General features: G+C 57.8%; 81 protein-coding genes, 1 tRNA gene and 6 pseudogenes (1 of these 88 running past the window's edge). 49 read left to right on the top strand and 39 right to left on the bottom strand.

Translation table 11 applies throughout. From position 1 onward, the window contains the following. Positions 1–132, bottom strand: a pseudogene (locus tag EO133_RS19990) (sulfite exporter TauE/SafE family protein); the annotation flags it as partial. A 363-nt stretch (positions 133–495) separates the two neighbouring features. On the opposite strand from EO133_RS19990, the gene EO133_RS19985 reads away from it, so the two are divergent. Then, entirely contained in the window at positions 496–777 is a 282-nt protein-coding gene (locus EO133_RS19985; protein WP_127074399.1) for an Rdx family protein, read from the top strand. A gap of 103 nt (positions 778–880) precedes the next feature. Here the strand turns inward: EO133_RS19985 and EO133_RS19980 are convergent, their stop codons facing one another. From EO133_RS19980 to EO133_RS19940, 9 genes are all read right to left on the bottom strand, one after another. Then, positions 881–1,759, bottom strand: a complete 879-nt coding sequence (locus EO133_RS19980; RefSeq protein WP_127074398.1) for a bile acid:sodium symporter family protein — start codon at positions 1,757–1,759, stop codon at positions 881–883. 261 nt (positions 1,760–2,020) lie between these two features. Next, on the bottom strand, positions 2,021–3,937 hold the full coding sequence (locus EO133_RS19975; protein ID WP_127074397.1) for a glycoside hydrolase family 127 protein: 1,917 nt from the start codon (positions 3,935–3,937) through the stop codon (positions 2,021–2,023). A gap of 44 nt (positions 3,938–3,981) precedes the next feature. Beyond that, entirely contained in the window at positions 3,982–5,055 is a 1,074-nt protein-coding gene (locus EO133_RS19970) for an ABC transporter ATP-binding protein (protein WP_127074396.1), read from the bottom strand. Further along, positions 5,052–5,879, bottom strand: coding sequence for a carbohydrate ABC transporter permease (locus tag EO133_RS19965; protein WP_127074395.1), 828 nt, complete (start codon positions 5,877–5,879; stop codon positions 5,052–5,054). Before EO133_RS19965 ends, EO133_RS19970 begins: the two co-directional genes overlap by 4 nt. Then, on the bottom strand, positions 5,876–6,778 hold the full coding sequence (locus EO133_RS19960) for a carbohydrate ABC transporter permease (protein ID WP_127074394.1): 903 nt from the start codon (positions 6,776–6,778) through the stop codon (positions 5,876–5,878). The genes EO133_RS19965 and EO133_RS19960 overlap by 4 nt, the downstream gene beginning before the upstream one ends. Positions 6,779–6,860: 82 nt before the next feature. After that, positions 6,861–8,093: an ABC transporter substrate-binding protein gene (locus tag EO133_RS19955; RefSeq protein ID WP_127074393.1), complete on the bottom strand. Its 1,233-nt coding sequence runs from the start codon at positions 8,091–8,093 to the stop codon at positions 6,861–6,863. A 142-nt stretch (positions 8,094–8,235) separates the two neighbouring features. After that, on the bottom strand, positions 8,236–9,243 hold the full coding sequence (locus tag EO133_RS19950) for a LacI family DNA-binding transcriptional regulator (protein ID WP_244640757.1): 1,008 nt from the start codon (positions 9,241–9,243) through the stop codon (positions 8,236–8,238). A gap of 157 nt (positions 9,244–9,400) precedes the next feature. Then, a complete protein-coding gene (locus EO133_RS19945; RefSeq protein WP_127074392.1) occupies positions 9,401–10,336 on the bottom strand; it encodes a sugar phosphate isomerase/epimerase family protein in 936 nt (311 codons plus the stop codon). A 12-nt stretch (positions 10,337–10,348) separates the two neighbouring features. Continuing rightward, positions 10,349–11,380: a Gfo/Idh/MocA family protein gene (locus EO133_RS19940; protein WP_127074391.1), complete on the bottom strand. Its 1,032-nt coding sequence runs from the start codon at positions 11,378–11,380 to the stop codon at positions 10,349–10,351. 144 nt (positions 11,381–11,524) lie between these two features. Between EO133_RS19940 and EO133_RS19935 the strand changes: the two genes are divergently transcribed. From EO133_RS19935 to EO133_RS19925, 3 genes are all read left to right on the top strand, one after another. Then, positions 11,525–12,565: a substrate-binding domain-containing protein gene (locus tag EO133_RS19935; protein WP_127074390.1), complete on the top strand. Its 1,041-nt coding sequence runs from the start codon at positions 11,525–11,527 to the stop codon at positions 12,563–12,565. 410 nt (positions 12,566–12,975) lie between these two features. Continuing rightward, entirely contained in the window at positions 12,976–13,818 is an 843-nt protein-coding gene (locus EO133_RS19930; protein WP_164735114.1) for an efflux RND transporter periplasmic adaptor subunit, read from the top strand. A gap of 3 nt (positions 13,819–13,821) precedes the next feature. After that, positions 13,822–15,798, top strand: a complete 1,977-nt coding sequence (locus tag EO133_RS19925) for a glycosyltransferase family 2 protein (protein ID WP_127074388.1) — start codon at positions 13,822–13,824, stop codon at positions 15,796–15,798. Positions 15,799–15,800: 2 nt separating this feature from the next. Here the strand turns inward: EO133_RS19925 and EO133_RS19920 are convergent, their stop codons facing one another. Together EO133_RS19920 and EO133_RS19915 are read right to left on the bottom strand one after the other, a co-directional pair. Then, positions 15,801–16,880 (bottom strand): cache domain-containing protein, encoded by a 1,080-nt coding sequence (locus tag EO133_RS19920; protein WP_127074387.1) that lies wholly within the window; start codon positions 16,878–16,880, stop codon positions 15,801–15,803. Between the two features lie 467 nt (positions 16,881–17,347). Further along, positions 17,348–17,437 (bottom strand) — tRNA-Ser (locus EO133_RS19915). 155 nt (positions 17,438–17,592) lie between these two features. Between EO133_RS19915 and EO133_RS19910 the strand changes: the two genes are divergently transcribed. Continuing rightward, positions 17,593–17,796 carry a CsbD family protein gene (locus EO133_RS19910; protein WP_127074386.1) on the top strand — a complete coding sequence of 68 codons (204 nt, stop codon included), beginning with the start codon at positions 17,593–17,595 and terminating at the stop codon, positions 17,794–17,796. A gap of 74 nt (positions 17,797–17,870) precedes the next feature. Here the strand turns inward: EO133_RS19910 and EO133_RS19905 are convergent, their stop codons facing one another. Then, positions 17,871–18,578, bottom strand: a complete 708-nt coding sequence (locus EO133_RS19905) for a glutathione S-transferase N-terminal domain-containing protein (RefSeq protein WP_127074385.1) — start codon at positions 18,576–18,578, stop codon at positions 17,871–17,873. Between the two features lie 118 nt (positions 18,579–18,696). Beyond that, positions 18,697–19,140 carry a glyoxalase superfamily protein gene (locus EO133_RS19900; protein ID WP_127074384.1) on the bottom strand — a complete coding sequence of 148 codons (444 nt, stop codon included), beginning with the start codon at positions 19,138–19,140 and terminating at the stop codon, positions 18,697–18,699. A 277-nt stretch (positions 19,141–19,417) separates the two neighbouring features. Here EO133_RS19900 and EO133_RS19895 point away from each other — a divergent pair, with 277 nt between their 5' ends. Then, positions 19,418–20,182, top strand: coding sequence for a sulfite exporter TauE/SafE family protein (locus EO133_RS19895; RefSeq protein ID WP_127074383.1), 765 nt, complete (start codon positions 19,418–19,420; stop codon positions 20,180–20,182). A 10-nt stretch (positions 20,183–20,192) separates the two neighbouring features. Here EO133_RS19895 and EO133_RS19890 read toward each other — a convergent pair whose 3' ends face one another. From EO133_RS19890 to EO133_RS19875, 4 genes are all read right to left on the bottom strand, one after another. Continuing rightward, the gene (locus EO133_RS19890; RefSeq protein WP_127074382.1) at positions 20,193–21,179 is read right to left on the bottom strand and encodes a heparan-alpha-glucosaminide N-acetyltransferase; all 987 of its coding nucleotides are present in this window, start codon (positions 21,177–21,179) and stop codon (positions 20,193–20,195) included. Next, positions 21,176–23,266 carry a molybdopterin-containing oxidoreductase family protein gene (locus EO133_RS19885; protein ID WP_127074381.1) on the bottom strand — a complete coding sequence of 697 codons (2,091 nt, stop codon included), beginning with the start codon at positions 23,264–23,266 and terminating at the stop codon, positions 21,176–21,178. The genes EO133_RS19890 and EO133_RS19885 overlap by 4 nt, the downstream gene beginning before the upstream one ends. Positions 23,267–23,441: 175 nt before the next feature. Continuing rightward, positions 23,442–23,756 carry a quaternary ammonium compound efflux SMR transporter SugE gene (gene sugE / locus EO133_RS19880; RefSeq protein ID WP_127074380.1) on the bottom strand — a complete coding sequence of 105 codons (315 nt, stop codon included), beginning with the start codon at positions 23,754–23,756 and terminating at the stop codon, positions 23,442–23,444. A 131-nt stretch (positions 23,757–23,887) separates the two neighbouring features. After that, the gene (locus EO133_RS19875) at positions 23,888–25,420 is read right to left on the bottom strand and encodes a DHA2 family efflux MFS transporter permease subunit (RefSeq protein ID WP_244640756.1); all 1,533 of its coding nucleotides are present in this window, start codon (positions 25,418–25,420) and stop codon (positions 23,888–23,890) included. A 172-nt stretch (positions 25,421–25,592) separates the two neighbouring features. Here EO133_RS19875 and EO133_RS19870 point away from each other — a divergent pair, with 172 nt between their 5' ends. After that, positions 25,593–26,201 carry a MarR family winged helix-turn-helix transcriptional regulator gene (locus EO133_RS19870; RefSeq protein WP_164735113.1) on the top strand — a complete coding sequence of 203 codons (609 nt, stop codon included), beginning with the start codon at positions 25,593–25,595 and terminating at the stop codon, positions 26,199–26,201. A 6-nt stretch (positions 26,202–26,207) separates the two neighbouring features. Here the strand turns inward: EO133_RS19870 and EO133_RS19865 are convergent, their stop codons facing one another. Then, on the bottom strand, positions 26,208–27,050 hold the full coding sequence (locus EO133_RS19865) for a LysR family transcriptional regulator (RefSeq protein WP_127074378.1): 843 nt from the start codon (positions 27,048–27,050) through the stop codon (positions 26,208–26,210). A 113-nt stretch (positions 27,051–27,163) separates the two neighbouring features. Between EO133_RS19865 and EO133_RS19860 the strand changes: the two genes are divergently transcribed. After that, the gene (locus EO133_RS19860) at positions 27,164–27,472 is read left to right on the top strand and encodes a DUF1127 domain-containing protein (protein ID WP_127074377.1); all 309 of its coding nucleotides are present in this window, start codon (positions 27,164–27,166) and stop codon (positions 27,470–27,472) included. Between the two features lie 54 nt (positions 27,473–27,526). On the opposite strand, the gene ndk is transcribed toward EO133_RS19860, so the two are convergent. Next, positions 27,527–27,949, bottom strand: coding sequence for a nucleoside-diphosphate kinase (gene ndk / locus EO133_RS19855; protein ID WP_127074376.1), 423 nt, complete (start codon positions 27,947–27,949; stop codon positions 27,527–27,529). Positions 27,950–28,067: 118 nt separating this feature from the next. Here ndk and EO133_RS19850 point away from each other — a divergent pair, with 118 nt between their 5' ends. Together EO133_RS19850 and EO133_RS19845 are read left to right on the top strand one after the other, a co-directional pair. Next, positions 28,068–29,957 (top strand): ABC-F family ATP-binding cassette domain-containing protein, encoded by a 1,890-nt coding sequence (locus EO133_RS19850; protein ID WP_127074375.1) that lies wholly within the window; start codon positions 28,068–28,070, stop codon positions 29,955–29,957. A gap of 59 nt (positions 29,958–30,016) precedes the next feature. Continuing rightward, entirely contained in the window at positions 30,017–30,874 is an 858-nt protein-coding gene (locus EO133_RS19845; RefSeq protein ID WP_127074374.1) for a DUF4344 domain-containing metallopeptidase, read from the top strand. 119 nt (positions 30,875–30,993) lie between these two features. Here the strand turns inward: EO133_RS19845 and EO133_RS19840 are convergent, their stop codons facing one another. The 3 genes from EO133_RS19840 to EO133_RS19830 form a co-directional block, all read right to left on the bottom strand. Continuing rightward, positions 30,994–31,608: a YitT family protein gene (locus tag EO133_RS19840; RefSeq protein ID WP_127074373.1), complete on the bottom strand. Its 615-nt coding sequence runs from the start codon at positions 31,606–31,608 to the stop codon at positions 30,994–30,996. Positions 31,609–31,636: 28 nt separating this feature from the next. Beyond that, positions 31,637–32,089, bottom strand: coding sequence for a DNA polymerase III subunit chi (locus tag EO133_RS19835; protein WP_127074372.1), 453 nt, complete (start codon positions 32,087–32,089; stop codon positions 31,637–31,639). A gap of 153 nt (positions 32,090–32,242) precedes the next feature. After that, on the bottom strand, positions 32,243–33,739 hold the full coding sequence (locus tag EO133_RS19830; protein WP_127074371.1) for a leucyl aminopeptidase: 1,497 nt from the start codon (positions 33,737–33,739) through the stop codon (positions 32,243–32,245). A gap of 224 nt (positions 33,740–33,963) precedes the next feature. Between EO133_RS19830 and EO133_RS19825 the strand changes: the two genes are divergently transcribed. The 6 genes from EO133_RS19825 to rsmA all read left to right on the top strand — a co-directional run bounded on the left by EO133_RS19825 (position 33,964) and on the right by rsmA (position 41,264). Next, positions 33,964–35,055 (top strand): LptF/LptG family permease, encoded by a 1,092-nt coding sequence (locus EO133_RS19825; RefSeq protein WP_164735112.1) that lies wholly within the window; start codon positions 33,964–33,966, stop codon positions 35,053–35,055. Next, positions 35,052–36,131 (top strand): LptF/LptG family permease, encoded by a 1,080-nt coding sequence (locus EO133_RS19820; protein ID WP_127074369.1) that lies wholly within the window; start codon positions 35,052–35,054, stop codon positions 36,129–36,131. The genes EO133_RS19825 and EO133_RS19820 overlap by 4 nt, the downstream gene beginning before the upstream one ends. 26 nt (positions 36,132–36,157) lie before the next feature. Then, on the top strand, positions 36,158–38,434 hold the full coding sequence (locus EO133_RS19815) for an LPS-assembly protein LptD (protein WP_164735111.1): 2,277 nt from the start codon (positions 36,158–36,160) through the stop codon (positions 38,432–38,434). 68 nt (positions 38,435–38,502) lie between these two features. Further along, positions 38,503–39,423 (top strand): peptidylprolyl isomerase, encoded by a 921-nt coding sequence (locus tag EO133_RS19810; protein WP_127074367.1) that lies wholly within the window; start codon positions 38,503–38,505, stop codon positions 39,421–39,423. Positions 39,424–39,426: 3 nt separating this feature from the next. Next, on the top strand, positions 39,427–40,428 hold the full coding sequence (gene pdxA, locus EO133_RS19805; RefSeq protein ID WP_127074366.1) for a 4-hydroxythreonine-4-phosphate dehydrogenase PdxA: 1,002 nt from the start codon (positions 39,427–39,429) through the stop codon (positions 40,426–40,428). Continuing rightward, a complete protein-coding gene (rsmA, locus tag EO133_RS19800) occupies positions 40,425–41,264 on the top strand; it encodes a 16S rRNA (adenine(1518)-N(6)/adenine(1519)-N(6))-dimethyltransferase RsmA (RefSeq protein ID WP_127074365.1) in 840 nt (279 codons plus the stop codon). Before pdxA ends, rsmA begins: the two co-directional genes overlap by 4 nt. Before the next feature lie 12 nt (positions 41,265–41,276). Here rsmA and gmk read toward each other — a convergent pair whose 3' ends face one another. From gmk to fabD, 7 genes are all read right to left on the bottom strand, one after another. Continuing rightward, entirely contained in the window at positions 41,277–41,918 is a 642-nt protein-coding gene (gmk, locus tag EO133_RS19795; protein ID WP_127074364.1) for a guanylate kinase, read from the bottom strand. Between the two features lie 5 nt (positions 41,919–41,923). Then, on the bottom strand, positions 41,924–42,817 hold the full coding sequence (locus EO133_RS19790) for a YicC/YloC family endoribonuclease (protein WP_127074363.1): 894 nt from the start codon (positions 42,815–42,817) through the stop codon (positions 41,924–41,926). A gap of 8 nt (positions 42,818–42,825) precedes the next feature. Then, positions 42,826–43,962 (bottom strand): endolytic transglycosylase MltG, encoded by a 1,137-nt coding sequence (mltG, locus tag EO133_RS19785; RefSeq protein WP_127074362.1) that lies wholly within the window; start codon positions 43,960–43,962, stop codon positions 42,826–42,828. Positions 43,963–44,139: 177 nt separating this feature from the next. Continuing rightward, complete coding sequence (gene fabF / locus EO133_RS19780) at positions 44,140–45,402, bottom strand: beta-ketoacyl-ACP synthase II (RefSeq protein WP_127074416.1); 1,263 nt, start codon at positions 45,400–45,402, stop codon at positions 44,140–44,142. 15 nt (positions 45,403–45,417) lie between these two features. Continuing rightward, positions 45,418–45,654: an acyl carrier protein gene (locus EO133_RS19775; protein ID WP_127074361.1), complete on the bottom strand. Its 237-nt coding sequence runs from the start codon at positions 45,652–45,654 to the stop codon at positions 45,418–45,420. Between the two features lie 212 nt (positions 45,655–45,866). After that, the gene (gene fabG, locus EO133_RS19770) at positions 45,867–46,604 is read right to left on the bottom strand and encodes a 3-oxoacyl-[acyl-carrier-protein] reductase (protein WP_127074360.1); all 738 of its coding nucleotides are present in this window, start codon (positions 46,602–46,604) and stop codon (positions 45,867–45,869) included. 75 nt (positions 46,605–46,679) lie between these two features. Continuing rightward, a complete protein-coding gene (gene fabD / locus EO133_RS19765; RefSeq protein WP_127074359.1) occupies positions 46,680–47,621 on the bottom strand; it encodes an ACP S-malonyltransferase in 942 nt (313 codons plus the stop codon). A 480-nt stretch (positions 47,622–48,101) separates the two neighbouring features. Here fabD and rpsF point away from each other — a divergent pair, with 480 nt between their 5' ends. The 9 genes from rpsF (at position 48,102) to EO133_RS19720 (ending at position 56,973) form a co-directional block, all read left to right on the top strand. Next, complete coding sequence (rpsF, locus tag EO133_RS19760; RefSeq protein ID WP_127074358.1) at positions 48,102–48,476, top strand: 30S ribosomal protein S6; 375 nt, start codon at positions 48,102–48,104, stop codon at positions 48,474–48,476. 18 nt (positions 48,477–48,494) lie between these two features. Then, entirely contained in the window at positions 48,495–48,749 is a 255-nt protein-coding gene (gene rpsR, locus EO133_RS19755) for a 30S ribosomal protein S18 (RefSeq protein ID WP_127074357.1), read from the top strand. 91 nt (positions 48,750–48,840) lie between these two features. Continuing rightward, positions 48,841–49,443: a 50S ribosomal protein L9 gene (gene rplI, locus EO133_RS19750; protein ID WP_127074356.1), complete on the top strand. Its 603-nt coding sequence runs from the start codon at positions 48,841–48,843 to the stop codon at positions 49,441–49,443. Positions 49,444–49,641: 198 nt separating this feature from the next. Then, positions 49,642–51,132, top strand: coding sequence for a replicative DNA helicase (locus EO133_RS19745; RefSeq protein WP_127074355.1), 1,491 nt, complete (start codon positions 49,642–49,644; stop codon positions 51,130–51,132). 115 nt (positions 51,133–51,247) lie between these two features. Beyond that, the gene (alr, locus tag EO133_RS19740; RefSeq protein ID WP_127074354.1) at positions 51,248–52,384 is read left to right on the top strand and encodes an alanine racemase; all 1,137 of its coding nucleotides are present in this window, start codon (positions 51,248–51,250) and stop codon (positions 52,382–52,384) included. Positions 52,385–52,468: 84 nt separating this feature from the next. After that, positions 52,469–53,857: a DNA repair protein RadA gene (radA, locus tag EO133_RS19735; protein WP_127074353.1), complete on the top strand. Its 1,389-nt coding sequence runs from the start codon at positions 52,469–52,471 to the stop codon at positions 53,855–53,857. A gap of 169 nt (positions 53,858–54,026) precedes the next feature. Continuing rightward, positions 54,027–54,641 carry a CvpA family protein gene (locus EO133_RS19730; protein WP_127074352.1) on the top strand — a complete coding sequence of 205 codons (615 nt, stop codon included), beginning with the start codon at positions 54,027–54,029 and terminating at the stop codon, positions 54,639–54,641. Between the two features lie 116 nt (positions 54,642–54,757). Then, positions 54,758–56,239, top strand: a complete 1,482-nt coding sequence (gene purF / locus EO133_RS19725) for an amidophosphoribosyltransferase (RefSeq protein ID WP_127074415.1) — start codon at positions 54,758–54,760, stop codon at positions 56,237–56,239. A gap of 2 nt (positions 56,240–56,241) precedes the next feature. Further along, positions 56,242–56,973: an SDR family NAD(P)-dependent oxidoreductase gene (locus tag EO133_RS19720; RefSeq protein WP_127074351.1), complete on the top strand. Its 732-nt coding sequence runs from the start codon at positions 56,242–56,244 to the stop codon at positions 56,971–56,973. A gap of 266 nt (positions 56,974–57,239) precedes the next feature. On the opposite strand, the gene der is transcribed toward EO133_RS19720, so the two are convergent. Both der and EO133_RS19710 read right to left on the bottom strand, forming a co-directional pair. Beyond that, a complete protein-coding gene (gene der, locus EO133_RS19715; protein WP_127074350.1) occupies positions 57,240–58,697 on the bottom strand; it encodes a ribosome biogenesis GTPase Der in 1,458 nt (485 codons plus the stop codon). 29 nt (positions 58,698–58,726) lie between these two features. Next, positions 58,727–59,458, bottom strand: coding sequence for a tetratricopeptide repeat protein (locus tag EO133_RS19710; protein WP_127074349.1), 732 nt, complete (start codon positions 59,456–59,458; stop codon positions 58,727–58,729). 143 nt (positions 59,459–59,601) lie between these two features. On the opposite strand from EO133_RS19710, the gene EO133_RS19705 reads away from it, so the two are divergent. The 5 genes and pseudogenes from EO133_RS19705 to EO133_RS20665 all read left to right on the top strand — a co-directional run. Beyond that, complete coding sequence (locus tag EO133_RS19705) at positions 59,602–60,300, top strand: helix-turn-helix transcriptional regulator (RefSeq protein WP_127074348.1); 699 nt, start codon at positions 59,602–59,604, stop codon at positions 60,298–60,300. 136 nt (positions 60,301–60,436) lie between these two features. Further along, on the top strand, positions 60,437–61,549 hold the full coding sequence (locus EO133_RS19700; RefSeq protein WP_127074347.1) for an epoxide hydrolase family protein: 1,113 nt from the start codon (positions 60,437–60,439) through the stop codon (positions 61,547–61,549). A 106-nt stretch (positions 61,550–61,655) separates the two neighbouring features. Continuing rightward, complete coding sequence (locus EO133_RS20370; RefSeq protein WP_164735110.1) at positions 61,656–61,817, top strand: hypothetical protein; 162 nt, start codon at positions 61,656–61,658, stop codon at positions 61,815–61,817. An 18-nt stretch (positions 61,818–61,835) separates the two neighbouring features. Beyond that, positions 61,836–62,069: a hypothetical protein gene (locus EO133_RS19695; RefSeq protein WP_127074346.1), complete on the top strand. Its 234-nt coding sequence runs from the start codon at positions 61,836–61,838 to the stop codon at positions 62,067–62,069. Positions 62,070–62,352: 283 nt separating this feature from the next. After that, positions 62,353–62,679, top strand: a pseudogene (locus EO133_RS20665) (EamA/RhaT family transporter); the annotation flags it as partial. A 262-nt stretch (positions 62,680–62,941) separates the two neighbouring features. Here EO133_RS20665 and EO133_RS19685 read toward each other — a convergent pair. Genes EO133_RS19685 through EO133_RS20720 form a run of 3 tightly spaced genes read right to left on the bottom strand, consistent with a single transcriptional unit; the run spans position 62,942 to position 64,008 of the window. Continuing rightward, positions 62,942–63,229, bottom strand: a complete 288-nt coding sequence (locus EO133_RS19685) for a hypothetical protein (RefSeq protein WP_127074345.1) — start codon at positions 63,227–63,229, stop codon at positions 62,942–62,944. Beyond that, on the bottom strand, positions 63,229–63,762 hold the full coding sequence (locus EO133_RS19680) for a GntR family transcriptional regulator (RefSeq protein WP_206513554.1): 534 nt from the start codon (positions 63,760–63,762) through the stop codon (positions 63,229–63,231). Before EO133_RS19680 ends, EO133_RS19685 begins: the two co-directional genes overlap by 1 nt. A gap of 3 nt (positions 63,763–63,765) precedes the next feature. Further along, positions 63,766–64,008, bottom strand: coding sequence for a GntR family transcriptional regulator (locus EO133_RS20720; protein WP_280516122.1), 243 nt, complete (start codon positions 64,006–64,008; stop codon positions 63,766–63,768). A 54-nt stretch (positions 64,009–64,062) separates the two neighbouring features. Here EO133_RS20720 and EO133_RS19675 point away from each other — a divergent pair. Both EO133_RS19675 and EO133_RS19670 read left to right on the top strand, forming a co-directional pair. After that, a pseudogene (locus tag EO133_RS19675) lies at positions 64,063–64,581 on the top strand (iron-containing alcohol dehydrogenase); the annotation flags it as partial. An 11-nt stretch (positions 64,582–64,592) separates the two neighbouring features. Beyond that, positions 64,593–64,760, top strand: a pseudogene (locus EO133_RS19670) (aldehyde dehydrogenase family protein); the annotation flags it as partial. Positions 64,761–64,877: 117 nt separating this feature from the next. Here the strand turns inward: EO133_RS19670 and EO133_RS19665 are convergent. After that, complete coding sequence (locus EO133_RS19665) at positions 64,878–65,603, bottom strand: FadR/GntR family transcriptional regulator (protein WP_127074344.1); 726 nt, start codon at positions 65,601–65,603, stop codon at positions 64,878–64,880. A gap of 137 nt (positions 65,604–65,740) precedes the next feature. On the opposite strand from EO133_RS19665, the gene EO133_RS19660 reads away from it, so the two are divergent. Both EO133_RS19660 and EO133_RS19655 read left to right on the top strand, forming a co-directional pair. Next, entirely contained in the window at positions 65,741–66,250 is a 510-nt protein-coding gene (locus EO133_RS19660) for an RpiB/LacA/LacB family sugar-phosphate isomerase (protein WP_127074343.1), read from the top strand. A gap of 16 nt (positions 66,251–66,266) precedes the next feature. Further along, entirely contained in the window at positions 66,267–67,043 is a 777-nt protein-coding gene (locus EO133_RS19655; protein ID WP_127074342.1) for an RraA family protein, read from the top strand. Between the two features lie 127 nt (positions 67,044–67,170). On the opposite strand, the gene EO133_RS19650 is transcribed toward EO133_RS19655, so the two are convergent. From EO133_RS19650 to EO133_RS19640, 3 genes are read right to left on the bottom strand one after another with little or no spacing between them, the layout of a single operon-like run. Next, positions 67,171–68,928 (bottom strand): apiosidase-like domain-containing protein, encoded by a 1,758-nt coding sequence (locus EO133_RS19650; protein WP_127074341.1) that lies wholly within the window; start codon positions 68,926–68,928, stop codon positions 67,171–67,173. A gap of 19 nt (positions 68,929–68,947) precedes the next feature. Continuing rightward, a complete protein-coding gene (locus tag EO133_RS19645) occupies positions 68,948–69,736 on the bottom strand; it encodes an enoyl-CoA hydratase/isomerase family protein (protein WP_127074340.1) in 789 nt (262 codons plus the stop codon). Continuing rightward, on the bottom strand, positions 69,733–70,956 hold the full coding sequence (locus tag EO133_RS19640; RefSeq protein ID WP_127074339.1) for a CaiB/BaiF CoA transferase family protein: 1,224 nt from the start codon (positions 70,954–70,956) through the stop codon (positions 69,733–69,735). Before EO133_RS19640 ends, EO133_RS19645 begins: the two co-directional genes overlap by 4 nt. A 147-nt stretch (positions 70,957–71,103) precedes the next feature. Between EO133_RS19640 and EO133_RS19635 the strand changes: the two genes are divergently transcribed. The 15 genes and pseudogenes from EO133_RS19635 to EO133_RS19565 all read left to right on the top strand — a co-directional run. Beyond that, positions 71,104–71,808, top strand: a complete 705-nt coding sequence (locus tag EO133_RS19635) for a GntR family transcriptional regulator (RefSeq protein ID WP_164735109.1) — start codon at positions 71,104–71,106, stop codon at positions 71,806–71,808. A 173-nt stretch (positions 71,809–71,981) separates the two neighbouring features. Continuing rightward, on the top strand, positions 71,982–72,758 hold the full coding sequence (locus EO133_RS19630; RefSeq protein ID WP_127074337.1) for an RraA family protein: 777 nt from the start codon (positions 71,982–71,984) through the stop codon (positions 72,756–72,758). A gap of 61 nt (positions 72,759–72,819) precedes the next feature. After that, positions 72,820–73,725, top strand: coding sequence for an amidohydrolase family protein (locus EO133_RS19625; protein WP_244640754.1), 906 nt, complete (start codon positions 72,820–72,822; stop codon positions 73,723–73,725). 2 nt (positions 73,726–73,727) lie between these two features. Next, positions 73,728–74,630, top strand: coding sequence for an NAD(P)-dependent oxidoreductase (locus EO133_RS19620; RefSeq protein ID WP_127074335.1), 903 nt, complete (start codon positions 73,728–73,730; stop codon positions 74,628–74,630). Between the two features lie 17 nt (positions 74,631–74,647). Beyond that, entirely contained in the window at positions 74,648–74,944 is a 297-nt protein-coding gene (locus EO133_RS19615) for a YciI family protein (protein ID WP_127074334.1), read from the top strand. A 241-nt stretch (positions 74,945–75,185) separates the two neighbouring features. Continuing rightward, a complete protein-coding gene (locus tag EO133_RS19610; protein WP_127074333.1) occupies positions 75,186–76,532 on the top strand; it encodes an ABC transporter substrate-binding protein in 1,347 nt (448 codons plus the stop codon). 176 nt (positions 76,533–76,708) lie between these two features. Then, on the top strand, positions 76,709–77,626 hold the full coding sequence (locus EO133_RS19605; RefSeq protein WP_371870918.1) for a carbohydrate ABC transporter permease: 918 nt from the start codon (positions 76,709–76,711) through the stop codon (positions 77,624–77,626). Beyond that, positions 77,613–78,509, top strand: a complete 897-nt coding sequence (locus EO133_RS19600; RefSeq protein ID WP_127074332.1) for a carbohydrate ABC transporter permease — start codon at positions 77,613–77,615, stop codon at positions 78,507–78,509. The genes EO133_RS19605 and EO133_RS19600 overlap by 14 nt, the downstream gene beginning before the upstream one ends. 17 nt (positions 78,510–78,526) lie before the next feature. Next, positions 78,527–79,699, top strand: a complete 1,173-nt coding sequence (locus EO133_RS19595) for an ABC transporter ATP-binding protein (protein ID WP_127074331.1) — start codon at positions 78,527–78,529, stop codon at positions 79,697–79,699. Positions 79,700–79,760: 61 nt separating this feature from the next. Continuing rightward, positions 79,761–80,486: an RraA family protein gene (locus EO133_RS19590; RefSeq protein ID WP_127074330.1), complete on the top strand. Its 726-nt coding sequence runs from the start codon at positions 79,761–79,763 to the stop codon at positions 80,484–80,486. 122 nt (positions 80,487–80,608) lie between these two features. Beyond that, positions 80,609–81,160 carry a gamma carbonic anhydrase family protein gene (locus tag EO133_RS19585; RefSeq protein WP_127074329.1) on the top strand — a complete coding sequence of 184 codons (552 nt, stop codon included), beginning with the start codon at positions 80,609–80,611 and terminating at the stop codon, positions 81,158–81,160. An 87-nt stretch (positions 81,161–81,247) separates the two neighbouring features. Further along, a pseudogene (locus tag EO133_RS19580) lies at positions 81,248–81,991 on the top strand (IS5 family transposase). Positions 81,992–82,530: 539 nt separating this feature from the next. Beyond that, positions 82,531–82,626: pseudogene (locus EO133_RS20660) on the top strand (EamA/RhaT family transporter); the annotation flags it as partial. 56 nt (positions 82,627–82,682) lie between these two features. After that, complete coding sequence (locus tag EO133_RS19570) at positions 82,683–83,696, top strand: 2-hydroxyacid dehydrogenase (protein ID WP_127074328.1); 1,014 nt, start codon at positions 82,683–82,685, stop codon at positions 83,694–83,696. An 8-nt stretch (positions 83,697–83,704) separates the two neighbouring features. Then, positions 83,705–84,623, top strand: partial view of an L-lactate permease gene (locus EO133_RS19565; protein WP_127074327.1) — the 5' portion only. The gene runs 584 nt beyond the window's last position; the window shows 919 of its 1,503 coding nt (coding positions 1–919); it begins with the start codon at positions 83,705–83,707; its stop codon lies off the right edge, out of view.

Here is an 84,623-nt window from a genome sequence, read left to right as displayed (position 1 = left end):
CAGCAGCAGCGGCGTCAAAAGGAAACCGCCGCCAACCCCGAACAGGCCGGATATAAATCCGATGGCCGCGCCGATCCCGATAAGGAAAAACAGGTCCACCGACATTTCGGCTATGGGCAGGTAAATGGGCATGGGGCCAAGAGAAAAATGAGAGTGATATGCCTGCGGCCCCGCAACGGAACAGCAGATTAAAGCGGAAAACGCAAGCGCGTTCGGAAAAACAACCGTGGTCGTCGCATTGCAGCTGAGCCCCATAAGTCCATGTTGTACTTGATAGCTTACATACAATTAGGTTCAAGAAAGATTACACGGCAAGGCCGCGCGGTTTCCAACCACGATTCCATGGCGAAATTGGCGCAGGAACTGTTCAATCGATCAAATCCTTCGTCGTCTTACGGCAGGGCCATAAGCATCTAACGCCTGAAGGACTCGATTACCCGATTTTCCTGCGCGCTGTTTCGTGACAAAACACGTCTCCACATCAGGAGCAATCCCGTGAGCAAAAAGCCGCATATCGAGATAACCTATTGCACTCAATGTAACTGGCTCTTGCGCGCCGGCTGGATGGGACAGGAATTGCTTTCAACCTTTGGCACGGAGTTGGGCTCCGTAACATTGGTGCCAGGCACAGGGGGCACATTCGAGATCCTATGCGATGATGAAAGCATCTGGGAGCGAAAGCGTGACGGCGGCTTTCCAGATGCGAAAACACTCAAGCAACGTGTGCGTGACCGCATAGATCCCGACCGCGATCTTGGTCATATCGATCGGAACTAGGTTGTTTGGCCTCGGGATCGGCGTCTTCCTTGGCATTGGTTCAAGAAGATTACCGCCCAAATGCGGCGTAGTTGGTGTGCCCTTCCAACGTGCCAGAGTTCTGCTATGTGGCCGCCCGCGCATTCGTCCTTCGGCTCAATATCCAGACAAATGCACCACATACGACATAAGAAAACAGACCGTATGCCGCCGGTGGGATTGCCATTTCGGGGTTGCCGAGCATGTATTCACTCATGGCTAGCGCAATCACCAGCGCGGCGTTGCGAATTCCTATCGACATTGCGATTGCCACAGCTTGAGGGCTTTCAATCTTGAGTATTCGGGGGACGAAATATGCCACAGCAACACTCAAGACATTGAATGTCAGAACGAAAACGCCCAATGTCGGGCCCCAGATAAGCAGCAGTTGCCATTGGCCCAATAGAGCGAACAGCACGAGCACCGCCAGGAAAACGGTCGCAACGATCCTGACCGGACGATCGAGGCCGCGCGCAATTGACGGATATCGGTGATGAATGAACGCACCGATCAGGGCTGGCACAACGGCGATGGCAAATATCTGCAATATCTGCTGGAATTGAATATGGGCCCCACCCCCGTCGCCATAAAACACCATCAGCGCGATGCTCGCGACGACAGGAATGCTGATCAAGGCCACAACCGAGGTTATTGCGGTGAATGCGATATTGAGCGCGACGTCACCGCGCGCAAGATGGGTATAAAGGGCTGCAGATGGGCCGCCAGGACTCGCCGCCAAAAGCAGCATGCCTACGCTGATGGCCGGAGGCAAATTTGAAACAATAATCAGGATGAAGCAGACACCCGGTAGAATAATGAGCTGACATATAAGGCCAACAAAAATCGGCCATGGTCGAGCGATGACCCTGATAAAATCTTCGATCCGAAGAGATAGCCCAAGGCCAAGCATAATGATGCATAAGGCGACGGGCAGACCAATATTTAACGCCAGGCTTGCTTCCATGTGTCCCCGCGCAAATTTGAAAACTTACTATGCCACCGATGCCTCTATGAATTCTTACTAAGCGGTCTCCAAGCGCCAGGGGCAGGACTCATTGATCAGAGCCAGAAGATGACGGTGGCTGCGATGCAGATTGCCGAGAAGACAGCATGCGCGCATCGGTCGTGGCGGGTGGTGATTGATGAAGGCATTTGCTCAGAACCCGTGACCGAGATCGGCGCTTGTGACGCACGAGCGAAACCAGATTCGCCCGTGCAGCCTCAGTTATTTCTCTGGCACCCAGACCAACATCGTTCCTTGCCCGCGATTTGCCCACAAATAGTAAGGCACTGCAGTCAACTCGGCTTTGTCTTCCTTTGGCGGTGCGGTGCGATAGAGTTCGCGGAACTCGGCTTCTTCAATGGCGATGGCATCGGCTTTCAGTGTGACGATGCCGTCAAACAGGTCGCTGCGGGTTTCGGCCCTGAGTTCGGCGTCACGCGGCAGGCGCAGGCGCTGCACCCATCCGCCCGGATTGTCGACCTCTTCGATGCAATAGACCAGTGGGCCGCGCTTGAGCGCGACACGCCCGGCGTCCATGATGACATGAGGATTGGCATAGAGCCGGACTGCGGGCATCGGCAGAGCGAGCGCGATCTGGTCCCCTCCCCGCCATTCGCGCCGGATGGTCAAATAGCCGTTTTCGGCCGTCGCCACATCTAATGCCTCCCCGTTGACCTGCACACTTGCCCCGCGGCACCAGCCTGGAATGCGCAGTTTGACATCGAAGCTCGCCGGCTGCGCCGGGTCGATCGAGATATTGATGTCGCCCGACCAAGGATAGTTGGACACTTCGTTCAGGGTGACTTCGGTCCCCGCGATAATCGTCGTGGTCTTTGCCCCGCCATAGAGGTGGAATGCCACGCCGTCCTCGGCCTTCGACATGAAATACCCCGCGACCGAGGCCACCAGCCGTGAGACATTCATGGTACAGCACGGGCAAGGGTGCCATTCCCAGCGGGTTGGCGTACCGTCACTTTCCAGCGGATTGGCATAGAAATACTGCTTTCCGTCCCGGCTCAGGCCCACCAGCGCGCCGTTGTACATGGCCAATTCGAGTATGTCGGCATATTGGCCATCCAGATCGAGATGGAGCATCTTCTGGGCCCAGAAGATCAGGGCCACCGACGCGCATGTTTCAGCATAGGCCGTCTGGTTAGGCAGATCGTAGTCGTGGGTAAACCCTTCGTTGTGCGCCGATGGCCCAAGCCCGGCTGTCACATACATCTTGGTGTCCATCACGTCTTTCCAGAGAACCTCGCAGGCACGCTTTAGATCGGCATCGTCAATCGCGGCGGCCAGATCGGCCATGGCAGTGTAAAGATACATCGCCCTCACAGCGTGGCCGACAACCTTGTCCTGCTCGCGAACTGGTTTGTGGCTCTGGTTGTATTCGTAATCCTTGAAAACATAACGCTGGGGGTCCACGCCGCCATTTTTTGCTTCGCGCGCCTCGCGCTCGACATCGTAATAATGGGGCGGCTGCTGGCCGCGTTCATTGATGAGATAGGCGCAGAAATCCAGGTGTTTCTTTTTGCGGTCCAGATGATAGAGTTTCATCAGCGCGATTTCGATTTCCTCGTGACCGCCATAGCCGCGCACCTGACCCGGCCCTTTACCAAACCGCGCGATCATATGGTCGATGTAACGCTCCATGATGCCGAGAAAGCGCCTGCGCCCCGTTGCCTGGAAATAGGCGATTGCGCCTTCGAGCAGATGGCCCGCGTTGTACATCTCGTGGTTGTCGCGCAGGTTGGTCCATCGGTTCTCTGGCTCGCGTCCAAGATACCAGCAATTGAGATATCCATCATCCGCCTGAGCATTGGCCAGATCCTCAACGATTGCGTCGATCTTGGCCTCAATGTCCGCGTCGCGCCGGTGGGACAGCGCATAGGCTGCCGCTTCGACCCATTTGCCCACGTCCGAATCCCAAAAGACCTGAACGGTAAATCCGTTGGGGTGGCGCGGAATACGCAGGGGCGGCGGCGGATCAGGAAGTTTGAGCGACTCCAGTATGCCCGCCTCCTCCAACTTTTCATGCTGGGACGGAATGGTGCGTGTAAGCACGGTCTCGAGCCGTTCATGCCAGAACGGTCCGTGCAGATCGATATCGGAGAAATTGACCGGTGTGAAACGTGACACGGCTGGCTCCCTTTTGTTGGAATTGTCAGTGCGTCCGGCGTCGATCAGGCGGAGACAATCCGTTGTTCGGTCGATGCGTCAAACAGGTGAATCAGTTTTGGATCGATCGTGACACCAACCCGGTCACCGGCCTTTAGACCCGTGCGCTCGGATTGAACGATAGTCAGCTTCTGATCGATGCTGGAGAGATAGTTAACTGAACCGGTGGATTCGACCGGGCCAAGCTCCACATGAAAGCTTGCACTCTCCTCATCGGTAACGCGGAGGAATTCGGGTCGCAGACCAGCAACAACCGCACGGCCGGGTTCCAGCTTGCGGCCCAACGCAATGGTCTCCCCGCCCAGCCCGTCCAGCATCAAAGTTGCGCCGTCGGCCCCGATAGTCGACTCGATGAAATTCATAGCTGGCGTGCCAATGAACCCGCCCACGAAACGATTGGCCGGGAAATCATAGAGATCAAGTGGCTTGCCGTGTTGCTCGATGATGCCATCGCGCATGACCACCACATGATCGGCCATCGTCATCGCTTCGATTTGATCGTGGGTAACATAGACCGATGTTGCGCCCAGCCTATCGTGGAGAGAGCGGATTTCCTTGCGCATCTGGACGCGCAAGGATGCATCCAGATTGGAGAGCGGTTCGTCGAACAGGAACGCCTTTGGGTCCCGAATGATCGCCCGGCCCATGGCCACCCGCTGGCGCTGGCCGCCGGAAAGCTGGCGGGGATAGCGCGATAGCAAGTTGGTCAAGCCGGTCGTCGCGGCGACCTCTTCGGCTCTCTTTCGCGCCTGCTCCCGAGGCGTACCTTTCAAGCGTAGCGAATAGGAGAGGTTTTTTTCCACCGTCATGTGCGGATAGAGCGCATAGGACTGAAAGACCATCGCCACATCGCGCTTTCTGGGCGGCACGCCATTCATTGTGTTGCCGGCGATCTTGAGCGTGCCCGAAGTGATCGACTCCAGGCCGGCTATCGAGCGTAGCAAGGTGGACTTGCCGCAGCCCGAGGGTCCGACCAAAGCAACAAAGCTGCCCTTTTCTATGACGAGATCAATGTCTTTGAGTGCGTGAAACGCACCATAGTGTTTGTCGACATTTTGGAGCTCGATTTGTGGGGTCATTTGAGCGCTCCTGAGGTAAGTCCCGCAACGATGCGGCGTTGAAGGATGACAAAGACAAGGACAATCGGGGTGACGTAGATCGCGGCATAAGCCATGATCCCGTTCCAGTCAGTCGAGTTGGGCCCAAGAAAGCCCGACAGCCCGACGCTGGCCGGCTGGAGCGACTGGGTCGTGATGATCGACTTGGAGTAGATGTATTCGCCGAACGCCTGCATGAAGGTCAGGATGGCAAGCACAAGAATACCATTACGCGCCAGGGGCAGGACGATGAAAAAAAAGGCTCCCCAGCGTGAATTGCCATCCACAAGGGCGGCTTCCTCGAGCTCGCGCGGCACGCTCATGAACGTGGCGCGGACCAGCACGATATAGAACGGTATAGCCTTGGCCGCCGCGGCAAGGACCACGGCTGTTCGTGGGAAGCTGAGAAGGCCGAGTTGGTTGAACCCCACATAGAGCGGGGTCACCATTGTCGATGCAGGCAGCACCTGCAGCATCAAGATCAGGAACAGACCGACATCGATCCAGCCACTGCGATAGCGGGCCAAAACATAAGCACAGCCTGTGCCGAGCAGGACGGTGAGCGAGGTCACTCCTGTAGCGATAACAAGGCTGTTCCAAAGGAACGTGCCCATGTTGCGTCGCTCCCAGGTGGCCGCAAAGATCGAGAAGTCGGGATCGCGCGGCCAGAAGGTCGGCGGATTGGCGAAGATTTCCGAAGCTCCCTTAAGACTGGTGGCGTACATCCAGTAGAGCGGGAACAAATAAAGTGCGGCCAGCCCCAATGCGAGGACCAGAAAGATTTTCGGCGTTGGAATCCGGGTCATCCGCGCACCTCATGGCGCGTGGACCACACATAGATAATCGAAGCCACGAGCACGAAGACCAGCATCATGACCGATACCGTGGCACCCTTGGCAAAGTCGAACAGGACGAAAGACCACTGCCAGGCCCAGTATTGGGCAACGTTCGAGCTGTTGGCCGGACCACCTTCGGTGATGGCCGGGAACAGGTCGAACTGCTGGAGGGTATAGATCAGGCCCAAGGCCAATACCGCGCCAATGGTGGCCCGCATCATCGGCAGGGTGATGGTCGTGAACCGCTGCCAGCTATTGGCGCCATCGAGTTCGGCGGCTTCATAGAGATCACGCGGAATGCCCGCGAGGCCAACGGAAAGCAGCATCATGTTGAAGGCTAGGCCAAGCCAGATATTGGCCATGGTCACCGCCCATATGGCCAGGTTGGGATCGGACTTCCAAAATAGCGTCCGCTCGGTCAGCCCCACTGCCTTGAGGATGGCATTAAGCACGCCGAAATCGCCGGCAAGTATCCAGCCCCAAAGCGCCCCTACCACGAGGCCGGGCATAACCCAGGACACAAGAAACAGGCCGCGGATCGTCGCGGCGAAGGGGAACTTTATCATAAAGAAAAGCGCGAGCGCGAAACCGAGGGCAAACTGTCCGGTAATCGATCCAAAAACGAAAATGGCGGTGTTTCGGATGATCAGCCAGAATTCGGGCTGGTTGACGACCGCCACATAATTGTCGAACCCGACAAAGGGACGCGAGAAGGTGTTGAGGTTGAACATGTCAACCTGTTGGAAGCTCATCACGACATTGTAGACGAGCGGAACGCCGGCAAGCGCGAACAGAAAAGCCATGGTCACACCGACCATGATGATGTCGAACCCCTTGCCATCGGTGATACTGGACAGAATGCGGCCCATAGCCTGTCCCCTTGTCGGTTGGGTTTGTGGGAATGCGCGCCTCCCCGACGGCATACGCCAGCCGGGAAGGGCAAACGCAGGGTCAGTTCACGATCGTATCGATTGTGGACTGCGCTCGGCTCAACGCCTCATCGGGGGTCATCTGCCCCGTGAGTGCTGATTGAAGCGCGTCATAGATCGCTCTTGAAATACGCTGCCATTCGGGGTGGGGACCACGTGGCTGAGCATACTGGAGCTGTTCGAGGAAGACTTCGAGGGCAGCATCCTTTTGGGCAATACCCGAAGGTGGCAGTTCCACATCGCCGCGCGTCGGCAAGTAGCCAAACTCGGGGAACAGCCGATCATCTTGTGCCACCATGTATTCGAGCACTTCGAACGCTGCTTCAGGATGCTGGGTGGTCGACATGATGCCGAGATTAAACCCGCCGAGCGCCGAAGAGCGGGCATCGCCTTCCGCAAATGTGGGGAGAAGCGTTACCCCCCATTCGAACTGAGCGTCCTCGACCATGCGATCGATCTCCCACGGCCCGGAAATGGCCATTGCGGCATTGCCCGAGTTGAATGTACCGGTGGAATCCCACTGACCGAGCGAGAGAACATCCTGGCTCATCACGCCATCGTCGATCATGCCCTTGACCATGCTGAGCCATTCCCGCGCGCCCTCGGTATTGACGTTCTCGTAGCTACCACCCGACATCTGAATAACTGGCAGGAACTGGAATGTGCCTTCTTCGTTGCCGCGCGCGGAAAGCGTGGCGCCATAGAAACCTTCGCCTGGCTTGGCCAGCCTGCGTGCGTAGTCCTCGAACTCGGCCCAGGTCTGCGGCGGGGCGTCGATACCGGCTTCTTCGAACGCATCCTTGTTGTAGAACACGCCGATCGTATCGGTGTATTTTCCGACGCCGAACAGTCGACCGTCCCAGCTCACTGAATTCAGCGGGCCTTCGAAATAGGCATCGGCATTGATGATGTCACTTGCCGCAACCATGTCGGTTATGTCGAGGAATGCGCCACGGGACGAGAAAAGCGCGAAGTCTGGATTATCGAGACTGACAATGTCGGGCGCATTGCCAGTGCTATAGGCACGCAAGGTCTCGTTGACGATCTCATCGAACTGCAGGATCCGGTATTCAACATTGATACCATTATCCATCTCGTCGAACTCGGCCGAAAACGTATCGGACGGTCCGACCTGATTGGCCCCGTCGATCGACCAGACGGTAACGGTGACATTGTCCTGCGCCAAGCCGCCGCTGGCGATGATCAAAGTCGACATGGCCGCACCGGCCATCAGACTGATAGTGCTGAGTTTCATAGGTTCCTCCTCTTTTGCGGCCGGGCCGCGGTTGACGTCGACAAGAACTCCTCTCAATTCTTCTCGACCGATTTACCGGAAACGATTACAGGGCATCTCCCGGCAATTCTCAATTTTGCTTGGGCGCGCCGCGCCCCCTTGATCAGTCGGCGGTGAGCCCTCCACAGGATTGGCGCACCACCAGGCTGCACGGTAACTTGCGGATGCCCGGCTCAAGCTGTTTGCCTTCGGACAGAGCCAGAATGAGCCGACCTGCCTCGCGTCCGAGGGCCTTGAGATTCATGTCGACCGAAGTAAGTGGAGGCCGCGTTGCCGCAGCAAGGATCTCCCAGTTGTCAAACCCGACAACCGACACATCGGACGGTACCTGAACACCACGCTCACGAAGGGCATCGATCACACCGCGGGCGATCTGGTCATTTCCACAAAAGATGCCGTCGGGCCTTGCGCGCTTTTCGTCCCAAAGCCGCGCAATGGCTTGATGCCCCCAGGTCTCGCTCCACTCACCGTGCAGGACCCTGCCCCGTTCACCAAGTACCTCACGGAAGGCCCCTGCCCTATCGCGGGCCGATACAAATGTTTCTGGTCCCGTTATGTGCACGATATTGGTGCGTCCTAGCCCCACCAGCCATTGGCAGGCCTCGCGCGCACCTTGCGCATCGTCGGAAACCAGCGTCACGGCGTCGTCAGGCGCTTGTGTAAAGGCGTAAACAACTGGCACGGGTAAGCCGGAGAGATCGACTGGCAAGCGTTTGTCAATACGCTTGCCTGTAGAGATGATTCCATCGACTTGCTTGTCGAGCATCGCATCGAGATGGACTCTGCCCAATGCAGGATCGTCCTCAATCGAACACAGAAAGACCGAAACGCCTTCATCTACCAGCGCTTCGGATACGCCGGCCATGACCGGCAGAGTGAAGCGCCCGTATGTATCGTTGGTCAGAAGCCCAACAGTGAAAGTGCGTCTTGAAATGAGCGCTCTCGCCATCGCATTGGGCCGAAAACCCAACTCGTCGGCCACGCGCTGCACGCGCTGGCGCGTCTCTGGTGTCATCCGTCCGGTGCCGTTAAGCGCTTTAGAGGCCGTGGCAACGCTGACGCCAGCCCTGAGGGCAACGTCGGATAGCCGGATGCGTTCGCCTACTGCCACCACTAATCCCCTCCCAGGGAGTTTTATCTGAGAAAACGTTTTCTCAACCAAGGGAAAACCTTTTCTCAAATCAAGTCAAGACAGATTTATTCCGCTCTGCTGACTGTTGGTTCCGCCAAGCCCTTCCTCCCAGATGGCCGTGGCCGTCTAAAAACCTCTATACGTTCAGCGATGGGTCTCCCCCATCATAACCAGCGGCAAGATCGACATATCGGCCGCCGCGCGCTGCCTTGAGATGATTGAGAGCATGCACTTGCCCAGTCATTTCCAGATCGTCGCGGTAAACCGGATCGTGCCAGCCTTCGATGTCGATTGAACCCGACCAGCCGGCAAGCCGAAGCTCGGAGATGATGTCGGTCCAATTGCTGTCGCCAAAGCCGGGTGTCCGCATAAAGACGAACGGCTCCTTGCCAAACACGCCATGAGCGCGAATGACGTCCCAGCGAATTGTGGCGTCCTTGCCGTGGACATGGAAAAACTTGTGTGCCCATTTGCGAATTTGGGGCAGAGGATCGATGAGATAGACCATCTGGTGACACGGCTCCCATTCGAGCCCGATATTGTCGTCCGGTGTCTCGTTGAACATCATCTCCCAAGCATCAGGATTGTGCGCGATATTCCAGTCGCCCGTGGTCCAATTGCCATCCATCGCGCAATTTTCAAAAGCAATCCTTACGCCCTTGTCCGCCGCCCGCCTGGCGAGTTCAGACCAAAGCTTTTTGTATGCGGGCAGGCTTTCAGGCAACGGTCTGTTGCGAATGCGGCCGGTAAACCCGGCAACGCAGGTCGCGCCGAAGTGATGAGCGTTGTCGATACACTGTTTCCAACCTTCGAGCGTCTCGCGATCAATCGGCTTGTCCTCGAGCGGATTGCCGAACATGCCGATCGTAGACATTGTTATATTGCGATCCCCGATGGCGTCGCGGCAGCGCTTACCCAGTTCCGCCAGATCCTGGCCCTTCGTCGACTGCCAAAAAAACGGCTCGAAACTCTCAAAACCCATATCCGCGATGGCCTTGATGTTTTCTGCCGCCTTGCCTTCGGTAGCCTGGATCATCGTCCCGATACGGATCGATTTGGCGGGGTCGCTCATGTCTTTTTTTCCTTACAGTTCGATTTCGATGCGCTGGCGCGTTCTGGCGCTCTCGATGGCGGCAAACACCATGGCGAGGCTCTTGATGTTGTCCAATCCTGCGGTTTCAGGCTGTGTTCCGGTCTCAATTGCCCGGAAAAAGTCGAACAACACGCTGGCGTGCCCATGAGTCAGGGCCGGATCCGCTGGTGCAGGCACTATGTCCTCAACAGGCCGGAAGAATCCTTCATTTCCGGAAACGATTTTGGCGCTGATTACATCGTCGCCATCCCAGAGCAGAGTGCCCCTGGACCCTACGATGCGCCACTCGGAGTCCCAGCTTGTGTTGGCGCCTTCAGCGCTCCAGGACCCGCGATAGGTAAAGGTGACATCATCAGAGAACTCAAAGATCGCATTGGCCGCAGACCCGTGGGCATACCAGGAACTTTTCGGGTTGGTTTCCTGACAATAGACCGCCATGGGCTGCTTGCCGGACATGAAACGCGCGGCATCAAGCGTATGGATGGCCATGTCAAGCAAGAGGACGTGGTCCATTTGCTCACGAAATCCGCCAAAATGTGCCCCTACGAAAAAGTCGCAATGAATTGCGTTGAGCGTGCCCAGGGCACCGCTTTCCAGCGTTGCACGGATGCGGCGCACGCCTTCATTATAGCGTCGGTTTTGTACGATGGCGTGGATTTTTCCGCACCGTTCGGCACTTGCGAGCAACCGGCGCGCTTCGACCATACTGGGCGCCATCGGTTTTTCCGACAGTACGTGGCAGCCGTGCTCAAGTCCGGCCTCGACCACGTGTGCGCGCGCGGCGGGGACCACGACATCGAGAAGCACATCCGGCTTGAGTTCCGCCAGAAGCGCGGTCAGATCGGTCGCGATGCGCGCGCGCGTCAGACCGTGCTTGGCAGCAAGCGCTTCAGCGACCGCGCTATCAAGATCGACCAGACCGACGATTTCGACCGTTTCGGCCAGCTCGGGCGCTTGTTTTATTGCCTCTATCCAGCCGTGCGCCATGGCGCCACAGCCTGCCAGTACCGCTTGCATCGGCATGCTTTTTCTCCCTCACGGCGAGGCGGTCGACCTCCATTTCGGCCCGCAATCCCGTAAACGTTTACAACGCTACTCTCGGCGCTGGCTTCGTGTCAATATGGAAAAGCTTGTGGGGGAAAACGCCGAACATCGGGGGCTAAAGCATTGGCAAAAACAGGCATTCGGCAACTTGCCGATCATTTGGGCATATCGATTGGCACTGTGTCGCGCGCACTCAACGACCGACCGGACGTCAATCCGGAAACCCGCAAACGTGTGTTGGCGGCCGCTACCGATTTTGGTTATGTGCCCAACCAGTCGGGCCGCAGCTTGCGGCAAGGGACCACCAACACTATTGGTTTTATTGTCGAGTCCGGCACCGACGGCTCAGGCAGCAACGACAACTTCTTTCTCGAAGTGTTTGGCGCCATCCAGCATGTCTTTGCCAGGCACAATCTCGATCTGGTGGTCTTGCCCTGCTCGACCGATGAAGACCCATTACATCATCTGCAGCGCATGGTTTCGCGCCGGATCGTCGATGCACTGATCATTTCGGCAACGCGACGCAAGGATCCGCGCATCAGCTTTCTTGCCGATGCCCATATACCGTTCATCACACTAGGTCGCTCAAGCACACCCGGCCCGCATCCCTGGCTCGATCTCGACTTCGAAGGCGTGGCCAATACCGCCATGGACCGACTGGTCGCCAAGGGACACCGCCGCATCGCATTGGGGCTGCCAAGCAATGATATAAACTTGGGATTCTTGCTGCTCGATGGATACAAGGCCGGGCTGGAACGGCAAGAAATCGCGTTCGATCCCGCTCTTGTGCTGCGTGCAGCCTCAAGCGAACAGGGCGGCTACCAATTGGCTCATGAAGTCCTGAGCATGGGAAATCGGCCTACAGCGGTTCTGCTCGTGCATGAGCTCATGGCCATCGGGCTTTACAGACGCATGAACGATGCCGGGCTGGAGCCGGGCAAAGACCTGTCAGTCATCGGCTTCCGAGAGTCTCCCCTTTCACGGTTTTTGATTCCTGCGTTGACATGCTTCAAGCTGTCGCTGCGCGATCTTGGTCAGGCGCTTGGCGAGTCACTACTCGCTACAATTCCGGCTTATGCCGAACACTATCCCCAAGGCACCGTAAGACGTGTATGGCCGATGGAACTCGTCCCGGGCGACAGCGATGGACCACCAAGAATGTAGAATGCAACGCAACGCCGAGAATAATATCGCAAGACATCAAGCAAGTCGTCAATTTTGGTTCCGGCTGTGATCTTGCCGGTTCTAGCGGGAAGTCTCCGAAAATCGCCATTTCGCAGGCGATCTTATGTCGACCGTTCGTGGAGGTAAGCGAAGTCCTTGAAGGACTTGGCCGAACAACGACTGTTCCTTATGATCGATCAATAGCCTGGGACTTCGTTCGGCGGTCTTTTCCTCTTGAAACGATGTCCGTATCATCACGCCCGCCTCCTGTCATTCTGCTGTGGCTGGTCAGGCGCGAATCGCTAACATTTTGAATTTATTACAACTTTAAAAAAACACGCGCCACGACCTGTTCAATCGTTTCCCGATCCGTATGATCAATGGACCATGCGTATCGGAGCCCTTGTGCAATGAAATATGTTCTCCGCGTCGCCGGCGTACTGGCGATAATCATCGGCCTTTATATCATCGTTGGTGAACAACTAGTCGGTTCAAGCGGAAACGCTTTCATCAATACCAAACTTGCCCCGATCCGGGCGCCAATCACAGGTCAGGTGGAAATAGGCCGAATTACCGATGGCGCAACGGTCAGGGCCAACCAGTCCATCGGCACGGTAAGCGTGCGCGCAGCACAGACCGATCGCACACTCGATTATCGACGTGAGCTGGCATTGGCGATTGCCGAGCGTGATGCTGCAGAAGCCTTTGAGGCGGGCACGGACTTTTCCGGTTTTGACCCTGCCTATGAGCGTTCGCGCCTGAGCGCGCGCGTCGCCGCGCTGCAGGAATTGCTGTCCGATCAGGAGGCAGCCCAGTCCAGCGCGGTTTCGGGTACGCTCGTTTCCCCTGTCAACGGCCTTGTCTGGTCAGCCCCCGTCAACAGTCCGGTCACCGTACAAGAAGGCGAGACGGTTGCCTGGATCGCGCGGTGCGATACCATTTTTGTTCACGCGCATGTCGACGAGCGGCTTTACAATCGTCTGTCGCCTGGCGATGAAGCGCAATTCAGAATGGCTGACGGCAACACCATCGATGCGACGGTGACTCTTATGGCCGGCACCGGCCCACGCTCGCTGATCGAAACGCTTGCAATCGAACCGTCCGGGCGCGACGCCGATGGCTTCACCGTCTTTCTGGCAGCCCCCGCCCTGACCAGTTCAGATGAATGTGTCTTCGGGCGCACAGGGCGCGTGATCTTCTCTCGCGGGCCGCTAGCCGCGCTGGGTGATTGGCTGGCGCAGGTCGGACTTTAATCGATGTTTGCGTTCTCCGAGAGCATGGTGGCCTGGGCACCGGCCCTTTTGCTGCTCGGCATTACGCTGTCGGTCCTGCCCTTTCTCGACCGCAATAACGGCGTGCACCGCGCCATCCTGTCCATCGCAGCCATCGTGCTGTCACTGCGCTATCTGATCTGGCGCGGCACCGATACGCTGGCCCCGCTCGGCTTTACCTGGGATGCACTGGCGAGTTGGAGCTTTTATGCTATCGAGTGCGCGGCTATGGTTTCGAGCCTATCCGCATTCGTGCTCTTGTCCCGTCGGCGGGACCGTTCGCCCGAAGCCGATGCCAATTTCGGCTGGTGGGGAAAAAGCCAGCCCAAAGTTGCGATTTTCATTGCGACCTATAACGAGGAATGGCCGGTGCTGGAGCGGACCATCGCAGGCGCCAAGGCGCTCCGGTGGCAAAACAAGACCATCTATGTGCTCGACGATGGCCGCCGCGACTGGCTCGGCGAGCATTGCGCGCGGCTTGGCGTGATCCACGTCACCCGGCCCGACAATGCCCACGGCAAGGCGGGCAATATAAACCACGCGCTCGAGATGCTGCGCGCGTCAGGAGCGCCGCCCGATTACGTTGCCGTTCTCGATGCCGATTTCGTGCCGCATCTGGGCTTCATTTCCCGTACATTGAGCTTGTTCAAGGACGAGGGTATCGGGCTGGTCCAGACCCCGCAGCATTTCTTCAATCCCGACCCCATCCAGCACAATCTCGGGATCAGTCGGGCCTATCCCGACGAGCAGCGGTTCTTTTTCGACCATTTGCAACCCGCCCGCGACGCCTGGGGGATTCCGGTGTGTTGTGGCACATCCTCGATTGTGCGCTGGAAAGCGCTCGAAACCATTGGCGGTTTCCCCACCGACAGCGTTACAGAAGATTATCTGCTCACGGTGCGCCTGCAGGAACAGGGCTATAGCACCGCATATCTCAACGAGCCACTGAGCGAGGGGCTGGCCCCGGAAGGGCTCAAGGAATACATAACCCAGCGTGCGCGCTGGGGCATGGGATTGATGCAGATCATACGCGGCCCTTATGGTCCGTTCCGCGCAAACAATCTTAGGCTCCGCGATCGTTGGGGGTTGATCGATTCCTTCATGTTCTGGGCTTCGATCTCGGTGTTCAAGCTCGCCTGCATACTTTATCCGCTCCTCTACTGGTATTTCGGCGTCATTGTCGTCGACGCGCGATTTGATGACATCGTCAGCCATTTCGCTCCCTATTATCTCATGACAATGGCCTTCATGAATTTTGCCTCCCGCGGCCTGTTTGTGCCCTTCGTACACGATGTCAGCCAGATGATCGGCGCGTCGGAGATTACCCGTGGCGTCTATACCGGACTTCTGCGCCCGCACGGGCAGACCTTCAAGGTCACGATGAAGGGCGGCGACCGCACCAAGACCGTTATTCAATGGCCCATTCTTGCGCGCTTTGCGATCCTGCTGGCGCTAACCGTGGGCGGCCTTGCCATCGGGCTTGTGTTTGAACCGGCCTTCGACAGCCGCGCGGGCGACGGCAAGGTCATTATCCTGTTCTGGACGCTTTACAACATCGTTGTCCTTGCGCTGACGATCATGGTTTGCATCGAATTGCCCCGCACCGCCTCGCTGTTGCGCCAGTCCCCCGAGCGCACCTGGGTCACGGTCGACGGGCGCCGCCGTGAGGTCTGGCTTGCCGATATCAATCAGGACGCGGTGCGTTTGCGCGGCATCAATATCGACGCGGGGCAATTCGCGTTGATCGAGATCGAGGACGTCGAGCCCGTGCCGGCGATTGCCCTGCGCACGATCGGTGGTACCACGGATATGCAGTTGGTGCTCACCGAAACGCAACGTCAGGCGGTGCTGGAAAAGATCCATACGCGCGATGGGGAACCCGGAACCGGCTTTGTCGCCACCGCCGAACTTGTCTCGGGCATCATGCGCCGCATGTTCAGCGGCACCACCCGCATACAGTAGCTCTATTGCCTGTCGTCGCGCGTTTGCAGTCGGGCGATAGCATTTGAGAGTTTTGCGACTTCGCGGTAGGATTGTGTTTCGGGCACGAACCCGACCTGTTGCCCCTTGGATAGGTCACTGATCGCATCGACAAGGCCAGTGAGCGGGCGAATGGTTATTGAGAACAGCAGCGCCATAGCTAGCAGCGCTGCGAGCAGCATCATGCCGCCACCAATAATCATAATGCGCGCAAAATTCTGCTCGCCACCTGTGAGAAAGGTGGGATCGAGCCGCAGCACCAGCGACCAGCCGAAACTCGGCAGACCGTCTGCGCTGACTTGGGGAACGGTAAAGCTGTAATAGGTTTGTCCGTCAGGCCATTGCTCGACCATCGAGCGTTGGGTCTGTAGGTTGGCTGTCCTGAAACTTGCCAACGTTCCAACATTTTCAGACGAAATTTCCGGATCGGTCGAAATCAGCACTTCGCCGTTGGCGCTCATGAGGAATGCGTCCATTTCGAGCGTTGCAGCGGTTCGCTCCACCAGCGATTGCACCCATTCCCAATTGATATGGACGCCAAACACGCCGCGCACCTGTCCTGCTTCATTGGTCAGCGGCAGCGCAAAGTCGACGAAACGCGGCGGCACCTCGGCGCCCGGTGCAATCAGATCGGCCAGCAGCACGGCCTCATGCACATCGCCGGCGAACGGGCCTTCCAACCCGCGCTGAAACCATGGTCGCTGACCGACATTCTGGCCGACAAGCATGTTCTCGGTTGCTGCGACGACGGTTCCGCCCGTCTGCACGATCCCGGCCCAGGAAATCTTGTTGCCAGTGTCGCGATAGGCATCGACAGTGGCCTGCAGCACCGCTGTATCGCCTGTCAGATCAAGGCTTTCGGCGAAACCTGCCACATAATTCCATTCTTCGAGCAAGGCGCTTGAGACAAATTCGGAAAGCGCCTGACCGCGCACCTCAACGGCGACCTGCTGAGCCCGTGCGCCGTAATCCGAAAGTCCGCGATTGAAGTATAACGCCCCTACGCTAAAGCATATTAACAGGATCAGGGCAGCAAACCCGATCAACACATTACGCAAGGACATGACGCTCACTCACACACCAAAACTTTGACTATAGACTAGCCAAAAGTGTCGACCAAGGAAACCGGCCACCCGAATCCGACTTGTAACTACTGTGGCAGCGCGGGACGCAGGTCTCCAGATATCCATCTTGGCACGCAAGCGTTACCTTTATCGCTCGTCGGCTCGGGCAGAGCCAATTGCGCGAGCAACCGAGGGACGACAGAAGTTCGATTTATGCGCCTTTCGCGCGGTGCATCCGGTATCGAACCGCCGAGCGAATTCGGTCAAAAATAGACACGATTTCAATTGCTTGAGATGACTTTCACTAAGTCAGCTTAGTCAACAGGTCCAGAGAATAATGGCCCTAAGAGAACGCTTCCGAGCCACTTGGCGCTGAGTTCGGTGAACAGCTCCTCCCACACAACCCTCGGAAACAACGGAAAAATCCGGCCGCAGCCGGATCGGGAGAATGCTTTCGCGAGGGCAAATGGCGGAGAGGAAGGGATTCGAACCCTCGAGACAGTTACCCGCCTACGCCCTTAGCAGGGGCGCGCCTTCGACCACTCGGCCACCTCTCCGAGCGGGGTGTTAGCCCGAAAGGCATATGTGGTGCAAGGCGTTTTTGCCCTTTCCCAAGAAATTGCCGGATGACGGCAGGTTTTAGCCTAAGCGGGGTGGAACCGGCGCACCGGAAAAAGCGTTTTCATTTTATAATCACCAAGGAGACCTCAAAATGAATCGCGATCAGATGGAAGGCAACTGGAAGCAGTTTACCGGCAAGGCCAAGGAGCAGTGGGGTAAACTTACAAACGATGACCTGGACGTCGTTGCAGGCAAGCGCGAACAGCTCGAAGGCAAAATCCAGGAACGCTATGGCAAGACCAAGGACGAGGCCCGCAAAGAGGTAGACGACTGGTTCGATCGCAACGGCTGGTAATCAGCGGTGCCCTCATCAGATAAATAGCCCGCTTCACTGCGAAGCGGGCTTTTTATTGTGCGTTAGGCGCCGTTCTAGCGGGCGCGCTGATTGAACAAGACGTTCTGGGCATCCTTGTCAGTTGCCAGATCCATCTTCTCGTCTTCGGGCAACGGCACGGCCAAGCCACGTGCAACCGCAGGGCGCGCCTTCAAACGGTCCTGCCAAGCGGCGATGTTTGGAAATTCTGCCAGATCGATACCCTGCCGTTCCCAACCAAGCGACCAACTCAATGTCGCCATATCGGCGATTGAGTACTCGCCCGCGATATAGTCCCGCCCCTCAAGCTGGCGATTGAGCACGCCGTAAAGCCGATGGGTCTCGTTGCGATAGCGATCAATCGCGTAGGGAATTTTCTCCGGCGCATAGACCGCGAAGTGATGATTCTGCCCCAGCATCGGACCAAAGCCGCCCATCTGCCAGAACAGCCATTCATCGACCTTCACGCGGGCACGCGGATCGGTAGGATAGAACTTGTCGAACTTTTCGGCGAGATACTTCAAAATAGCGCCGGATTCGAACACAGAGATCGATTTGCCGTCCGGGCCTTCAGGATCGAGAATGGCCGGGATCTTGTTGTTGGGCGAGATCGTGAGAAAGTCGGGATGGAACTGATCCCCCTTGCCGATATGGACCGGATGCACGCTATAGGGCACGCCAAGCTCTTCGAGCATGATCGAAATCTTGTGCCCATTGGGCGTTGGGAAATAATAGAGCTGGATCGGCTGGGTCTGCGTGGTCATGAGCACATGATCTCCTTGTCATTCATCTGGCCGGCCTCTCTATATCATCGGCATTTTACGATGATTCAAGTGCCGGTGCAAAAAAGGCCCGCATCCCGCGGGACGCCGGCCATATCGGTTAGGTGATCGGCGACAGTTGCATATGCGGTGCGCCGTCGGAAGTATGTGTTGTCGAGCGTCCGTCGCGCCCCACAACAGCAACCACGCGCTGACGGAAGGCCGAAAAGCTGTCGAATGCGACCACATCGACAGGCACATCGAACTGAACCGTAAGCCGGAATTTTTCTCCGGCACCAAGTGCGGTTACGCTAATGATCGTGCCTTCAAAGGCTTGCTTGAGGTAGTGTCCGCTCACCCGCTGGCCGATAGAAAAGGCCGGTGCGCGGGTTATGGGCAGAACGCCGTTGGCAGTGTTCCAATCCCTGAAGCCATGCCAGCGCGCCACCATTTCGAGCGCTTGGGAATTGGTTACGGGACGGCCAGCCTCGGCCTGTTCGCCCCGCCACTGGCGGGCTTGGGCCTTGAGATCGGTGGTCGTGAGAGAAAATGCTGGTTTGCGCATCGTCAAAAATCTCCATAGGCGGAAATTCTCATGGGGCCCGCATTGCCATGCACCGCCAAAGGAAAAGGACGATGAACGAAAGACACGCGACGGGTCATACTCACCCATACGTGGAAGCCTTCACCAAAGGGACATGGTGCCCTTGCGGACGGCTGGCGCTTCAACCATGACGCTGAGATAAGCGCGGGCCACGCTTCTGTCAATCGCGGGGCACATATGCAGGCTGGACATGGCTCGCCGAGCTTGTATAGCTCAGCCATTGCTTGTGGGGTCTATCGTGACGTTTCTTATGCTGTTTGTTGCCGGCTTGCTTGGCGGCGCCATCAACTCGCTCGCTGGTGGTGGTTCTTTCATCATGTTTCCCGCCCTGCTTTTTGCCGGGGTTCCACCCGTCATGGCCAATGCGTCCAACACCTTTGCGTGCCTGCCGGGCTATGTCAGCGGCACGATCGGATATTGGCGGCATATCGCGCCCCATCGCAACAAGTTGATCGCCTATTGCGTCATCGGACTTATCGGCGGTTACCTGGGCGCTGAAACGCTGATGCGCGTTTCAGATGCACAGTTTGCCGCCATCATCCCATGGCTGATGCTGTTTGCAGTCGTCACCTATATTTTCGGTCAACGGATCAACCGGTGGGTGGCTTCGCGCTCAAGCGGCAGCCGCAATGCTGCCCGGGCCGGAGCCTTCGGGCTTGCGCTGCTGCTGCTAATGATCTGCTTTTATGGCGGGTTCTTCAATGCCGGGCTGGGCATAATCCTGCTGGCCTATCTGGCGCTTGCCGGGTTTGACGACATTCACGCCATGAATGGGCTCAAGCTGTTGATCTCGGTGGTTGTGTCGGTGGTTGCGGTCGTACGTTTTGCCGCCACAGGGTCGATTGCCTGGATGGAGGGTTCAATTGCCTTGGCCGGTGCGGTGCTGGGCGGATTTCTCGCTGCCTATTTCGCGCATCTCATCCCTGCCCGCGTCTTGCGCGGCTGCATCATCGTCTATGGCGTCGGGCTGACAGGCTATTTTTTCTGGACGACATACGCCTGAGCCTTGTCGCTCATTGCCCCTGAGCGGCTTCTGCTGTGCATTGCTGGACCATGTCGGCGATAATGTCATTGGCTTGCGGCGAAAGTGTTTCCGCCTCAAGCAAGGCCCAAAGATCTTCGGTCTGGATGCGGTCGAGCGCGCATGAGCAATAGGCAGTGCAGTAGTCCACATAGCCGCTTGAGGCATAGCATTCGGCCTGGCAGCTCTGTGTGAAGTTTTGCGCCTGAAAGGCCGGGCCCGGATCCGTGAGCGCGGCAACGGGATAAAGCGCGGCCAACAGGATCGGCTGATGAATGAGATAAATGACGAGGCTCCAGCGCCCGGCTTTGGCAAGCCAGCCGAGGGCCCTGCCCGGCCCGACCGCAGCGAGCGCATGATCCCAGCCGCGCGCCATGCCGATCCGCGCCAGCGCCATGCCAATCAGAAAAACACCGAACCAGGGGGAAACCGGCACGAGATCTTCGGTCAGGGGCGGCACATCATATAGCCCGATCCAGCCCAGCCAGCGGCTACCGAAAACCGGATCGGCAATAGCGAGCGGCAAGGCCAGAATTACCGCTGCAACCGCAAGAATAACGACCACAGGCAAGCGCAGAAAGGCCAGTCCCAGGAGCGAAAACAGCGCGAGCGCGTGCAGCACGCCGAAAAAGACGAATGTTTCAGCCGCGAAGGCAAGCGTGCCAACGCTAACCAGAAGCGCGGCGCCTGCAAGCATGGCAAAGCGACGCCAATAGGCGCGCCAGCGTATCGCCTCGCGATGCGCCAGCATCAGCGAGATGCCCGACAGCAGCACGAAACTGCCTACAATTGCGCGCTGGAATGCGATCCAGCCCGGCTCTGCCGTCACATCGAGCGTGATGAGCAGATAGAACCGCAAATCCCAGGTGAAGTGATAGATCACCATCGCAACGATGGCGATGCCGCGCGCGACATCGAGCAATGCGATACGTGGTGCGGCGGGGCTCAGCGCCGGTTCGACGGTAGCCGGAACGCTCACGATTGCGAAGCCTTTATCCAGACCGCAGCGTCATGGAAGGCAGCACCACCGAAGGGCGGAACCGGGTCCGAGCCGATAAGCGTGTTGATGCCCCTGCCCTTGCGATGCGCCTTATGAGGATGCAGTCCCTCGGCAACCACGACACCAGGCCGGACGCCCACGAACAGTTTCAGGGTCAGTTCCACACTGCCACGATGATTGCCGATTGTGACGGCGGCACCGTCTTCGAGGTTGAGCTGTGCGGCGTCCTGCGCGTGCATCAACAGCTTTGGCTCGCCCTCGCGCTTTTTACTGCCGGGCGTTTCGATGAAGGTGGAATTGAGGAAGGTCCGGGCGGGCGATGTCGTGAGCCGGAACGGCGCATCATCGCTGACGGGCTCGTTCCAATCCACATAGTCGGCAAAGCGCGGCATTTGGGCTGGGTCACATGTCCATTGTGCGCCGCGCTTGATGCGTGCGGCTTCCCAATCGGGGGCGAAGCGATATTTGCCATCGGGCCACGCAAACCCGTCGGCAAAGCGTGCCTTTTCGTCCGGCAGCGCGCGATCGACAAAGCCGACTTTTTCGATTTCGTCGAGATCGCCATAGTCAGACCGCAGAAAGGTCTCCGCGACGAGTTCACGGTCGGTCTTTTCGGTCGCGACCGTTTCCGCGCCGACGCATTTAGCGATTTCGTTGATGACGAAATGGTTGGGGCGCGCCTCGCCCGGCGCGTCGATCAATTTGGGACCGTAAAGCACCCGTGTGTGTCCGCCGCGCGTATAATAATCGTTGTGCTCGACAAACATGGTTGCCGGCAAAACGATGTCTGCCATCATGGCGGTTTCGGTCATGAATTGCTCGTGGACGACGGTAAAGAGGTCGTCGCGCTCAAAACCCTTTCGCGTCAGGTCATGGTCGGGCGTCACCACCATCGGATTGGTGTTCTGGATCAGCAATGCCTTGACCGGAGGGCCACCCTTGAGGGCTTCGGCATCACCGTTCAAAATCGCGCCAATGCGCGAGAAATCGAGCGCACGCGCAGCACTGCCTTGCTTGCCGGTGATGGCGGATTTTTCCAAGCCCCATGCGCCGGAATTGGAATGAAACGCGCCGCCGCCACGATGCTTCCATGCCCCGATCATTGCGGGAATCGAGAGCGCGGCGTGCATATTGGTGGCGCCGTTGCGCTGGCGGGTAAACCCATAGCCCAGCCGGAAGTAGCTCTTGGGGTTTTCGCCCACCAGATGCGCGAAACCCTCGATTTCCTCGACAGACAGGCCCGTGATTTCCGCAGCCCATTGCGGCGTGCGGGACGCCAGATGGGCCTCAAAGTCTGCGGAAAAATCGGTATGGCTTGCGAGATAAGCGCGATCTGCCAACCCGTCACGCAAGAGGACGTGCATGACCGCGCAGGCCAGCGCGCCATCGCTGCCGGGCCGGATCAGCAGCGCCATATCGGCCTGCTCCATGGTCGCAGTGCGGTAAATATCGACCACCACAATCTTTGCGCCGCGTTCGCGCCGCGCGCGAACGGCGTGCGTCATCACGTTGATCTGGGTGTTGACCGGGTTGGTCCCCCAAATGACGACGCAATCGCTTTCGGCCATCTGCTCGGGATTGACGCCGGTGAGCATTCCCGTTCCCGCAATATAGCCGGACCAGGAGATCATCACGCAGATCGTGTCGTACTTGTTGGAATAGCCCTTGGCATGACGCAGCCGGTCGAGCCCATCGCGCTGAACGTGGCCCATCGTTCCAGCATAGTTATAGGGCCAAATGGCCTCGGCGCCGTATTCGGCCTCGATTTCAAGAAACCGTCTGCCGATCTCATCGAGCGCCTCATCCCATGAAATGCGCTCGAACGCCCCCTCTCCCTTCTTTCCAATGCGGCGCATGGGATAGAGCAGCCGGTCGGGGTGGTGAACGCGCTCTGCATAGCGAGCCACCTTCTCGCAGATGACACCCGCGGTATAAGGGTCATCCTTGGCGCCACGCACGCGGCCAATCGTGCGATCATCGACGATCTCGATGTCGAGCGCGCAAGTCGAGGGGCAATCGTGCGGGCAGACCGAGCGGGCGGTTCTTGCGAGAGCTGGCTTGTTCATCAGGTGGGGGCTTTCAGTGATTTGCTCCATTTTACGGTGCGGATGTCGCGCTGTCAGCCACCTACCCCATTCAAACTTTGGATGGCGGGCAGTTGCAAAACTGATTCAACCGCTTGCCGTAGCGATTCAACATGTTGTCGTATTGAATCGCCAACCGGCTGCAAGTCATTGTTTATCAAGAAAAGGCCTTGAGTCCGATAATGCCCGACACGATCAGCGCGATACAGGTAAGCCGGATCGCGGTTACGCTGTCGCCGAACAGCATAATGCCCAGAATGGCGGTTCCAACCGTGCCGATACCGGTCCAGATAGCGTAAGCTGTCCCCAGCGGCAAATCCCGCAGGGCAAGCCCAAGCAGGGCGAGCGAAAGTGCCATGCTGCCAACGGTCAGCAGCGAAGGCACAAGCCGGGTAAAGCCGTGCGTATATTTGAGGCCAACGGCCCAACCGATTTCAAGAAGTCCTGCGAAAGCTAAAACAATCCATGCCATGACGATACTCCGATAGTTGCGTTATCGGGTCGTCCCGGATCTGCCGAGTGATTGCGGGGTCGTCCCCGCAGGCAGGAGATCAGATAGCGGCGCGGGAGGCCGATTTCAAGCCGCCCACACACCCAGTTCAGTTATTTTGCAGGTTGGGTTGCCTCGATGCCACCCTTTTCCTCGTGTGGCTCGCCAAGCGGCACCTCCCGCAACAGCCAACCGACGGCGAAGGCAAGCACCCCAAGACCCGCACAGACATAAAACACCGGATGGAGCGCCATGGTATAAGCCGCGCGTACCTGTTCTAGCGCGGAGGCCGAAAGCTGGGCCAGCGATTGGGCATCGAAAGCTTGCGTCGAGCCATTGGTCACTGTCGCGACTTCATATGTCAGGCGGTTTGCAAAAAGCGCCCCAAGAACAGCGACGCCGAACGAACCGCCAATCTGGCGGAACATATTGGCGCTGGCGGTTCCGACGCCAATGACTTCACGCGGTACTGAGTTCTGGATGACGCTGACGCCGATGCTCATTGAGGGTCCGATGCCCAGACCGATCAGGCCTGTATAGGCCAGAACAAGGAATACCGGCGTACCAGACTCGATGGTCGAAAACAGAGCGGCTCCAATGGTGAGCAGCAATGCGGCAAGGATTGGCAGAATTTTATAGCGACCTGTGCGGGACATGAAACTGCCCGCCAGCGTCGAGGTTGTAATCAATCCGAGCATGAGCGGGAGCAGGCCCAGCCCGGCCTGCGTGGGTGTGAAGCCCTTGACGATCAAAAGATAGGACGGAAGGAAGGTGATCGTTCCGAACATGACCGTGCCGACGATGAACCCCATCGTGTTGCTGACGACGAACCCGTTGATGCGAAACAGGGAGAGCGGCAGGATTGGCTCCTCGGCGCGCTGTTCTGCGAAGATGAACCCGGCGAACGCAACAAAAGCGATTGCAAGGATCACAAGCGCTTGCGGCGACAGCCAGTCGATGACGGTCCCGCCAATGCTCGAATAGATGACGAGAGATGCCAATGTGGTTGCCAAGAGGCCCGCGCCAGCAAAATCGATCTTGCGTTTTGTGCGCTCACGGCGCGATTCAAAGGCAAAAGCAATGATACCTAAAACGATTAGACCAACTGGCAGATTGACGAGAAACAGCCAACGCCAGTTGAGCATTTCAACGATGATGCCGCCAACCAGTGGTCCGACCACGGTGGAAATGCCGAATGCAGCGCCGACCAGCGCCTGAGCCTTTCCCCGCTCTCGAGGCGGCAGGAAATCGGCAAATGCGGCCATCGATGTCACGATCAATCCGCCCCCGCCTATGCCCTGCAGAAAGCGGAACAGCACCAGCGAATAGAGATCCCAGGCAAAGGCTGCAGCCATCGATCCTACAAGGAAAATCAGGATTCCTGTCTGCAACATCAGCTTGCGGCCGAACATATCGCTCAACTTGCCATAGACGGGCGCGGAGATCGTGGTTGCCAGAAGATAGGCCGTGAAGGCCCAGGAAATGTGCTCTATGCCGCCCAGATCGGAAACAATTATGGGTAAAGCCGGTGTAATGATTGTCTGGCCCAAGGCGGCCACCAGCATGGTGGCGACAAGCGCTCCCATCACAAAACGCACATTTGCAGGCTGGCTGAAGCTGGATGGTTGTTGAGGCGCGGCAGGCACGAATAAACTCCGGTAGGTCGACAAGCTTGGCTTGGTCGACACGATGGATACGCATCTTCAGCCAGCCGGATCAGAAACTACGACGTCGGTATTGCTTGAAATATCTGCTCACAGCATTTATATGTCAATAGCACATATATGTGGAAAGCATTTAATTCACACAGGACGAGCGATGACCCGCGAGAGCGATATTCATGCCCTGCTCAAGAATACCGGCGCCCGCAGCGACGTTATCGATACGGTCATGCGGGTGGACGCCGTGATGCAGAACTGGCGCCGGCGCATGAACAAGCGCGAGTTGGGCCACAAGGCCATTGCGGCGCTTGGGCTCTCGATTGACATGGCGCAACTCGATACACTTCTTGCTATTGCCGCGTTGGAAAATGAATTTGGCGAAGCAGGCGAGCAAGAAAATACCGTCGGCATGGTGGCCGACAGGCTCCATATCGACCCTTCACGCGCGAGCAGACTGGTCTCGGAAATGGTTGGTCTGGGCTACGTTCTGCGCAATGCATCCCAAGCTGATTCCCGCCGCACGGTGCTTGAACTGACCGATATGGGTTGGGCCCTTGTTCACGCGGTCCTGTCCTATAAATGGCTGCTCCTGAGCGACCATTTCTCAACCTGGCGGACCGAGGAACTGGAAAAGTTCGTGCCGCTGCTGGAAAAGTTTTCCGATTGGGTTAGCGATAGCCATGAAAGTGAAACGCGCCATGCCACGGAAATTGAGGCCTTGGCCCATTCGGTTCAGTTTCCCGGCTCAGGCCGCAAGGTAGGTTGATTTCATCTACCCTTGCAGATGACCGAGAAAGGCATCGAGCGCGGCGGCGCTTTTACTGTTGTTACGCCGCTTGATTCCGATGTCCGCATAGCCGAGCGGGCATTGCGCATCAAGATCGTCCAGGATTTTCAATCCCGGCGCCAACAACCATTCCGGACCGACACCAATCCCCAAGCCATCCCTGATCGTCATGGTCATCAATGCTGCATTAGATGTGGTGAAGGCCAGCCGCCACTTGCGCCCTTCCCGCGCTAGCGAAGCAAGCGCCATTTCCCGCCAGGAACACCCATCGGACCAGGCGGCAATCGGGATCGGATCGCAATAATGCACCGTATGACCTTCCGCACCGATCCAGTGCAAGCGGTCGCTTCGCAATGGGAGAATCGCCTCATCGCCCGGACGACAGGACACGATAATGGCGTCGAGATTGTCTTCCTCGAACTGCGGTAAAAGGCGACCGCTGGTGCCGGTCACAAGTTCGACCTGCACACCCGGATGCGAGCGCGAGAAACTGGGCAGAACGCCAGGAAAAAAGGCTTGCGCATATTCGTCAATCGCGCCGATTTTGATGGAGCCTGAAATCTTTGCGGGCTGAAAAGCCTTGATCGCCTCATCATTGAGCCGCACGATAGAGGCCGCATATTCCATCAGCTTGCGCCCGTCATCGGTCAGGACATTGCGCCGCCCTTCCCGCTCGAAAAGCGATACGTCGAGAATTTCTTCCAGCCGCTTCATTTGCGCGGAAACGGTCGATTGCGTCTTGTTCACACGTTCGCCCGCCGCACCGAAACTGCCCGTCTCAGAAATGGCGAGGAAAGTGCGCAAAAAGTCAGGTTCCAAGGAAAACATCGAAGACTCCGGCCAAAACTATCAATCGTTATTCTCGATGCTTTTAACAAAAAACATTCGTTAGATCAATATTTCTACTCGTGGCAATCTCAAACCGTCAAAGGAGATTTGCCATGTTATACAAGCCAGAACACCCGCCTGCCCCTCTGCACGATCTTTTTGCCGCAAGAATGCCGGGAAGCGACATCGAGCGTCTGCGTCTTCGGGCCCGCGTGTCATTTCTCCGTCAATTGGGCGCGCAGGTCGCTAACCTGTTCAGCCTTTGGCGCGCTTCACGCGCCAAGCGCAAGTCTTTGATCCACCTTTCGGAATTGGAGGACTGGCAGCTTGACGATATAGGGTTGACGCGGGCGGACGTGCAAGAAGCCTTGGCCGACGCGGGCATCTACCGCGATACCGCGCACCCCATACAACCGCATTAAAAAGGGCCGCAGCACAGGCTGCGACCCTTCAATTTTTACTGCCGGCAGAGCCGCTTAGCCGACGATTTCTTCATCCTTGAAAAAGAACTTGATTTCTTCGGCAGCAGTTTCAGCGGCGTCCGAACCGTGGACCGAGTTTTCGCCGATCGAGAGCGCAAATTCCTTGCGAATTGTGCCGGGAGCAGCTTCAGCCGGATTGGTGGCGCCCATGACTTCGCGGTTCTTTGCGATTGCGTCTTCGCCTTCGAGAACCTGAACGACGACAGGTTCAGAGATCATGAAGTCAACGAGTTCGCCAAAGAACGGGCGTTCCTTGTGGACAGCGTAAAAGCCTTCGGCCTGCTCGCGTGTCATGTGGATACGCTTGGAAGCAACAACACGCAGACCTGCTTCTTCAAACTTGGCAATGATCTTACCGGTCAGATTGCGCTTGGTTGCGTCCGGCTTGATGATCGAGAATGTACGCTGAATGGCCATTTGGCTTTTATTTCCCTGATTGGTCTTGTTTGGAAAGGTGGCGCCTTTTAGCGTCCCTCCTTGAAGGTTGCAAGACAACCTATTGCGCTCCGCAACCGGGAGCGGTACTCACCCCCTCATGCTTGCGATCAATAACCTGCACTATAAAATTGCTGGCCGCCCACTGTTCGATGGAGCCTCGGTGACTTTGCCCACGGGAGCGAAGGCAGGTTTTGTCGGCAAGAACGGGTCGGGCAAAACGACGCTATTTCAGTTGATCCAGGGATTTTTGAGCCCTGAACAAGGCTCCATCGATCTGGCAAAACGCGCTCGCATCGGGGCTGTCGCGCAGGAAGCGCCGGCCAGCGACATGAGCGTATTGGATATGGTGCTGTCGGCTGATATCGAGCGCACAGCGCTTATGGCGGAAGCGGAAACAGCGACCGATCCGCACAGGATTGCGGAAATTCACACGCGGCTTGCCGATATCGATGCCCATACTGCCGAAGGTCGCGCAAGCGCCATCCTCAAGGGGCTGGGCTTTGCGCTCGACCGCCAGAATGGGCCGTGCAAGGAGCTTTCGGGTGGTTGGCGGATGCGCGTTGCGCTGGCGGGCGTTCTGTTTTCCAAGCCCGACCTGCTGCTGCTCGACGAACCGACCAACTATCTCGACCTCGAAGGCACGTTGTGGTTGGAACGCTATCTGGCTACCTATCCTTATACCGTTTTCATGATCTCCCACGACCGCGACCTGCTCAATAAGGCCGTGGATTCGATCATCCATCTCGAACGCGGCAAGCTGACCTTTTACAAGGGCGCGTATGATACGTTCGAGGAAACGCGCCGAATGCAGATGGAGTTGCAGAATAAGGCGCGTGAAAAGACATTGGCCCAGATCGAGCACATGCAGAAGTTTGTGGACCGATTCCGTTACAAGGCTACAAAGGCCAAACAGGCGCAATCGCGGCTCAAGGCCATTGCCAAGCTCCGTCCGCCCGAAGCGCTGTTTGACGAATATTCGGCACCTTTCAGCTTCCAGCAGCCGCAAAAGACCCAAGCGTCCCCTATGCTGGCCTTCGACAATGTTGAGGTGGGTTATGGAGAAACGCCTGTGCTGCGCCGGATTACCGGACGCATAGACCCTGAGGACAGAATTGCGTTGGTTGGGGTCAACGGTAATGGCAAGTCAACATTTGCGAAGCTGATCGCAGGCGACCTCAAGCCAATGGGCGGCAAGATGCAAAAAGGCAAAACGCTGGACGTCGCTTTTTTCGCCCAGCATCAGCTCGATAAACTCAAGCCCGAGCAAACGCCCTACGAGCATGTGATCGATCTCATGCCGCTTGAAAGCGAGGCAAAACGGCGTAGTCGTGTTGCACAGATGGGACTTTCGACCACCCGCATGGACACCAAGGCAAAAGACCTCTCGGGCGGCGAGCGCGCACGCCTGCTCATGGGGCTGATTACCTTCGGCGGTCCGGGTATGCTCATTCTCGACGAGCCCACCAACCATCTGGACATCGATAGCCGTGACGCTCTGGTACACGCACTTAACGAGTACAAGGGCGCCGTGCTCATCATCAGTCACGACCGCCACCTTATCGAAGCAACCTGCGACTCCATCTGGATTGCGGAAAATGGCACGATCAGCGTTTACGACGACGATCTCGATGCCTATCAGCGGGCAATCACCAGTTCATCGAACGGTGCGCAATCAGGTGGCGGCGGCTCGAATGGGGCCAGCGCCGACCGCAAGCGCGAGCGTCAGGAAGCGGCGGCGCGCCGGGCCGAACTGGCGCCGCTGCGCAAGGAAATCAAGGCCATTGAGCAGAAGCTGGACTGGAAGCGCAAGGACCTCGAAAAGATCGATATCCAGCTTGCCGATCCCGCCCTTTACACCGCCCACCCCGACAAGGCGATAGCGCTGGGCATCGACAAGGGCAAACTTGAAGCGGTGATCGAAGAACTGGAAGAGGCCTGGCTGGAAAAAAGCGCCGAATACGAAGAGGCGGAACGCGCAAGTGCTTGACGCGCCAAGGCCCTTGGCGTTTTCTGCCATTGACTTTGTTTGCGTAAATTGGGGGTCAGATGAAAATCCCGGCACGTCTTGCTGTTGCATTGCTTGGCGCTTTTGGCCTCGCAGCGCCGGCAGTCAGCCAGCAGTTGACCAATGCCCAGCGTGAGGCCGCCGTCGAATTTACGCTCAACAATACATGGCACGTGATGCTGCACGAGATCGGGCATCTGTTTGTCGATCAGTTCCAGCTTCCGGTTCTCGGCAAGGAAGAAGATGCGGTCGATGCCCTGGCAACGCTTATCATTCTCGAAGAAGACGGATTGAACGCGCAAACCATTCTGGCCGACACAATTGATGGTTGGCTTTATGCGGAACGCGAACGCCCGACCCGCGGCTATACCAATTCGGATTTTTATGGTGAGCATAGCCTCGACATACAGCGGTCATTCTCCCTTGCCTGTTTGATGGTGGGGTCCGATTTCGACGCCTATACCCGCCATGCCACGCGGGTTGGGCTTCCCATAGACCGGCAGATATCCTGCGCGGACGATTTCGAGTTGGCCAGCCGAAGCTGGAAGCAGGTTCTTGCGCCCCATAAAAGGGTCGATGCTTATGGCGCCAAGGTCGAGGTTGAATATCTGCACCACGATCGCGAGTACGAGGACATTGTGCATATCCTCAAGCAGAGCCGGATTCTGGAGCGGGCAGCCGATTGGGTGACAAAAACCCACGTCATTGTTGAACCCGTTCTGATCACGGCCGAGCATTGTGGAGAGGTCAATGCCTTCTTCATCCCGTCCGATCAGCACATTATGCTTTGCTATGAATGGGCCGGGCACTTTTACGACATGTTTGTCGAAACCATCATGCCCGAGCGTGAGCATTTTGCGAATATGGCGCGGCTGAAACGCGAGAAGATGGCGCGTTAGAGCCGGGTTTTGATTCTATCAAAACCCGGCTCTAAGTCTTTGTTTTGTCGCGTGCCCGAACCGCAAAACCGTTTCCACCCTCGGATCAAGTCCGAGGGCATGCTTTTGCTGGACACGCTCTAGCTAAACCCCATGTAGCGGCCAGGCTTGTGATTGAGAATGATCACAAGGCTTAGCGTGAAAGCACCAATGATCGACATAATAACCCGGTCAAAGGGCAGCACGAAGAACGCGGCGATGAGAATGCAGAAATCGACCCCCAACTGGAAATAGCCCGCTGGGATCTTGTGGTTGTCCTGCAAGTAAAGAGCCAAAATATTGACCCCGCCAAGGCTCGCGCGATGCCTGAACATCGCAAGGATACCCATACCCATCAGGGCGCCGCCGGCAATAGCGGCAAAGAGCGGATTGATACCTGAAATATCGAGCCAGCCGGGCATCAGCGCTGGATAGATCGAAACCAAACCCACCGCGAAAAACGTCTTGAGCGTGAATGGCCAGCCCATACGCATGAACGCCAGAATGTAGAACGGTGCATTGACGATGGAAAAGACGATGCCAAATGGCAGGCCAGTGGCATATTGAACCAGAAGCGCAAGGCCCGCGGTACTGCCGGTCGCAAGCTGGGCTTCGGAATAAAAAGTGACACCCAGCCCGACAAATAACGTGCCGAGCAGGATCGCAAGCACGTCTTCCTGCGGCGTATGCTTTACGGTCGCTTCGGGAAATTTCATCGCATAACGCCCTACCAAATGCAGACGATCATGCCTTCTTGCTCCACCGGCCGTTCTCGTCTTGCTGCCAATAGGTCAGCATATATGTATCTTTTAGTTGCCGCCAGATACCGCGCGCTTCAGTTACAGCGTCGGGATCGTGTCCGTTGAACATGTAAACGAAACGCTCATAGCCATCCGATTGCCGGGGCACCGCACGATCGACGAAGAATCGAACTTGCGCCGCATTGGGATTCTCCGCGCCAGTGGTAAGAAGGACTGGTTGGCCAGCATCTTGGTGGTTGCCCGACACCACCCCATGAGGCAAAAAACTGTCGTCGGCATATGTCCAGAGCGCCGCATCGAGTGCTTCGAGTCTTTCAGAACTGCCCACTTCCACCACCGCCTTCCAGCCGCGCTGCAGTGTCTTTTCCAGCAACACGGGCAGAACCGCCTCAAGCGGGCGCGTTTCAAGGTGATAAAACAGCAGTTCCGTTGTCATTTCGTTTGCCTCACGGATCGTATTGCCTGTTGCGCAACGCTAATCTCTGCACAACAGGCTGATCCTCCGGCGGGGCAGCGAAAACATTCGCCGAGGTCCTCGCAAATGGTTCGTCCAAAATGCCTCAACGCCCATACCGCCTGTTGCGCGACGCTATCCCTCATAGTTGTCGCGAACAAAACGATCCAGAACGGCAACGCCAAAGCCGCTGGCCCAGGACGTATTGGTTTCGCTGGCCGGACCACCAAAAGCCGCGCCTGCGATATCAAGATGCGCCCAGGGAACATCATTGACGAAATGCGCGAGAAAATGAGCGGCTATACTCGACCCCGCATTGCGGCCGCCGGAGTTCTTGATATCGGCGAACCGGCTTTCGATGAGTTTTTCGTATGCGGACGCCATGGGCAATCGCCAGAGCTTTTCGCCGCTGGCCTGCCCTGCCGCAAGTAATTGGTCGGCCAGAGCATCGGTATTTGAAAACAGGCCCGCGTGATCGTGGGCCAACGCAACAAGGATAGCCCCGGTCAGCGTTGCCAGGTCGATCATGGCCTTGGGCTTGAAACGATCCTGCGTGTACCAGAGCGCATCGGCAAGCACGAGACGCCCTTCGGCATCGGTATTGATGATTTCGATGGTCTTGCCCGACATCGAAGTGACAATATCGCCGGGGCGGTACGCCTTGCCGTCGGGCATGTTTTCGACAAGGCCGATCACACCAACGGCGTTGACCTTGGCCTTGCGCATTGCAAGCGCCTTCATCAGCCCCGTCACGGCCGCCGCGCCACCCATATCGCCTTTCATGTCTTCCATCGAAGCTGACGGCTTGATGGAAATGCCGCCGGTGTCGAAAATCACGCCCTTGCCGACAAAGGCGAGGGGCGCATCGCCCTTTTTGCCACCCTGCCATTGCATGATGACAAGCCTTGCCGGACGCTCGGAACCCTGCCCCACCGCCAGCAAAGCGCCCATTCCATGCTCGGCCATTTCCGCAGGAGTGAGAACTTCAACCGAAATCCCGAAATCGGAGAGCCGGCTTGCAACGCCGGCAAACTCAACAGGGCCGAGTGTATTGGGGGGTTCATTGACCAGATTGCGCGCAAGGATCGTGCCTTCAACAACGGCGTTGCGCTCACCAAGCGCTGTTTCGATACCATTGATATCAGGGACATGCAGCGTGATGGAAACCGCCATGGGCTTGTCGCCGTTCTTGTCAGCGCCGTTGGTCCGATATTTATCGAACTTGTAATGCCGCAAGCGCAATCCCGCAGCCAGTTCCGCAATCCGCGCAGCATCAAGACCGGGTTCGTCGAGAACCACCTCAATCTTTGCGGCATTAAGTCCTTCAAGCTTTGCCATGAGAGAACCGCCACGATCAGACCATACCGTCAGATCGACCCCGGTTTCCTTGCCCCGGCCCAGAACGACAAGCCGATCACAATCAAGCCCTTCTGGCGCAACGATATCGATCATATGGCCAGCTTTGCCGGTAAAGCCCGTGGAGCGCGAAATCCTGGCGAAATCTCTACCTGTTTTTTCCCAGATGGTTTTAGCAGAGCCGTCCGGCAGGCCGTCCTGCTCAACATAGATGACGATTGTGCCGGTTTCTTGAGGCAGGCTATCGGAAACCTCGATGGTCAGATTCTGTGGCATAAATTACTCCAATCGTCATAAACGCCGCGCAAAGTCCGTGTAGGACGCGGCCTTGGAAAGAGATAACCACTGGCTCGCCAAGGTCAATTGCCCAGCAACGCAATTCGGAGCGCCACCTCCTTTTGTCCAAGATTGTTTGTGGCTTGAAGCTTTTGCGCGCTTTTGTGTGGATGCCCGTTGGGCTAAAAGAGTTTCGCATTTTCCGTTTCCCGCTCAGGTTCCGCATGCCTCGACTGTCGCGATATCTTCAGAAGCAGTTTTTCGCGCAGGCCCTGACGATTTTTGCAGCTGGCGCGCTGCTGATCTGGCTCATGCAGCTTCTGCGGCTTTTCGACATCGTATCCGCAAAGGGGCAGAATTTTTTCACGCTCATGGGGCAAAGTGCGCTGACCACGCCAACCTTTGCCCGTTCGATTCTCTATGTGTGTTTCGCCATTGGGTTGGCGCGTGCGTTTCGCGCCATGCAGGCGTCGCGCGAATTGCACACCATTCACGCCGCCCAGCGTACTGGAGCGCAATGGCATGCCGTGGCGGTTTTCACAGTGGTTGCCATGGCCTCTGTTGGATTGGTTGCGCATTGGATCGAGCCGAAAACACGTCAAACGTCTGCGGAATGGTCCGCAGAAATTGCCGCGGACCTCGTCGGCCAAGCGCTGATTCCCGGCCGGTTTTCAGAGGTTGAGAACGGTCTTATCTTCTCAATTGCCGACCGGCGACCGGACGGTACGCTTGTCGAGTTCTTCTTCGATGATACAACCAATGCCGATACAAGACGGACCTACTTCGCTGAGACAGCGCGCGTGTTCGAGGACGAAGCGGGATTTCAGCTCATCCTTTATAACGGTGCGATCCAGTATGAAGGCTCGGCGCGCCAGTCTTTGTCCCAGATCCGCTTTACCCAGTATCATATTTCGCTTTCGAGCCTTATCGAAGCGGCGGGCCCGGACACCGGGCTTGAGCAGATCGACAGCATTACTCTGATAGGCGATCTGCTCAATGACGCGATTTCGCGCCCTGACAGTGCAGTCAATGTCTTGCATGGCCGTTTTGCCGATATGCTCCGCGCCGTCGCGCTCTGCGTCTTTGCCGCAGCCGTATGCGGCTTTCCCGACGGCCGGCGGCGGAGCCGAAAATTCCCTATCGAATTGGGTATCCTAATGGTTGCTTTCGGGGAGCAGGCCATCAGTGCCTTTGCTGGCGGGGGGGCCTTTCATTACGTTCCGCCAAGCGTATTGCTGCTGTTTTCGCTGCTGCTGTTGTGGCGCAAAGCCGCGAGGGCGAGCTTGTTCCCTTCTATTGGGAGGCAGACGGCATGAGCAAAATCGGCCGCCTTCTCTGTGTTCGTCTGGCAAGCAGGATCGGGCTGGTTGTCGGCATATTGTTTGGCATCCTGCTGCTTGTCGAATTCCTCGATACCTGGCGTTTCGGGCTGACCGCCGATGTGGCTGGCCCTTGGGTCGCGACCTGGCTTGCGGTTCTCAGCGCGGTGCGCTGGAGCCTTCTTGCATTGCCTGTGACAACGACTATCGGCGCCATCGTGGGCCTGATCGACCTTCATTCGCATCGCGAGATGGTCATCATCAGCGCAACGGGCCGCTCGATATGGTCGACGCTCAAATGGCCGTTGGCGATGGTGATTCTGTCCGGCGTTGTGGTTGTCACCATTGCCGACAGTGTAGCAATCCGCATTTACCAGCAACTCGATGCCGCCGAAATCGGATGGGGGCGCGCCTATTCGCTGGGCGACCGCGCTGTCTGGTATAATCAGAGCGGGGATGACGGGCGCTATGTCATTTACGCGCGAACGGCGCTGGGCGGTGGTGCTGAGTTGCGCGAAGTTTCCATATTCCGCTTGCTCGACTCGGGGGCGCGCGGCGCACGCATCCATGCAGAATCGGCGACGCTGCAGGACGAAGCGTGGCTATTGCGAAGCGGCACTATCCTCGATGTCGACCAACCCGCCCGCCCATTCGACAGCTATCTGATTGCCACAGATGCAACATTGTCCGAGTTGGGACTTCAAGTTGGCACCGCCGAGGATATGAGTTGGTTCGATCTGCGTGAACTATTGCAGCATGGCGTGACCGATCCATTTGCCAAAGCTGCGGCAGAAACGCGTTTTCAAAAACTCAATGCCCTTCCTGCCCTTTTAAGCGGTTCTCTGCTGATTGCCTTTGCCTTTACCTCGGGTTATCGAAGAGCGGGGCATTATGGCTGGACGATAATTGCGGGCATTGGCCTGGGACTGTTGGTTTTTATGATTACGGAGATGGCGGACAGGGCTGGTTCCGCTGGCGTATTAAGTCCGATAATAGCGGCATGGGCCCCTGCCCTTACCGCTATTATCATAGGCTTATCTGTAATCTTGCGTAAGGAAGATGGGCGCGTTTGATGGGCAAACCCTGCCTGCGGCCTAGGATGGCTGGTTATAAGGGGGCATTGGCAAGCGTGCTGGTCGCGCTTGGGCTTTTCGCGACTCCGGTATCCGCCCAATCGATTCTTCCACCTGACTTTTTCGATCGCATTCCCCCCGCCGCTGGCCGCGACATGGCCGTCGCCGCCGATGCGATGATCTTCAACCAGGCCAACGATACCGTCGTTGCCACCGGCAATGTCGGCATCGCGTTTGAGGGCTACAGCGCGACGGCAGATAGAGCCATCTATTATCAGCGCTCAGGCCGGGTGGAACTTATCGGCAACGTTGCTTTCACGGACCCGGATGGCGTGCGGTATGTCGCCGACCGGATCGAACTCGAAGATTCGTTCCGGGACGGGTTCTTGCAGGCGCTGACGGTCGAATTTCCCGACGGCGCGCGCTTTACCGCAGCCGATGCCAATTTCGATGAGGGCTTGCAGCGCATCTATCGCGAGGGGATTTATGCCCCCTGTGGCGAATGTATCGGCACGCATGGCGGGCCAATCGGCTGGAAAGTGCGCGCGACTACAATCATTACCGATGGCGGCGAGCAAACCATTAATTTCGAGCAGCCGGTGCTTGAGTTCCTTGGAGTCTCTGTCGCCTGGCTGCCATGGCTGACACTGCCGACCGACGAGGACCTCGAGTTTCCGGTATTCAGCTACAAGGACGAATACGGCTATTCGCTCTCCTTCCCGTTTTTCCGGCATAGCATAGCCGGCGGGAATCTGCTGTTCACGCCTACAGTATTTTCGCGCCAGGGGCTCATGCTCGGACTGGACTGGCGGCATCGTGCCGGGCCGGTCAGTTATCGGGTCAGAACGTCCGGTATTTATCAGCTCGATCCGGGCGCTTTCGGGGGGCTTGGGGATCGTGAATTCCGTGGGGCTTTGCAGACCAATGGCAGTTTCCGCCCAACGTCCGAATGGCTTGTCGGGTGGTCGGCCCATACATTTACCGATCCGGGCTATCTGCGCGACTACAATCACGAATCGCGCGACAACCTGCGCAACGAAATCTATGCACAATATCTGACACCGGAAAGCTATGCCGACATCCGGGTGCAGCAGCATGTGCGTCTTACCGATGACAACGAATGGAGCACCTGGGATGATTATCACGGGCGCCTCGAACAGGATGGGCTGACCCATCCCAATGCCGTTGGCGAGCACAATATCGATCTCGATGACGACATGGGCCGGGTCACGCTTTCGGGCAGATTGCTTGGCCTCACGCGACTGCAAGACCATCAATATCATGGCTTTGTAGGTGGGTATGCCGGGCGATCGGTCCATGCGATGGCGCAAGCAGGCTGGACAAACCAATACATCACCGGGGGTGCAGCAATTTCGCCCTATCTCGGACTGCGGGGCGACCTTGCAACATATGCTGGGGAGAGCACCCTGCCCGGCGCGCCAGAAGATCAGACCCTCTTCAGCGCAACGCCCATTGCAGCGCTTGACGTCCGTTATCCGTTGAGGGCCCGTACAAGCGGAGCCACACATATTATCGAACCGATTGCACAGGTGGTTTATCGCGGATCGAACGAAAGCATCGTAGGCATCGTCAACAATGATTCCCACAGCTCAACCTTCGATACCTCCAGCCTTTTTGATTTCAACCGGTTTTCAGGCGCCGACAGGCAGGAAACCGGGTTGCGGACCAATGTCGGTTTCGCCCTGCAAACCAGCTTCGACAACGGGGCCTGGCTGAGTGCGAGCATCGGGCAATCCTTCCATCTTGCGGGCACCAATGCCTTTGGCGTTGAAGACGGGACGGCCGCTGGCCTTGGCGGTGGGCTGGACGATGACGCTTCCTATATCGTTGCGAGCCTCGAAGGTGCAATCAATCCCTTCCTGAGCGGGGGCATACGGGCGCAATTTGACCCTGAAACCGGCGACATTCCCACGACAAACGCCCGACTGACCGCCTCTCGAGACGGTTATGCCGTGACTGGCAGCTATGCCTGGGCAGACGCAAATCCCGATTTGGGCGTAACAGAGGAACGCCACGACATCGGGGCGGAATTCACCGTTCCGCTTATGGATTACTGGCGCGTCCGGACCGGTGCGCGCTGGGACCTGACCAATGCAGAGTTGCTCAGAACAACCGCAGCAATAGAATATGATGACAGATTTCTTGCCTTTGGCCTCGGTACACGCTTTAACGGTCCCGTTGAGAACTGGGGCGATGACTTCCGGGTTGAATTGAGTCTCCGGCTCAGTACAGCGGGAGAGCGCAATATCGTCGACTTCGGCTATAGCTGGAATAATGACTAGCTGAATTTGGCCGCAATTTTGTATAAGACGGATGCAAGACAATCGCTTGCGTCAGGGAGCACACAATCATGACACGTGGTATTGCCATTAAGAGCCTTGCGATCTGGCTCGGCCTGAGCCTGATGCTCGTGGCCGCGCAGGTGCAGGCGCAGACCGTGCGCGTTTCCGTTAACGGCATCGCCATCACCGATCAGCAAATCAGCGCCCGCGCTGCATTGCTGCAATTGGAAGGCCGTGGCGCCAATAATGCTGCCCGCACACAGATGGCAACCGACGAACTCATCGAAGATACGATAAAGCTCGCCGAAGCCGAACGCCTTGGCATCAGCGTTTCAAGTTCGCAGGTGGATAATGCGGTATCCTCGATCGCATCCAACATGCGCGTGAGCGTTTCCAACCTCAACACCATTCTGACCCAGAACGGCGTTAATCCGGAAACGCTTCGCAATCGGCTGCGGGCCGCGATTGCCTGGCAGAACATCGTTCAGCAAGCTATTTCGCCGCGCGTACAGATCTCGGAACTGGACCTGGACCTGCAGGCCGCACAACAGGTACAGGAAACGACGAGCTTCGATTACATCCTCAAGGAAGTTCTGTTCGTCATTCCACAAGGGTCCGGTCAGAGCGCGTCTCGCAGGACTGCTGAGGCAAACCAATATCGCGCAAGTTTTGCTGGTTGCGATACGGCTGTCGATCTGGTTCTAAACTACAACGACGCTGCCGTCCGCGACATTGGCCGCCGCCACGCAACGCAATTGTCCGATGCCATGGCGACCGAACTTGCTTCGCTGACCGTTGGCCAACTTACCCGCCCGCGCGTCGTCGAAAACGGCGTTTCCATGTACGCCGTTTGCGAAAAGGCCGAAGCGCGTGACCTGACTTTCATTAAGCAGGATCTGCGTCAGGAAGCCGGCACCGAAGCACTGCAGACCGAAGCCCGGAACTATCTCGAGCGCCTGAAGTCGAGCGCCGCCATCATCCGCCGCTAGTCCATGGCAGATTACAGCGCCCTGCCCCTCGCCCTGACCATGGGCGAGCCGGCAGGGATCGGCCCGGACCTCATCCTGAACCTTTATGCAAACCGGCAGGCCAATAACCTGCCGGTCTTTGCTGTCTATGGACATAGGGGCTTCCTGGCCGCGCGTGCCGCACGTCTGGGGCTGTCGTTGGCGATTGAAACGGTGGCGCCGGAAGAGATAACGGACACATTCGGCCGGGCACTGCCCGTTATCGACATTGCCGGAACCGTCGACGATACGCCGGGACAAGCCAATCCTGCGGCGGCGCCGGTGGTCATCGGCGCAATTGAGCGCGCTGTCGAACATTGCCTGAGCGGCAAGACTCGTGGACTGGTGACAGCTCCGATCAACAAGGCTGCCCTCTATAGCGCCGGTTTTACCCATCCCGGCCATACCGAATTTCTGGCGGCACTGTGCGCGCGGGATGGTGTAGCGCCCCTGCCCGTCATGATGCTGGCGCACGAGCATTATCGCGCCGTACCGCTGACCATCCATATTCCGCTGGCCGACGTACCAGCGGCCATCAGCAAGCGATCTATTGCCGATAGTGTGCGCGTTATCGATGCCGACCTAAAATCACGCTTTGGCATTGCACACCCAAAGATCGCCGTTACCGGGCTCAACCCCCATGCCGGCGAGGACGGCACGATAGGCCGCGAAGAAATCGAAATAATCATCCCTGCGCTTGAAGCACTGCGCGCCGAAGGACTGGACATTGCAGGTCCGCTTCCGGCAGATACGGTTTTTCATCCGCCCCATTGGGCACAATATGACGTCATAGTTGCCATGTATCATGATCAGGCGCTGATCCCGATTAAAACGATCGCATTCGATGCCGGGGTCAATGTCACGCTCGGCCTACCGATTATCCGCACCTCACCCGACCACGGGACGGCTTACGGGTTGGCGGGCACCGGCAAGGCGTCACCTGCTTCGCTTCTGGCAGCGATCCGGCTTGCGGACACAATCGCATGATCGATAGCCTCCCTCCCCTGCGCGAAGTGATTTCCGAGCACGGCCTACGGGCAAAAAAGGAATTGGGGCAGAATTTCCTGCTCGATCTCAATCTCACTAGCCGTATTGCGCGCATTCCCGGCGATCTTGGCGAGGCGACAGTGATAGAAGTCGGGCCAGGGCCCGGTGGCCTGACGCGCGCGCTTTTGGCTGCTGGCGCCAAAAAAGTCATTGCCATTGAGCGGGACGAACGCACCCTACCCGCGCTTGCGCAAATTGCCGCTGCCTATCCGGGCAAGCTGGAGGTGATTTCAGCGGATGCACTGGAGGTCGATTACCGGCGATTGGCCGAGGGCGATACCAAGATCGTTGCCAACCTGCCCTACAATATTGCAACGCCTCTGCTTACCGGATGGCTCTCCCATGAGCCATGGCCCTCATGGTTCTCGTCGCTGACGCTGATGTTTCAAAAGGAAGTGGCCGAGCGGATCGTCGCGACGCCCAAAGACAAGGCCTATGGACGGCTGGGCGTACTTTGTGGCTGGCGTACGACCGCGCGCATTGCCTTTCACCTCGATCGCAATGCCTTCACGCCGCCACCCAAGGTGACATCATCGGTGGTGCATTTGCTGCCCAAGCACGTTGAGGCCGATGTTCCGGTGCGCGCGCTGGAGGAAGTTACGCGTCACGCCTTCGGGCAGCGGCGCAAGATGATCCGCCAGAGCCTCAAGGGTATTGGGGTGCCGTTAGAGCCGCTTTTCGCTGCTGTAGGGCTTGATGGCCAGGAGCGGGCTGAAACGCTGCCCGTTGCAACCTATATTGCGCTGGCGCGGGAAGTGGCGCGGCTGCGCGCTTGAGTTGGACGCGCTTTAATTGAGCGCGTCGATCTGCGCTTGCAGTTCGGTGACAAATTCGGGCAGCTTGACCTGCCGTTCGCGCTCCAGCCTCGCGCTCGCAAGAATCGAGCGGACCTGCTGGACAGATTGTTCCAGATCTTCATTGACGATGACGAAATCGTATTCGCCATAGTGCTGCATCTCTGTCCGCGCGTTGCGCAAGCGTTTCTCGATGGTGCCAACGCTGTCCTGTGCCCGTCGCTCAAGCCGTGCGCGCAATTCGTCGATCGAGGGTGGCAGAATGAAAACCGTCACCATATCCTTGCGGCATCTTTCATAAAGCTGCAGGGTGCCCTGATAATCGATGTCGAACAGAATATCGTTGCCGGCCGCAAGCTCCTGCTCAACCTTGGCGCGCGGCGTGCCATAATAGTTTCCGTGCACTTCCGCCCATTCGAGCAGTTCATCATTGTCCCGCATTTTCTCAAATTCGGGTACATCAATGAAGAAATAATGCGTCCCGTGGATTTCATCGGTCCGCTTGGCGCGCGTTGTCACCGAAACCGAGAGCTTGATATTGGGGTCCTGCGCAAAAAGCGCGCGCGAGATGGACGACTTTCCCGCCCCTGACGGCGATGCAATGACCAGCATGACGCCACGGCGCGCGAAATCCATGCTCTTTACTCCAGATTCTGAACCTGTTCCCGTAACTGATCGATCACGGCCTTAAGGTCAAGGCCGATTGCCGTCAGGCCCACATCATTGCTCTTTGAGCACAGTGTATTGGCCTCGCGGTTAAGTTCCTGGGACAGAAAATCGAGTTTACGACCAATGGGACCACCTGCTGCCAACAGCGCGCGCGCCGCGCGGACATGGGCATGAAGCCGATCGATTTCCTCGCGAATATCCGCCTTGGTGGCCAACAGCATGGCCTCCTGATGCAGCCGGTCTTCATTGAGAGTCGTGCCGGCCTCAGCCAGCAGGGTCAATTGCTCGCGCAGACGCGCAAGAATGGCCTCGCGCGACCGGCCTGGATGGTTCTCAGCCTGCTCGGTCAGTGCCTCGATTTCATCGAGCCTTTGAGCCAGCAAAGCGCCAATGCGCTGCCCCTCGATCTCACGGGAGGCCACAAGGCCATCGAGCGCCACCGAAACGCAATCAGTGACCGCTTTGTTCAGTGCTGCCTCTGCGTCAGGTGAAAGCGCTGACTCGCGCGTGTCGAGTACGCCTTTCAGTGCAAGGATGTTTTCAATTGACGGTTTTTTGCCATCCAGCCGATCACTGAGCGTGTCGATCATCGAAAGGATCGCATCCAGCGCTCGTTCATTGACCACGATCTCGGTGTTGGCCATATCGCGCTGAACATTGAGATAGACCGAGACCGAGCCGCGAGTGATCTTGCTATTTACAATCTGGCGCAATTGAGATTCCAGCGGTTCAAAGCCAGGAGAAAGGCGCGCCCGCATATCGAAGCCACGGCCGTTAACCGATTTGACTTCACAGAGAATCTGGGTCTCGCCGGCCTGGCCAGATGCGCGCCCGAAACCGGTCATACTGGCCAGCGGCTTACTCATCTATACTCTCAATCTTGTTGTTCTTCGTCACCGGAAACGCCGGCTTCTTCAGCTTCCGCCTGTGCAATTTCGTCCATGGCAGCCTGCGCCTCGGCCTCGGCCCGCGCTGCTGCAGCTTCCCGCTCGATCTGGCGATAGGCCGCAACATTGCGCTGATGTTCGGCATAGGTCTCTGCAAAGACGTGCCCCATAGACGGCACGGCACCTGCCGCCACGAAGTACAGATAGTCGTGTTCTTCGGGATTGGCGACCGCCCGCAGCGATTCAATGCCGGGATTGGCGATCGGCGTCGGCGGCAATCCATCGATCTGATACGTATTGTAAGGCGTCGCTTCATCAATTTCGGACCGGCGCAGGCCGCGTCCCAGGGAGCCCTGCCCCAGCGTGATACCGTAGATGATCGTGGGGTCCGATTGCAACCGCATGCCAATGCGCAAGCGATTAATGAACACACCGGCGACCTGCGGACGCTCGGAGGCGAGCCCGGTTTCCCGCTCCACAATGGAGGCCAGGATCACAAGTTCTTCTGGCGTGGAAATCGGCAAATCGGGGTCCCTGCTTTCCCAGACCTCATTTTTGGCGCGCTCCATAGCAGCGCTCATCTGTTCGATGATGCTCTGACGGCTATCGCCACGACGATAAGAGTAAGTGCCAGGAAGCAAACTGCCTTCAGCCGGCAATTGCGTAATGGTGCCAGTAAGATTCTCATCTGCGTTGACACGTTCTACTACCTGCCACGAAGTGAACCCTTCAGGCACAGTGACGCCCCATTGAATCGGCGTTCCATCGGCCAATTCGCGCAGGATGTCGGACATCGACGAATGCGCGGCGATATTAAACTCGCCAGCCTTGATGTCCGTATCGCGCCGTAAAGCAACCGCCCCGAAACGGAAGATATAGGCGTTGGAAATCAGCCCTTGCTCTTCAAGGCGGTTGGCGACAGTAACAAGAGCATTGCCGGGCTCAACAAGGAATGTCGTATCTTCATCGATCGGGCCGCTCGAATTAAAGCTGGCAACACCATAAATGAAAATGCCGCCAGCTATTACGAGAACAAGCAAAACGAGCGAAAGAAGGCCATTTATAGCCTCAACAAAGCCATTCCCGGAGCGTCTCTGCTTCCGCTTTGATTTCTTGTCAGCCATGCGGTTCTAATTTCCACCCAGAAGTCGATATCTCTTGTCGCGATCAGCTCTGCCAATCCGGTCACGCCCGATTCACCGGCGCGCCAAGCAGAGCCATATGGTCCAAGAATTCTGGCAAAGACAAGGTGGAATTGCCAGGCTTTCGCGGGAAACATCCAGTTTTCCGCAAAAGTCCGATCACTTTACCTTGCGAAAAATCAACGAAGCGTTCGTCCCGCCAAATCCGAACGAATTGGACAAGGCAACATTGATTTCCTTTGCAACTGGCTTGTGCGGAGCCAGATTGATCGCAGTTTCCACCGATGGATTGTCGAGGTTGATCGTTGGCGGCGCGGTATTGTCGCGCATGGCCAGAAGCGAGAAGATGGCTTCAACCGCACCGGCGGCGCCCAGCAGATGGCCAACTGCCGATTTTGTGGAACTCATCACCGCATTGGAAGCTGCGTCGCCTAAAAGCCGTGTCACCGCGCCAAGTTCAATCTCGTCGCCAAGCGGCGTGGAAGTGCCGTGGGCATTGATATAGTCGATTTCAGCCGGCGCAATTCCTGCCCGCTTGATCGCTGCCGACATGGAACGAAAACCGCCATTGCCATCTTCGGCTGGTGCAGTGATGTGATGAGCATCGCCAGATAGCCCGTAGCCTATAACTTCGCCGTAAATATGCGCGCCACGTGCCTTGGCGTGCTCGTATTCTTCGAGAATGACAACGCCGGCACCCTCGCCCATGACGAAGCCATCGCGGTCTTTATCATACGGCCGGGAGCCCTTTTCCGGCGCGTCGTTGAAGCCGGTCGAGAGCGCGCGGCAGGCCGCAAAGCCTGCAAGCGAAAGCCGGTTAACCGGAGATTCCGCGCCACCGGCAACCATTACGTCAGCATCGTCGAGGGCAATCAAGCGCGCCGCGTCGCCGATGGCATGCGCTCCGGTCGAACAGGCGGTCACGACCGAATGGTTGGGACCCTTAAGGCCATGCTCGATGGAAACATAACCGGAGGCTAGATTGATAAGACGTCCGGGAATAAAGAAGGGGCTGATCCGGCGCGGCCCTTTTTCATTGAGCACGATCGAGGCATCGTAGATGCCACCGATCCCACCAATACCGGAGCCGATCAGAACGCCTGCGCGCTCCTGCTGCTCAAGAGTCCTGGCTTCATAGCCAGAATCCCTGAGAGCCTGGGTCGCTGCCGCCATCGCATATACGATGAACGGATCGACCTTGCGCTGCTCTTTGGCTTCCATCCAGTCGTCGGGATTGAATTTTCCCTCCGATGTATCGCCCATGGGGATACGGCAGGCGATCTGACATGGCAGATCGTCTACCTGGAAATCGGTGACGCGCTGAGCGCCACTCTTTGAAGCCAGAATGTTGGCCCAAACGGTCTCGTGTCCCACGCCCAGAGGGCTTACGATGCCGAGACCGGTTACAACAACGCGGCGCAAGGTCATATCAGATGACTATTCGGTCGCCTTGGAAAGGAACGCAACGGCATCGCCGAAGGTCTGGATCGACTCGGCTGCGTCATCGGGAATTTCAACGCCGAATTCTTCTTCAAAGGCCATCACGAGTTCGACCTGATCGAGCGAATCTGCACCCAGATCGTCCATGAAGCTGGCCTTCTCGGTGACTTTTTCGGCTTCGACGTTCAGGTGCTCCACAACGATCTTACGGACGCGATCTGCGATGTCGCTCATATTGACTTCCCTTTTTGCAGACTAACTATGTTTGTTACAGGCATTGCTCTGGCAAGGAACCGAATCAGAGAAACGATCCACATTGCAATGTGAAAAGGATTGGCTCCGCTAGGTTTCCCGCCCCTTCCGGCCACAATGTGCCGGGGCAATTATCACACTTTGTTGTTCATGACCATATCGCCAATGCGGCAGTGTGCAAGCCTTTTTAACGATTAGATCATAACCATCCCACCATTGACGTTGAGCGTATGGCCAGTGATGTAGCCTGCTCCATCGCTTGCCAGAAATACGGTTGCGGCCGCGATTTCCTCTGCGGAGCCCAACCGGCCGGCCGGAACCTTCTGCAAAATCGTTTCACGCTGCTTTTCATTGAGTTCATCGGTCATGGCGGAGCCGATAAAGCCGGGCGCGATGGTGTTGACCGTGATGCCGCGGCTGGCGACTTCATAAGCAAGCGACTTGCTCATCCCGGCCAGCCCGGCCTTGGATGCTGCGTAGTTAGCCTGCCCCGGATTACCGACGACGCCAACGACCGAACTTATCGAAATAACTCGGCCGAAGCGGCGCTTCATCATGCCTTTGATGGCCGAGCGGGTAAGGTGAAAGGGTGCGGTGAGGTTGATCTTGAGAACATCGTCCCATTCCTCGTCCTTCATGCGCATGAAGATATTGTCGCGGGTCATGCCGGCATTGTTGATGAGAATATCGACGCCACCCATGACCTCTTCGGCCTGCGGCACCAGACGTTCCACGGCATCGAGATCGGAAAGGTTGCAGGGCAGAATATGGGTCTGCCCGGAAATCTCCTTGGCGACATCTTCGAGGGCCCCAACGCGGGTTCCGCTGAGTGCGACGGTTGCGCCTTGCGCCGCGAGCGCCTTTGCAATGGCGCTACCGATGCCGCCGCTGGCGCCGGTTACCAGTGCCCTTTTACCAGAGAGATCGAACATTTTGCCGTTCCTTTCGGTGGATTGTGTCGCCGACAGCGCAAACCAACAAGGGCGCTTGCGGGCGAAATATGAAAATTAGCGGGCCAGAAGTGCCACGATGTCGTCGGGTGTGCCAATGGCGCTTGCCGCAGCATCCTTGTTGATGCGCCTGGCCAAGCCGGTCAGCACCTTGCCTGTGCCCAACTCATAGAGTTCGGATACACCGCCCTCGCCGGTCAGCCATGACACACTTTCTGTCCAACGCACCATTCCGGTGACCTGTTCAATCAACCGCTTGCGAATTTCATCGGGATCGCTGATCGGAGCCGCCAGCACGTTTGAAACGAGAGGCACAACAGGCGCCTTCATTTCGACTTCTGACAGAGCAGCCTGCATCGCTTCGGCGGCGGGTGCCATCAACGCGCAATGGAAGGGCGCGCTGACCGGCAGGGCCAGTGCGCGTTTGGCGCCCTTGACCTTGGCCAGGTCTATTGCGCGCTCGACCGCTGCCGCATGGCCCGAAACAACGACCTGTCCCGGCGCATTGTCGTTGGCGACGCCGCAAACCTCGCCTTGTTCCGCTTGTTTTGCGATAGCAACCACATCATCAAATTCGAGACCAAGGATAGCGGCCATGGCGCCCTGCCCAACCGGCACGGCCTGTTGCATTGCGCGGCCACGAATTTGCAGCAGCCGCGAAGCATCGGAGAGTGAAAAGGTCCCGGCGGCACAAAGGGCCGAATATTCGCCGAGCGAGTGCCCAGCCACATAGCTGGCTGCCTCGGCCACATTGATCCCGTTAGCTTCGAGGACGCGAACCACAGCCATAGACGTTGCCATGAGCGCGGGCTGGGCATTTTCCGTCAGCCGCAGCGTATCCTCGGGGCCCTCAAACATGATGGAGGACAGTGAAACGCCCAGGGCATCATCGACTTCTTCAAAGACCGCGCGGGCCTGCGGATAGGCGTCAGCCAGATCACGGCCCATGCCAACAGCCTGACTTCCCTGTCCGGGAAAGGTAAATGCCGGTTTGCTCATTTGCCCTCTTTGACCTTTTTCTGCTTCCCAATGATGCAACGGTATTGCGCCATGCCGGTTGCTTGCAAGCACCGCCGGCAAATTGCGCGGCAGGTGCCCTCAAATGGATGACAAGTCAAGTCGAACCGGACAATCGAGAACAGGAAAGGGCAGATCGATGAAAGCCATTCAATCTCGTTGGTTTAAAAAGATACTGCTACTCTCTGGGAGGACGCGCACGGACAAACGCCAGCGACTACCCAACAAAAACCTTGCATTTGGGCCCGCCGCGCTATAGATCACCCCTGCATTCGTTCGGCCGGGGGCTGAACGGAGGGTTTTGTATTGGCTTTGCCAGTGCGAAATATGACCGGTAGAGATTGAAGGTCTGGCCTCCCGTGTTCCCGCTCTTTAGATGAACCTTTGATCGCCTTTCTCGAGGCTTCAAAGAGGCTCCGCGCCAGCGATGCACATTGAAGCAACGCTTTAGAAAGGCACTCTATGCCCCTTTACGAGCATATTTTTCTGTCGCGGCAGGACGTTTCCGCACAGCAGGTTGAAGACCTGACCAAGACCTATACCGACCTTCTGGCCGAAAATGGCGGCAAGGTTGCAAACTCCGAATATTGGGGCGTCAAGTCGCTCTCTTACCGGATCAACAAGAACCGCAAAGCGCACTACATGCTGCTTAACATTGACGCTCCGGCTGCCGCCGTTGCCGAAATGGAACGCCAGATGCGCATCAATGAAGACGTTCTGCGCTTCATGACCATCCGCGTGGACACCCACGAGGAAGGCCCTTCGGTCATGATGCAGAAGCGCGACGAACGCCCCGACCGTGGTGGCGATCGCCCGCGCGGTCCGCGCCGGTTCTAATTTAGGAGTGCTTGATTAATGGCTATTCGTGATTTGACCACTGCCCAGGCGCGCCGTCCGTTCCAGCGTCGCCGCAAGACCTGCCCGTTTTCAGGCGCCAATGCACCGACCATCGATTACAAGGATGTTCGCCTGCTGCAGCGTTACGTTTCCGAACGTGGCAAGATCGTTCCCTCGCGCATCACTGCCGTATCGGCAAAGAAGCAGCGTGAGTTGGCTCGCGCCATCAAGCGCGCCCGCTTCCTGGGCCTTCTGCCCTACGCGGTAAAATAAGTCGGGTCTTTCCGACGAAGCTGGGCGCCCGAAATGGGTTCGGGCGCTCTAACCATCCATATCCCGGATGGGACAGCATTGGAGAAAACAGATGAAAGTTATCCTTCTGGAGCGCGTGGGCCGTCTCGGCACCATTGGCGATGAAGTCACCGTAAAAGACGGCTATGCCCGCAACTTCCTCCTGCCCCAGGGCAAGGCGCTTCGCGCATCGGATGCTAACCGGACAAAGTTCGAGGGCCAGCGTCAGGCAATCGAAGCCCGCAACGCAGAACGCCGTTCGGAAGCTGAAAAGAGCGCCAGCGCACTCAATGGCAAGACCATTGTCATGGTTCGCCAGGCTGGCGAAACCGGACAGCTTTACGGCTCGGTTTCTGCCCGTGACATCGCAGACGCCCTGATCGCTGACGGCGCCACTCTCGAACGCAATCAGGTGGACCTGACAGCGCCAATCAAGACCGTTGGTCTGCACCAGGTTGCCCTGAACCTTCACGCGGAAGTTTCGGTATCGGTCATGGTCAACGTCGCCCGTTCGGCTGACGAAGCCGAACGCCAGGCTGCCGGCGAAGATCTCACCCGCAAGGATTACAACGACGAAGAAGAGCCCTTCGTTTCCCTTGCAGGTGTCGAAGAGGACGAAGACGAAGCCGCTCCTGCCGAAGAAGCTGCAAGCGAAGAAGAAGAGCAGACCGCTTAAGGCATTCTGCGCATCGCAAAGCGAATCAGAAAAGCCGGGCTTCATCGCCCGGCTTTTCTTGTTTGTCACCGGCGTGATCGACTTATGCCCGGAGTTAACAATGCAATCGTGTTACCGTAAAAGCAGCGATTGATTCTCTTGCTCGATGGCACCGGCCAATGGTTAAGAGAGTGTGACTTGAAATTCCAAGAGAGTGCGATGGAAGCGGTAAGGCGTCTTGCGCCCCAGCAATCTGAACCTGACCAGAAGTTTCGGCTGGCCCCGCATAATATTGAGGCAGAGCAAGCGCTGCTCGGCGCGATTCTCGTCAACAACGAAGCGTTTTATCGGGTTTCGGACTTCCTGGAGCCAGATCACTTTTACGAACCGATCCATCGCGAAATCTACGAGGTTTGCGGCAAGATCATTCGTACCGGCAAGACCGCGACACCGATTACCGCCAAGACCTATCTGCAGGATGAGTTGGGCGAAGGCGTTACCATGGCGCAGTATCTTGCGCGACTGGCGGCAGAAGCGACAACGGTTCTCAACGCTGCAGACTACGGCCAAGCAATCTACGATCTGGCGATCCGTCGCAGCTTGATCCTTATCGGCGAAGAGGTCGTCGAATCCGCCTACAGCGCCGATGTGGACGCTTCCGCTAACAAGCAAATCGAGGAAGCGGAAAAGCGTCTTTTCGATCTCGCGGAAAAAGGGCGTTACGATGGCGGCTTTCAGGGCTTCAATCAGGCTCTGATCGAAGCGATCAACATGGCAGGTGAAGCCTATAGCCGTGACGGTTCGCTATCTGGAACTGCAACGGGCTTGACCGATCTCGACCGGCTGATGGGCGGCTTGCAGCGGTCGGACTTGATCATCCTTGCTGCCCGCCCCGCCATGGGTAAGACCTCGCTTGCAACCAACATCGCTTTTTCGGTCGCCAAAGCGTATCAGGCCGAACCAGCGCCCGACGGGCACATGAAAACCATAAATGGGGGCGTCGTCGGGTTTTTCTCACTTGAAATGAGTGCCGAACAGCTCGCGACTCGTATTCTGGCCGAGCAAGCTGAAATCTCTTCCTCCGATATCCGTCGCGGCAATATTCATGAGAGCCAGTATGCCAAGCTGGTGGACACCTCCAACCTCATGGCGCAGGTGCCGCTCTATATCGATGACACTGGTGGTATTTCGATTGCCCAGCTTGCTGCACGTGCTCGGCGCCTAAAGCGCCAGAAAGGACTCGATCTGCTGATCGTTGACTATCTGCAGCTCCTCTCGGGATCGAAAAAGGCTGGCGAAAATCGTGTTCAGGAACTGACGGAAATCACCACCACGCTCAAGGCGCTGGCCAAGGAACTCGAAGTGCCGATTATCGCGCTATCCCAGCTTTCCCGTCAGGTCGAAAACCGCGAAGACAAGCATCCTCAACTTGCCGACCTTCGTGAATCGGGTTCGATCGAACAGGACGCGGACGTGGTGCTCTTTGTCTATCGCGAGGAATATTACCTCGGCAACAAGGAACCCAAGGAAGGCACGCAGGAGCACCTTGAATGGCAGGCCGAGATGGAAAAAATCCACGGCCGCGCCGAAGTGATTATCGCCAAGCAGCGTCACGGCCCAACAGGTACGGTGCAGTTGCACTTTGAAGCGAACCTCACGCGGTTCTCCAATCTCGCACGCGAGGATTATCTCCCGGAGCGGTTTGAATAGGGCGCAGGCCGCTCGTTAAACAAAACCATTGGCACGGCCTGCTGGTGGATGGCACATAGGTTGCACAATCGGGCCATAAGCTGCACCAATAATGCAGCAATGATTCTGGGGCGAAATGAGCGAACAACAGACCACCATTCTGGGCGGAGGGATCGAGATCGACCTTGGAGCCCTCGTCCGCAACTGGCAGGCGCTCGACAAAGTTTCAGGCAAAGCGCTCACGGCTGCCGTCGTCAAAGGCGATGCTTACGGAACAGGTATCAAAACTGTAGGCCGCACGCTCTATCATGCCGGCGCACGCTTTTTCTTTGTGGCGACGCCAGATGAAGGCGTTTTGCTGCGCAAGGCTGTGCCCGGTGCCTTTATTTTCGTGCTCGATGGACTGGTACCCCGGACTGCCGCCGACTACGCTGCACATAATCTGATGCCGGTTCTGGCGTCCATGAGCCAACTAACCGAATGGCTGGACTTTTGCCTCAATCGCGGCGAAGCGACCCCGGCGGCCCTACACTTTGATACCGGCTTCAACCGCGTTGGTTTCCGTATGCAGGAGGCCGACCTCGTGAAGCGTGAGCTGGATCAATCAGGCTTCCAACCACAGATGATCATGAGTCATCTCGCCTGCGCCGACCAACCAACGCACGAAATGACGCGCAAGCAGAACGGATTGTTTCAGGGTATCCTGAACCGGTTTCCCGACACTCCAGCTTCACTCGCCAATTCCGCCGGGCTCATGGCTTCCAAGGACTACCACTACCATATGGTGCGTCCCGGCATCGCCGTTTATGGCGGCAAGGCCATCAATGGCCGCCCCAACCCGATGGCACCGGTCTTTTCCATGCAGGTTCCGATCCTGCAGATCAAGGAAGCCAGAATTGGGGAAACAGTGGGTTATGGCGCCGCCTATCGGCTACGACGCGATTCCCGGCTTGCCATTATGGCGCTGGGTTATGCCGATGGATATTTCCGCGCGCTTTCGGGCATCGGTGGGCAGCAAGGCGGGCGCGTTGCGGTCAATGGCACTGTTGTCCCCGTTCTTGGCCGGGTTTCCATGGACATGACCGCAATCGACATCACCGACGTTCCGGGCCTTGTGCAGCCCGGTGATCTGGTGGAAATCGTGGGGCCGAATATAGCGATCGACGATATTGGCGATGCGGCACGCACGATCGGCTATGAAATACTCACAACGCTCAACGGCCGGTTTCCGCGCCGCTATGTTAACGTACCAGAGGGTATTGAGGTCGACTGACCGACTTGTTCACGTTACGTTCTTGCCGTAAAGTGTCGGCCCTGTTAGGGTAGCAGAACTCCAGATTCGCTTACGGAATTCGCCTTGGCCAAACTTAAATCGACCTTTGTCTGCCAGTCCTGCGGCAATGTAACGCCACGCTGGGCTGGCCGCTGCGAAGCTTGCGGCGAATGGAACTCGATTGTCGAGGAAGCAGCTTCCAGCGGCGTTGGCGCCGGCCCCAAGGCCGCGAAGGCTTCCGGTCGACCGGCAGAACTCGTTTCGCTCTCGGGCGAGAGCGAGGATGCAATTCGCGTCGTCAGCCGCAACGGTGAACTTGACCGCGTACTTGGTGGCGGTTTCGTCATGGGATCGGCCATTCTTGTCGGTGGCGATCCGGGGATCGGTAAATCGACGCTGCTGTTACAGGCCGCCGCTGCGCTCGCCCGGCAAGGCAAGCGTGTCATTTATATCTCCGGCGAAGAAGCGATAGGGCAAGTGCGATTACGTGCAGCCCGGCTGGGCGTCGCCGATGCGCCAGTCGAGTTAGCAAGTGAAACCCACGTCGAAACAATCCTGGCCACGATAGAAAAAGGCAAAGCGCCTGATCTGGTTATTATCGACTCTATCCAGACCTGCTGGACTGAACGGATCGATTCCGCGCCTGGCACGGTAACGCAGGTGCGCACTTCCGCTCAGGCATTGACACGGTTTGCCAAGAAATCCGGCTCCGCAGTTGTCCTTGTGGGGCATGTGACCAAGGACGGACAGATCGCCGGGCCGCGTGTTGTCGAGCACATGGTCGATGCGGTGCTCTATTTCGAAGGCGATACTTCATTGACCTACCGCATTCTGCGGGGGGTCAAGAACCGTTACGGCGCAACCGACGAAATCGGCGTTTTCGAGATGGCCGGTTCGGGCTTGCGAGAAGTGCCTAATCCCTCCGCCCTGTTTCTCGATCAGCGCGATTCCGGCGCCGCGGGCTCTGCCGTTTTTGCCGGTGTTGAAGGGACCCGGCCCGTGCTTGTTGAAATTCAAGCGCTGGTGGCCCCTTCCCCGCTCGGCACACCGCGCCGCGCCGTTGTCGGCTGGGATTCATCGCGTTTGTCCATGGTGCTGGCCGTCCTTGAAACCCGATGCGGGGTGAGGATCGGCGCCAACGATATTTACCTCAATGTCGCGGGTGGGCTGAAAGTGGCAGAACCGGCAGCGGATCTTGCGGTCGCGGCGGCTCTTATTTCCTCGCTTACAAATTCACCGCTGCCCGCGGATGCCGTGTATTTCGGGGAGGTAAGTCTGTCAGGCGGCGTGCGTCCCGTCGTGCATGGCAACCTCCGTATCCGCGAGGCGACCAAGTTGGGCTTCGGATCGGTCCATACCGCGCGGCTGGCCAATGGGGACCGAACCGACGGGGTTGATATTCACGAGTTTGGCGCGCTGGCCGAGCTTGTTGGCCGTATCGCCGCAACGGGACAAACTGTTAGTGAATCTTAACAAAGCCTAAGCAAGTGCTTGGCTTTGTCACATTTAGCCGCTAAACGGGGCGCGTTGGGGAACGGATTTACAATTTTGCCGCCCCGGTATTAGTTGAGTACCGCGCTGTCAAAGAACAATTGGCACGGCCTTTTGCGACATCGCTTCCGGTTTGGTGGAGACTTCGCCTATGCTGACTGCATTCGACATCGCTGTCGGAATTCTGGTTCTGGTTTCAGCGCTACTTGCGACGGCGCGCGGTTTGACCCGCGAAGTTCTATCGCTGGCGACTTGGGCCGGCTCGGCCGCGTTTGCGGTCTATATGTATCTCAATCATCCCGATATTGCCCGCCAGTATATTACCCCGGACCTCTGGGCGGATATCGCAACTGGTGTTGTCAGCTTTCTCGTTGCCCTTATTATCCTGCACCTGCTCACGATGCGGATCGGCGACTGGATCACCGACAGCAAGCTTGGGCCCCTCGACCGCACGCTCGGCTTTGTGTTTGGCGCCTTACGCGGTATCCTGATCGCCGTCGTCGTCGTGGTATTCGGCAAATGGCTTTTGGGCGAGAACCTTCCCGATTGGGCGGCGCAGGCGCAAAGCCTTCCTGCACTCGAATCCTTTGGCGATGGCCTTATTGGCCTGTTGCCCGAGAGCCTCGAAGAGCAGGTCAATGACATTCTCCAGCGCGGCGGGCCGCTCGACGAAAGCATACCCACTGACAGCATGGCTCCAGAAGATGGCGTGCCAGAAATGGATGCACCGGCCCCAGCGCCCGAAGGGTCGATCACCGAGTTATGAGATTGACGGATTTGGGCGTGCGATTATTGACTTGAGCGCGCTGGGGGCGTAATCCCCCGGCAGATATTTTGGTCCTCGCACTAGGGTGAATACTGTTGGCGACGACACCTGACCACTTGAGTGGACTCCAGCTTGAACTTGATGGCGACACGCTGCGCGAGGAGTGCGGCGTGTTTGGCATTTTGGGCCATGACGATGCCGCGGCGCTCACAGCGTTGGGTCTGCACGCGCTCCAGCATCGTGGACAGGAAGCCGCAGGCATCGTTTCTTTCGACGGGACGCAGTTTCATTCGGAACGGCATATGGGGTTGGTCGGCGATCACTTTACCGACGCGGGCACACTAGGCCGGCTTCCGGGCCACATGGCGATGGGACACGTTCGCTATTCGACAACCGGTGAAACGGTGCTACGGAACGTTCAACCGCTTTTTGCCGAACTGGAAGTGGGCGGCATCGCAATCGCGCATAACGGCAATCTCACCAATGGGCTTGCCTTGCGCAAACGCCTTATTTCCCAAGGCGCGATCTGTCAGTCGACGTCCGACACGGAAGTCGTTCTGCATCTTATCGCCCGCTCGCAGCGCACCGGTTCGGCCGAGCGTTTCATCGATGCACTGGGGGCAATTGAAGGCGCGTATGCAATGGTCGCGGTGACGCGAACCAAGCTGATCGGCGCTCGCGACCCCAATGGCATCCGTCCTCTTGTTCTGGGCGATCTCGATGGCAAGCCAATCTTCGCATCCGAGACCTGCGCGCTAGACATTATCGGGGCCTCGTTCGTACGCGATGTCGAGAACGGGGAAGTCATTGTCTGCGAGATCCAGAAGGACGGCTCGATCTCAATCGAATCTTACAAGCCGTTCAAGGCCAAGCGCGAACGGGTATGTCTGTTTGAATATGTTTATTTCGCACGCCCGGATTCGGTTGTCGCGGGACGGTCGATTTATACAGCGCGCAAGAAGATGGGCATTAATCTGGCCAAGGAAGCGCTGGTTGAAGCCGATGTGGTGGTTCCGGTTCCCGACGGCGGCACACCTGCCGCGCTGGGCTATGCCCAGCAGTCGGGCATCCCGTTTGAATACGGCATTATCCGCAATCACTATGTGGGCCGCACGTTCATTGAGCCGACCCAGTCGATCAGGGCGCTGGGCGTAAAGCTCAAGCATTCCGCCAATCGGGCGGAGATCGCAGGCAAGCGAGTCATTCTTGTCGATGATTCGATTGTGCGCGGCACGACCTCACTGAAGATCGTACAGATGATCCGCGATGCGGGCGCCAAGGAAGTCCATATCCGCGTTGCCAGCCCCATGATCTTCCATTCCGACTATTACGGTATTGATACTCCCGATCCGGAGAAGCTTCTGGCGAACCAGTATAAATCGTTGGAAGACATGTGTGCCTATATCGGCGCGGATTCGCTTGCGTTTCTGTCCATTGACGGGCTCTATATGGCCGTTGGTGGGGAAAAGCGCGACCCCAAGGCGCCCCAGTTCACCGATCACTATTTCACTGGCGACTATCCCACGCCGCTCACCGATCTCAAGGGTCGTGACAAGAACGAACCCAAGAAGATCTCAATGCTGAGAGAAGCCGTATAAATATGTCTGAACTTCAAGACCTGGCCGGACGCGTCGTTCTGGTCACTGGCGCATCACGCGGCTTGGGCTACGCAGCCGCCAAAAATGCCGCTGCCCGGGGCGCTCATATCGTTGCCGTCGCCCGTACTGTAGGTGGTCTTGAAGAACTCGACGATGAGATTCAGGCGCTTGGTTCTTCGACCACTCTCGTGCCGCTCGATCTGACAGACGGCGATGCAATCGACCGGCTCGGCGCCGCGATTTTCGAGCGCTGGGGTCAGCTTGACGGATTGATTGGCAATGCGGGCCTTTTGGGCGTGCTTTCGCCCCTGCCCCATATCGCACCGAAGGAATTTGCGAATGTTTTTGCGGTCAACGTGACAGCCAACTATCGCTTGCTGCGCTCGACCGATCTATTGCTGCGCCAGTCCGACGCAGGACGCGCGGTTTTTATTTCGTCCGGTGCCGCGCAATCGGCAAAGCCGTATTGGGGCCTATACGCCTCCTCAAAAGCCGCGCTTGATGCAATGATCAAGAGCTATGCTGGGGAAATGGCGATTACCAGCGTCAAAGCCAATATCTTTTATCCCGGCCAGGTCCGTACCGCGATGCGGGCCAAGGCCATGCCCGGCGAAGATCCTGCAACCTTGCCAACCCCGGACGAAATCGCGCCAAAGATTGTCGATCTTGTATCGCCCAGCTACGTCAAGACTGGAATGTTGATCGACGTCTTCAAGGGCGAAAGGCCACTGTAGCCGTCTATAACTGCGGACAACGGACGGCCATCGCCGCCTTTGACGAGAGGCTGTGCGGCAGCATTTTCGATTCCATCGACGATGTAAATCCCGCTCAAGAGCGGAGCGCCTTCATGGCGCAGAGGATAAGGCTGCAGCGAGGCTCCGCTGTTGACCAACTGAATGCGGCTCCGCCGACCATTTCTCTTTACAAGCGTGTGCCTGAGGCGGTTCCGGCGTGAATGCCGCGGCATCTGCCGACAGCCTCTTCACCAGATGCCTTGGCATTACCGCCCATCGTCATCCTTGACATAAGGATTCTTGCCGCCACGTATCCAGAGCCGGATCGGCGTTCCGGGCAGATTGAAATCCTGCCTGATGCCGTTAACGATATAGCGCTGATAGGCCTTGGGCAGCGCGTCGGGGCGCGAGGCAAAGATGATAAAGCTCGGCGGCCGTGTCTTGGCCTGAGTCATGTAGCGCAGCTTGAGCCGGCGCCCGGATACTGCCGGGGGTGGATGATGTTCGATCATAGCCGACAGCCAACGGTTAAGTTTAGCCGTTCTGATCTTGACGTTCCAGACCCGCTCGATATCGAAAATCGCCTTCATCAGCTTGTCGATATTGCGGCCCTGCAGCCCCGACAATGTTACCAGCGGGACACCGCGCAACTGCGGCAACAGGCGTTCGCAGGCCTCGCGCAGTTCCAGTATCTTGGCGTTCTTGTCCTCAATCAGATCCCATTTGTTGATCGCAATCACCATGGCGCGGCCTTCGCGCTCCACGAGGTCGGCAAGCGCAAGATCCTGCTTTTCAAAGGGCACCGTCGCATCGAGCAGCAGCACGACGACCTCAGCATATTGGATCGATCGCAGGGAATCGCCCACTGAAAGCTTTTCGAGTTTGTGTTGCACACGGGCCTTGCGGCGGATACCGGCGGTGTCGACCAGATTGATAACCCGGCCTTCCCACTCCCAGGGCACCATGATGGAATCGCGTGTGATACCAGCCTCGGGCCCGGTCAGTAACCGATCATGGCCGACCATGCGGTTGATAAGCGTGGATTTTCCGGCATTGGGGCGCCCAACTATCGCGACGTTGAGATAGCGATTTGGGTCCCAGCGCATAGGGGCCGTATCGCCTTCAAGGTCCTCGCCTTCCTCTTCGTTCACATCGACATCAACGGCTGGTTTTTGCACCATGTCGTAGTCGAATGCTTCTTCTGCCGCGCGTGCCTTTTCAGCTTCAATCCGGTCGACAGCTTGCGAAATCACCGTATAGAGATCGGCAAGGCCGAGCCCATGTTCGGCAGAAAGCGGAATCGCTTCACCAAAGCCAAGCGCGAAGGCCTCTATCAGGCCGGGATCGGCGGCCCTGCCCTCGGCCTTGTTGGCGATGAGGTGTATGTCCTTGTTGGCACGACGCAGGAGCCGCGCAAAGTGCTCGTCAGTGGGCGTTACGCCTGCCCGGGCGTCGATCATGAACAATATGACATCGGCCTCAGCGATGGCCATCTCGGTCTGCTTGCGCATGCGCGCTTCGAGACTGTCATCGTTGGCGTCTTCATAGCCGGCCGTATCGACAAGCGTGAAATAGAGATCGCCAATCCGCCCCTGCCCCTCGCGACGATCGCGCGTTACGCCCGGCGTGTCATCAACAATGGCAATTTTCCGCCCTACAAGGCGGTTAAATAGGGTCGATTTGCCGACATTGGGACGACCGACAACGGCTACAGTTACGCTCATCGCGCCAGTCCTTGCTGAATTTGAGATTACTACTCGGTGAGTAACTCGGTCATTGCATCCATGTCGAGATCGGTCGCGGGCGCGTCAAACACCGGTTCGGAAATGTCGACACCGGCAGACGCAAGCTGTTCAAGATAGACATAGGCTCGCGTCTGCATATCCTGCGGTGCGTTGAAATCGGCAGCGATCAACTCGAAATTGGCGCGTGCTGCTTCGAAGTCTCCTGCGCGATAAGCAGCAAGGCCGAGCGCTTCGCGCGCGTGGTTGCGCATGGGGTCTCCTTCGCCTGTCATAGATCCTGCGCGCGCCTGCACCGCGGCCTCGTCCAGATGATCGACAGCCAGATAGGCCCCCATAATCAGCGCCAATTCGCGCAGGCGCGGTTCATTGAGCGAAGACGAAAGAGCATCATAGGCCGAGATCGCCGCATCATAGTCCCCCATTTCAGCAAGAACACCCGCTGCGCGGAACTGGGCCAGAATGGCATAGCCGCCTGGTCCACTCTGGGCAATTTCGTTGAGAGCGGCTTGCGCGCCCTGCAGGTCGCCGCGTTCAGCCATTTCGATGGCGGCATAGTACTGGTCGGAAGCATTGGCGGCGGTCGATGCCCGCCACCACTTCCACGTTTCGTTGCCGGCAACCACCAGAACGATCAGCACCGCGCCGCCAATTATGAAAGGCGCATAGCGCCGCCAAAAGGCCTTCAGCTTGTCACTGCGCAGTTCTTCCTCGACTTCACGAAGAAAGGAGTCATCACTCATCGGTATGCCTTGGCTATAGAAACATTCAAATTGCGCCGGACCATAGTGGCACAGGGCACCAAATGCAATTGAAAGCAGGGGTTTTGCCCCTCTGGAAAAATCACCAATTGCATTGATGGCCAAGGCTTGCCAAACATTGCTGCATGGACAAGACCGAACGCCTTTTTGCAATCATGGATGCGCTGCGCCGCCACCGGCATCCGGTTACCGCTGCACAGCTTGCAGAAGAGCAGAATGTTTCGGTCAGAACGCTTTATCGCGATATCCAGACCCTGATCGGTCTTGGAGCGCCGATTGATGGCGAAGCGGGCATAGGCTATTTGCTCCGCCCCGGCTTTTTTCTGCCCCCTCTGATGTTTTCGCCTGAAGAACTGGAGGCGTTGGTCCTTGGGGCGCGCTGGGTGCAGTCACAGCCTGACACCGACCTTTCCGATGCCGCCATGAACGCGCTTGGCAAGATTGCAACGGCCTCGCCAGATGATTTGCGTGATAGAATTTCCGACACCGGACTTTGGCCAGTGCGGGTTTGGAGCGATACCGCCCCCCTGCCCCTGCTGGGACTTGTGCGGCAAGCCATGCGCAATGAAAAGGCCTTGCGCATCGATTATTCCGACGAGAAGGGGCGATCATCGTCGCGCGAAATCTGGCCGGTGCAACTTGCCTATTATGAGAACAAACAGATTGTTGCCGCCTGGTGTACCCTACGCGACGACTTCCGGCATTTCAGAACCGAACGGATAGAAGCGGCTGAAATGGTGGACACGCGATACGGACAGCGGCGCGCTGTTCTCGCCAAGCAATGGTTCGATCAATGGCGCCCGCGCCACGATCAGCATCGATAGCTAACTTATTTCCGCGCTCTACCAATTGCCATCAACACCCAAAGTCGCTGCTGACATGGATTGTCAGGCACATGGTTCACTGTGTTTTTCCGCGGCAGGACGTGCGGTTCTGCCCTGAATAAAAAAGGACGGAGCCATGACGATCACCCCCTTTTCTATTTCGATTTCGGACGCCCAAATTGCCGACCTTAAGGAACGGCTCGCGATGGCGCGCTGGCCCGACATGCCATCGACGGCCTATGAGCGGGGCCAGTCTCTCGATCTAATAAAGTCACTTGCAAGTCAGTGGGAAAATGATTTCGATTGGCGAGCGGTCGAGGCGGACCTCAACCGGTTTCCGCAATTCGTCGCCGAGATTGACGGTCAGACCATCCATTTTTTACACATCAAATCGACTCGTAACGACGCCCTGCCCTTATTGCTGGTGCATGGCTGGCCATCCACCCCGTTTGAATATACCGATCTGATTGGCCCGCTAACCGAGCCTGAAAGCGGTCAGGCCTTCGATCTGGTTATTCCGTCCATACCTGGCTTCGGATTTTCCGGACCGGTTACGGAGCCAGGCTGGGATAGCGCACGCATTGCCAAGGCCTTTGACAGCCTGATGCGGAAACTGGGGTACGACCGTTACGGCTATCAGGGCGGTGACGTGGGGGCCGCTATCGGTCGCGAACTTGGAATTCTCGCGCCAGACGGCGTTGTCGGTATTCATCTGCAACAGATTTTCGCCTTTCCCACGGGTGCCGAAGGCGAGTTGGAAAAACTTACTCCGTTCGAGATGGGTGGATTTGCGATCCTGGAGAACTTTGGCAAGTACGCGTCATACAACGACGCGCAGCAAAAGCGCCCCCTGACCCTCGGATATGGGCTGGCGGACTCCCCTATTGGACTTTTGAGCTGGAATGCAGAACTCTATTTCGGCTTCGAGGGTGAGCGTGCCGCGCGTGTCGACCGTCATCGTTACATCACATCCGTTGCGATTTTCTGGTTCACCAATACCGGCGCATCGGCCACCAACATCTATTTTGAGGATGCCCAAACCGGCGCGGGCTATCGTGAGGAATTCAATTCAGTGCCAACGGGCGTTGCCGTGTTCCCTGAGGATTTCCGTTCGGTCAGAAGCTTTGCCGAGCGGGCCAACAACATCGTTCATTGGACCGAAATGGAATGCGGCGGCCATTTTGCTGCGCTGGACGCGCCGCAATTACTTGCAGACGACATCCGCACCTTCTTCTCTACACTTGCCTGAAACGCTTCACAGGCTGCAAAGAGCCGCCCGCCTGGGGCGGCTTTCGCGCATTTTGGAACGCCGAACCGGGTACGACCGTTTCCTTCTCAGAAATGGGAGTGCAGCTATGGCAGATCCTAAACAAGACGAACCCGAGCCTTATTCGATCGACAAGGCGCGGCAGGGCGAAATCATACTGCGGCACAAATGGAGCCGCATAATCTTCATTGCCGGGCTCGTGCTGTTCGTTCTCGCCGGGCTGCTTGTACCCTTTTTGGGCGGGAGATAAATCAACGAGGAGATGACAATGGCTAAATGCGATGTTTGTGGCAACGACTACGACAAGACGTTCGAGGTCGCGATGGCAGGAGATACTTTTATATTCGACAGCTTTGAATGCGCCATCGAGAAACTGGCGCCGCGCTGCGCCCACTGTGGTTGCCGGGTTATCGGCCACGGGGTGGAAGAAGGCGACAGCATCTTTTGCTGTGCCCACTGCGCGAACCATTCCGGCGAGACAACCCTACGAGACCGCGCCTAGAGCCGAACGATCCTCACTCCCACTCCATTATTTTCCCGTCCTAAGGAATTGATTTTCCTACAGAACATTTCCTTTTCGGTTCCCAACACCGTGAGCGGGCCCGTCAAAAAGTTAGCATTTTGATTTTGCTAGGGTTTTTGGAACGTCAGGACAGCAAAAAATTCTGTGAACTATCGGGATCTATCGGTCGTTTCGCGGTAGGGCATAGACGGCAGGCGTCGAATTTAGCACCCCGATAAAGTACCTCAAAGCCGGCAAAATCAATACACCCGCGTCGATCCTCGCCACGCTTTCCCGACGTCTTGGTGGTGGGCAAGTAATCTCTTGGGCCCTCATCCTGTCACTGCCGATCATGAGCATCCTGACCCTGCCAGCCTGAGGCATTTAGCATCGTTGATGTTTCAATCTTCAGAATGTTGGCAGGCTCGATCTTCTGGTATCGGGGCCTTGCTCTCGGCAGCATTGCCAAGGTCGGCTGCTGCAACTTCTCCAGTTCTTCTTTGAGTTCCTGCTGGCAGCAATCTTACTGGACGCGTCCATCGCCTGGACAATGATCATATGCACCGCAATCGTTGTTGCATGTGTTGCCGGAGCAAAACGCTTCACTTGAACCTCTTCAACCTCGGCCGCGTGTGGCAAAGGCGATCGCAAAGGCAAGTCCGGATAAATATTTATCACTCCCAAAGACAGTCGGACCGCAAACCTGAAGAGTTCCGCCTGCCGACAGGCGCCCGAAAGTCACCCCTGGTCTGCCTGTCCGCTTTGCGCTCCAATTGCAGCCACACAGCCAATATCGGCCTCTTCCTAAAAGCTGTCGTTTCCTGGCGCGGTCAAGATGACCCCTGTTGGGGGGGCGGTCTGGTGGTTACGGCTCAATGGCTGGCAATCGCCGTAAGCGGCCACTGGGCTACGATGTTCATGGAAAAAGCGGAATCAGGATTAGCTTTTCGCGCTGGAACAAGGCAATCGTAAGCTTGTGGACAGCCGGTAAGTCTTCTAATTTCATGTTGGAGTAGAACTGGTTTTTGGATTGCCGTTTCAGTCGGCTCGTCCAGCCGCAAGCTGCTCGTGAGACTGCCGTCGCGACCGATGGTTGTGACGCGATCGGGGGCGATCGGCGGTTTTTTGCCATCAGGAAAAGAACTATCGAACCCGGCCATTACGGATCTGTTTGTGACCCTGCGTCAGATTCATGACATCTCTTTACATGAGACTCTTCGTTTTTTTGCCTTCGTGGCCAAAAATCTGAGATTGCCCCTCCTTCTATGAACCGACTTCTTGAGAGTAGGATGTGTTCCTCCATTGCCTTCTCGGCAGCCTTTGCATCGTGCTCGGTAATAGCTTTCACCAGCCGCCGGTGCTCGAGGATAGCATCCGAAATTGCGGTTTGCGGCTGGGATAATCGGAACAGGTGGACATGTATATGTAGGTCAGCAAGGGCATCGGCGATCACCTGGTTGCCGCTCAAGGTGGCTATCTTGCGGTGAAAGGCTTCGTCGAGCCGGGAAAAGCGCGCATAGGCCTCTGGCATTTGTGGCGAGATTTCAGACAACATTTCAGCTGCGATGCTAACCAACTCGTCACGATCGTTGTCACTGATGTTATTGGCCGCCAGCGCGGCAAGGCGTGGCTCGGTCAGCAGACGTAATTCATAGATCTGGTCGAGCCGGTCTCGCGCGATACGCTCGGCCACGCGCTAGCCCACCGGATGGATTTTGACCACTAGGCCCTGTGCTTCGAGCCGCACCAGAGCCTCGCGGATAGGTGTTTGGGAAACGTTAAGTGTCCGCGCGAGGCTGTCCACCGAGAGACGGTCTCGTGGCGCGATGGCATGAGTCATCAACTGATCGTAGAGCCTTGAATAGACCTCCTCGGCGAGCGAGGTGGGCCTGTCGCGACGCGCGGCTACGAGAGGGTATTCCTCTTGCCGAACGGGTATGGGCAGACATGGAGCAATTGGCAGCAGATGCCGGGTTCAAGGGAGAATAATGTGATGGAACTGGAGTGCAGCGCGGTGAGGGCCTCGCGCAATCTTGTGTTCGGGGCGGGGCAAAGAACAGCCTTGCCAGACTTTGCCAGTTCACTGGGAAAGCGAGCACTGGTTGTGACGGACGAAAGAATGGCGGGCGATCAGCTTCAGGCCTCAGGTGTCTCGGTATCGGTCTTTACCGGTGTCATGCCTGAACTGCCGACCGAATGCATTGCCGACGGTGTCGAAATGGGTCGGGCCGCCAATGCCTACCTAGTTATCGGCATCGGTGGCGGTAGTTGCATGGATGCGGCCAAGATCATTGCGCTGCTGCTCACGCACGGCGGCGAGTTTTCCGACTATTACGGTGAGTTCAAGGTGCCCTGCCCGGTCCTGCCGCTGATCTGCTTGCCTACGACCGCCGGGACTGGTTCGGAGGTGACGCCGGTGGCCGTCGTTTCGGACAAGGATCGGGCAGTAAAGGTGGGCATTGCCAGCCTGTACCTTATTCCCCATATCTCTATTTGCGATCCCGAGCTGACGCGTGCGGTCCGCGCGTTTCAGAAAAGATCGAATGCGGCATGGTGGGACTCAACCGGGGGCTGGCGTCAGACCCTGCAGCGCCGTTTGGTCGCACAAAGCAGAGTGGCCTGGGGCGCGAAGGTGCCCACGACGGCATACTCGAGTTCTGCGAGACCAAATACATCGCTGTCAGCCCGTAATGCTTGGCGAGAGCAAGTCCGGAAAAGTAGGAACCGGTTTTCCGGAACGACTTGCGACAAAACAAAAGGTTAGATCGTGCCAGCGATTCAATGAAGCGCTGACGCGGTCCAGTGCCCCTACTGCTCTGTGGCGGCGCGGCGCTGATAATCCGAGCCGATCTGGAAATGCTGCACCAGCAACCGGTCAGCGGTATCCGCGTCGCGCGCGACTACTGCGGCCAGCAGTTCGCGGTGATGCTCGATAAGATATGTATCGATATCCGATAGCCTGGTAATCCGCTTGCGGCGCTCGAAATGAGAGCGTTTGAGAAGCACCGCGATGGCGGCGTGCAGACTGGCGAGCGTAGGCGAATGGGCAGCGGCGATCAGGGCCGCGTGAAATGCAAAGTCGGCCTCGCCTCCAGCCTGCGGGTCATTGACTGTTTTCTCGACGCGACGCAACGCCTCTCCCAAAGCAGCAAGATCCGCCGACGTCGCGCGCGCGCATGCAAGGCGAATGGCCTGCCGTTCAATGGCGATGCGGGCCTCCATGACATCCTCCACGACTTCGTCCTGCTGGGCGAGCATCATTGTAAAAAGGTCGCCCAACTCGGCAAAGTCAGGCCGGCGCACCACACTGCCATACCCGTGACGGATCTCTATGACGCCAATGGCAGCCAAGGCGCGCAGGACCTCTCGAATCACCGGTCGGCCCACGCCCAGGCGGGTGGCCAGTTCGCGCTCAGGCACCAGCCGGTCCCCGGCCTTCATCTGGCCGGAGATCAACTGCTGGCGCACGAAGGCAAAGACTTTGTCATAGCCTTTGGCTTCGGCATCGCCCTGCCGTGTCAGCGCTGAGTCCATGTTCCGCTCCAAAAACAGGTTTTACCTACTGTTGGCAAGCAGCCACCTTGTCAAGCCGCTGCATAACTGCGGAAAGTTGCGATTGCCAAAGTGGTAATACCACGGTAAGAGCTCTTGAACAAACTGAGGAGGACGCCATGGCTGAGACACTTGTCGCCAGAGGTCTCGACATTCCACGACGCAACGCCATAGGCATCGCTTGTGATCATGCAGGGTTTCCGATGAAGGCCTTTGTCCGGGAACTGCTGGCCGAGCATTGTGACGAGGTCATCGCGCTGGGTGCGACATCGGAAGATCCCGTTGACTTTCCTGACGTCACCCGCGCCGCGATCGATCTGATCCTGTCTGGAAAGGTCGCACGGGTCGTCCTAGTGTGTGGCACGGGTGCGGGCGCCTGCATTGCGGCCAATAAGATCGCCAGGATACGGGCGGCTGTCGCGCACGACACCTATGTCGCCCGACAATGCGTCGAGCATGACGACGTGAACGTCCTGTGCATCGGGGCCTGGATTATTGGCCCGCAGATCGCCGCAGACGTCATCCGCGCCTTTCTCGCCGCTCAATTCAGCACCGAACCCCAATTCCGCAGACGCGTCGAGAAACTGGCTGAAATGGACCGGGCGCGCGGAGCGCAAGATAACAACTGAACCCAGGGAAGTCCCGATGGACAAAAACAAACGCAAGCAGATTCTCGAAACGGTCGCCAAACTTCGGGTGACCGACATCCGTGACGGCATGGACTGGATGGGACTACACCACATCGGCACGGTCGACCCGGAAATCCGGCCCCTGTACCGCACAAAGGCAGCCGGTTTCGCCCAGACCTATCGTCATATCCCCACCCGGCAGCGCGTGCCGGAGCTCTCGCCTGAGGACTACACCAAATGGGCGTATGAATATTGGTATCGCCAGCTCTGGGACATGGGCGATTTCCGCGAGCAGGTGGGCGAAGGCGACTTCCTTGTCATTGATACAATGGGCCAGAAGACGCCGGCCATCGGGTCAATGGATTCGATGGTCTGGGCCGCGCGGGGCGTTAAGGGTGTGCTGACAAATGGCGGCGCGCGCGATACCGACGAGCAATTGTACCAAAAGGCCATGCCCTGCTGGCATCGCTGGGTGGTTCAGCCCATGTATCAGGGCCGTGTCGAGTTCGGCGAGCCCAATTCCGTCGTTGAAATCGGAGGCGCTACCGTGCTTCCGGGCGACCTGGTGGTAGCCGATGGGGACGGCGCCATCGTTGTGCCGCAGGACGTGATCGATGATGTTATCTACTACGCCAAGCAAGAGAGCGAGAACGACCGCTACGATCGCGCCATGCTGTTCGAGGCGCTCGGCATTGACCCCGATGAATCGACCCAGTCGATGTTCCCCGACATGCCGCCGCATCCCTACAAGAAGAATCGCGAGGATTTCATGAAGCGGCTCGGCAAGGGGTAGTCCAAGACGTCTTCCAAACACTCAATGATTCAGAGGCGCCTTTTGGCGCCTCACTTTTTTTGGGCAAACAAACAAAGCGCCAAACCTTTCGGTTCAGCGCCTTGCCTGGGGAGGAAACGAAAAGATATCAGACGCGCTCGAGCATCATGCCCCAATCCTGACTGTCAGGGCGCTGCGGCAGGCCAAGTACTGAGCTGCGCGCCACCGTCACGATGTCGCCCGGTTCTCCCCAGGCGCCTGTCCGGGGATCAAAGAAGCGCGGGCGGTATCTGGCGCCCACCGAAACGCCGCGCAAGCTGGCCTCCAGCGGCGCGTCGGCCTCGAAATAGAGCATGAACCACGATCGGTCCTCGGTGCGCGCGCAATAGCTCCAGCCCTTGTAGGCAAAGCCCGGTCCAGTCTTGTTGGGGACCAGGAGTTCGGCGTCAGGAACCAGTTCGAGATAGCGTTGGCCAAGAACGGTGGCAAACGTTCTCAGGTGTTGGACCTGATTGGCCGATTCCCAGCCAAAACTGTCCCACATCTTGTAAAGAGATTCAGGCTCGACATCGGACTGCCAGATGCCTTCGGCACCATAGATGAAGCCGGCCAGGCCCCCCGACAAAAAGCTCCCGTACAGTCCCGACCGGACATAAATGCGATCATCCTCGCTATCGGGCGACACCCTCAAGGCATAGGGCTGGCCCAATTGGTGCAGACCAGCATAATAGGGCTCGCCATTGATGGCGGGCTTGCGCTCGGCCTGAAACATTTCCGTCAGATACCAGTAGGTATAGTGCTCGCGCACATTGCCCGATTGATGCAGGTCCACCCAACTGTCTGGCCCGAAATTGACCAGCGTCGAGGGGTTGGGATTGGCCGTCAGCAACGTGCCGAAAGGCGGCTTGCCATAACGCCCGATGGCCAGATTGATGGGCGCGTTGTAATCCTTGGCGGGAATGGTCTGCTCGAAATAGTCATAATGAATAGGGCTGAACAGGGTGATGTTGGCGCCGTATCGCGCCACCATATAGTGCACATAGCGGGCGTAAGATTCCGGCCAATCATGGAATTTTTTCCAGCACTGGCCGGCGTCGCGCCTTGAGATTTCGATGAAGGGCACCATGCCCTGGTCGTTCAGGAAGTCGATCTTGCGATCCAGTTCACTGTAATAGTCAGGGTTTATGCGGTCCATGTCGGGAAACACATCTTCAAATCCCGGCACCTTGCCAGGGAACTGGAATGGCCGCCCGCCCTCGTTGTGCATATCCTTTGCTGACTGGGTGCCGGGCTGCTTCCATGCGGCGCGAACCCAGGTCCCGTCTTCCATCTGCAGGCTGTTGGGGTGGCCGTCATTGGCCCATGCCGGCTGTGCAGCGATAAGGCCGATGCAGTTGAATCCCTGCGCCTTGCGAAGGGCAACATAATCGTTGAGCGTTGAGTGCGGCCCCAACTGGTCGGGCAAGCCGTTGCCCTGGCCCAAAGGAAACCGGAAACTGGGCAGGGACCACCAGGTGTCGCCCAAGAGAAAATATGGCGTGCCGTCAGCATATTGCAGGCCGCGGCCATCCGGCGTTGCACCGATCATGCCCCTGCGGTTGGGATTGGCATCAAGCTCATCGGCGCTCCAGGCTTCGGCCGTGAAGCGCCCCGACTTGCCTGATAGGCCCGCATCGTGGGGCGTACTGCCGCTTGTCCAGCGCCATTCGCCCGGCGCTGCTGCCAAAACCCGCACGATAAAAGACCGCCCGCCATCCCAAAAGCCGTAGACGCGTTTGGAAAAGCCGGGGCCCTCCAGATCCACCCAGACCAGTGCGTCAGCATAGGCGTTGTCAAAGTCGGTTTCGGCGGTAAAGGCAAGGTCAAGCTTGCTCCAGACCCTTATCGGCGCTTGCCTGTCCGTCACAATTGTCCTCCCATCGCACTCAGCGGCCTGACCATTCGGGCCTAGTCTTGCTTACAAAGGCATCTACGCCGCGGCGAAAATCCTCGCTGCCATAGGCCAGGGAGATGAGGTCGTCAGCCGGATCGCAATCGGGCGCCATAATCCGGCCAAGAGCGGCCTTGCTGACGTGCAGCGTGATCGGGGCGTTTTCAAGCAATCGCGCAACGACCTCGTCGGCCACCTGATCGATCGTTTCCGGCTCGGCCAAGCGCGCAAGAAATCCGGCCGCCAAGGCCTCTTCGGCATCGATGAACTCAGCCAGAAGCAACATGCGTTTGGCACGGGCTTCGCCAAACCCGCCCAACACCCGGGCATAGGTTTTCATGGAGACGCAGTTGCCAATCGTGCGAGCGATCGGGCTGCCGAATTTGGCAAGGCTGCTGGCAACGCGAATGTCGCAGCATGCTGCAATGTTGAGGCCTCCGCCCACAGCCCAACCGTCGATAATCGCCACGGTAGGCACCGGCACGGCAAGAATCCGCTCGAAGTAGCGGTCCATCTTGGCTTCATAAGCGATGCCGTCGACGCCTCCTTTAAATTCCTTGAACTGGGAGATGTCCGAACCGGCCACGAACGCCTTGCCGCCCGCCCCGCGCAACGTCACCACGCGTATATCGGGGTCCGCGCTGATTTCGGCGAGAATGGCGTCGAGTTGTTCATACATCGCCCAGGTGAAAGCATTGTGGGCATCAACCCGTTCAAACGTGACGCGTGCAACACCACCGTCGCGCTCAACCAGAACCTGTCCTGAGTTTGCGGGTGTCGTCATGCTGAGGCGGCACCTTTGCCCGCACCATCACCGAGGCCGAGTTCAGCCATGATTTCCTCGGTATGCTCGCCCAGTAGCGGAGGATGTCGCCGCACGCGCGCCGGGGTGTGGGACAGCTTGGCAGGAAAGCCGAGTGCCTTGAAGCTGCCTTCGGTCGGGTGCTCTATATCGATGACCGCTTCGCGATGGCGGACGTGATCATTGTCCAGAGCCACGCTGTAGTCGTTGATCGGGCCAGCAGGCACGCCTGCAGCAAGGAACAGGTCGACCCATTCCTCGGCCGGGCGAGTCAGAAACGTCGGCTTCAGTTCTTCGGCCAACTCATCCCTGCGCTGCACGCGATCGATGTTGTTTGCATAGCGCGGGTCGTCCTTGAGCTCGGGGCGTCCGATGGTGTCGCAAAATATCAGCCAAAGCTTCTGGTTTGCAGCGCCAACCACGAACATGCCCGCGGAACCTGCAAAAGCCTGATATGGTGCGCTCATGCGGTTGGCAGTCCCTAAGGGGCCCGGGGAAACCCCCGTTGCCCAATACTCGGTGCTCTCCCAGACCGACAGCGCGAGGGCTGCGTCGAGCAGGGAGGTGTCTATGTATTGCCCGCGCCCGGTCGTCTGCCGTCCGATCACTGCTGAGAGAATACCATAGCACGCGAACATGCCTGCACCCAGATCACCCACCGGGATGCCGGACTTGACTGGTTCGGCGCCGGGGATGCCGGTTCCGCTGATCACGCCGCCCATGGCCTGGGCAATCAAGTCAAAGCCGGGGCGCTGGGACCAGGGCCCCGTCTGACCGAATCCCGAGATGCTCGCATAGATCAACCGTGGATTGATTCGCGACAGCGTCTGGTAATCGGACGCAAGCCGCTTGGTCACGCCTGGCCGACTGTTCTCGACAAGGATGTCTGCCGTCTCGACCAATTTGTGCAGCGCCTTCTGACCCTGCGGGCTCTTAAGATCGAGCACGATGCTGCGCTTGTTGCGATTAAGCGCCAGAAAGCCGGGACTGTCCTCGCCTTTCATCCGAAAGCCCATGGACTTGCGGGTCTGGTCGCCCACGCCTGGCGGTTCGACCTTAATAACGTCAGCGCCCATGTCCCCCAGCAACATGCAGCAGAACGGACCCGCCATAACCTGACTTAGATCCAGTACGCGCAGGCCAGAAAGTGGGAGTGGGCCCGAAATAGCGGCTCCTTGCGAATCTGCGACGTCTGCGGGCATAGGTTCCTCCATAGTGCCGGGATGCTAGCCGGTCGTTTTAACACCACTCTGGGCGCTCAATCTTGCATACAAGACTGGGCAAACACGAAAATCAAGGGTGGAAATGCGCAGTCTTGCTTTTTTTGTCGTTCCTGCATACGAACAGTCATGGATAACGAACCTGAAAACGATACGCTAACCGACGAAACCAGGGGCCCTGCTGGCCGGCGCAAGGGGCAACTGCATACAGAAGCAGCCAGCCGATTGCGCGCCATGATCCTTTCCGGAGAATTGCCCCCCGGCGCCCGGCTGCGGGAGATGCAGCTGTGCGACCAACTTGGTGTTTCGCGCACGCCCGTTCGCGAGGCCTTTCGCACGCTTGCAGCCGAAGGTCTCGTTGACCTGCTGCCCAACCGGAGCGTGCTGGTTTCCGAGCTTCATGCGCCAGATCTCGAGCATTTGTTCCTTGTGTTCGGGTCGGTCGAGGGCCTGGCGGCCGAATTGGCCTGCCAGCGCATTTCTGAAGCAGAAATCGGCGAAATCGGGCGCCTTTTGGCCGACATGATCGATTTTCATGGACGTCAGGAGCGCGCATCCTACATGAGCATCAACCAGCTGATCCACCGTAGAACGGTGGAGATCGCAGCAAATCCGGTATTGCTTTCAGTGTGGCAATCGCTGGTGCCGCGGGTCGAACGCGCGCGCGCTCTGGCCAACCTCGACACCGGGCGCTGGACCGAGGCCCTATTCGAACACACAAAGATGTTCACGGCACTTGCCTCGCGAGATGGAGAGTTGCTGGCACGGCTGACACGCCAGCACTTCCTCAACAGCCTGCCCTATCTGCAGACCCGCAGCGACTCCAAGCCCTGAGCGATGTCGACAGCGTTTGTTGCCCTGATGGACCGACGCGGTCAAAATATTTCATCCACGAGCCGTTGACTTGAGCAATTCTTGCATACAAAAATGATGCGCGGACGGGAGGAGCCCATCCGAATATTTTCCATACCGGTCGCGCTGGCTGCGTGACAACAAGGGATTTCGACATGTCAAGCTACGAGCCAAAGGACGCCAACGGCAACGCCGTTGATCCTTACCACATTCGCAAATATTTCGAACCGCTGCGCGTTGTTGACGTGGTCGATGCGCTTGATGGGTTGGGCTATTTCAATATTGGCCTGGTGTCCCAGGAAATCCGGCCGCTATGGCTTGGCATGAAGTTCTGGGGACCAGCCGTTACCCAGCGCTGCGTTCCGTCCAACAAACCGATGTGGCCTCTCGAAACCACCGAGGAAATCGTTGGGGCGCACGGCCTGTGGTTCGACCGTCACGGCCACAATGGCCGGGGGCTCAACGACCTCGTCAAGCCGGGCAGCGTTGTTGTCACCGATGTGGGCAGTTCGGGCGAAGTGGGCTTTTTCGGCTCCGAGAACGTTCTGGCGCTGCAGACACATGGTGCCGTGGGTATCGTTACCAACGGTCACTGTCGCGACACCGGCGAAGTGACAATGCAAAAAACACCCATGGTCTGTCGCGAGCGCGGCCGCACCATTATTCCGGGCCGCATCGAAGTGGTTGAGCTCAATACCTTCATCGGTATCGGCGGCGCTCAGGTTCGCCCCGGCGACATCGTTGGCTGTGATGACGATGGCCTGGTCGTGGTGCCGATCGAGGTTGCCAAGCAGGCTGCGCTTCACGCCAAGGCCGTTCTGCTGGCCGACATGCGGGCACGCCGCAATCGCTATGACGCGCTCAACCGTGAGTATGATGAAACCGTCGATACCGATGCGATCGACCGCTACTACGCCGAACTCGAAAGCTAATACCACGCTGCTGGATGAATGGGGGCCGGGCAACCGGCCTCCGAAAAATCGGGAGACTGCAGTGCGGATCATAGACGCGCATCACCATTTCTGGGACATCGAGGCCAACTACCTGCCCTGGCTGGCCGACAAGCCGGTCAATTTCCGCTATGGTGACTACAGTGCCATCAAGCGCAACTACCTTGCTGGAGACTATCGCAAGGATGCCTCAGAGTTCGAGGTTGTCGGCAGCGTGTTCATTGAGACCGAATGGAACCCGCAAGACCCCTTGGGCGAGGTGGCCTGGGTGAATGCCGTGCGAGAACGCGAGGGCTTGCCCAGTGTCATGGTGGCCCAGGCCTGGCTTGATCGGCAGGACGCGCAGGAGGTGCTCGAGGCTCTGGGGAAGACTACGTTTGTTCGGGGAATTCGCCACAAGCCCAAGTCAGCGACAAGCCCCGTCGAGGTCGTCATGGGCGCGCCGGGATCGATGGGCGATGAAGCGTTTCGCCGGGGATTTGCCATGCTGGAACCGAACGGTTTGAGCTTTGATCTGCAGACCCCCTGGTGGCACCTGGGCGAAGCGGCGGACCTCGCGCAGGCGTTTCTCGACACCCAGATCATCATCAATCACACAGGCTTGCCATCCGACAGAAGCCCCGAGGGGCTCGACGGCTGGCGGGCAGCAATGAAGCGTGCCGCCGAGTGCCCCAACATTGCGGTCAAGATCTCTGGCTTGGGACAGAAAGGGCGCCCCTGGACCGTGCAGGATAACGGCCAGATAATCCTCGAGACGATCGACATTTTCGGGACGGATCGCTGCATGTTTGCCTCGAACTTTCCCGTCGATAGCCTTGTCGCCGGTTTCTCGACGATCTTTAACGGATTTGGGCGTGCGGTGGCGGACAGGCCAAAGTCAGATCAGGACAAGCTGTTCTGGGCCAATGCCGCCCGCATCTATCGTATTGACGTGGCCAAAGGGGATTGAGAATGCAGGGCGAAGGTTTCGACAACAACGTGCGTCTGGGCATGGTGGGTCTTGGCATAATGGGGACGCCCATCGTCGAGCGCCTCCGCGACAAGGGCTATGCGCTGACAGTGTGGAACCTCGAGCCCGAGCGCTTCGACAAGGTCAAGGACAGCGGCGCGGAGTGGGCGGAGTCGCCTGAAGAGGTCTGGCAAAGTTCGGATGTGGTTCTGGTTTGCGTGCTGGGCGACGATGCAATTGAAAGCGTCTGCTTCGGGCCGGACGGGTTTGCCAGGGCGGGAGAAGGCGCAAAGGTCCTGATTGACCTCTCGACCACCTCACCGGAGGCGACCCTGAAGCTTGCGGCCCGGCTCAAGGAAGAACTTGGTGCCGACTGGATCGACGCTCCGATGTCGGGCGGCCCCCAGCCTGCGCGTGAGGGCCAATTGACGCTCATGGCAGGTGGCGATGAAGCTTGTTTTGCCGCTGTCGAGCCCATCCTGCGCGACATAGGACAGAACGTCACCTGTATGGGCGAGATCGGCAATGGGCAAAAGACAAAAATCCTCAATCAGGCAATCGTTGGCACCAACTACATCCTGATGGCGGAATTGCTGGCAGCGTGCCGCGCAACAGGCATAGATCCCGACCTCCTGCCCGTTTGCCTCAAGGGCGGGCTTGCCGACAGCGCCATGCTGCAGCGCATCTATACCCAGATGAGCGCCGACGATTTCGACCCCCCGCGCAGCTATGTGCGCCAGGTCAACAAGGATCTCAAGGCGGTATCGCATTTCGTGGAAGACCTGGGCCTGGAGCTGCCGCTTCTCGATGCGGCGGTGCGCCAGTATGGTCGCTACGCCGATGCCGGCAACGACATGGAAGACAGCGCCTCGGTGTCCCGACTTTACCAGACGCAATCGTCCTGAGCTCATGGGAGACGCCAATGTTGTTCATTGTAAGCGGTCGCGACAAAGTCGATGGCATGAAAGACCGGCTAGCCTATCGTCCCCAGCACCGCGCCTATTATGCGGGTCTGGGAGATGATCTCATTCTGGCGGGCCCTTATCTTGATACAGCAGGTGAGCCGATCGGCAGCATGATCGTTATGCGCGCCGAGAGCCAGCAGGCGGCCGAAGACTTCGCCCGAGCCGACCCTTACTGGACGCAAGGGGTTTTCGGGACTTTGGACATCGCCCGATGGGACTGGTTCATGAAACGGCCTGCGGACTTGCAAGGCTGAATGCACTGTTTGCATACAAAACAGATCGGGATCATGCCACGCATGCGTATTTGGATGATAATTTACAAGATATACCCGTTGACAGTCAGCATTCTTGCATACAAGAATATGAAGGTGAAATCGGCGAGGACGCTGGTCCCGAGGAGGGGGCGGCAGGGGCGCCAATCCAGATCGCAGTCCGATTTACCCAAAAGGCGCTACGCGCCGCTTGGATTTGACCCGATCTCAAAGGGAGGAAATTATGAAAGACACCAAAGTTCCGAGTGTGGCTATCGGCCCGGTGATCGCTACGTCGCTCCTGGCGCTTGCGCTTGCAACCATGCCAATGGGCGCCATCGCTCAAGACAACGACCTGCAGGGCGATATCCGTTTTAGCTGGTGGGGTGGTCAGGTCCGCAATGACAAGACCGACCGCATCATTCAATTGTTTGAAGCGGCCAACCCTGGCGTATCGATCTCGCGCGAAACCGCAGATTTCGTTCCCTATTGGGAGCGCCTGACGATCCAGTCCGCTGGCAACAACCAGCCCTGCGCCATCACCATGCAGTCACGCTGGCTGGCCACCTATGCCCGCCCCGACATTCTGATGCCGCTTGACGATCTGGTTGCCGACGGCACGCTCGATGTCACCGGCATACCTGACGCCGTGATGGACTCGTCACGCGGCGCCGACGGCAATCTCTACATGATCCCGCACGGCGTGTTCTACTTTGCGCTCATGTACAATGAGCAGATGCTCGAAAACGGTATTGCCGCTGGCGTTGAGCCAATGGAATGGCCCTATACTTGGGAAGAGTACGCCGAACATTTGCGCGCAATCCAAGCGACACTGCCGGATGGTGCCGTTGCAACCCACAACATGGGTCGCGAACCCGACGCATTCATCCCCTGGGTCCAGTCGCATGGCGAGAAGGTATTCGAGGGCTCCGAAGTTGCATTTTCCCAGGAGATTGCGGTTGCCTGGTTCGAATACTGGGAAGAGCTCCGCAGGGAAGGCGTCACCGAGTCGCCTGAGGAAATGATCAGCGAAAACAGTGCGCTGGTTGAAGAATCCAATCTGGCGAACGGCCGCGGCTATGCAACCAATCGTCCGCCCAACCAACTCGGCTCAGTCCAGACGGTGACCAACACCGTCAATCCGGGTGCAACAATCAATACTCGCCCCTACCCGGTCGGTCCTGACGGAACCGTAGGCATGGATCTTGGTACCAACGGCATTGCCATCGGCGCCAACTGTGCGGCGGAGCAAATTCCGGCCACCGCCGCCTGGATCAACTTCTGGACCCAGAACCCCGAGGCTGCGGGCATCTATCAGTCGGACAATGGTGTCGTCTCCATTCCCGAACTCGCCAACGCCCAGGCCGCCGATCCCGCAACCCAGCCGACACAGGTTCGCCTGATCGAGCTCTACAACGAGGTTGTTCCCACGGCCAATCCTGTCTTCTGGCCCGCAGGCGGATATCAGGCAATGACCGATGTGCTCAACCGCAGTTATGACGCGGTCGCATTCGAGCAACTCACACCCGAACAGGGCGCCGAGCAGCTGATCTCCGAGTTGCAGCAGCAACTCAGCCAGGCTGCACGCTAACGCAAACTTGCGCGCGGGCTCAACCGTTGGTCCGCGCGCAATTGATTGGCACAAATTCGCATCCCTGATGTGAGTCTTTTGCTAGTGTTTGCCGAGGCGCGAGGGAGGATTTCATTTTGAGCACGATCGATTCATCCAACAATCCGGTCTTGTCCGCAGCGGAAGCTGGACGCCCTTTGCGCCAAATTCCCGAGAACCGTTCCGGGTCGGCCCTTAAGAAGGCGGAGAACCGTGCGGCCTACCTGTTCCTTTTGCCCTGGCTCTGCGGAATCGTGCTTATCACCACGCTGCCGATGCTGGCCTCGCTATATCTCAGCTTTACAAATTACGCCGTTATCGGGCTGCCATCCTGGGTCGGCTTTGACAATTATGTGCGCCTCTTCACGGGTGATCGCCGTTTTGTCGCCTCGATCTGGGTGACGCTGAAATTTGTCGGCTTCTCTGTCCCGCTCATCCTCATCTTCTCGCTGTGCGTCGCGGTCGCCCTCAATCGGGGGCTGCGCGGGCTCGCAATTTACCGATCCCTTTTCTATGTACCGTCCCTGATTGGCGCGAGTGTCGGTATCGGGCTTTTGTGGAAGGAAGTGTTCGGTGAACGCGGCGTTGTAAATTACCTGCTGAGCCTGGTCGGCATTGCGGGGCGCGGCTGGATCAACAATCCGACCTTTGCCTTGCCGTCGGTGATCACGCTCAACGTCTGGACGTTTGGCGCTTCGATGGTGATCTTTCTGGCAGCACTTCGCCAGATACCGGACTCCTATTACGAGGCGGCCTCAATTGATGGCGCCAATGCCTTGCAGCGCTTCCGCCGCATTACCTTGCCGCTGATAACGCCAGTTATTTTCTTCAATACAGTGCTGCTTCTGATCGGGTCGTTCCAGTCATTTACCCAGGCCTTCGTCGTCTCGAATGGCCGCGGCGGACCGATCGACTCCACGCTTCTGTATTCGCTCTATCTTTATCAGCAGGCCTTCCAGCAACTCCAGATGGGCTATGCCTCCGCCATGGCCTGGATTTTGCTGATCGCCATCGGTCTTGCGACCGCCGTGCTGTTCTGGTCCTCGCGCTATTGGGTGTTTTATGGCGACCGCTAAGACCTACGATCCGGAACTGCTGAAGGCCGAGCGTCAGCGCCGTGCGAACATGCGCAGGCTCAAAGGCCTCGGACTCCACGCAATTCTCATCTCGCTGCTGTTTGTGATGCTCTATCCGGTGATCTGGATGGTGTTCAGCGCCCTGCGTCCGGAAGCCGAGATCTTTGGCGGCATGGGCTTTATCCCAACCAACTGGACGTTGGAAAACTTCGTGCGGGGCTGGAACCTTTACGGGGACCTGACCTTCACCCGGTTCTACATCAACTCGTTCATCATCTGCGCCTTTGCGATCGTCGGCAATCTCCTGGCCTGTTCAATGGCCGCCTATGCGTTCGCGCGGCTGGAGTTCAGGGGCAAATGGGTGCTGTTTGCCATCATGCTCGGCACGATGATGCTGCCGATCCATGTACAGCTCATTCCCCAGTACATCTTCTTTCTCAACATCGGCTGGGTGAATACGATCCTGCCTCTGGTGGTGCCAAAGTTCCTGGCGCATGACGCGTTCTTTATCTTCCTGATGGTCCAGTTCATGCGTTCACTGCCCGCCGAGCTCGAGCAGGCAGCAGTGGTGGATGGGGCATCCTACTGGCAGCGTTACTGGCGCATTATCTTGCCCCTGTCGATGCCGGCGCTTGCCACGACAGCGGTGTTCACCTTCATCAACACCTACAACGACTTCTTCAGCCAGCTGATCTACCTCACCGACACCAATCGCATGACGGTACCGGTCGCCTTGAGGCTCTTTCTGGACCCAACCAGCGGTTCTTCTTCCTTTGGCGGCCTGTTCGCCATGGTGCTGGTTTCCATCGGCCCGGTGCTGGGCTTTTTCCTCGCTTCGCAGCGCTTGCTCACCAAGGGCATCGCTACCCAAGGCTTCAAGTAATCCGTTCGGAGTAATTCATGGCCAGTGTGACACTACAGAATCTGACCAAATCCTATGCCGGCGGTGCGCTCAAGGCGGTAGATGGCGTCTCGCTCGACATAGAGGACGGGGAGTTCCTCGTGCTGGTCGGCCCGTCCGGATGCGGCAAGTCGACCGCCCTGCGCATGATCGCGGGGCTCGAGGAAATTACCGACGGCGCTGTCTGGATTGGCGATGAGTTCGTCAACGACGTTCACCCCAAAGATCGCGACATCGCGATGGTATTCCAGTCCTATGCGCTCTATCCGCATATGAGCGTTTACAACAACATCGCCTTCCCCCTCCAGATCGCCAAAATGCCCAAGAGCGAAATCGACACGCGCGTTCAGGAAGCAGCCCGGGTCCTGGAACTCGAGGCCTATCTCAAGCGGCGCCCCGGCCAATTGTCCGGCGGCCAGCGACAGCGCGTGGCCATGGGTCGTGCCATCGTGCGCAAACCTGCGGTGTTCCTGATGGACGAACCGCTGTCCAATCTTGACGCCAAACTGCGTGTGCAAATGCGCGCCGAGATCGCCTCGCTGCAGCATCGGCTTGGGGTTACCACGATCTATGTGACCCACGACCAGGTCGAGGCCATGACGATGGGCCATCGCGTTGCGCTACTCAAGGACGGCACGCTGCAACAGGTCGATACGCCGTCAAACATCTATAACAAGCCACGCAACACCTTTGTTGCTGCGTTCATCGGGTCGCCGACCATGAACATGTATTGGGCCACCCTTGAAGGCAAGGCAGATGCGCTCGCGCTGAAGATGGGCGGGCATACGCTGATGCTGCCGGTTCAAGGGCGCTATGCCGAGCTCGGCGACTACTCGGGCAAGCGCCTGATCGTTGGTATCCGCCCCGAAGACATATCCGATGCTGCAGGCGATCCAGACGGAAAACCGGAAAACTGCATCTCGGCAGCGGTCGAACTTGTCGAAGCTCTCGGGTCCGATGTTATCGTGCACCTTGGCATCGATGCCCAGGCGGCCGAAGTGCGCAGCTCGGACAGTCTCGATGAAATCAAATCTTCCGCCGGAAAGGCCCGCTGCGTCGCCCGCTTCACCGCCAAGAGCGACGTGCGGCTTGGGCAGACCGTCACGGTGCGGCTCGATACCGAGCGGATGCACTTTTTCGACGAGGGAACCGGCCTGACCATCCTTGGCTAGCATCTTCGCTCTGGCCGCAGTTTGCGGCAAGACACCCACTAACCACCAACAGGAAGCACTTATGTCTATCAGTTCCACCACTCTCGAAATTCTTCGCAAGGTACGTACCTCAGACGTTACCGACGCGCTCGACTCCATGGGTTACATGAACACCTATGAGATGGACCCGCGTCTGCGGCCCCTGTTTCCCGGCGTCTTTTTTGCTGGCATTGCCACGACGGCCGAATTCAACATCATCAACCGCACCATTCCGGCAATGAGCTATGATGAATTCGATGATCGCCAGTACAAGCGCAATCCCGACCGTAGCTCGCATCCTGACGCCCTCTGGCCCGCCGGCCACAGTTTTGGCGCGCCAGACGAAGTGCATGTGATCGACACCAAGCAGTCCCGTTGCGGGCTGCTCGGCTCCAACAATCTGCTCGATGCGCGCGTCAAGGGGTCGGTGGGTTTCATCATCGACGGCGCCTGCCGCGATTCCGGCGAATGTATCATGCAGAACGACCCGGTGTTCTGTTCGGTCCGTTCGATGCGGCACATGGCAGGCCGCCTCGAACTCTCCTCCATGGGCAAGCCGATTACCTGTGGTGGTGTCTATGTGCGTCCGGGCGATGGCGTGATCGCCGATGACGATGGTATTGTCGTGATCCCGCAGGAAGATGGCGAAGAAATCGCCAAGCGCGCTTGGATGGTACAGGACAAGGACCGCCGCATGCGCCGTGCCTTTTATGAAAAGCTTGGCATGCCATACGACAAGACAGTCGAACTGGAAGAGCGTCCCTGGTAGTATTGATGGGGCAGGTGGCTCTGGCACCTGCCCCATCAATCGACAATTGCGGAGCTGGCAGGCTCCGGACGCGGTGATGCCATTGTGAAATGGCGACGTTTCTGCTTGCAAGGACCTCATGAATGCCCCGATATTCCCTCGACGGCACAGCCCCGCAGATCGACCCCAACGTCGCTTGGATTGCGCCCAATGCGGTTCTGGTCGGTAAGGTCATTGTTCAAGCGGATGTCGGGATCTGGTTCGGCGTTGTCGCGCGAGGCGACAATGAGGTCATCACCATCGGTCAGGGCAGCAATGTGCAGGAAAACACGGTTCTGCACACCGATATGGGCTTCCCACTGACCATCGGGCGGGGCTGCACGATTGGTCACAAGGCCATGCTCCATGGGTGCACCATCGGCAACGACAGCCTGATCGGCATGGGGGCCATCGTCCTCAACGGCGCCCGCATCGGGGACAATTGCCTGATCGGCGCAGGCGCGCTGATCACCGAAGGTACGCAGGTGCCCGACGGCTCACTGGTTGTGGGATCTCCCGGTAAAGTCATTCGCCAGCTCGATGAGGCCGCAATCGCAGGCCTGCAACGCTCGGCCGAGGGATACATCAGAAATGCCCACCGCTTTGCCGCGGGACTTGTTCATGCCCCCAAGGGGTCGGACTTTGATTATGCCTAAGCCGTGCCCTAGGCCCAAACCCAATCAGCACATTGAATAGATGCTGCAAATCAGATTCTCTAGCCTTGGATAAAGCTGGAGGCGTTGATGAGCAGACTTTTCTGGTTGAGCGATGAAGCCTGGGCTGTCATTGAGCCGCACCTTTCCCAGAAACCAGCCCGGAGCACGTCGAGTTGATGATCGGCGGGTGAATTCGGGGATCATCCACATGCTCAAGTGCGGCGGACGCTGGGCTGATTGCCCTGCCGAGTATGGCCCCTTGACCACAGTCTACAATCGCTGGAACCGCTGGAGCCATCATGGCATCTGGTCGTGCATCCTCCCCGCCTTGACCGAACAGGGCTGGATCGCCGAAACGGCCCAGATCGACAGCAGCTATATCAAGGCCCATCGCTGTGCAGGGGGGGCGGGCGAAAGCCAATGCCATTGGCATCTCGCGTGGGTGGCCAAACCACCAATGTCCACGCGCTTGTCGATGTTCTGGGAAGGCCGCTCCGCCTCATCCTGACACCTGGAAACGCTTCGGACGTGAAGGGGGCTGATCTGTTGATCGGAGAAACCATAGGCATGAAGCGAGTCACCGCAGACCGCGGTTATGATGCCAACCGCCTTCGCTCTACACTCCGAAACCAGAACACCATCCCAATGATCCCCGGCCGCAGGAACCGCAAGCGCGCCATTTGCTAGGATGAAAAGCGATACAGGGATAGCTGGCACGTCGAGGCCATGTTCTGCCGCCTCAAAGATTGCCGCCGCGTTGCCACCCGCTACGACAAGCTTGACCGAAATTACCTCTCCGCAATGATGCTCGCTGCCGCTGTCGCCTACTGACTATGAATGAGTCTGGACTCTAGCGTTCAACGTCTGAAGTGGCGTCGGGCTGAACGGCGGCTTTGTCAGATTTCTGACTAGAACCGGACCGACCGCGATCGGCCCCTTTTTGGACGTTCGACCGTAGGCACATGGTTTGCTGCCCTGTCCTATTTCAACGCGCAGGCTACTGGCACTCTAAGGGGATGCCCGACGCAAACCCGCCCTGCTCTATGCACTTGCCCTCTTGGGAGCGCCTCTGATCAAGAGCTGACGAGGCCGAACGATCCTCACTCCCACTCCATTATTTTCCCGTCCTAAGGAATTGATTTTCCTACAGAACATTTCCTTTTCGGTTCCCAACACCGTGAGCGGGCCCGTCAAAAAGTTAGCATTTTGATTTTGCTAGGGTTTTTGGAACGTCAGGACAGCAAAAAATTCTGTGAACTATCGGGATCTATCGGTCGTTTCGCGGTAGGGCATAGACGGCAGGCGTCGAATTTAGCACCCCGATAAAGTACCTCAAAGCCGGCAAAATCAATACACCCGCGTCGATCCTCGCCACGCTTTCCCGACGTCTTGGTGGTGGGCAAGTAATCTCTTGGGCCCTCATCCTGTCACTGCCGATCATGAGCATCCTGACCCTGCCAGTTTCGGCAGCACCGACTATAATGTAATTGCCGTCCCGATCGGCCTTCTGTAGCATTCGATCATGCGCGTCGCCGTCTTTAGCACCAAGCCACATGATCGCCGCTTTCTTGACGTGGCCAATGAGCAGGTCCGGCTCGAGCTGATCTATTTGGAGCCTCGGTTGTCCGAGGAGACGGCGGCACTGGCGACCGGGGCGGGAACTGTCTGTGTCTTCGTCAATGACGACGTGAACCGGAAAGTGATCGCGCAATTGCGGGATCTGGGCGTGCGTTTTCTTGCGCTACGCTCGGCCGGTTTCAACCATGTTGATCTCGCCGCTGCCGAAGCCGCTGGCATTGCGGTCGGGCGTGTGCCGGCATATTCGCCTCATGCGGTGGCCGAGCACACCGTCGCGCTCATGCTGACACTTAACCGTAAGACACATCGCGCATATAACAGGGTGCGGGAGGGCAATTTCGCGCTTGATGGACTGCTCGGCTTTGACCTCAACGGCAAAACCGTCGGGATCGTCGGCACCGGATTGATCGGAGAGATCGTGGCCAGGATAATGACCGGGTTCGGCTGCCGTGTTGTTGCTTACGATCCCGCTCCAAATCCCCGATGCGTGGAGCAGGGCGTCCAGTACCTGCCCATTGGGGACCTGCTTGCCCAGAGCGATGTGGTTACCTTGCACTGTCCGTTGACGCCCGCGACGCACCATCTTATCGATGATAATGCGCTCTCCACTTTGAAGCGCGGCGCCATGCTTATCAACACGAGCCGCGGCGCGGTCATCGATACGCGCGCGGTCATCCGCGGCCTCAAGAATGGCACTCTCGGCAGCCTTGGCCTCGACGTCTACGAGGAGGAGGCTGATCTTTTCTTTGAGGATCTGTCGAACCGCATCATTCCCGACGATGTCTTTTCGCGCCTTCTGACCTTTCCCAATGTGCTCATCACCGGCCATCAAGCCTTTTTTACCGAAGAGGCACTGCGAGCGATCGCCCAGACCACGATCGATAACATCAGCGGGTTCGAGCGAGAGGGGCAGCCGCTGCATCCCGTTCGCTCCGAGGTGATGCGGCAGGGCGGATGAGTACACCGATGACGCTCCTGGCAGCGAGCGCACCGCTGATCGTGGTACTTGCTTCCATGGGTGTACTACGATGGCCGGCGGCGAAAGCGGGCGCCGCCGGCACTCTGATAACACTCGTTTTGGCCCTCGGCTTTTTTGATCTCTCAGGCATAGCGCCGACGGTGGAGGTCACATGGGCGATCGCGGGAATCTTCACAGAGGCGCTTCATTCGACCTTCAGTATTCTGTGGGTCGTTCTGCCGGCACTCTCAATCTACGAATTGCAACAGCGCACGGGTGCACTTGAGGTCATCCGCGAGGCGCTTGTCGGGCTCACCGACGATCGGGTGTTGCAGGCGGTGCTGATTGCCTGGTTCTTCGGCCTCTTCATGGAGGGCGCGGCCGGCTTCGGGACGCCGGTCGCGCTGGCAGCGCCCCTGCTCGTCGGGCTCGGCTATCCCCCGATAACCGCCGTCGCCATGGCGCTTGTCGGACATGCTGCGGGAGTCTCGTTCGGCGCCGTCGGCACGCCGATCTTCGCGCAAGCTGAAATCACCGGACTGCCTGCCGCCGAGATAGGTGTCGCGACGGCGCTTCTTCACGCGGCGTTGGGGACGTTTCTCGTCGCGGTCGTTATGAGGATGGCCGGGGCGCCCTTGTCGCTGCGCATTGCGATCTGGGCGCTATTGGCGGGCGCCTGCTTCTTCGTCCCTTTTGTCGCGCTCGCGATCCTCGCCGGACCGGAATTGCCTACACTCGGCGGTGCATTGGCCGGTGCGATAATGTTTGTCGTGACCATGCGGTGGCGCGCCGGCGGGCGGGCGAAGCTGCCCGCGCCTGCGAGCCTTCTGCTGGCCGCCGCACCCTATCTCATTATTCTGGCCCTGGTGCTGGCGACCCGGCTGATCGATCCGCTCCCGGCAGTGCTCGGCGGCATCCAGATTGGCT

The organism is Pelagibacterium lentulum (assembly GCF_003992625.1).
Lineage (GTDB): Bacteria > Pseudomonadota > Alphaproteobacteria > Rhizobiales > Devosiaceae > Pelagibacterium > Pelagibacterium lentulum.
This window is presented reverse-complemented; position numbering and strand designations above follow the sequence as displayed.

Excerpts from the sequence above, each read along its gene's own strand:
- EO133_RS19820 (WP_127074369.1), top strand. The coding sequence starts at position 35,052 with ATGAGCAAAATCGGCCGCCTTCTCTGTGTTCGTCTGGCAAGCAGGATC.
- EO133_RS19730 (WP_127074352.1), top strand. The coding sequence starts at position 54,027 with ATGCTGACTGCATTCGACATCGCTGTCGGAATTCTGGTTCTGGTTTCA.
- EO133_RS19595 (WP_127074331.1), top strand. The coding sequence starts at position 78,527 with ATGGCCAGTGTGACACTACAGAATCTGACCAAATCCTATGCCGGCGGT.
- rplI (WP_127074356.1), top strand. The coding sequence starts at position 48,841 with ATGAAAGTTATCCTTCTGGAGCGCGTGGGCCGTCTCGGCACCATTGGC.
- rsmA (WP_127074365.1), top strand. The coding sequence starts at position 40,425 with ATGATCGATAGCCTCCCTCCCCTGCGCGAAGTGATTTCCGAGCACGGC.
- EO133_RS19655 (WP_127074342.1), top strand. The coding sequence starts at position 66,267 with ATGGACAAAAACAAACGCAAGCAGATTCTCGAAACGGTCGCCAAACTT.
- EO133_RS19590 (WP_127074330.1), top strand. The coding sequence starts at position 79,761 with ATGTCTATCAGTTCCACCACTCTCGAAATTCTTCGCAAGGTACGTACC.
- EO133_RS19900 (WP_127074384.1), bottom strand. The coding sequence starts at position 19,140 with ATGCGCAAACCAGCATTTTCTCTCACGACCACCGATCTCAAGGCCCAA.
- EO133_RS19860 (WP_127074377.1), top strand. The coding sequence starts at position 27,164 with ATGTTATACAAGCCAGAACACCCGCCTGCCCCTCTGCACGATCTTTTT.
- EO133_RS19885 (WP_127074381.1), bottom strand. The coding sequence starts at position 23,266 with ATGAACAAGCCAGCTCTCGCAAGAACCGCCCGCTCGGTCTGCCCGCAC.
- der (WP_127074350.1), bottom strand. The coding sequence starts at position 58,697 with ATGAGCGTAACTGTAGCCGTTGTCGGTCGTCCCAATGTCGGCAAATCG.
- EO133_RS19960 (WP_127074394.1), bottom strand. The coding sequence starts at position 6,778 with ATGGGCCGCATTCTGTCCAGTATCACCGATGGCAAGGGGTTCGACATC.
- EO133_RS19940 (WP_127074391.1), bottom strand. The coding sequence starts at position 11,380 with ATGCCGATGCAAGCGGTACTGGCAGGCTGTGGCGCCATGGCGCACGGC.
- EO133_RS19945 (WP_127074392.1), bottom strand. The coding sequence starts at position 10,336 with ATGAGCGACCCCGCCAAATCGATCCGTATCGGGACGATGATCCAGGCT.
- EO133_RS19615 (WP_127074334.1), top strand. The coding sequence starts at position 74,648 with ATGTTGTTCATTGTAAGCGGTCGCGACAAAGTCGATGGCATGAAAGAC.
- pdxA (WP_127074366.1), top strand. The coding sequence starts at position 39,427 with ATGGCAGATTACAGCGCCCTGCCCCTCGCCCTGACCATGGGCGAGCCG.
- EO133_RS19665 (WP_127074344.1), bottom strand. The coding sequence starts at position 65,603 with ATGGACTCAGCGCTGACACGGCAGGGCGATGCCGAAGCCAAAGGCTAT.
- sugE (WP_127074380.1), bottom strand. The coding sequence starts at position 23,756 with ATGGCATGGATTGTTTTAGCTTTCGCAGGACTTCTTGAAATCGGTTGG.
- EO133_RS19695 (WP_127074346.1), top strand. The coding sequence starts at position 61,836 with ATGGCTAAATGCGATGTTTGTGGCAACGACTACGACAAGACGTTCGAG.
- EO133_RS19685 (WP_127074345.1), bottom strand. The coding sequence starts at position 63,229 with ATGGCCGGGTTCGATAGTTCTTTTCCTGATGGCAAAAAACCGCCGATC.
- EO133_RS19905 (WP_127074385.1), bottom strand. The coding sequence starts at position 18,578 with ATGACCACGCAGACCCAGCCGATCCAGCTCTATTATTTCCCAACGCCC.
- EO133_RS19830 (WP_127074371.1), bottom strand. The coding sequence starts at position 33,739 with ATGCCACAGAATCTGACCATCGAGGTTTCCGATAGCCTGCCTCAAGAA.
- EO133_RS19920 (WP_127074387.1), bottom strand. The coding sequence starts at position 16,880 with ATGTCCTTGCGTAATGTGTTGATCGGGTTTGCTGCCCTGATCCTGTTA.
- EO133_RS19585 (WP_127074329.1), top strand. The coding sequence starts at position 80,609 with ATGCCCCGATATTCCCTCGACGGCACAGCCCCGCAGATCGACCCCAAC.
- rpsF (WP_127074358.1), top strand. The coding sequence starts at position 48,102 with ATGCCCCTTTACGAGCATATTTTTCTGTCGCGGCAGGACGTTTCCGCA.
- EO133_RS19660 (WP_127074343.1), top strand. The coding sequence starts at position 65,741 with ATGGCTGAGACACTTGTCGCCAGAGGTCTCGACATTCCACGACGCAAC.
- rpsR (WP_127074357.1), top strand. The coding sequence starts at position 48,495 with ATGGCTATTCGTGATTTGACCACTGCCCAGGCGCGCCGTCCGTTCCAG.
- EO133_RS19925 (WP_127074388.1), top strand. The coding sequence starts at position 13,822 with ATGTTTGCGTTCTCCGAGAGCATGGTGGCCTGGGCACCGGCCCTTTTG.
- mltG (WP_127074362.1), bottom strand. The coding sequence starts at position 43,962 with ATGGCTGACAAGAAATCAAAGCGGAAGCAGAGACGCTCCGGGAATGGC.
- EO133_RS19720 (WP_127074351.1), top strand. The coding sequence starts at position 56,242 with ATGTCTGAACTTCAAGACCTGGCCGGACGCGTCGTTCTGGTCACTGGC.
- EO133_RS20370 (WP_164735110.1), top strand. The coding sequence starts at position 61,656 with ATGGCAGATCCTAAACAAGACGAACCCGAGCCTTATTCGATCGACAAG.
- EO133_RS19865 (WP_127074378.1), bottom strand. The coding sequence starts at position 27,050 with ATGTTTTCCTTGGAACCTGACTTTTTGCGCACTTTCCTCGCCATTTCT.
- EO133_RS19610 (WP_127074333.1), top strand. The coding sequence starts at position 75,186 with ATGAAAGACACCAAAGTTCCGAGTGTGGCTATCGGCCCGGTGATCGCT.
- EO133_RS19815 (WP_164735111.1), top strand. The coding sequence starts at position 36,158 with ATGGCTGGTTATAAGGGGGCATTGGCAAGCGTGCTGGTCGCGCTTGGG.
- EO133_RS19635 (WP_164735109.1), top strand. The coding sequence starts at position 71,104 with ATGGATAACGAACCTGAAAACGATACGCTAACCGACGAAACCAGGGGC.
- EO133_RS19790 (WP_127074363.1), bottom strand. The coding sequence starts at position 42,817 with ATGAGTAAGCCGCTGGCCAGTATGACCGGTTTCGGGCGCGCATCTGGC.
- gmk (WP_127074364.1), bottom strand. The coding sequence starts at position 41,918 with ATGGATTTCGCGCGCCGTGGCGTCATGCTGGTCATTGCATCGCCGTCA.
- EO133_RS19965 (WP_127074395.1), bottom strand. The coding sequence starts at position 5,879 with ATGACCCGGATTCCAACGCCGAAAATCTTTCTGGTCCTCGCATTGGGG.
- EO133_RS19705 (WP_127074348.1), top strand. The coding sequence starts at position 59,602 with ATGGACAAGACCGAACGCCTTTTTGCAATCATGGATGCGCTGCGCCGC.
- alr (WP_127074354.1), top strand. The coding sequence starts at position 51,248 with ATGAGCGAACAACAGACCACCATTCTGGGCGGAGGGATCGAGATCGAC.
- EO133_RS19910 (WP_127074386.1), top strand. The coding sequence starts at position 17,593 with ATGAATCGCGATCAGATGGAAGGCAACTGGAAGCAGTTTACCGGCAAG.
- EO133_RS19620 (WP_127074335.1), top strand. The coding sequence starts at position 73,728 with ATGCAGGGCGAAGGTTTCGACAACAACGTGCGTCTGGGCATGGTGGGT.
- EO133_RS19825 (WP_164735112.1), top strand. The coding sequence starts at position 33,964 with ATGCCTCGACTGTCGCGATATCTTCAGAAGCAGTTTTTCGCGCAGGCC.
- EO133_RS19870 (WP_164735113.1), top strand. The coding sequence starts at position 25,593 with ATGACCCGCGAGAGCGATATTCATGCCCTGCTCAAGAATACCGGCGCC.
- EO133_RS19970 (WP_127074396.1), bottom strand. The coding sequence starts at position 5,055 with ATGACCCCACAAATCGAGCTCCAAAATGTCGACAAACACTATGGTGCG.
- EO133_RS19775 (WP_127074361.1), bottom strand. The coding sequence starts at position 45,654 with ATGAGCGACATCGCAGATCGCGTCCGTAAGATCGTTGTGGAGCACCTG.
- EO133_RS19570 (WP_127074328.1), top strand. The coding sequence starts at position 82,683 with ATGCGCGTCGCCGTCTTTAGCACCAAGCCACATGATCGCCGCTTTCTT.
- fabD (WP_127074359.1), bottom strand. The coding sequence starts at position 47,621 with ATGAGCAAACCGGCATTTACCTTTCCCGGACAGGGAAGTCAGGCTGTT.
- EO133_RS19710 (WP_127074349.1), bottom strand. The coding sequence starts at position 59,458 with ATGAGTGATGACTCCTTTCTTCGTGAAGTCGAGGAAGAACTGCGCAGT.
- EO133_RS19810 (WP_127074367.1), top strand. The coding sequence starts at position 38,503 with ATGACACGTGGTATTGCCATTAAGAGCCTTGCGATCTGGCTCGGCCTG.
- EO133_RS19835 (WP_127074372.1), bottom strand. The coding sequence starts at position 32,089 with ATGACAACGGAACTGCTGTTTTATCACCTTGAAACGCGCCCGCTTGAG.
- EO133_RS19745 (WP_127074355.1), top strand. The coding sequence starts at position 49,642 with ATGGAAGCGGTAAGGCGTCTTGCGCCCCAGCAATCTGAACCTGACCAG.
- EO133_RS19980 (WP_127074398.1), bottom strand. The coding sequence starts at position 1,759 with ATGGAAGCAAGCCTGGCGTTAAATATTGGTCTGCCCGTCGCCTTATGC.
- EO133_RS19850 (WP_127074375.1), top strand. The coding sequence starts at position 28,068 with ATGCTTGCGATCAATAACCTGCACTATAAAATTGCTGGCCGCCCACTG.
- EO133_RS19955 (WP_127074393.1), bottom strand. The coding sequence starts at position 8,093 with ATGAAACTCAGCACTATCAGTCTGATGGCCGGTGCGGCCATGTCGACT.
- EO133_RS19630 (WP_127074337.1), top strand. The coding sequence starts at position 71,982 with ATGTCAAGCTACGAGCCAAAGGACGCCAACGGCAACGCCGTTGATCCT.
- EO133_RS19845 (WP_127074374.1), top strand. The coding sequence starts at position 30,017 with ATGAAAATCCCGGCACGTCTTGCTGTTGCATTGCTTGGCGCTTTTGGC.
- EO133_RS19700 (WP_127074347.1), top strand. The coding sequence starts at position 60,437 with ATGACGATCACCCCCTTTTCTATTTCGATTTCGGACGCCCAAATTGCC.
- EO133_RS19930 (WP_164735114.1), top strand. The coding sequence starts at position 12,976 with ATGAAATATGTTCTCCGCGTCGCCGGCGTACTGGCGATAATCATCGGC.
- EO133_RS19645 (WP_127074340.1), bottom strand. The coding sequence starts at position 69,736 with ATGACGACACCCGCAAACTCAGGACAGGTTCTGGTTGAGCGCGACGGT.
- ndk (WP_127074376.1), bottom strand. The coding sequence starts at position 27,949 with ATGGCCATTCAGCGTACATTCTCGATCATCAAGCCGGACGCAACCAAG.
- EO133_RS19600 (WP_127074332.1), top strand. The coding sequence starts at position 77,613 with ATGGCGACCGCTAAGACCTACGATCCGGAACTGCTGAAGGCCGAGCGT.
- EO133_RS19640 (WP_127074339.1), bottom strand. The coding sequence starts at position 70,956 with ATGCCCGCAGACGTCGCAGATTCGCAAGGAGCCGCTATTTCGGGCCCA.
- EO133_RS19840 (WP_127074373.1), bottom strand. The coding sequence starts at position 31,608 with ATGAAATTTCCCGAAGCGACCGTAAAGCATACGCCGCAGGAAGACGTG.
- fabG (WP_127074360.1), bottom strand. The coding sequence starts at position 46,604 with ATGTTCGATCTCTCTGGTAAAAGGGCACTGGTAACCGGCGCCAGCGGC.